Origin of the sequence: Mycolicibacterium aurum (assembly GCF_900637195.1) — a bacterium.
Lineage (GTDB): Bacteria > Actinomycetota > Actinomycetes > Mycobacteriales > Mycobacteriaceae > Mycobacterium > Mycobacterium aurum.
Genome location: NZ_LR134356.1, coordinates 2,061,754 through 2,175,901, shown reverse-complemented (window position 1 = coordinate 2,175,901; position 114,148 = coordinate 2,061,754). Strand labels below are relative to the sequence as shown.

The window sequence follows — 114,148 nt, the reverse complement described above, 5'->3', positions numbered from 1 at the left end:
ACGTGATCGCCGACGACGGTGCGCGCCGGTGCGTTGTGCCCCGCGAGCCGGAACAGGTGGTCACGTTCGTCCACCGACAACCGCAGGGCCCGCGCCAGTGACGCCACCACCTCCTTGGAGGGTTGCGGCCCGCGCTGCTGCTCCATCCGGCAGTAGTAGTCCGTCGAGATCAGGGCCAGCGCAGCGACTTCCTCGCGACGCAACCCACGGGTGCGCCGACGCGGACCGGGTGGCAACCCCACGTCCGCCGGGGACAGCGCTTCGCGTCGACTGCGCAGAAAATCGGCCATCTGTCGCTGATCCATCAGTCCATAGTGGCCGCGGATGGCCGCCTCAGCCAGGGATCACGAGACCCCCGCTACCGAACGGTGCTTCCCCACGATGATGCCGCAACCCGGCGATCGGCTTCAGGCACCGACCATCCGGGGATCCTCGCTCCCGGGACCACCAGACCCTGTCGGCTGTCCGCGGCGCCGTCCACGATGGATCGGTGGCGTCCACCGAGATCGACCTCACCTACGTGGCCGACACACTCCGCCGGCGCCGACGGGTCTTGCAGCCCGAGGATGTGGGGATGCCGCGGGGACGACGCCGACGCACGCCGGGATTACGTCGTGAGGAGGTCGCTGCGCTGTGCTCGATGTCGACCACCTACTACAGCCGGCTGGAGCGCCGGTGTGGGCCGCGACCGTCACCGGCGATGCTGGCCGGCATCGCGCGCGGGCTGCGATTCAGCGGTGCAGACCGTGACCGCCTCTTCAGCGCGGCGGGGTACGGCGCAGGGTTCGTAGGGACCGACCGTCTCGACGTCGTCGCACACGTCGAGCCCGGTCTCATGCATGTGCTCGACCGGCTCGCCGACACGCCGGCCCTCGTCATCGATCCGCTCGGGCGGGTGCTGCGTCAGACGCCACCGGCAACAGTCCTGTTCGGCCAGCTGACATTTCACACCGGGTGGGAACGCAGTAGCTACTACAGGTGGTTCACCGGCGGCGGCGATCGTCGAAGCTTCACCGCCGGCGAACAGGCGTCGATCGGGACCGAGATCGCCGCCGACCTCCGCCGCGGCATCGACGTCCACGGCTGCGACCAGGCGGCGCAGTTGGTCACGATGCTGCGTCGCCGAAGTCCAGAGTTCACCGCCCTCTGGCAGCGATCACCCGGCACCGTTCGACCTGCCAGGCCAACTCACCTCATCCATCCCGAACTCGGCGGCGTCTGCCTGCAGCGCGAGGTGTTGTCCGACACCGAAGCAGGGCAGAGGTTGGTGGTCTATGCGGCGGAGCCGGGATCGGAGAGCCAGGACACGCTGCGGTTGGTGTCGGTGCTCGGGCACCACCGCTTCCACATGTGACACGGCGAACGCGGAGACCGCCGGATGTCACACATCGAGGCGCTGTCTCGTCTTAACTATCAGCCCCGGCGCCGGGGCAGTCACATACAGATAGAGGACGTACCGACGATGACGACACGGACCGCGCTGAGCTCAGCAGTACCCGATGCGTACAAGACCACCCTCGCGCTCAGCGAGCAGGCGTCCAGAGCTGCCCTGGAGGCCGGCATCGACCCGCTGACCGTGGAGCTGGTGCGCATCCGCGCATCCCAGATCAACGGCTGCGGCTTCTGCCTGCGGATGCACGTGCGCGATGCGCTGGCCAAGGGTGAGAGCGTCGACCGCATCGCCGTGCTGCCGGCCTGGCGCGAGACAGGCTATTTCACCCCGGCCGAACGCGCCGCCCTCGCGATCGCCGAAGAGATCACCCACATCGACGTCCGGACACCGGGCGTCGACGACGACACCGCCACGGTGAGCGCCCAGCAGGCGGCAGCGCTGCGGTGGGTGGCCGTTGTCATCAACGCGTTCAACCGGATAGCGATCTCCAGCCACTACGCCGTCGAAGCGTGAACCCGCCGTGAACTCGACAGCGCATCGCGTCCTGCTCGCCTTTCTCGCTCTCACCGGAACCGTCACCGGCGCGTGGGCCTATTTCGCGCCACACCACTGGTACGACACGTTCCCCGGCCTGGAGATGAGCTGGCTTCCCCAGCTCGGCCCGTACAACGAACATTTCGCCAGGGACGTCGGAGCCTTCTTCCTTGGCCTGGCGGTACTCAGCGTGTTGACGCTCATCCACGTCGCCAACACGACGCTGGTCCGGGTGTCGGCGAGTGCGTGGTCGGTGTTCAACCTGCTGCATCTGATCCTCCATCTCCAGATGCTGCACCACTACAGCCCGCGCGATCAGGTGCTCAACGTGGTGGCTCTGAGCACCCTGCTGCTCGTGTCGCTGGCGCTGTTCGTGCCGAAGAAACCCTGAGGGCCGCTAGGACTCCAGCGCGCGCTCCGCGACCGGAAGACCGACATGGTTGGCGTGGCACGCTTTCGGCGGTGACGGTGGCAGGTCCAGCGCCGGGTTGCCGTCGAAGAAGCCGATGGGCTTCAGATGGAAACCGGTGTAGGCACAGGGCATCACCGGCCAGTCCTCCGGCCGCACCACGTGGTGCGCGCCCAGGGTGTACCACAGCACCACGTCGGTGTTCTCCAGCGGCGCATCGTCGGCGACGAACTCCGGCAGGCCCTGCACATCGGCCGACTGGTACATGTAATCCCCGGCGGCGAACTTCTCCGCCGGGTCGTACTTGGTCACCCACAGGTTGTGTTGCAGGAACCGGGCCCGGTCGTAGATGTGGGAGCCCTCCTGCACCATCACCGGCACCACGTCCTTGGGTACCAGCTTGTACGCCACCGGAATTCCCAGCTCGTTCTTCTTCGACGGGTTGGCCACCTTCCAGTACCTGCCGGTGGACCAGTTCCAGTCCCTGGCACCCTCGGCCTCGGAGGCCACCAGCGTGTCCTGGGTGATCCAGGCATTGTGGTGGGGATTGAGCGCGGGATCGGGCTCAGGGACCGAATCCACCTCGTAGACACTGTTTGCCGCTCCGTCGATGCTCATGTCCAGACGGAAATTGAAGAAGTGCTGGTGATTCGGGCCGTAGATGCCCGGCGCCACCATCTTCCCCCAGCGTGGCTGCTCCCCCGGCTCGACCTCGACCGCGCCTGTGGTCAGCACGCCGGACAGCTTGACCTCGACCTCGATGGAGGCGTCGTTGTAGAAGTACCAGAAGAAGCCGTACTCGTAGTTGCCGACCGTGCAGATCATCGAGATCACCAGTCGCCGCGAGCGGCGGACCTCGACCTCCTCGGTGCGGAAATCGGTGTGCTTCCAGGAGATTCCGAAATCCTCCTCGTGCATGCAGATCGCGTTCGGGATCGTCACAGCATTTCCGCTGGAATCGTTGACCGTCCCGTCGAAGTAGTGGATCTCCCCCAGACAGTCGCACCCGAGGGTCAGCGGGTTGGCCGAGAAACCCATGCCGACCTCTCCCATGTCGAACACGTTCTTGTTCCAGTGTGTGGGCGAGGAGTCCCCATAGGGCACCACCATCTCCGACAGCGAACCCCGGTAGAGGATAGGGCGTGTCACCCCGCGGTCGGTGTAGGTGACCTCGTGCAGCGTGATCCCCTCCCGCGGGTTGAACCCGATGCGCAGGGACCACTTCTGCCACTGGACCCGCCAGCCGTCGACGGTGAAGCTCGGTCCGTCCGGCTGGGTGATCTCGATGGGCTTCACGTCGTCACGGAACTGCGTGAAGGCGGGCCGGTTGTTCTCGTCGAACATGAACTTCTCGGAGTAGTTGCCCGCAGTCGGCGGCAACGGCACCACGCCGTGGTCCTCGACGTCGATGACCTTCATGGCGTCCAGGTCGAAGGTCACAATCAGACCTTCGACCGGCCGCGCATAACCGTGCTCGGACGGCGCCGCGCGCATGAACGTCAGCGGGCGGCAGATCAGCGGCGAGTTGTCGTAGTGGTCCTGCGCGCCGTAGTAGCCCGCCGGCCACGGGTCGATCATCGCCAGGCTGAAATCGGTGACGCCGCGCTTGCGCATCGCCTCCTGCCACCGCGGATCCTCTCTGACCGCCTCCTCGACCCCGGTCATGTGCTCGACGAGGTAGGACGGGAATCGACCCGGGATGGGTGTCCAGGAGTCGATCACGCGGGCGGTCAGATCGACGACCGCCTCGTAGATCATCTTGGCCGCGGCGTCGTACATCGTGACGAACGCGCACCGCGGGGTGCCCGCGGTGTCGTCGAAGGTCAGCGTCGCCGTCTTGGCCGGTTCGGCGAGCTGGATCATGACGAACTTCAATGTGGGCGTGCAGTATTCGGACGCCGTGATGACAGCCGCCGCCGCTTCGATCTCGGCGCCGCTCAGCGGGTCGAGGGGGTAGTGGTGGACGTCCGCGGTCGGATCCGCACTCAGTGCGATGTCCTCCATCGTCATTTTGCTGTTTCCTCTGTTTCTGTCTTGGTGAGATCGAACACCGCGAGGTGGGCCAGGGCGTCGTCCTGGCTGGTCTTGTGTGCCGAGCGGCGGCCGAAGAAGTACACGATGACGCCGAGCGCCACCATCGCGAGGCTGATGCTGCCGACCCACATCATCCACTCGGCGTCTCCCACGCCCGAGCTGGCGAGCCACGACTTGGCGAACGAGTAGTAGATGCCGCCGATCGTGCCGATCGTGCCGACGATCACGGTGATCCAGACACCGACCATGCCGCCGGGGATGCGCCAGAACGTCTCGTTCTCATAGCGATCCGCGTACTTCTTGCGCGCGATGATCACCGGGAACAGGAAGAAGAAGCCCGAGATCAGCCATACGGTGGACAGGCCACCCTGCAGGAAGATGGTGGTGTTGACCAGGCTGCTCTGCGAGTACAACCCGACCAGGATCAGCGATGAGATCACGCCCTGGATCAGGATGGCGGACACCGGGTTGCGCGTGCGTGGGTTCAGGTGCGTGAAGATGCGCGGCAGGTGTCGTTCCAGGCCCGAGACGAAGATCAGTCGTGAGTACGCGACCTGGTAGGTCATCAACGCGACGACGATGATCAGCGCGAGCACGATGGCGCAGATCTCCATCAGCCCGGGGAAACCGGCTACGTCGAGCATGCCGATGACCCCTGTGACAGCGTCGATCTCGTCGGTGGGCAGGGCCATCATCGTGCCGAGTGTCGTCAGCAGGTAGATCGCCACCAGCGCGGCCGAACCCCAGAGGATCATCCGCGGACCGCTCTTGCGCACCGACAGGAACTCCGCACCCATGTTGTACGGCGTTTCGACACCGAGAAGGTACAGCAGCACGGTGCCGTACAGGAACCCGGCGACCGCGAAGTTCGGCACAATGGCCTCCTGCCAGCTGAACGGCGTCGCCGAGCCGTTCTTGACCGCGAAGAGAAGCCCGCAGACGAAGATGGTCAGCGCAAGGATGCCGAAGACGACAAAGACCACGTTCATGATCCGCTGGCTGGCGGAGAGCTTGGCCAGCGCCAGCCCGATCACCGTCCACAGGATCACCAGTTGCAGGATGACGCTGGCGGTCACACCAAGCTCTGAGTGGAAAGCCAACAACAGGAACGAGAGCACCACCGCCGGTGACGACGCGGCGTTCAGGATCACCGGCACCCACGACAGGTAGCCGCCGATGAAGCCCCACGTCTCCCCCATCGTCCGAGTGGCCCAGATGTACACACCGCCCTGGCCCGGCCACAGGTTGCCGAGTTCCACCACCGCCATGCCGGCGGGTATCAGGAACGTCAGGATTCCCAGCACCCACATGGGGATGGCGGTCCATCCGCCGGTGGCCATGACGGACGACCCGGTGATCCAGCAGATGATGAACACGTAGGCGGCCGTAAGGCCGAACGTGCTCATCACCTTCGGCAGGATCTGTTCGGGGACAAGCTCGGTGGTCATCAATTTGTCGCGGTCGGCCGGCGCCGCCGGTTCGGTCTGTGTCATTCGCATGTCTCCCACTCAGTCATTTGTTCAAACATGTTGGGGACCAACGGTGTTGGTCAGTTGACAATCTGTCCGTCTTTCATCCGGACGACACGGGTCGCTTCGTCGGCCACCGTGGGGTCATGGGTGCTGGCGACCACGGTGACTCCCATGGTCGAGCACAGGTCGCGCAGCATGCGCACCACCGTTTCCCCCGTGCGGTGGTCGAGGTTGGCTGTGGGCTCGTCGGCCAGGACGAGGGTCGGGCTGCTGATCAGCGACCGTGCGATCGCGGTGCGCTGCTGCTCTCCGCCCGACATCTTGGTGGGCTGATGGTTGATGCGGTGCCCGAGCCCGACCAGTTCCAGCAGTTCTATGGCGCGTGTGCGCAGAGCCTTGCGATCGAAGGGTTCGAACATCAATGGCAGCTCGACGTTCTCCACGGCCGACAGGAACGGAATCAGGTTGTAGCTCTGGAAGATGAAGCCGACGGTGTCGTGACGCAGAGCTGCGTACTGGCTCTCCGTCAGAGTGGCCGTGTCCTGGCCCGCGATCTTGACGGTGCCTTTCGTCGGGCGGTCCAGACCTCCGATGATGTTGAGCAGCGTGGATTTCCCGCTGCCGCTGGGTCCCATCAGACAGACGAATTCGCCGGGCATGACTGTCAGGTCGGCGGCCATCAGCGCCTTAACGACCTCGTCACCGAGCTTGTGGAGCTTCCAGACATCCGAGACCTCGATCACCGGCGCCTTGCCGGCCGTGGTCTCCGTATCGACACCGACTGCCGCGTCGGATGTCTCGTCGAGTGCGGTCATGGTCAGCCTCCGGACGCGAGCGAGTGGATGGGCGACCGCGACGCGGCCTTCCAGGTGGGCAGAATGCTGGTGGCCACAGCGGCCAGAATGCTGACGACGATCGCGATCGCTGCGCCGATAGCGAGGCCTCCATAGGAGACGCCCGTGGCGACGACCCCGGTCATTCCGAGTACGACGCCGGTCACGACTGCGAGCACGGCACCGGCGAGCGCGCCGACCACCGCGGCGATCACCGGTTCGACGAGCAGGGCGGCCACGACGGGTGCGCGAGGCACCCCGTTGGCGGCGAGCACGCCCAGCTCACGGGTACGGTGTGCGACGGTCCGGGTGGTCGCGACGGCTACCTCGGCGACGCCCACCAACAGCACCGTGACGGCGATCAGCACGACAGCCCTGGCGATTTCGTCGGCGTGACCGAGTGACGCCGACTGGACCCGGATCCCCGCCGAGAGCCCGAAGACGAGCACGACGAGAAACGCACCGGTGGCGGTGGTGATGGCGGGCAGCACCATCTCCCGCAGCCGGCGCCGCGTCGCGAGCCAGCCGTACGACAGTCCTTTGCCGATGCTCACTTACCGGTCTCCCAACAACTCGACCGGCCGCTGTTGCAGCAACCGGTGCACGGGCACCAACGCACCGACAATGGCCATGGCGGGCAGGAACATCGCGGTCAGTGCCGCCCCCTGCAACCACGCCGACAGCGACGCGATACCCGGGATCACCAGCGCGACGGCGACACCCGCAGCAGCGATCCCGACGACGTAGGCCGTGAGGAACACGATCGCCGACTCGACGAGGAAGAAGTACAGGACCTCGTCGGCAAGACCGATGCTCGACATGATCCCGAACTCACGTCGCCGCTCGGTGACCGCGGCCAGAAAGGAGGACACCGCGATGACGAAGCCGAGCCCGAGCCCGACCATCGAGATCATTCCCAGGGTCGAGCCGGTCACCTTGCCGGAGAACAGCGCCGAGTACCGCTGTTCGAAGGTCAGCGGGCTGGACCCGCCGACGGTGTCGTAGATCAGGCCCGCGCCCGCCGGGTCGGGCACCACCGACGGATCGGTGGTGAACGGCAGATCGACTGCCGCCCCGAATGTCTGGCCGAGGTCCCGGCGTTGCTCCTGCCCTTCGGGAGCGAGCAACATCCACCAGCCGTTGTCCCCGACCACCGACTGCGCCACCGATGCCGGAACCGAGATCGACTGGCCCTCGCCGCGGATCGTAGCCACCAGGCTCTGCCCACCCACCTCGACCCGCTCACCGTCGGCCAGACCCACCCGGTCGGCAAGGGCCGACCCCAGAACCGCCTGCCCCGCGGATACGTCGTCGCTGCCGCGCAACGACACGGGCTGCCCGCCGAGGTCGACGACGCCGGACAGCGTGCGAGTCGCCGTCCATCCCTCGGGCGCGACGATGGCGGGTGCGGGGCCGTCGGCGATGATCGCCTGGACCTCGGGGTCGTAGTGCACGCCCGCGGCAGGCACGGCCCACAACTGGCCTCCGCCAAGGACATCCGCGATCGTCGTCTCGCCCGTCGTGGCGAACCCGGCCGAGATCGTGCGCACGATCGTCACACACGCGATGGCAAGCGCGATGCCGACCACGGACAGGACGAAACGCTCGGGGCGGCGCCGGACGTTGGCCAGCGCGAACCGGACCAGGCACATGAACGTGTTCCCGGAGCCGGGGAGGATCTGCGGTGATCGACCTGTAGCGGGGGTGCTGCTGACCTGAGTGGTCTCCACGAGAAGCGATGTTGGGAGTCGAAAGTTTCGCAGACAGCCGTCCGCAGTATCCGGGCTGTTAAATGGACCGAAGTCAGGTTACGCGACTGTGTCCACGCTGCTACGGATTTCGTCGTCTCCCTGTCGCTCGACAGGAATCAGCTGTGGATGCGCGCCCACGGCTGTGCCTGTTCGAGCTCGAAGGCCAGCTCCAGCAGCCTGGCCTCCTCGCCCACCCCCGCCGCGAACATCATGCCCACGGGCAGGCCGGAAGCGGACTGCGCCATCGGCAGCGAAATCGCCGGTTCACCAGTCACATTCTGCAAGGGGGTGAATGCCACCCAGTCGATGAGCCGGTCGATGATCTGCTGATAGGGCGCCGTCGGATCAAGGTGTCCGATCGTCGGGGGTGCGTCGGCCAGCGTCGGCATCAGCAGCACGTCATAGCTGGCCTGCAGCCGCGACGTGATCCGTCGGATGCGCGCCAGCCGGGCGATCGCCGTGGGCACCCGGTGGAGGTTACGTGAGGCGTGCCGTTCGAGGCCGAGGGTGAGATTGTCGAGCCGGTCGCGGTCGAAGCTCGGACCGAAGGACCGACGGCCGCCCCGGACCAAAGCGAACGCCAGGAACGACCAGTAGAGCAGGAAGTCGTCCATGAACCGCTGCGGCACCGGGTTGTCGATGACCGTGATCCGGTGGCCCAGGGATTCGAGCAGCGCCGCCGTCTTGAGCGTCAGCTCGCTCACCTCCGGGCTTGCCTCACGCGTGATGGACTGCGTACACACGGCGATCCGCAGCCGCTGCGTGCCCGGACCGGTGATGTCGCCGATCGGTGGCAGCTTCGGGTTCGCCAGCACTTTCTCCATCTCCCGGTAGAACGCCGCGGTGTCGCGCACCGACCGGGTCACCACACCGTTGGCGACGATGCGCAGCGGCATCTGTCGCATGTCACTGTCCAACGGGAGGCGCCCACGCGACGGCTTGAGCCCGACGAGGCCGTTGCAGGATGCCGGGATTCGAATGGACCCGCCGCCGTCGTTGGCGTGCGCGATGGGCACCACCCCGGCGGCGACGAACGCCCCCGAACCCGAAGACGACGCGCCTGCGGTGTGCGCGGTGTTCCACGGATTGCGCACCGGGCCCAGCCGGGGGTGCTCGGCGGACGCGCTGAAGCCGAACTCCGACATCCGCGTTTTGCCAACGGGCACAAGGCCTGTCGCCAGATAGGAGCGTGCGAAGTCCCCGTCGGCGGCGGCGGGCAGCGGATCCCACGCGTCGGTGCCATTCATCGTCGGCATGCCGGCGATCGCGACGTTGTCCTTGAGGAACGACGGCACTCCGTCGAAGAACCCGCCGTACGGACGGGTCAGCCGGCCACGCGACCTCGCGCGGTCGTAGGCCTCATGCGCCAGACCGTTCACGACGGGGTTCACCTTCTCCAGGCGGGCGATGGCCGCGTCGATGACCTCGTCCGGGGAAACGGTGCCCGCCGACAGTGCTGCCGCCAGACCGACGGCATCGAGGTCACCCAGGGCGTCGTCGCTGAAGGCATCGATGCGATCCATGGGGCCGACGGTACCAAAGCGTACCGCCGGCGATCACGCTTTACTCGGCGCGGCGCAGCACCGCCCCGACGGTCATGGCCAGGATCTTCCAGTCCAGCCACAGCGACCAGTTCTCGATGTAGTAGTTGTCCCACTCGGCGCGGTCGGCGATCGACGTCTGGCCGCGCAAACCGTGGACCTGCGCCCATCCGGTGATACCGGCTTTGACCCGGTGCCGGTCGCCGTAGCGCGCGATCTGGATGTTGAACAGGTCGACGTACTCCGGTCGCTCGGGCCGCGGGCCCACCAGGCTCATCTCACCCTTGATGACGTTGATCGCCTGCGGGAGTTCGTCCATCGACGTGGCGCGCATGATCTTGCCGATCCTGGTCCGTCGATCCTCGCCCTCGACGCCGCCGGGCGCGGAGTCGGCACTCAGCGCGAACTCCGCGTCCGACTCCCGGGGCGCACGCATGGAGCGGAACTTCAGGCAGCCGAACTCCTTGCCGTCTCGCCCGATTCGGGGCTGGCTGAAGAAGATCGGCCCGGGAGAGCTGAGGCGGACCAACAGCATCAGGGTGAGGAACAGCGGAGAGATGACCACCAGCCCCACCGTCGCGAGGACCCGGTCGGACACGTGCTTGGCGCGGAACTGCCAGTTGTGCGGATCGGTGTGCGGCACCGCGATCAGCGGTAGTCCGCCGACATGCTCGATACGCGCGTGGACGCCGATGGTGTCGTAGATGCGGGGAACGATCCAGACCGACAGGCCGTGCTTGTGTGCGGTCTGCACCGCCTCGATGATGCGGTCGTCCCGGGTTCGGGAGAACGCGACCACCATGCATTCGGCACCGGTGCGCAGGATGGCGCTCTCGACGCAGTCCAGCTTGCCCAGGTACGGGATGCTGGACGGCTGATCGCGGTCGACACCCATCGTGGGGATCTCGTCATCGATCAGTCCGATCGGCCGCAGCCCGTAGTCGGGTGTCGCATTGATGCGCTCGATCACCTTCGCGGCGACCCGCCCGTTGCCGATGATCAGCGTTCCCGCCGTCATGACATTGCGCCGGAACTGGTAGCGCTTGTAGGCGATCCACACCAGCCTGCCCAGGGGTATCAGGACTGCGGCACATATCCAGATCCAGGTGATCGCGAAACTACGGCCCGGTATACCGGCGAACACCAGCCCACACAGCATCAGCATCGCGGACAGCGCGATCATTGCCTCGACAGTCGGCAGCTCGTCGAGAAAAGTGCGATTGAGTGTCCGGCCGTAGTATCCGCGCAACGCGAGCAGCGCGACGATCGTCGGCGCGAAGAAGAAGAGCATCCACGAGGGCGGCAACTGTCCAGTCTGCGTGCTGGCCCAAGTCATGCCGATTGCCACCGCCAAGGACCCGGTCGACAGGTCGATGAGCGCACTGACGTACGGCTCCCACGCCCTACTCCGCCGTAGCTGGCTTAGGTCAGCCTGAGCTATCGCGTCCAATTCCCCCGTGGCAACCGGCTTTGCCGTGCGGCGGGACTCAACCGTGTCGGTCACTGTGACCAGAACACTTCTCGCAACCCCGCCATGGCACGAGATTAACTCGACGGCAGCGATAGTGATGGCTATTGACCTGGTGTCGTCACAACCAAGTTGGCATTTGTTGTAGCTGCGGGCCGAATTGCGGCCGGATGACCAGCATTTCGAGCAAAGACGTTCGCGGCCGGCGCCGGCTGTCTGTGCACAAAGCGGACACGCCCCAGTCGAAGCCGGCAAACAGAGCCGGCACGCACCCCGAAATACACGTAGCCCCCGCGACTGCGTCGCGGGGGCTACGTGTGAGGTGTGGTCAGGCCTGGCCGACCTCGAAGCGGACGAACCGGGTCACGGTCACGCCGGCCTCGTCGAGCAAAGCCTTCACCGACTTCTTGTTGTCGGACACCGACGGCTGATCCAGCAGCACGACGTCCTTGTAGAAACCGGTGACGCGACCGTCGACGATCTTCGACAGCGCCTGCTCAGGCTTGCCCTCGGCGCGCGCGGTCTCTTCCGCGATGCGCCGCTCGTTCGCCACGATGTCCTCGGGCACGTCCTCACGGGTGAGGTACTTGGCCTTCAGCGCGGCGATCTGCAGGGCGACAGCGTGCGCGGCCTCCTTGCCTTTTTCGGCATCACCGGCTTCGTACTCGACGAGCACGCCCACGGCGGGCGGCAGATCGGCTGCCCGCTTGTGGAGGTAGGTCTCGGTGGTGCCGTCGAAATAGGCCACGCGGCGCAGTTCGAGCTTCTCGCCGATCTTGGCCGACAGGTCGGCGATGGTCTGCTCGACCGTGGTGTCCCCGACTTTGGCAGCCTTGAGCGCGTCCACGTCGGTCGCCTTGGCAGCGATCGCAGCGGCGACGACCTCGTCGGCCAACGCCTGGAATTCGGCGTTCTTGGCCACGAAATCGGTCTCGGAGTTGAGCTCGATGAGAGCGCCGTCCTTGGCGGCCACCAGGCCCTCGGCAGTCGCGCGCTCAGCGCGCTTGCCGACGTCCTTGGCGCCCTTGATGCGCAGCAGTTCGACAGCTTTGTCGAAGTCGCCGTCAGCCTCGACGAGCGCATTCTTCGAGGCCAGCATTCCTGCGCCCGTCAGGTCACGGAGACGCTTGACGTCGGCAGCGGTGTAATTAGCCATGTCAGCCTTTCGCTACAGAAATTAGGAGGTGGCCTCGGGAGCGGCTACCTCGGTTGCCGCGGCCTCGGGTGCCGCAGCAGCGGCCTCGGGGGCGGCGGTGGTGGCACCGGCCAGCAGTTCCTGCTCCCATTCGGCCAGCGGCTCGGCGGCCTGCCCATCCTGGCCGGCCTCGGCCTTGTTGGCGCCGGCGCCCGACCGTGCCTGCAGACCTTCGGCGACCGCTGAGGCCACCACCTTGGTCAGCAGCGCGGCGGAGCGGATGGCGTCGTCGTTGCCCGGGATCGGGTAGTCGACGAGGTCAGGGTCGCAGTTGGTGTCCAGGATCGCGATGATCGGGATGTTCAGCTTGCGGGCCTCGGCAACCGCGAGGTGCTCCTTGTTGGTATCGACGACCCAGATGGCCGAGGGCACCTTCGCCATGTCGCGAATACCGCCGAGGCTGCGCTCGAGCTTGTTCTTCTCGCGCGTGAGCATCAGGATTTCCTTCTTGGTGCGACCCTCGAAGCCACCGGTCTGCTCCATCGCCTCAAGCTCCTTCATCCGCTGAAGGCGCTTGTGCACGGTCTGGAAGTTGGTGAGCATGCCGCCCAGCCAGCGCTGGTTCACGTACGGCATGCCGACGCGGGTCGCCTCCTGGGCGATGGACTCCTGCGCCTGCTTCTTGGTGCCGACGAACATGATCGATCCGCCGTGCGCAACGGTTTCCTTGACGAACTCGTAGGCCGAGTCGATGTAGGTCAGCGTCTGCTGCAGGTCGATGATGTAGATGCCGTTGCGGTCGGTGAAGATGAACCGCTTCATCTTGGGATTCCAGCGACGGGTCTGATGCCCGAAGTGAGTGCCGCTGTCAAGCAGCTGCTTCATGGTTACAACAGCCATGGTGATGTGGCCAGCCTTCATTTGTCGGTTGTCGTCCGGCATCGGGTGAGCCGGACCCTGGCGACTGCGTCGATGCCGGACCCGCCCTGACGAGCGGGACCGCCCGGCATACGAAGGTGACGATGCCTCTCAAGAGAGGTAGTTCGTCTCGCAGACGCGCGAAGTCAGCCCGCGGAAGCGAGCTGCGGAAAGAAGTTTACACGCTGTACACGGGTGCCTTGACCATCGACGTCCGGCCGGGCACCGTCATCCACAGGCCACTCTGCTGGGGCTTCCGTGACACCGCCGAAGTGCGCTGAACTGGAGATATGCGGACTCTCGCACTTCTGACGGCGATGGCCGTCCTGTGCGCGGCCCCCGCATCGGCCGACGGCGCCCGCCTCGCCTGGCCGCTGCACCCGCGGCCCGCGGTGGTGCGGCAGTTCGACGCCCCGTCGCCGAACTGGCAGCGCGGGCACCGCGGCGTCGACCTGGCCGCGTCCGCCGGGCAGTCGGTCCACGCCGCCGGGGTGGGCACCGTGGTCTTCGCCGGCACCATGGCCGGGCGGCCGCTGGTGTCGATCGCCCACCCGGGCGGCCTGCGCACCAGCTACGAACCCGTGCAGCCGACCGTCCGGCGGGGGCAGCAGGTGCCCGCCGGGACGGTCATCGGCACGGTGGTGGCCGGACATCCGGGGTGCGCGGCCCCGGCGTGCCTGCACTGGGGCGCGATGTGGGGGCCTGCGGCACGGGCCGACTACGTCGACCCGCTGGGGCTGGTCGCGACCACTCCGATCCGGCTCAAGCCGATGTGAGGCCGGTCAGGAATGCGGCAATGGCCGCCACCACCTCGTCCGGGTGGTCACGCTGCACCCAGTGCCCGGCACCCGGGATGATCCGCAGTTGTGCGTCCGGCATCGCGTGCGCCGCCGCTTCGGCACAGGACAGGGGCACGGCGGTGTCCCGGTCTCCGTGCACGATCAGGACCGGCCGCGGAAACGTCCGCAGTTCGCGGGTGTAATCGGTGGCCAACCGGTTCCACCGCACCTGATCGCGCTGCCACTGACCGAACGCCTCCAGCCCGCGACCCTGCGCCGCGGCGGTGAACACCTCGTCCATCAGTTCCGGCGTGCGGTGCCCGGGGTCGCGGATCAGGGAGGACATCGTCCACCGGATGGCGGCGCGCCGGCCACCGATCCAGCGTGTCGTGGCCTCCAGCAGCCCAGTGCGCACCATGGTCCAGGTGACGAACTGCCGGACTCCGGCGAGCGGGCCCTCGGACAGCCGGCCCATCAGTCCGTAGCTGCCGAGCAGCATCGCTGCGCTGACCCGCTCCGGCCGCGCGATGACGTGACCGATGGCCATCCCGCCGCCGAGTGACAACCCGCCGACCACGTAGCGGCGCAGATCCACTACGTCAGCGAACTCACCCACATACTCGACCAACCGCTGCTGGGTCACCGGCCAGGGCGGTCGCGCACTCTCGCCATAGCCGGGATGATCAGGGGCGATCACCCGATAGCCGGCGCCGGCGAGCTGCGGACCGATGCCGCCCCAGGACAGCGACGCGTTGTCCACCCCGCCGCCGTGCAGCAGTAGCACCGTCGCGGCAGCGGCCGTGCCGGGTGACCATTCGAGAAATGACACCCTCCCCCAGCTCATGTCCGCGGTCGAGCGATTCTCGGAAACCACTGCACCCCTTCCGCTTCGGCTCGGCCTACGCCCTCGGGTGCGCCTGGTCGTGGACTGCGCGCAGCCGGGCGACGCTGACGTGCGTGTAGAGCTGGGTGGTGGCCAGAGTCGAATGGCCGAGCAGCTCCTGCACCACCCGCAGGTCGGCGCCGCCTTCGAGCAGATGGGTGGCCGCGCTGTGGCGCAGACCGTGCGGACCGATGTTCGGCGCACCACTGACCGCCGCCATGGTCTGGTGCACAACGGTGCGCGCCTGTCGGGGGTCCAGCCGGCCTCCGCGGGCACCGAGCAACAGCGCAGCACCGGAATCAGCGGTGGCCAGCGCGGGCCGCCCGCCCGACAGCCACGCGGTCAGTGCGACGTTCGCCGGCTCACCGAACGGTACGGTCCGCTGCTTGTTGCCCTTGCCCAACACCCGCAGCAGGCGCCGGGAGGTGTCGACGTCGTCGACGTCGAGTCCGCACAGCTCGCTGACGCGAATGCCGGTGGCATACAGCATCTCGACGAGGAGGCGGTCCCGGATGGCCAGCGGATCACCTTGTTGAGCACCGGATTTGGCGGCATCCATGGCGTCGCGCGCCTGATCCTGGCGCAAGACCGCGGGCAGCGTTCGACCGGATTTGGGTACCTGCAGCCGCGTCGCGGGGTCGTCGCTGATCAGGCCGCGCCGCAGCGCCCAGGCGGTGAACGTCTTCACCGACGACGTGCGGCGGGCCAGCGTCGAGCGGGCCGCCCCCGACGTGGCCTGGCCGGCCAGCCACGACCGCAACAGCGGCAGCGTCAGACCGCGCAGGCCGGTGTCCGGACTGCGCTCGGCGAGGAAATCGAGCAGCGATCGCAGATCTCCCAGATAGGCCCGCCGGGTGTGCTCTGAACGACCGCGCTCCAACGCCAAATACTCGTCGAAATCCTCGAGGCAGCGTTCAATCCCCGGGTCGCTTCGCTCCTGCCCTCCGGTCTCCACGGGCACACGGTCGCAGACCCTCGCGCGTCGGATCTACAGGACGCGCCGCAGCGTGTCCGGAGTGAGATCTGCCAGTGTGGGATAGCCGTCGACGGCCATGATGAGGTCGGTTTCGGCCAGCAGTGAGCGCAGCACGTGCACGATGCCGTCCTCGCCGCCGATGGAAAGCCCGTACGCGTAGGGCCTGCCCACGCCGACAGCGGTGGCCCCGAGTGCGAGCGCCTTGACGATGTCGGCGCCGCTGCGGATCCCGGAGTCGAAGAGCACGGGTAGCCCGTCGGCCGCGTCGACGACACCCGGCAGGCAGTCGATCGCGGGCAGGCCGCCGTTGGCCTGGCGTCCGCCGTGGGTGCTGCAGTAGATGCCGTCGACCCCGGCGTCCTTCGCGCGGCGCACGTCGTCGGGGTGGCAAATTCCCTTCAGCACCAGCGGCAGGTCGGTCAGCGATCGCAGCCACGGCAGGTCATCCCAGGTGAGGGGATTGCCGAAAAGCTGAGACCACTGCATCACCACGGCCTGCGGGTTCTCCTCCGGCGGCTGGGGCAGCAGGTCGCGGAACACCGGGTCACTGGTGTAGTTCGACAGGCAGCGTCCGCGCAGCTGCGGGAAGTTCGACGTCGACAGATCTCGGGGCCGCCATCCCGGGATCCAGGTGTCGAGCGTGACGATGATGGCCTTGTAGCCCGCCGCCTCGGCGCGATGGACGAAACTGGCGGCGAGGTCGCGGTCGGTCGGGGTGTAGAGCTGGAAAAATCCTGGAGTGTCGCCGAACTCGCCGGCGATGTCCTCCATCGGGTCTTCGGTCAGCGTGGAGATCGCCATCGGAACGCCGGTGCGGGCGGCGGCGCGGGCCGCCGCCAGGTCGCCATGGCCGTTCTGCGCGCAGATGCCGATGACGCCGATCGGCGCCATGAAGATCGGCGAGGGCAGTGTCATTCCGAACAGGTCGACGGACAGGTCGCGTTCTTTGGCGCCGACCAGCATCCGTGGCATCAGCCCCCAATTGTCGAACGCGGTGCGGTTGACGCGCTGGGTGCGTTCGTCACCGGCGCCGCCGACGACGTAGGACCAGACCGAGGGAGGCATGGCGGCCTCGGCTTTGGCTTCCCAGCCCGCGTAGTCCATGGGGAGGTTCGGCATGATGCCGGACAGGCCCTGCAGGTAGATCTCGAGCTGGTAGTTACCGAAGGTCATGGCCCAAGCCTGCCATCGACGCCCCCGCAGGCAGGGCTATTTCGCCTCGACTTCGGCGAGTTCACGCTTCCACTCGCGGAACGTCTCCTCGGTGCGCCCGCGACGCCAGTACCCCGAGATGGACGACGCCCACGCGGCGTCCACCCCACGATCCTTGCGGACATAGGGCCGCAGGTTGTGCATGACGGCCTGCGCCTCGCCGTGGATGAAGACCTGTACCTGCCCGGGCAGCCAGGCTGCCTCCTTGACCGCGGCCACGAGCGGGGCGTGGTCGCCGGCGGCATCGTCGAGAACCAGGTCGGCTCGGCCCCCGCGGTAGATCCACCGCACCAGGACACCTTCGGGCGCGGTCAATTCGATCTGGTCCTCCGGGCCGGCCACCTCGATGAATGCATAGCCTCTTGCATTGTCGGGCAACGCTTCCAGCGCGGCGCTGATGGCAGGCAGCGCGGATTCGTCACCGGCGAACAGATGCCAGTCGGCGTCGGGGCGCGGTGCGTACGCCCCGCTCGGGCCCATCACGAACAGACGCTGGCCCGGCTTCGCGGACGCCGCCCACGGGCCTGCGACACCGTGGTCACCGTGTACGACGAAGTCGATGGTGATTTCGCGGTTCTGCGGGTCGGCACGACGGACCGTGTAGGTCCGCACGGTGGGCCGCTGCTGGGCCGGCAGCTTGTCGAAGCAGTCGAGGGTCAGCTGGCGATTGAATGACGTGAGCGTGCTGACGTCGATGTCGTCGTCGACGAACACCAGCTTGACATAGGCGTCGGTGTTGCCGTTCGGCGTGAAGGTGTCGAAACCCTTGCCGCCAAGCACAACTCGTACGACATGCGGGGTCAGTTGCTCGGTGCGTACCACCTCGAAGGTGTGCACGGGACGTCCTGCCACTTCACTTCCTTTACTCCTGCGCTGTCGGTCCGACTATACGAGTGCCGCCGAGACCGTAGGGCCGTCCCTGGTCAGTGACTACGTGACGGCCGACACCAACGCGGCCAGCTTGGCATCGAGTTCGCGGGCGGCGGCGAGCAGGGGCGGGTTGTCCTCGACGACCATGAGCGATGACGGCTGAACGTAGGTGACGCTGCTGCCGCTCTGGCCCGGGCTGCCGCCGACGATGAGCAGTTCGACCGGCGCGAACAGGCCCGCCGTCACGTCATGGCGCAGCATCGTGATGGCGATCAGGGGATTGCCGATGATGACGCGCAGCACCCGCCGGTCGATGCCGGCCTTGGCGATCCAGCCGCCGTGGTCGAGGGTTGCGAACAGCATGAACCCGCTCGGACCGACGTGCGCCTGGACGCGCTCCCGATAACTGGGCCAGTCGGCTGTCGCGGTGCCGATGTCTTCGATCGGCACCGGCGTGTCACCGACGTCGGCCAGCAGCGCGCGGACGAGGTGGTCGTACGACTTGTCGCTGTCATAGCGAATTCGCACGCCTTCGAACGGGATGCTGCTCGACTGGGCTTCAGACATGTCGCTCTCCTTCACGTTCACCAACGCCGACGGCACGCGCCTTTCATCCCAGGCCCCTCTTCGCCAGTCGCCACTGACCCTCATGCCGCGCCACCAGTCCGTCGATCTCCAGCATCGCCAGCGGACCAAGCACCTGGGCGACCGGTACTCCGGCGTCGACTGCGATCTCCTCGACGGTGCGCGTGCCGCGACCCGGTAGCGCCTCATAGATCCGGCGTTGCACCCTGCTGACACCGTCCAACGGCGTCACGGGATGCTCGGGCTCGTCGGCGAGCTCACCCATGCGTCCCACCACTTCCACGATCTCCTGCGCGCGCGTGACCAGCACCGTGCCCTCGCGACGCAGCAGTTCATGGCATCCCGCCGATGCCGCCGAGGTCACCGGTCCCGGCACTGCGCACACTCCCCGGCCCAGTGCTCGGGCCCAGCCGGCAGTGTTGGCCGCACCGCTGCGCAGACCCGCCTCGACCACCACCGTGGCGCCGGACAGCGCCGCCACCAACCGGTTTCGTGTCAGAAAACGGTACCGCGCGGGCCGAACCCCCGGCGGATACTCGCTGATCAGCAACCCGGTGGTCGCGACCCGGTGCAACAGCGCCGAATGCCCGGCCGGATACGGCACGTCGATCCCGCCGGCCAGCACGGCCACCGTGACCCCGTCACACGCCAGCGCCGTCCGGTGCGCCGCTCCGTCGATGCCGAACGCGCCACCGGACACCACCGCGACGTCGCGCTCGACCAGGCCTGCGACCAGATCGGACGTGACGTGCTCGCCGTAGGCCGTGCAGGCACGCGTCCCGACGATCGCCGCGGCCCGTTGGGACACGTCCGCCATGCTCTCCGGACCGATCGCCCAGAGGACCAGCGGCGGGTGGTCCTCTGCCAGGGGCCGCTCCCGTCGGCCGAAGTCGATCAGCGCCCACGCCGGCCACTCGTCGTCCTCCGGGGTGATCAACCGACCGCCGCGGCGGTCGATGATCTCCAGATCTACTGCGGAACAGTCTATGTCGCGCCGCGCTTCGACGCGAGCCGCCAGGTCGGCAGGCACCGCACCGCGACGCACCCGCTCAGCCGCGGCCACCGGACCGACCTCCGCCACCAGCTCAGCCAGAGGCGCGCACGGCGGTTCGGCGACCCGGGACAGGTACGCCCACGCGCGGCGCGTGGGGCCGTCTGTCATGACGGACCGCCGATCTCGCGGAAGCTCATCGCCGTCATGACATCGTCCGGGCTCGGCGAGGTACGCCCCCCGAGGTCACTCAGTGACCACGCGACTCTGATCGTGCGGTCCATGCCCCGGATGCTCAACGCGCCGCGGTCGACGGCGGTGCGCAGCGGCTTCATCGCCTGCGCACCGGGCCGGAACTTCCGCCGTAGCAGCGAGCCGCTCACGTCGGCGTTGGTCGCGAAGCCATAGGGCCCCCATCGCTCGCGCGCTGCCCGCCGGGCGGCCCACACCCGTTCGCGGACAACGGCGGTCGATTCACCTTCCTCGTCGGTGAACGACCCTTGGCGGGATGCGTGCATTTCGACGCGCAGGTCAACCCGGTCCACCAGGGGGCCCGAGAGCTTGCTGCGGTAGCGCCGCCGCTCGGCCGCCCCACATTGGCAGTCCCGCGGGTCCGGCGGAGCGCACGGACACAGGTTCGCCGCGAGGACGAGTTGAATCCGGCACTGGTAGCGCGCGACACCGTCGCGGCGCGCCAGCCGGATCTCGCCGTCCTCCAACGGTGTTCTGAGTGCTTCCAGTGCGCCGGAGTTGATCTCGGCGAACTCGTCGAGGAACAGCACGCCCCGATGAGCGCGACTGACCGCGCCGGGGCGGGCCATCCCCGTGCCACCCCCGACGAGGGCGGCCATGCTGGAGGTGTGGTGCGGCGCCACGAACGGCGGCCGGGTGATCAACGGGGCGTCACCGGTCAACAGGCCCGCCACTGAGTGAATGGCAGTGACCTCCAGTGACTCGGGAAGCGACAGCGGCGGCAGCAACCCCGGAAGGCGTTGCGCCAACATGGTTTTCCCGACCCCGGGCGGGCCCGTCATCAGCAAGTTGTGCGCACCCGCAGCCGCCACCTCGACCGCGTACCGCGCCTGGGTCTGCCCGACCACATCGCTGAGATCGACGTCGGGCTCGGCGGCCTGCTCTCTGCGCTCGACCCGCGCGTCCAGCGCACCCTTACCGGCCAGCCAGGCCCGCAGCTGACCCAGGCTGCGGACTCCCCACACCTCGACTCCGTCGACGAGGCTGGCCTCGGCCAGGTTGTCGATCGGCACCACCACCGCGGGCCAGCCCTGCCGTCGCGCGGCGAGTACCGCGGGCAGCACGCCCTTGACCGGCCGGACCCGCCCGTCGAGGGCCAGTTCACCGAGCAGCACCGACTTCTCCAGACGCGGCCAGGTCTTCTTGCCCTCGGCCGACAACACCGCCGCCGCCAGTGCGATGTCATACACCGAGCCCATCTTGGGCAGCGTCGCCGGCGACAACGCCAGCGTCAGCCTCGTCTGCGGCCAACTGAACTTGCAGTTGGTGATCGCCGCGCGTACCCGGTCCCGGGACTCCCGCAGCGCGGTGTCCCCGAGACCCACCAGAAAGACGCCGGGCAGGCCACCGCTGATGTCCGCTTCGATTTCGACGATCTCGCCTTCCACGCCCCGCACCGCCACGGAGAAGGCGCGGCCCAACGCCGCCATCACCCCACCCCCGCGATATGGGTGATCTCCGGCGTGCGCCGCCGACCGATCCGCACCGTGACGACGTCGATACGCACCGCCGCCCACTGGCCGGTCTGCTGAGCCAGCCACAGCCCGGCCAGCCGCCGCAGCCGACGCACCTTGGCCGGCGTCACCGCCTCGGCGACGCCACCGAACCGGTCGCCGGTCCGGGTCTTCACCTCGACGAAGACCACCGCACCCCCGTTGTCGTCGGCGGCGATGATGTCCAATTCGCCGTAGCGACAACGCCAATTCCTGGCCAGTGTGCGCATCCCCATTGCGTGCAGGTAGTCGACCGCGACCTGCTCACCCAGCGCCCCGATCTCGGCGCGGCTCTCTGTTCTGGTCATGCCGCCCACCCTGCGACCGCACCCCGACAGAATCGGGCGGCAATCCCCAACCACGGATCCATCCCCAGTTGCCGCCGCGTGCTGTTTCACCCGCGTCAAAAAGGGGGTATACGAGCCCATCCGCCGACCAGGAGGGCGCCATGGGCACCAGAAGCTCGTCCAGCTCGATGCACGGCATCGCCGACCGGGCAACCGACAGCGACGCGTTCGAATACACCGCCCGGGCCGGCTTTGCCGCCAGCGGGGTACTGCACCTACTGCTCGGCTACATCATCGGCCGGCTCGCCTTCACCGGCGGCGGGAACGCCGATCAGTCCGGCGCACTGGCCGAGTTGGGCAGCCAGACCGGCGGCGCAATCCTGCTGTGGATCGCCGCCGTCGGGCTCGTCGCGCTCGGATTGTGGCGCGTCGCCGAAGCGGTGATCGGGGCCAAGCCGGGCGAAGGCTCCGGCGGCAAGGGTGACAACCCGGCATGGAAGCGCGGCAAGTCGCTGGGGCTGGCGATCGTGAACTTCGCGATCGCCCTCTCCGCCGCGCGGTTCGCGATGGGCACCGGCCAGTCGAGCAGCCAGCAGAACTCCGGCCTCTCCGCCACGCTCATGCAATCGGGGTGGGGCAAAGCCCTGCTGATCGCCGTGGGTCTCGGGGTCATCGCGGTCGGCGGCTACCACATCTACAAGGGCGCCACCCAGAAGTTCTTCGACGAACTGCGCGTCTCCGGCGGGACAGCCATCACCGCCATCGGCACCATCGGCTACGTCGCCAAAGGTCTCGTGCTCGCCGGTGCCGGCCTGCTGGTCATCCTCGCGACGCTGCAGGCAGACCCCGCGAAAGCCAGCGGGCTCGACGCCGCGGTCAAGACCCTCGGTCAGGCGCCGTTCGGCAAGTTCCTGCTGATCGCCGCCGCGCTGGGGATCGCCGCGTTCGGGGCGTACAGCTTCGTCAGGAGCCGGTACAACCGGATGTGACCCGACGGGCCGGTACTAAGGTGAGGGTATCTTCACATGAATGAGCCGGCTGGTCACTCACCTGCGCAGGTGCGGTGACCGCACCGCGGTACTGACCGATCGCGAACAGCTCACCTATCGTCAGCTCGCCGACCGGGTCGCTTCCGTTGCCGCGGAGTTCGGCCCGCGCCGTCTGCTGGTGCTGCTGGAGACCCGCAACGACCTCGCGACGCTGGTCCACTACCTCGGCGCGCTGGCCGGTGGCCACGTTGTTCTTCCCGTCCCTGCCGGGCGGGATCACCGTGACATGATCGCCGCGTACCACCCCGACGTCGTCGTCGACGCCGCCGGAATGCACACCCGCGCCGACGGGGGCCATGTCCTGCACCCCGACCTCGCGCTGCTGCTGTCGACGTCGGGCAGCACCGGGTCGCCCAAGCTCGTCCGGCTGTCCCACACCAACCTCATCGCGAACGCGACAGCGATCGCCGATTACCTCGGCATCCGCGACAGCGACCGCGCGGCGACCACCCTGCCCATGTCGTACTGCTACGGGCTGTCCGTGGTGCACAGTCACCTGCTGGCCGGCGCCACACTGATTCTCACCGATCTGTCCGTGGCCGACGGCGCGTTCTGGGACCTGTTCCGCCGCCACGCAGGCACCACCTTCGCCGGGGTCCCGTACACGTTCGAGCTGCTCGAGCGCGTCGGCTTCCCGGACCTGGATCTGCCCCACCTGCGCTATGTCACCCAAGCCGGTGGCCGCATGCCGCCGGAACGGGTTCGCGAGTTCGCCGCACTCGCGCAACGGCGGGACTGGCAGTTGTTCGTGATGTACGGAGCCACCGAGGCGACAGCCCGGATGGCCTATCTGCCACCGGATCTGGTTCACACCCGGCCCACTGCGATCGGGCGGCCGATACCCGGCGGGACGTTCTCCATCGAACCCGTCGACGACTGGCCCGACGACGGCACCGGCGAACTGGTCTACCGCGGAGCGAACGTCATGATGGGATACGCCCGCTCCCCCGCCGACCTCGCACTCGGCCCCACCCTCACGGAGCTGCGCACCGGTGACATCGCCCGTCGAAGCAGCGACGGACTTTACGAAGTCATCGGCCGTCGCAGCCGTTTCGTGAAGATGTTCGGCCTGCGCCTCGATCTGCACCACCTCGAGAGCTCGCTGCGCAGCGACGGCTTCCACGCGCTGTGCACCGACAACGACGACCGTCTCGCGGTCGTGGCCACCGGAGCGCACGACCCCGTCGACGTGCGCCGTGCCGCCGCCGCGGCGGCAGGCGTTCCGCACGCAGCAATCGATGCCGTCGTCGTCGAGGACCTTCCCACGTTGCCGTCGGGCAAGCCCGACTACCCGGCCGCGCGTGCGCTCGCCACCGGCTCGGGCCGCGCCCGGCATACCGACCGCGACCTGCGCACGCTGTACGCCGATGTCCTGCACTGCGATCCTGCCGACATCGACGAAGACGCCAGCTTCGTCGACCTAGGCGGGAATTCGCTGACCTACGTGGCGATGTCGGTGCGGCTCGAACGCGCCCTCGGTCAGTTGCCCGCCGACTGGCCGCGACGGTCGATCCGCGACCTGCAGGCCGAACCCGCACCGAGGCCACGGTGGTGGCAGGCCTGGGGCGCCACGCTGGAGACGAGCGTCGCACTGCGCGCCGTCGCGATCATCCTCATCGTCGGCTCCCACGCCGACCTGTTCACGCTGTGGGGCGGTGCCCACATCCTGCTCGGGGTGGCGGGCTACAACTTCGGCAGGTTCTGCCTGACTCCCCTGCCCCGGACCGTCCGGATACGCCACCTGCGCACCACCATCGCGTGGATCGCGGTGCCCTCGGCGCTGTGGATCGCCTTCGCGCTCATCGTCACCGACGACTATCACGCGACAAACCTGTTGCTGGCCAACAAGTTCCTGGGCCCGTCGGACAGTATGACCGCTGGCCGGCTGTGGTTCGTGGAGGTGCTGGTGTGGACCTTGGTCGCGTTGGCGCTGCTGTTCTGGCTGCCCGCGATGGACCGGATCGAACGGCAGCATCCGTTCCCGCTGGCGCTGGCCTTCCTGACGGTCGGCATGGCGCTGCGATACGACGTGCTGGGACTGTCACTGGGTCGTGACGCCTGGTTCACGGTCCTGGCGTTCTGGTTCTTCGCCGTCGGCTGGGCCGCGGCGAAGGCGACGACGGCGTGGCAGCGCGCCGCGGTCACCCTGGTCCTCGCCGTGGGATTGCACGGGTATTTCGGCAGCACCCCGCGGGAGCTGTTGGTGCTGACCGGTTTGGTGCTGTTGATCTGGCTGCCCGCCGTGCGGTGCCCGTCTGCGGTGGCCCGCGCGGCGGGCGTGGTCGCCGAGGCATCGCTGTACACGTATCTGACCCATTACCAGGTGTACCCGCTGTTCGGCGAGGATCGACTGGCCGGCGTGGTCGCCTCCGTCGTGGTCGGGATCGCGCTGACCGCAGCGGTGACGACGGTGCGCGGGTGGCTCCGGGAGCGCAGGCTCAACCGACCGGATCCGGCGCGGGCTCCCGCGCTGCGATGAGCCCTTCCTGAACCAGGGTGGCCGCCACGACGCCGTCGTGACCGATCAGGCTGGCCGCGACGACACCGCGCCCTCGCGCCGCTGCCGGCGATCGGCATTCCAGCAGATTCCACCGATCGGCGTGCACGGCGCGGTGGAACCAGATGGATGAGTCGGTGGTGCCGCTGCGGTGTGTTCGTGATCGCATCGAGTGTCCGTGCACCGCAAGCGCCGGATCGATCAGATACACGTCGGTGACGTATGCGGCTATCAGCGTGTGCAGCAACGGATCGTCGGGAAGGGCGACGGTGGCCCGCCACCACAGCCGCCGCACGAAACCCTCGCCGGCACCCTCGTCGATGAGACGCAGGTCGAGCTCATCCAGTGGCATGGACGGCGCGGGGCCGGCCGGGCCGGTCGGTGGTAGCGTCTCCGGGTTCTCGGGCAGTGAATCCCGGTGCCCGTGCTCCGGTCCCGGCAGGGCCGCCGCGAAAGAGACTGTCGCCGTGGTCAACAGCCGCCCACCCTGGCTCGCGTCGACCCGCCGGGCCGCTGCGGTCCGGCCGTCGAACGTGGTGTCGACCCGGTACTCGACGGGCTCTCCGGCCTCACCGCCGCGGAGGAACTGCAGGTGCATGGCGGTCGGCGCCTTGACGGGGTCGACGGTGCGGGCCGCCGCGGCCAGACTCTGCGCCACCAGCTGACCCCCGTAGGCACGCTTGCCGTCCGGGCCGCTGGCCGCGCCGCGCCAGGTGTGCGCCCCCGCGGCGGTCACGTCCAGCAGTTCGAGCAGCCTGCTCATGCCACCGTCCCCGAGTCGAGGAGGTCGGCGACCTGTGCGCGGTCGAGCGCCAGCCAGTTCTCGAGCACGTCGGTGGTGTCGTCACCCAGCGCGGGTGCGGGCACCGCGGCCGGATATGTGCCATCGATTGAGACGGGCAGTCCGGCGGCGAGATAACGCCCCACCCGCGGCTGGTCGAGCTCGGTGAACAGCGGGTTGTCGGTGACCCGGGCGTCCGCCGCGATCTCGCCGAACGTCTGATAGCGCTCCCACAGCACCGATGTCTCGGCCAGCGCGGCGGCGATCTCGGCGCCGGTGTGCCCGGCGAACCACTCGGCGAACAGCGCGCTCAGCGCGTCCCGGTGCCGGTAGCGCTGTCCCTCGTCGGAGAAGTCGGCGCCGGCCGAGTCGGCCAGTGCCGCAACGGCTTCGGTGGTTCCGGTCAGATCGGTCAGGTCACGGAAGTGGCGGCCGGTCAACGCGACCACCATGTAGGACACGCCGTCGCTACTGGTGAAGTTCTGACCGTAGGTGCCGTACACAGAGTTGCCGATGCGCTGCCGGGACGTGCCGTTGACCATCGCCTCGGTGAGCAGGCTCAGGTTGCCCGCCGTCGCGAGGGCCACATTCTCCAGCGGAATGCTGATCCGCTGGCCGTGACCCGTGGCGTCACGGTGCCGCAGGGCGGTCACGACGGACAGGGCCGCATAGAGTCCGCAGCTGACATCCCATGCCGGCAGTACGTGATTCACCGGCGTCGTGAGTTCGGCCGGCCCGGTGACCAGCGGGAAACCGATGGCCGCGTTGACTGTGTAGTCGACACCGGTGCCGCCGTTGGCCCGCCCCGACACCTCGACGTGGATGAGGTCCTGCCGGGCTTGGCGCAGAGTCTCATACGAATGCCACTGTCGCCCGGCGACATTGGTGATGAATACGCCGCTGTCGGCGATCAGGCGCGCAACCAGTTCCTGGCCCTGGTGTGACCGCATGTCGACCGCGAGCGATCTCTTGCCCTTGTTCAGACCTGCCCAGTAGATGCTGTCACCGGATTCGGTGAGTGGCCAGCGCCGGTAGTCGGCCGCGCCGCCGACGGGGTCGACGCGCAGGACCTCGGCACCGAGCTGTGCCAGCGTCATACCCGCCAGTGGAACCGCGACGAAGCTGGAGATCTCGACGACACGCACTCCGGCCAGGGGCCGGGTGGGGTCCGGCACTGGTTGGGTCATCTGCTCAAGTTAGCAACCGGGGTCACACCAGTTCGATCGCCTCGGCGATGGACGGCAGTACCCGGCTGGGCCGGAACGGGTAGCGCTCGACGTCGTCGATGGTCGTCGACCCGGTGAGCACCAGGATGGTCTCCAGTCCGGCTTCGATGCCCGCGACGACGTCGGTGTCCATCCGGTCGCCCACCATGACGGTGCTCTCCGAATGGGCCTCGATCCGGTTGAGCGCGCTGCGGAACATCATCGGATTGGGCTTGCCGACGAAGTAGGGGTCGCGGCCGGTGGCCTTGGTGATCATCGCGGCGACCGACCCGGTGGCCGGCATCGGCCCTTCGGCGGACGGTCCGGTGACGTCGGGGTTGGTCGCGATGAACCGCGCGCCGCCCAGTATCAGCCGGACGGCCTTGGTGATCGCCTCGAACGAGTAGGTGCGGGTTTCCCCGAGGACGACGAAGTCGGGCGAGACGTCGGTGAGCGTGTATCCGGCCTCGTGCAGCGCGGTGGTCAGACCCGCCTCACCGATGACATAGGCCGAGCCACCGGGAAGCTGGTCGGCGAGGAAGGCGGCGGTGGCCATCGCCGAGGTCCAGATGGCACTCTCCGGGACCGACAGGCCGGAACGGGTCAGTCTGGCCGCGAGGTCGCGGGGGGTGAAGATGGAGTTGTTCGTGAGCACCAGAAAGGGTCGTTCGCGCTCGACCAGCCGCTGCAGGAACTCGGCGGCGCCGGGCAGCGCGTGGTCTTCGCGGACGAGCACGCCATCCATGTCGGTCAGCCAGCACTGCGGTGTGGGTCGCATGGTCTACTCCGGCAGCCGGAGTTCGGGCTTTTCGACCTCTTCGATGTTGACATCCTTGAAGGTGATCACCCGCACCTGCTTGACGAAGCGCGCCGGCCGGTACATGTCCCACACCCAGGCATCGCCGAGACGCAGCTCGAAGTAGACCTCACCGTCGGCGTTGCGGGGCACCATCTCCACGCTGTTGGCCAGGTAGAACCGCCGCTCGGTTTCCACGACGTAGCTGAACTGACCGACGATGTCCTTGTACTCGCGGTAGAGCGAGAGCTCCATCTCGGTCTCGTACTTTTCGAGATCTTCGGCACTCATCGGCTCAGTTGTCCTTCACGTAGATCGGAGTCCACAGGGCTCGCTGGACCCATTTTCCCGCACTCGACTTCTCCATGCTCCCCGGGTTCCCCGTCGGACACCAGGCGCCTCACATTGATGAACGAGTACCGGTGCTGCTTCGACGGTCCGAGACGGGCCAGCGCCGCGCCGTGTGCCCGCGTGCTGTAGCCCTTGTGGTCGGCGAAACCATAGCCGGGCAGTTCGTTCTCCATGGCCACCATCAGCCGGTCGCGACTGACCTTGGCCAGCACACTGGCCGCCGCGATACAGGCCGCAGCCGCGTCGCCACCCACCACGGGCAGCGACGGGACGGGCAGGCCGGGCACCCGAAACCCGTCCGAGAGCACGTACCCCGGACGGAAGGGAAGCCCGGCGACGGCCCGGCGCATACCCTCGATGTTGGCCACATGCACCCCCCGCCGGTCTACCTCGGTCGACGGGATGTACACCACGTGGTAGGCCAGGGCGTACCGCCGGATGAGCGGGTACAGACGTTCCCGTTCGTTCTCGTTCAGCTTCTTCGAATCGTCGAGGGCGGCCAGGCTCTCCAGCCGGTTCGGGCCGAGCACGCACGCCGCCACCACGAGAGGGCCTGCGCAGGCGCCTCGACCGACCTCGTCGACTCCGGCCACCGGTCCCATGCCGGCGCGGTACAGCGCCGATTCCAGGGTGCGCAGGCCAGACGATTTACGGATGACCGCGCGCGGCGGCCAGGCAGCAGGCAAGTGACTGGGCCTCCTTCCAAGCCGGCCGTTACGCCTGCGGATTCACCGAGCTCACGCCGCCCCACCGGCCCGGAGGCCAGGCGATGAACTGGGCCTTGCCGATGACATTGTCCACCGGGATCGTCCCGGCCACCGGGTCGCCGGTGCACAGCAGACCCTTCTGCGCGTCGGCCGGGACATTGGTGCAGTGCGTACGGGAATCCGCCGAATGGGTGCGGTTGTCACCCATCACCCAGAGTCTGTCCTCGGGGACGGTGACCGGGCCGAACTCGCTCCCCAGGCACGGGTACACCGCAGGATCGGCCATCATCGTGTTGGCATCCAGGTACGGCTCGTTGAGCTTCTTGCCGTCCACGGTGAGCCCGGTGTCGACACGGCACTGCACCGTCTGACCACCGGTGGCGATGATGCGCTTGACCAGATCGTTCTCGTCCGGAGGGACGAATCCGACGTAGGACAGCGCGTTCTGCACCCACCGCACCGCGGGATTGTCCGAGCGGATCGACTTGTATCCGACACTCCAGTTGGGCGGACCTTTGAAGACGACGACGTCGCCGGGTTCGGGCGAGGTGAACCGGTAGCTCAGTTTGTCGACCATGATGCGGTCACCCACACACCCGTTGCACCCGTGCAACGTGGGCTCCATCGACTCCGAGGGAATCAGATAGGGCCGCGCGATGAACGTCAGCATCACGTAGTAGAGGACCAGCGCGATGGTGATGAGGATGGCGCCCTCACGCAGTGCACCACGCTTCTTCTTCTCTGGCTGATCCTGCTCGACGTCTGCGGACGTGTCTTCGGCCGACGTATCGACGGGGTCGGAAGAACCGGGGGGCCCGGAAGCGGTTGTCACGCGATCAGCGTAGCCAGATCGGGGACGGATCCGACGCGACCACGGGGGTCAGCGCTTCTCTTTGATCTTCGCCTTCTTGCCGCGCAGCTCACGCAGGTAGTACAGCTTCGCGCGCCGCACGTCGCCACGGGAGACGATGTCGATGTGGTCGATGTTGGGCGAGTGCACCGGGAACGTGCGCTCGACGCCGACGCCGTAGCTCTCCTTACGCACCGTGAACGTCTCGCGCACTCCGCCGCCCTGACGGCGGATGACGACACCCTTGAAGACCTGGATGCGCTCCTTGGAGCCCTCGATGACCTTCACGTGGACGTTGACGGTGTCGCCGGCGCCGAAGGCGGGGACATCGTCACGCAACGACGTCTGGTCGATGAAATCCAGCGTGTTCATCGGTGACACTTCCTTGTTGATCGCGGCCCCTTGCCGGCGTGATGATGCCGCGCGCAGAGCCGATGGTGTTTCGGACGTCTTAGGCGAGTCGTGCAGCGGAGAGACCTCTACGGCATAGACGCCGTCGCATGGTCGTCCCCAGCCGTGCACAGACAACTGCCCAATTGTGCCAGACGAAGGGTGGATCCCCGAAATCCGGGGCGACCAGCGCCGCCGACGGTGTTCGGACCAGGCGAAGAGGGTATCCACGGGCTACCCTTGCGTCACCGGGCGCGCGGCACACGCCGCCCGGATTCGGGGGGACAGCGTCGGCCCACACACTTTGGAGGACTTGCGATGCGACGGCCGTTGGGGCTGCTGACGACCACCGTAGCGACGTCTGCCGCAGTGTCACTCCTGGCCGGCTGCACGGCCGCCGGCAGCGGGGCTCCCCCGGTGAGCTCGGGTCCGCATCTGACCGTGGTGGCGCCGCTGGGGACCATGGCGCCGCTGCCCGAGGCGCCGCCCGACGAGCCGTCCGCCGCATTCACCGGGCTCGCCGAACGCGAACGCGAAGCCACCTCGGCGGCCGCTGCGGCCGGCGCCGACATCACCGCCGCCGTCCTCGACCGCAACACCGGTCAGCTGGTGACCAACGGCAACGGCATGACCATCGCCATCGCCTCGGTGGTGAAACTGTTCATCGCCGACGACCTGCTGCTCCAGGAGGCCGAAGGACGCACGACGCTGTCCCCGGAGGACCGCAAGTCCCTGGACGTGATGTTGCGGTCGTCGGACGACAGCGCTGCCGAGGTGTTCTGGAATCGCAGCGGAGGCAGCGCGATCATCGACCGTGTGGTCCAGCGTTACGGGCTGAGTCAGACGCGACGGCCGAGCAACGGCCGCTGGTTCAACACCATCAGTACGGCCACCGACCTGATCCGGTACTACGACATGCTGCTGTCGGGTGCCGGCGGGCTGCCGACCGAGCAGGCGAACATCATCTTGTCCAACCTCGCGGCGTCGACACCGACAGCTCCCGACGGGATGGTGCCGGGCGGCATCTACCCGCAGCGGTTCGGCATCCCCGAGGGCATGTTCGCCGAACCCGTGGCGGTCAAGCAGGGCTGGATGTGCTGTGTCGGCGCGGACTGGATGCATCTGTCCACCGGGGTGGTCGGCCCCAACCGTCGCTACGTGATGGTCATCGGATCGATGCAGGCCACCAATGACGATTCGGCGCGCCAGACCATCACCGATGCGGTGAAGACGATGTTCCCCGAGGGCAAGATCTGACGCTCAACCCAGCAGATCGGGCCTGCGCTCGCGGGTCCGCTGCAGTCCCTGCTCCTGACGCCACGCCGCGATACGGGCATGGTCACCGGAGAGCAGGACGTCGGGCACGTCGAGGCCGCGCCAGCTGGCGGGCCGGGTGTAACTGGGCCCCTCCAGGAGGCCACCGACCAGCTCCGAATGCGAATCGTCCTGATGCGATGCGGGATTGCCGAGGACGTCGGGCAGCAGCCGGACCACCGATTCGATCATCACCACCGCCGCGGACTCCCCGCCAGGCAGCACATAGTCCCCTATCGAGACTTCTTCCACCCGCATTCGAGTCGCAGCGTCGTCGACCACCCGTTGGTCGATGCCTTCGTACCGGCCGCAGGCGAACACGAGATGCTTCTCGCCGGACCAGCGCTGGGCTACTGACTGGGTGAACAGCCGTCCCGCGGGTGACGGCACCACGAGAAGACTCTCCGGAGAACAGATGTCGTCGAGCGCCGGACCCCACACCGGGGCTTTCATGACCATGCCGGGACCGCCGCCGTACGGCGAATCATCGACCGAGCGATGCACGTCGTGCGTCCAGTCGCGTAGGTCGTGCACCGCGAGTTCCACTATCCCCGCGTCAATCGCCTTGCCCGGCAACGCCTGTCGTAGCGCATCCAAAAAAGCGGGGAAGATCGTCACCACGTCAATGCGCATGATCAGTCCAGTTCGAGCAGACCTTCGGGCGGGTCGATCTGGATCGTCTGATCCTCCAGCGACACCGCGGTGACGATCGCAGACACGAAGGGCACCAGGATCTCGGCACCGTCGGCGTCTTTGATGGAGAGCAATTCGCCTGCGGCGGTGTGCAATACCTCGGCCACCGTGCCCACCCGGTCGCCGCCCACCGTCTCGACTGCCATGCCCTCGAGCTGATGGTCGTAGAACTCGTCGGGGTCGTCGATCGGGGGAAGCTGGGCGGCGTCTACCAGAAACAGGGTGCCACGCAACGCTTCTGCCGAATCCCGATCGCCGATACCGACCAGCCGCACCAGCAGGCGTTCCCCATGCGGGCGCATGGATTCGATGACGTACTCGCGCTCGGCCCCGCCCCGGGACGGCCGGCCGCGCAGGGTGGCGCCCCGGCGGAACCGGCCCTCCGGGTCGTCGGTTCGGACGTCGACGGTGAGTTCACCGGTGACGCCGTGCGCTTTGACGACGCGCCCGACTACCAGGTCCATTGCGTCGTCGCTACTGGTCGGTGTCCACCACGTCGACGCGGATGCCGCGACCGCCGATGCCCGCCACCAGGGTGCGTAGGGCAGTGGCGGTGCGGCCGCCGCGCCCGATGACCTTGCCCAGGTCATCAGGATGCACATGCACCTCGACGGTGCGGCCGCGGCGGTTGGTCACCAGGTCGACGCGGACATCGTCGGGATTGTCGACGATTCCGCGAACCAGATGTTCGACGGCGTCGACGACCACCGAGCTCATTCGGCGGCGGGGGCGTCGGACTCGGCGGCGGCTTCAGTCTCGGCCGGTGCCGCAGCTGCCTCGGCGGCCGGCTCGTCCTTCTTGGCCGGCGCCTTCTTCTTCTTGGGCGTGGTGGCCTCGGTACCGGGGCCACCGTCGGCCTCGGCGAGCGCGGCGTTGAACAGGTCCAGCTTGGACGGCTTGGGCTCCTTGTGCTTCAGCGTGCCCTCGGCGCCGGGAAGCCCCTTGAACTTCTGCCAGTCACCGGTGATCTTGAGCAGCTGCAGAACCGGTTCGGTGGGCTGGGCGCCCACGCCGAGCCAGTACTGCGCGCGCTCGGAGTCGATCTCGATGACGCTGGGGTCTTCCTTCGGGTGGTACCGGCCGATGACCTCGATGGCGCGACCGTCGCGACGGTTGCGCGCATCGGCGACGGCGATGCGGTACTGAGGATTGCGGATCTTCCCGAAGCGGGCGAGCTTGATCTTGACAGCCATGGTCGGTGCATTTCTCCTGTGATTGCCACGTTGGCAATTCGAGCGACGCGGGCGGGCTGCCCGGTCCGGTTTTGCCTTACGTGTGTGACCGTCGCACGGCGCATCGATCGAGAACTCGCCGAAGCCGTACGCGGACAGCCGCCCATTGTGCCAGAACCCGATCGTGCCCGGAAATCGCGAGTCAGATGCCCAGAACCGCCTTGGCGACCATGAAGTAGATCAGCAACCCCGTGGCATCGACGAAGGTCGAAATGAAGGGGTTCGAGAACACTGCGGGGTCAACACGGATCGCGCGGGCGATCAACGGCATCGCGCCTCCAACGGTCGCCGCCATGGTGCACAGGCTCACCAGAGTCACTCCGATCACCGTGCCGATGGATCTGTCGTAGACCAGGCTGGTCACCGCGAACGCCAGGCCGCCGAGCAGCAGCCCCAGCGACAAGCCGACCCGGAATTCCCGGAACAGCACTTTGCCCAGGTCCCGTGGGCCCACGTCGCCGAGCGCCAGCGCGCGGGTGACTGTGGTGGCGGCCTGGTTTCCGGTGTTGCCGCCGGTGCCGATGAGCAGCGGGACGAACAACGCCAAGGCCACCATCTCTGCCAGGGTGGCCTCGAACACCTCGAGCACCTGCACCGTCAGCGTGGCGCCGATCGCGAGGACCAGGAGCCAGACGACGCGAGTCCGAACCAGGTTGACCACCGGCGCGGTCAGGTAGGGGCGACGGAGCGGTTCGGCGCCGCTGATCCGAGCCTGGTCCTCGGAGTCGGCGGATTCCAGGATTCGCAGCGCATCGTCGACGGTGAGGATGCCGACCAGCCGCGTCTCGTTGTCGACCACCGGTAGAGCCAGCACCTTGAGGTCGGCGCAGCGGCGGGCAGCCGTCTCCGCGCTTTCTCTGGCACGCGCCCAGTGCGGCGGACGCATCACCTCGGCCACCGATGTTCCGGGCGGCGCCGCGAGCAGGCGGCGCAGGGTGACCACGCCGATGAGCTCACGCTCCTCGTCGACGACGGGCAGCGTGTAGACGGTCTCCGCGCGCGTCAAGCCGGACGACACCCGGGTGAGCGCCTCGGCCGTCGTCATCGTCGGACGCACCGAGACGACCTCTGGGCTCATCCTGCGACCGATCGACCCCTGCGGATAGCCGAGTACGGCGGCGGTCAGCTCACGTTCGTCGGGCGGCAGCCCGTGCAGCAGGCGCCCGGCCACCTTGGCCGGCAACTCGTCGAGCAGCTCGACACGGTCGTCGGGATCGAGGTCGGCAAACAGCGCGGCTACGGCGTCATCCTGGAGTGCGCCCACGAGATCACGTTGCAAACTGGCGTCGAGGACCTCGAAGACCTCCAGGGCGCGGTCCTTGGGGAGCACCCGGTACAGCACCGCCTGCTCCCGTCGATCCAGCCGTTCCAGCACGTCGACCACCTGGATCGGGGACAACGGCTGAAGCGACGCCGTCAATGCCGAAAGGTCGAGGACCTCGAGGGCCCGCATGATCGGCTTGAGCTGGGCTTCCGTGGGTGGAGCGGTGATATCGGCCATCGTGGGATAGCTCTACACCATGGCGGTGAATATCGGCTTCCGGACCGGGACAACTCCGCCACCAGCTTTACAGTGACGACCCTGGATGTCACCCTTCACGGGTGGCGGACGCGGCAGCGGAAATGCTGGAGATCGAGGCGATCAAGCAGGTGAAGGCACGCTACTGCCGATACCTGGACACCAAGGACTGGGGCGCCTGGCGATCGCTGTTCACCGACGACTTCCGCAGCGACACCACGCAGGCCGGCGGGAAGGCCATCGTCGGAGCCGACGAGTTCGTCGCCTTCACCCGGCGCAGCCTCGGTGACCGCGCCACCGTGCATCAGGTGCACGCCCCGGAGATCGAGGTGGTGTCGCCGACGACCGCGCGAGCGATCTGGGCGCTCGAAGACGTGGTGCGGCTGGCGCCCGGGGTGAACCTGCGCGGCTACGGGCACTACCGGGAGTCCTATCGCAAGCGCGACGGGCAGTGGCTGATCTGCGAGTCGACGCTGACGCGGTTGCGCGAGGACATCTTCAACATCGCGTTCTCGCTATACGTATCCGACCGGATCAAGCGAGTCGCGGGCGTGGTGGCCCGCCGACTCGTCCGCTAGACCACCTTGTCGAAGCACTTCTCCTCGACCCGCTTGCTCATCCGCCAGCCCTGCTCGGTCCGGACGAACTCGTCGAGGTACCAGATGCCGACGAAGTAGATCTGGCCGGATTCTCCACCCATGGCCATCGGGTTGAAGCAGATCGCGCGCGACGTCGCGGTGTCGCCGCTCACCCGCACATCCGCGTTGCCGATCATGTGGTAGTACGCCGGGAAGTTCGGCAGCACCTCTTTCAGCCACGCCTTCACCTCGGGAAAGGATCCGTCGATGCCTCCGGCCACGCGATAGTCGATGTAGGCGTCCGGCGTGAAGACCAGGTCCAGGTCATCGAACCGCCGCTGGTCGATGGCGGTGGAGTAGTCGATCAGCAGCTGCTGGATCTCCAGCCGGTCGGAGATCTCTTCGAGGCTCAACATGGCTTGATTGAACACGATCATCGGCGCCGATTAGGCTCACCCGTCATGACACGGCTTCTGGCATGCCTGGCGGCGGCGCTGTGCGTCGTCGCGTCTGCGCCGACGGCGAGCGCCGTCCCCGTCACCGGGGTGATCCAGCCCGTCGGGTCGATACCGATTCCGGACGGGCCCGCGCAGGCCTGGGTCGTCGCCGACATGGACAGCGGCGAGGTGCTGGCCGCCCGTGACGAGCACGGTCGCTTCGCCCCCGCGAGCACCATCAAGGTGCTGCTGGCGACGGTGGTCCTCGACGAGTTACCGCTCGAACAGACCATCGTGGCCAACGAGGCCGACACCGTGGTCGAGTGCAACTGTGCCGGTGTCGCCCCCGGCACCACCTACACGACCCGCCAGTTGCTCGAGGGGTTGCTTCTGGTGTCGGGCAACGATGCGGCGAACACTCTGGCCACGATGCTCGGCGGCCGCGACGTCGCGGTGGCGAAGATGAACGCCAAGGCCGCGGCGCTCGGGGCCCTCGGGACCAGCGCCGGGTCGCCGTCGGGCATCGACGGTCCGGGGATCGACATCTGGTCCACACCGCACGATCTCGCGGTGATCTTCCGCGCCGCGATGGGCAACCCGGTGTTCGCACAGATCACCGCGCAACCCACCGCTGTCTTTCCCACCAAGGCCGGCACCACCGTGCTGGTCAACCAGGACGAACTGTTGCACCGCTACCCCGGCACCTTCGGCGGCAAGACCGGGTACACCGACCTGGCCCGCAAGACCTTCGTCGGCGGAGCGCAACGGGGCGGCAGGCATCTGGTGGTCGCGCTGATGTACGGCCTGGTCAAAGAGGGCGGACCGACGTATTGGGACCAGGCCTCGGCTCTGCTGGACTGGGGCTTCGCCCTCGGCCCGAACTCGGGTATCAGCCGGCTTTAAACACTCGATACCCGATGGAGATCTGATCGCGCGCTGACCGAGTCCTGGCGCGACTAGCGTCGCCACTCGTGCGAAGACCACTCGCGGGGCTGGCGCTCGCGCTCAGCGCATTGCTGCCGGCCGCCTCGATGTCGGCTGTCGCGGCGCCGGCGTTCGCCCAGCCCAACGTCGAACCCGCTGCCGCGCAACCCGTTCCGGACGGCCCGGCCAAGGCCTTCCTGGTGGCCGATCTCGACACCGGCCGTGTCCTCGCCAGCCGTGACCCCTACGGCACGTACGCGCCCGCCAGCACGATCAAGGTGCTGCTGGCGATGACCGTGCTGGACAGGCTGCGCCCCGACAACTGGGCGCGGGCCAACGAGTCGCACACCAAGGTCGAATGCTCCTGTGTGGGGCTCGAACCCGGCCAGGCGTACACCGCGGGCCAGTTACTGGCGGCGATCCTGATGGTGTCGGGCAACGACGCCGCCAACATGCTCGCCGACATGCTCGGCGGTCAGCCCGCGGCCGTGGCGGCGATGAACCTCAAAGCCGCCCAGGTGGGTGCGCGCAGCACCAGGGCGTCGTCGCCGTCCGGCCTGGACGGGCCCGGCTGGGAATCGGTCACCACCCCGCACGATCTGGCGGTCATCATGCGCGCGGCACTGAAGTATCCGCTGATCGCCCAGATCATGCGGTCGCCGTCCGCCCCGTTCCCCGGCAAGACGTTGCAGAATCAGAACGAGCTGCTCACCCGGTATCCCGGGGATCTCGCGGGCAAGACGGGGTTCACCAATCTCGCCCGCAAGACCTATGTCGGCGCGGCGCAGCGGGGCACCCGGCGTCTGGTCGTCGTGCAGATGTACGGCAGCGGCGACCTCTACGGGCAGGCGATCAACCTGCTGGACTGGGGATTTGCACAGCCGTGAGGCTCTGCCCTTGCCGGGTGTCCGCCCCGGGTCAGTAGACGACCCCGCGCAGCATCACCAGCGACGGATCGCCGAGCACCCCGGGTCCGGTGCGGGGATCCTCGGCGAAGCACACCAGGTCCGCTGACGCGCCGTGTGCGAGCCCGGGACGACGCAACCAGTCTCTGGCGTCCCAGCACGCGGCCCCCAGCGCGGCGGTCGGCGTCATGCCTATGCCTTTGAGCGCCTCGACCTCGTCGACGATGCGCCCGTGGGCGACCGCGCTGCCCGCATCGGAACCCGCGTAGATCTTCACGCCCGCTTCCCGTGCCGCGCCGATCCTGGCCGAACAGGTCTCATACAGCGACAGCATGTGTTTCTGGTAGCGCGGGTAGCGGTGCGCCGCCGCGGCGATATCGGGAAAGTTCTCGATGTTGATGAGCGTCGGCACCAGCGCCGTGCCGTACTCCACCATCAGGTCGATGGTGTCCGCCGTCAGGCCGGTGCCGTGCTCGATGCAGTCAATACCGGCCTTGATCAGGCCCGGCAACGCATCCTCGCTGAACACGTGCGCCGTGACCCGGGCGCCGTTGGCGTGTGCGGCGTCGATCGCGGCCGCCAGCACGTCGTCGGACCACAGCGGGGCGAGGTCCCCGGTGTCCCGGTCGATCCAGTCCCCCACCAGCTTCACCCAGCCGTCGCCCCACCGCGCCTGCTGGGCCACTGCGTCCGGCAGCTGCCACTCGTCGTCCAGTTCGGCGGCAAAGCCGCGCTGATACCGCTTGGGCCGGGCCAGATGCCGTCCGGCGCGGATGATGCGCGGCAGCTCGGGGCGGTCGTCGAAGCTGCGGGTGTCGGTCGGTGAACCGGCGTCGCGCAGCAGGAGCGCGCCCACAGCACGTTCCGTCTCGGCCTGGGCGACCGCCTCGTCTTCCGGAATCTCACCCTCGGGTCCGAGGCCCACATGGCAGTGCGCGTCGACCAGGCCGGGCAGGATCCAGCCGCCATCCCCGTCCGCCCCGAAGATCGTCTCGGCGCCTGCCACCGGTTCGGCGCTCAACCGCCCGTCGACCACCCACCACTCGATCGGCTCGCCGTCGGGCAGACCGCGGCCACGAACGTGCAGCCGCATGTCAGTTCTTGGGGAACTTCAGCTTCGACAGGTCGATATTGGCCAGCCCCGGCGGCAGCTCGTCGAGACCCTTGGGCATGTTGGACAGGTCGGGGAAACCGGCAGGCATCCCCGGCATGCCGGCACCGAGAGGATTGCGCGTCTTCGGCGGTGTCGGACCCCGGCCCTTCTTGCCCTTCTGCTTGTTCTTGCCTTTGACCGCCTTGCGCGAGGATCCCTTGCGACCGAAGGGCATACCCATCTGGCCGGCCATCTGGGACATCATCTTGCGCGCCTCGAAGAAGCGATCGACGAGCTGATTCACCTCGGACACCGTGACACCCGAGCCGTTGGCGATGCGCAGCCGGCGGGAGGCGTTGATGATCTTCGGATCTTCGCGCTCCTGCGGCGTCATGCCGCGGATGATGGCCTGGACACGGTCGAGCTGACTGTCGTCGACGGCGGCCAGCGCGTCCTTCATCTGACCCGCGCCGGGCAGCATGCCCAGGAGATTGCCGATCGGACCCATCTTGCGGATCGCGAGCATCTGCTCCAGGAAGTCTTCGAGTGTGAGCTCGCCGCTGCCGATCTTGGCGGCGGTCGCCTCGGCTTGCGCCGCATCGAAATGCTGCTCGGCCTGCTCGATGAGGGTGAGCACGTCACCCATGCCCAGGATCCGGCCCGCCATCCGGTCGGGATGGAAGACGTCGAACTCCTCGAGCTTCTCCCCCGCCGACGCGAACAGGATCGGCACGCCGGTGACCTCGCGCACCGACAACGCGGCACCGCCGCGGGCGTCGCCGTCGAGCTTGGTCAGCACCACCCCGGTGAAGCCGACGCCTTCACGGAAGGCGTCCGCGGTGGTGACGGCGTCCTGACCGATCATCGCGTCGAGGACGAACAGCGTCTCATCGGGGTTCACGGCGTCGCGGATAGCCGCGGCCTGGGCCATCAGCTCCTCGTCGATACCGAGCCGGCCGGCGGTGTCGACGATGACGACGTCGTAGTGCTTGGCCTTGGCCTCGGCCAGCCCCGCGGCGGCCACGGCCACAGGATCGTTGGTGGCCATCTGCTCGATCGTGGTGCCGCCGGGCGATACCCCGGGGTGCGGCGCGAAGACGTGCACGCCGGCGCGCTCGCCGACGATCTGCAGCTGATTGACCGCACCGGGGCGCTGCAGGTCGCACGCCACGAGCAGAGGCGTATGCCCCTGTCCTTTAAGCCATTTGGCAAGCTTGCCGGCCAGCGTCGTCTTGCCGGAACCCTGCAGACCGGCCAGCATGATCACCGTCGGTGGGTTCCTCGCGAAGGCCAGCTGGCGCGTCTCGCCGCCGAGGATCCCGATGAGCTCCTCGTTGACGATCTTGACGACCTGCTGCGCAGGATTGAGCGCGGCCGAGACCTCGGCACCCTTCGCACGGTCCTTGATGCGGGCGACGAACGCGCGGACGACGGGCAGCGACACGTCGGCCTCGAGCAAGGCCAGCCGGATCTCCCGCGCGGTGGCATCGACGTCGGCTTCGGTGAGCCGGCCTTTGCCCCGCAAGCCGGATAGTGCCCCGGTCAGCCGGTCGGACAGGGATTCAAACACGGGCCCAGCCTAATGGCTGCGCCGTCGGTCCCGCGCTCAGCCGTTCTCGATGATCCGTGTGGCCACCTCGACGGCCCGGTCGATCGGCACCGCGAACCCGATGCCGATGTTGCCCGCATCGGGCCCTCCGACGCTGGCTATCGCGGTGTTCATCCCGATCACCTGGCCGTCCAGGTTGGCCAGCGGGCCACCGGAGTTACCGGGGTTGATCGCGGCATCGGTTTGCAGCATCTGCTGGTCGGGGTAGCGGCCCAATCTCGCGGTGCGCTCCACGGCGCTGATGATGCCCGAGGTCACCGTGCTGTTGAGGCCGAGCGGGGCACCGACCGCGATGACGGGCTGGCCGATCGCCAGGCCGCCGCTGACACCCATGGCGGCGGCCGGCGGCGGCGCCCCCGAGACTTCCAGCACCGCGACGTCGGTCGCCGGGTCGGAGCCGATCACCCGTGCGGCGCTGCGCCGACCGTCCGACATCCGCACGACGACCCGCGAATAACCCTCGATCACATGGCTGTTGGTCATGATCCGGCCCTGGTCGTCGATCGCGAACCCGGATCCGCTGCTGCGGCCCGCCGCGACCTGCACGACGCTGGGCAGCAGCACCTGCGCTGCACTCTGGGTGTCGCCGGACGCCGGCGACGCTGCCCCTGACACGGGCGGGTACTGGCGGAGGACGGGTCCGCCCGCGGCCTCGGCGACCAGGTAACCGGCACCCCCGCCGGCGGCGGTCCCGACCACCAGGCAGGCGGCGACCAGCAACACCGCGGTTGCCCGCGAGCCGCGGGGCGCCGCCGGTACCGCGAGGGGGGCGGGTACCGGCGGCGCCGTCCGGGGGTCCGGTGCGAACCGGATTCGCGTCGGAACGGGTGTGGCGGGCGGGCGCGGCGACGGGGCGTCCGCAGGGCCGGGCGGCAGGAACGTCGGCCCTGCGGGCCTGCCACCGAGGTCGAAACGGCCATCGGGCATAGATCTGCTCCAGTCAGACGAGGCGGGAGAACCAGCGCATGGACAGGGCGGCGGCGGCGACGCCGAAGATCAGGGCGACACCGGCGACGACGGGGGTCACCTCACGCCATTCGGTGCGCCAGCCGATGGACGAACCGATGTCGCGATAGACGTCGGCGAGTTCGTCACCGCTCTCCGCCGAATACGCGGTTCCGCCGGTGGCTTCGGCGAGCTCGACGAGCGTGGCCGCGTCCACCGGCACGGGAACCAGGTATCCCCCGCTGTCGAACACGCCGTCGGGGGTGCCGTAGGCGATGGTCGAGACCGGGACCCCGGCAGCCACGGCCGCCATCGCGGCGGCGTCGGTGTCACGCCCGCTGGTGTTGGTGCCGTCGGACAGCAGCACGATGTGTCCGGGCACCCGATCCTGCCCCTCCTCGGGTTCCTGGGTGATGGCCAGGATCTGGTCCAGTGACGTGAACACCCCTTCCCCGATCGCGGTCCGCGACTGCGTGGTCAGCATCTGCAGGCTGGTCGTGGCCGCCTCGCGATCGGTGTCGGGCGGGTGCGCGACGACTGTGGTGCCGGCGAACGTGACGACTCCGACGTTGAACGAGGCGGGCAGCTGGTCGATGAAGTCGCCTGCGGCGGCGACGGCGGCAGACAGCCGATCCGGGCTCACGTCCTCGGCCCGCATCGATTCCGACGTGTCGATCGCCACGATGATGGTCGCGCGCTCATAGGGCACCCGCACCGGCATCTCCGGGCGGGCCACCGCCAGCGCGCAGAGCGCGAACGCCGCGAGCAGGAACGCCGCGGGCAGATGCCTGCGCCACCTCGGCCGTTCGGGAATCACCTTGTCCAGCAGCGGAAGTGCGGCGTAGCGCACGACGTAGCGCTGCTGGCGCCGAACGGTCACCAGATAGGTCGCCGCGAGCAGGACCACCGGTACGAGCATCAGTAGCCCGAGCGGAAACAGGAAGGTCATGACCGTCTGCCCATCGTCATCGTCGCGCCCTGTTCCTGCTCCGGGCGGCGCGACGCAGCGTGCGCTGCCGCTCACGCAGAAAGCTCGCCAGATCGCGCACCCAGTCGCCGGCCGTGCTGGCACGCAGATGTTCGGCTCCGCTCGCCGAGATCGCCCCTGCCACCGCGTCGCGGTGCTCGGCCGCAGCGGTGCGATAGCGCCGACGCACCCGGGAATCGGAAGTCCACACCTGGCGCTGGCGGCCGGATTCGGGATCGACGAAGACGACTGCGCCGACGTCGGGCAACTCGAGCTCGCGGGGGTCGAGGATCTCGACGGCGATGACGTCGTGTCGGGCAGCCAGGCGGCGCAGCGGCGCCTGCCAGTCGAACGGCGGCCGATGGTGGCCTCCCGGATCGAGGAAGTCCGAGATCACGACGCGCAGTCCGGGGCCGCCACGACGCGCCCCCAGCGCCGCCACCGCGTCGGCCAGCGCGGGCGATCCGGCACCCGTGCGAGGCCCGCCGCGCAGCAACGTCTGTCCGGCCCGGACACCGGCCATCCGCGCGCGGTCCGGCCGGTGCCAGCGCACACCGTCGGCCCCGAATGTCGCCAGCCCCAAGGTGTTCCCCGGCGCATCGGTCAGCAGACCGATGGCCGCGACGATCCGCGCGGCCAGGTCGCGCTTCTCGTCGGCGACGGTGCCGAACGCCATGCTCGGTGTGGTGTCGACCATCACCCAGGTGTCCAACCGGTTGTCGGCCCGCGGACGCCACACGTGCGGCCCGCCCGCGCGCGCGGTGATGTTCCAGTCGATGCGCCGCACGTCGTCGCCGGGCTGGTAGCGCGACAACTCCTCGCGCTCACTGCCCACACCGAGCCGCAATCCCTCGTAGTCGCCGGCCATCAGGCTGTCCACGCGTCGGCGCACCCGCAGGTCCAGTGCCCGCCACGGATGCCCGCCCGCCCCGGTCACGACGCCACCTCGGCGAGTTCGTGGCTGTTCGGCGCGATCTGCGGCGGTGCCACGCAGTCGAGGACCTTCGCGATGACCGCGCGCGGATCGATGCCGTCGGCGACGGCATCGAACGTGAGCACCAGCCGGTGCGCCAGCACATCGGGGGCGATATCGGCGACGTCACCGGGCAGTACGTAGTCGCGGCCCCGCAGTACCGCCAGCGCCCGGCTGGCCGACAGCAATCCCAGCGAGCCGCGGGGTCCGATGCCGTAGTCGAGCACCGAGGCGATCGCGTCCGCACCGTATTCGGTGGGCTCCCGGGTCGCCATCACCAGCCGCACGATGTAGTGCGCCACCGCATGGTGGACGAAGACCTGCTCGGTGGTGCGCTGCAGGTGCAGCACGTCCGCCGGGGTCATCAGCGTTCTGGCCGTCGGCGGTTGCGCCCCCATCCGCGCCAGGATCGCCAGTTCCTCCAGCTCGGTGGGATGAGTGAGGTCGATCTTGAGCAGGAAGCGGTCGCGCTGGGCTTCCGGAAGGTGGTAGACGCCGTCGGTCTCGATCGGGTTCTGGGTGGCCAGCACCAGGAAGGGTTGTGGCAGGCCGAAAGTCTGTCCGCCGATGCTGACCTGGCGCTCGGCCATCGCCTCCAGCAGCGCCGACTGCACCTTCGCCGGGGCGCGGTTGATCTCGTCGGCCAGCACCAGATTGGCGAAGATCGGACCCAGCTCGATGTCGAACGTCTCGGTGGACGGCCGCCACACCCGGGTGCCCAGAATGTCCGCGGGCATCAGGTCGGGGGTGAACTGCAGACGATGAAAGGTGCCGCCGACCACCGTCGCAGTGGTGCGAACCGCAAGGGTCTTGGCCAGCCCCGGCACACCTTCCAGCAGCACGTGACCACCGGCGAGTAAACCCACCAGCAGCCGTTCCAGCATCGAGTCCTGGCCGACCACAACGTGTTTCATCTCGAACAGCGCGCGCTCGATGAGCGCGCCGGTGTGGTGTTCTCGGTCGTGGTTGCTCATGACCACGAGTTGACCAGCCGCATGCGAAAACCCCGGAAAAAGCCGGCGAAAGCCGACCGAAAGGCAGGTGGTCGCGCCGCCCCGACGGCGCTACCCTCGGCGCATATGCGCATTCTGATCGTCGAGGACGAGGAGGGCCTGGTCAGCGCCCTCCGCGTCGGGCTGCAGCGGGAAGGCTATGCCGTCGACGCCGCGTTCACCGAAGCCGAGGCGATCGAGCGGCTCACGGTGAATTCCTACGACGTAGCACTCGTCGACGTCAACTTGCCCGATGGCGACGGGCTCGAACTGGCGCGCCGGGTCCGCGCTGGCCAGCTCGAGGCAGGCGTCGGACGTGACATCCGGATCGTCATGCTGACGGCACGGGGCACGCTGCCCGACCGGGTGCGTGGGCTCGACGCAGGGGCCGACGACTACATCGTCAAGCCTTTCGCCCTCGCTGAGCTGACGGCCCGCCTGCGGGCGGTGCTGCGTCGCGAGGTGTCCGGCGGATCGTCGGTGCTGCGGCTCGGCGACATCACCGTCGACACCGCCCGCCAGATCGTGCGCCGCGGGCCACGGGAGGTGGAGCTGACGCTCAAGGAGTTCTCGGTGCTGCGTTATCTGATGACACGTCCCGATCATGTGGTGTCGGCCGAGCAGATCCTCGAGCACGTCTGGGACGAAAATGCCGACCCGTTCACCCAGACCGTGCGTGTCACCGTGGGCACGTTGCGACGCAAGCTCACCGTCGGCGGCGAGCATCAGGTGCTGCACACCCTGGTCGGGCGCGGCTACCGCTTGCGTACCCCGACCTGAGATGCGCACCATCCGCGTGCGATTGGCGCTGACCACGTCGCTGTGGCTGTCCGTCATCTCCGCGGTGATCCTGGCCGGGGTGTACCTGGCGTTGTCGGCCACCATCGACGCCGCGCCCCTGGACCCGGTGACGGTCAAGAAGTTCGATCGCCGCCCCGACGGCACGATGGCCTACCGCGTCGGCGAGAGCTTCCAGGCCGCCGACCTGGACAGCGTGCAGCGCGCGGTGAATCACTCGACACTCGACAGCCTGCGCAACTATTCGCTGCTCGCGCTCGGGGTGATGTTCGTGATCAGCCTCGTCGTCGGCTGGTTCGTCGCGGGCCGGATGCTGCGTCCGGTCGGCGAGATCACCGCCGCCGCCAACCGGCTCTCGGCCAGTGACCTCTCCCAGCGGATCAACGCCACCGGGCCGAGGGACGAACTGCGCACGCTGGCGGACACCATCGACGGCATGCTCGACCGCCTCGACGAGGCTTTTCGCACCGAACGCGCTCTGGTCGAGGATGTTTCGCACGAACTGCGCAACCCGGTGGCCGTGGTCCAGGCCAACGTCGAAGCAGTGCTGGCCGACGACCGCGCAACCGCGGAGGAGCGTGAGCATGCGCTGGCGGTGATCTCCCGTGCCACCACCCGGATGTCGCGTCTGCTCGAAGACCTTCTGGCCACGGCGCGTCGCCGGTCGGGATCGTTCGCCGACCAGAAGGTCGACCTGCTCGAGTTCGTCGGGGAGGTCGTCGACGAACATCGCCTGCTGGCCGCGGAGCGACCACTGCAGGTGAGCACGCGACTGTCCCCCGGGCCGGTCGTCTTCGCCGACCCCGAGTCACTGGGCCGCGCGTTGAGCAATCTGTTGTCCAACGCGATTCGGTTGGCGCCCAGTGGGTCCGAGCTCACCATCGGCAGCGGCAGCGCGCGCGGATGGGCCTGGATCGCGGTGCGCGACCAGGGCCCGGGTATCGCGGGCGACGACCAGCAGCGGGTGTTCGACCGGTTCCGCCGCGGTCCCAACGGCGGTCGGCGCGGATCCGGCCTGGGGCTCGCGATCGCACGTCAGATCGTGGAGAGCCACGAAGGCAAGATGGCTCTGTTCAGCGTCCTCGGCGCGGGCAGCACATTCGTGATCTGGCTACCCGACCGCGCGATCGCCCACCGGCCCGAACGCACCGACCAGCCGCCGAAGGACTGTCCGCTGTGACCCGACGGGTCAGCTCGCCTCGTCGCGGACCTGCTTGACCGGTGGTGGCGGAGCCGGCAGGACCGCGAACAGCTGACGTTCCAGCTCCCGCCGGACGGTGCCGTCATCGGCGGGCAGCACGATTCCGAACGCGTCGACCACCGAGGAACCCAGGGTGGTGACCTTCGCCCACGCGATGTCGACCCCCGCGCGTTCGAACACACCGGTGAGCACCGCCAGCAGCCCGGCGCGGTCGGTGGCCCGGATCTCGGCGACCACATGCCCGGTGGCCGACCCGTCGTGCCACAGCACCCGGGGCGGAGCAGCGGGCGCATTGATGGGTACCGCGGCGCGAATCTCACCGGCGCGCCCGGTTGTCGCGGCCTCGGATTCCTTCTTCTCCAGCGCCGCCATCACGTCCAGTTCACCGTCGATCGCCAGGATCAGCTGCTGGCGCAGGAGCTCGGCCGCCGGGGGCGAACCGAAGTGGGGCGACACGACAAAGCTGTTGATGGCCGCGCCGCCGTGTCCGTTGACCGATGCCGAATGCACCCGCAGTGAGTTCAGCGCAAGCACGCCTGCGGCTTTCGAGAGCACACCTCGGCTGTCGGGCGCGATCATCGTGACCTGATAGATGTGCGGGGTGTCCGCGGGTGCCAGCTCGACGTGCACCCGTGTGCTTGCCGCGAGCGAGATGAAGCGGGGATCAACAGGATCCGGCTGCGGTAGCGCCTCACCCGACATGACCAGCCGGCAACGGCGGACCAGCTCACCGATCAGCGACGCCTTCCAGTCGCCCCACACGCCCGGTCCGGTGGCCAGCGAGTCGGCTTCGGCCAGAACCTGCAGCAGCTCAAGGACGACCAGGTCACCCTCGAGGGCCTCGACCACCGCGTCGATGGTCGCAGGGTCCTGCAGATCCCGTCGGGTGGCGGTGTGTGGCAGCAGCAGGTGATGCCGCACGACCTTGGCGAGGATGGCGATGTCGGAGGGCCACAGGCCCAGCCGGTTGCCGATCTGATGGGCCAGTTCGGCGCCGATGACGCTGTGGTCACCGCCGCGACCCTTCCCGATGTCGTGCACGAGCGCGCCGAGGACCAGAAGATCGGGGCGGGACACCCTGGTGGTGAAAGCACTTGCCCGGGAAACTGTTTCGACGAGGTGGCGGTCCACCGTCCAGATGTGCACCACATCGCGCGGGGGCAGGTCGCGCACCGCGCCCCACTCGGGGAAGAGCCTGCCCCACAGCCCGGTGCGGTCGAGAGCCTCGACGGTCCCGACTGCGGGCGGACCGGCCGCCAGCATCACGAGCAGATCCTTGAGCGCCTGCCTCGGCCACGGTGTGCGCAGCTCGGGGGCGGCTTCGACCAGCCTGCTCAACGTCGACCCCGCCATCGGCAGACCGGTGGTCGCGGACGCGGCGGCGACGCGCAGGATCAGGCCGGGGTCACGTTCGGGTCGCGCGTCGCGGGCCAGGATGACCTCGCCGGCGAACTCGATGACGCCTTCGTCGAGCGGGCGGCGCACCGGCCGCCGGAGTGCGGCAAGGCCGCGGCGCGGCAACGCATTTGCCGCCGTTCGGATACCTGCGTCGACGTAGTAGCTGACGGTGCGCGCTGCGTCGGACAGCATGCGGGCCAGGTCGAATCGGTCGCCGATGCGCAGGGAGGCGCCGATCTCGTCAGCGTGCTGGGCCAGCAGCAGCTCGCGGCCTCGCCCGGCCACCCGGTGCAGCTCGGTGCGGACGTTGAGCAGCGAAAGATGAGCTTCACCAAGGGTTTCGGTGGGTGAGGCCAGCGACCTGCTGGGATACACGTCCGCCAGCTGCGCGATGGCCAGCGCGTTGAGAAGCTGGACATCGCGTAGCCCACCGCGGCCACACTTGAGGTCAGGCTCGGCGCGGTGGGCGATCTGACCGCTGCGCTGCCAACGGGAACGGGTGTGCTCGACCAGCTCGTCGAAACGAGAGGCGATCCCCGTGCGCCACTGGCGGCGTGCACCGCCGATCAGCAGCGACGACAGGTCAGCGTCGCCGGCGATGTGGCGCGCCTCCAGCATGGCCAGACCCGCCGACATGTCCTCCCCGGCGACCCGCAGCGCCTCCGGAACCGTTCGGACGCTGTGGTCGAGACGAATATTGGCGTCCCACAACGGATACCACAACAGCTCGGCCACCTCGGCGACGTCCTCGGTGGGCATGTTGTCGTGCAACAGCATCAGATCGAGGTCGGAGTACGGCAGCAGCTCGCCCCGGCCGAGCCCTCCGGTGGCGACGATCGCGAAGCCACTCGTGGCGGTGATGCCGATCTCGGTTGCCTTGGTGGTGAGCCAGAAATCGTAGAGGTCCAGCAGCGCGTCGCGGAGAGCGGCCGAATCGAGCTGGCGGGTACTGCCGGCGAGCAACTGCTCCGCCGCCGCCACGAGATCCGTTGCCGGGCGCAAAGACCCCGCCGCCGGACGCTCCCAACGGGGAGCGCCGGCGGCGGGTCGTGGTTTCTGCTCTTTCATGAGTTGTCCTCCCGGCACTTGACGATCAGCACTCACACGGCCTAACTGCCGGGAGACGACTTCTCATTCCACGATACTGATCAAAGGGCATCCGCCCCACGCTCGCCGGTGCGCACCCGGACCACGGTCTCGACCGGGCTGACCCAGACCTTTCCGTCGCCGATCTTGCCCGTGCGGGCGGCCTGGACGATGACGTCCACCACCTTGTCGACGGCGGCGTCGTCCACGACGACCTCCACGCGCACCTTGGGGACGAAGTCCACCGAGTACTCCGCACCGCGGTATACCTCGGTGTGGCCCTTCTGCCGACCGTAACCCTGAACCTCACTGACGGTCATGCCGAGGATGCCCGTCTGCTCAAGCCCGGTCTTGACATCTTCGAGCGTGAACGGCTTGACGATCGCGGTTATCAGCTTCATGTAGTTGATCCCTTCCGATGAAATTGTCGCCGATCAGGCGAGCTCGTAAGCCGTTTCGGCGTGTTCGGTTTCATCGATACCAGTGTCTTCGTCCTCCTGAGACACCCGCCAACCCAAGGGCTTGACGATGAACGCGATGATGACGGTCATGATTGCAGTGAACACGACGGCCACCAGTGCGATGACAGCCTGGACCACCAACTGCTGAATACCACCGCCGTAGAAGAGGCCGGTTTCGGTCGCGAGGAAGCCGATGCCGATGGTGCCCCACAGGCCGGCGACGAGGTGCACGCCGACCACGTCGAGCGAATCGTCGTAGCCGAACTTGTACTTCAGCCCGATCGCGAGTGCCGACAGGATGCCTGCGACCGCACCGAGGATGAGCGAGCCGATGGCGGACAGCGAGCCACACGCAGGCGTGATCGCGACCAGACCGGCGACGATGCCCGAGGCGGCGCCGACGCTGGTGGCGTGCCCGTCACGGATCCGTTCCACCAGCAACCAGGCCAGCATCGCGGCCGCAGTGGCGGCGGTGGTGTTGACCCACACGGCGCCGGCAAGCATGTCCGCAGCGCCCTCGGAGCCGACGTTGAAGCCGAACCAGCCGAACCACAGGATCGCGGCACCGAGCAAGACGAAGGGGACGTTGTGGGGGCGGTACGGCGTCTTGCCGAAGCCGGCCCGCTTCCCGAGGAGGATCGCCAGCACGAGTGCGGCCATGCCGGCGTTGATGTGAACCACGGTGCCACCGGCGAAGTCGATCGGCGACACGTTGGCCACGCCTTCGTCATCCACGCCGAAGAGCTTGGCCGCAAGGCCCGACTCCGAGCCCGACAGCAGACCGCCGCCCCAAACCATGTGCGACAGAGGGAAGTACACCAGGGTGACCCAGATCGCGCCGAACACCAACCAGGTGCCGAACTTCATGCGCTCGGCCACCGCGCCACTGATCAGCGCGACGGTGATCACGGCGAACGTCAGCTGGAAGGCCACCCAGACGATGGCAGGCACCGTGCCGAAGCCGCCGAGGACGAAGGTGTCGACGCCGTCGATCTCGCGGACTTCCGTCAGCTGGCTCAACCCGAAGAGAGAGATCGGATTGTCGAAGACGCTGAAGAAGTCGCTCTCGCCCGTATGCGCCGAGGCGAAGGACATCGAGTAACCCCACAGCACGTAGATGACGCTGACGACACCCAGGGAGCCGAACGACATCATCATCATGTTGAGGACGGACTTCTGGCGGGACAGACCGCCGTAGAAGAACGCCAGGCCTGGTGTCATGAACAACACCAGTGCGGCGGACGTGAGCACCCACGCCGTATCCCCGGCGCTCAGGCCATCTGGCCCGAACGGCAGGAAAGCTTCGTCTGGCAAGGCTAAAAGCACTTTGTGTGAACCTCCTTGGGATGACGGCCGATCACGATCGGCCTCCCGAAGAGACTCTTTTGCAAGCGTTTCACCTGTGATGCTGTTGTGTTTCACCCATGTGAACGGGCACGCCTATCTCGTTACGCTCGTGTTTCACGAGGGACGACCAGCAAAAATTCACGCCCGCTGCGCGAAATTCGCGGCCCGGAAATCGTCAGCCGAGCAGCGCGTCGACGAAGGCGGCGGGCTCGAACGGCGCCAGATCGTCGGGCCCCTCGCCGAGCCCGACCAGCTTGACGGGCACCCCGAGTTCCTGTTGCACGCGGAAGACGATGCCGCCCTTGGCCGTCCCGTCCAGTTTGGTCAGCACGACACCGGTGATGTCGACCACTTCGGCGAACACCCGGGCTTGCGGCAGGCTGTTCTGACCGATGGTCGCGTCGAGCACCAGCAGCACTTCGTCGACGGCGGCGCGCTTGGCCACCACGCGCTTGACCTTGCCCAACTCGTCCATCAGCCCCGTCTTGGTGTGCAGACGGCCGGCTGTGTCGATGACGACGACGTCGGCACCCGCGGCGATACCGGTGTCGACGGCGTCGAAGGCCACCGATGCGGGATCCGCTCCCTCGGGACCGCGCACCACCTGGGCACCGACCCGGGAGGCCCAGGACTCGAGCTGGTCGGCGGCGGCGGCGCGGAACGTGTCCGCCGCGCCGAGGACGACGCGCCGTCCGTCGGCGACGAGCACCCGCGCGAGTTTGCCGACGGTCGTCGTCTTACCCGTGCCGTTGACGCCGACGACCAACAGCACCGACGGCTTGTCGGCGTGCGGCAGCGCTCTGATCGAACGATCCAGGTCGGGTCGCAGCTCGGAGATCAGCACCTCCCGCAGTACGGCCCGGGCGTCCGCCTCGGTCCGGACGCGGCTGCTGGCCATCTGTGTGCGCAACGACGCGACCACCGACTGGGTCACGACGGGGCCGAGGTCGGCGATCAGCAGGGTGTCCTCGACCTCCTCCCAGGAATCCTCGTCGAGGTCGCCGCCGCCGAGCAGGCCCAGCATGCTGCGGCCGAGGGTGTTCTGCGATTTGGCGAGGCGACCGCGCAGGCGGTCCAGGCGCCCTTCGGTGGGCGCGATCGAGTCGATGTCCGGGGCACGTGGGTCGGGGACCTCTGTGGCCGGCTCAGGGGTCGCCACCGGCGCTTCGGGTTCGGCAGCCGGCGGCGCGGGTTCGGCGACCGGCGGCTCGGGGATGGCGACCGGGGGCTCGGGGGTCGCCACCGGGGGTTCCGGCAGCGTGACATCGGCGATGGGGCGCTTCGGCGCGTCCCGCGGGATGGTGGCATCATCGCCCACGGCGGGCAGGCCGCTGGTGTCCAGGCGTTCCGGCGCCGTGGCCTGCGTGAAAGAGATGCCCGACGTGGCGGTATACCCGCCCGAGCGATCGATGGGAGTGGCAGTGTCCGGAGCCGACAGCCTGATCCGGCGGCGGCGGTACCGCACGAGGCCGACCACGAGCGCGACTATCAGCAGCAGAGCAGCGATGACCGCGATCGCGATCCACAGACCAGGTCCGATAGTTTCCGTCACGGTGCCATTGTCTCAGGGCACCTGACCCGTGACGCGTGACCCCGTGTCTGCCGTGGCGCACCGCAAGCGGCGCCACATCGATGTCTGTCTCACCGAGGCGGTCGACTACCAGACCGTGACCACCGGCCTTGAGCGCTATCGGCTGCCCTACAACGCGCTGACGCAGACCAACCTGGACACCGTCGACCTCGGTACCGAATTTCTGGGGTCGCCGCTGCGGGCGCCGGTGCTGATCGGAGCGATGACCGGTGGCGCGCAGCTGTCCGGCATCATCAACCGCAACCTCGCCAGCGCGGCACAGCAACTGGGCCTCGGCATGATGCTCGGCTCCCAGCGGGTCATGATCGACGACCCCGCTGCCGCCGTCAGCTTCGACGTACGTGACGTCGCCCCGGACATTCTGCTGATCGGCAACATCGGCCTGGCGCAGCTACAGACGGCGATGGTGCCCGGCCTGGCGGCTGCGCTGGACAGAGTGGGCGCCAACGCCCTTGCGGTGCACACCAATCCGCTTCAGGAAGCCATGCAGCACAATGGCGACACCGATTTCTCCGGGTCGATTCAGCGACTGCGCGCCGTCGCGGGGTCGCTCGGCCATCCGGTCATGCTCAAAGAGGTCGGCCATGGCATCGGCACCGCCGCAGCCGCCGAACTCGCCGATTGCCCGGTCGCCGCGATCGACGTCGCCGGTGCGGGCGGCACCTCGTGGGCCCGCGTCGAACAGTTCGTCCGCTATGGCGAGGCCCGCTACCCGGCACTCGCCGAGTGGGGCATCCCCACCGCACAGGCACTCACCGAGGTGCGGCAACTGCTGCCCGAGGTCCCGCTGGTCGCCTCGGGCGGCATCCGCACCGGCATGGACGCCGCCAAGGCGCTCGCGATGGGCGCCGAGGTGGTCGCCATCGCGCGGCCACTGCTCGCTCCGGCGATCGAATCGGCTGCCGCCGTTGTGGATTGGCTGCAGCCATTCATCGACGAACTGCTGGTGTGCCTGCACGGCTGCGGTGCACCCGACCTGACGGCGCTGCGCAACCTCTGCGTCGCCGAGCTGCACTGAGTCCGAGTCCGCGGACATCGACTCAGGACGGACTGGCGACCAGCTCCTGGCCCCGCATCCGCTGCGAGATCACGGTGGTGATGCCATCACCGCGCATCGTGACGCCGTACAGGGCATCGGCGATTTCCATCGTCGGCTTCTGGTGCGTGATCACGATCAGCTGCGAGACCTCCCGCAGCTGCTCGAACAGGCTGATCAGGCGGCGCAGGTTGACGTCGTCGAGCGCGGCCTCGACCTCGTCCATGACGTAGAACGGCGACGGTCGGGCCCGGAAGATCGCCACCAGCATCGCCACCGCGGTCAGCGACTTCTCGCCGCCGGACAGCAGCGACAGCCGCTTGATCTTCTTGCCCGGCGGGCGCGCCTCGACCTCGATGCCGGTGGTCAGCATGTCGTCCGGGTTGGTCAGCAGGAGCCTGCCCTCACCGCCGGGGAACAGCGTGGCGAACACCTGGGTGAACTCGCGCTCGACGTCGGCGTAGGCCTCGGTGAACACCTGCAGGATGCGGGAGTCGACGTCGGCGATGACGTCCAGGAGGTCCTTGCGGGCGGCCTTGACGTCCTCCAGCTGCGTCGACAGGAAGTTGTATCGCTCCTCCAGCGCGGCGAACTCTTCCAGCGCAAGAGGATTGACCCGCCCCAGCTCGCCGAGCTCACGCTCGGCGCGCTTGGCCCTGCGCTCCTGTGTGGGCCGATCGAACGGCATCGGTGCGGGCGCGGTCACCTGCTCGCCGCGCTCGCGGGCCTGCTCGTACTCGGCCATCTCCAGCTCCGACGGCGGCAACCCGACCTCGGGTCCGTACTCGGCCACCAGGTCGGCAACGGCCATCCCGAACTGCTCGAGCACCTGCTGTTCGAGCTGCTCGATGCGCAGGGCAGCTTGCGCTTTGGCCACTTCGTCGCGGTGGAGTGAGTCGGTGAGGGCGGCGATCCTGGTGGACAGCTCGCCGACCTCTTCGCGCGCCTTGGCCAAGGCGCTCGCGCGCACCTGACGCTCGGCGGCCACCTCGTCGCGCACCCGCGACGCCACCGTCACCGCCTGGCTCAGCCGCGCCGCTACCAGCCTGCCGGACTCGGCGACCGCGGCGGCCACCGCGGCGGCCTGCACGCGAACCTCGCGTGCCCGTTGCGCCCTGGCGCGTGCCTCGCGCTCGTTGTTAGCGGCGCGGCGCAATGAATCCGCGCGCCCACGAACGGCATTGGCGCGCTCCTCGGCGGTGCGCACGGCCAGCCGCGCTTCCACCTCGGCCGAGCGGGCTGCCTCGGCGGCAGCCGTCGATTCGGTTCGATCGACGGGCTCCGCGTCGAACATCGGCTCGTGCTGGGCGTTACTGAGCCGCAGTTCCAGCTCCGCGAGCTCTGCGACGGTGCGGTTGCGACCGGCCTCCAGCTCGTCGCGCTGCTTGATCAGACGCTGCCATTCGTCGTCGGCCGCACGGGCGTCCTGGCCGAGCCGGCCGAGCTGCTCGTAGATCGCGGCGATGGCGGCATCGGATTCGTTCAGCGCGGCCAGGGCCTGCTCTGCGGCGTCCTGCCTGGCCGACTGCTCGGCCAGCGCACCGGACAGCGCCGCGCCGAGTTCACCGGTCTGCCGTTCCGCCTCGACCAGTTCGCTACGCGCCTTGTCCACCGCCGACGCGATCTCCAGCGTGCTGGGCTTGCGATCGGATCCGCCGCTCACCCACCCTGCTCCGACCAGGTCACCGTCGGTGGTGACTGCGCGCAAAACAGGTTGTGCCGCAACAAGTTCCAGGGCCGTGGCGAGGTCGGCCACCACAGCCACACCGGCCAGCATGGCAGTGACGGCGCCCCGGACACGCTCAGCCGGCTCCACCAGATCCACGGCCCACACGGCGTCTGCGGGCAGCTGGCCGGTCACCGGGGTCTGCGCCGGCCAGTCGCCGAGCACGATCGCGGCGCGACCGGCGTCGGACTCCTTGAGAGCGGCCATCGCGGCGCGCGCGGCGCCGAAGTCCTCGGCGGCAAGTGCATCGGCAGCGGCCCCCAGCACCGCGGCCACCGCCGCCTCATAGCCGGTGCGCACTTTGACCAGATTGGCCACAGTGCCGAAAAGTCCGGTGCCGCTCCGGTGTTCCTGCAGCCAGGCGGCGCCGTCCTTGCGCTCCAGGCCCACCGACAGCGCGTCGATCCGGGCTTGCAGCGATGCCACCTGACGTTCGGCGGCACGCTCGGCGGCCTGCAGCTCGGACACCCGTTCGTCGGCCAGCCGCAACGCGCTGACGGTGCGGTCATGGTGCTCGTCGAGGCCGACCTCGCCGGCATCGAGCTCGCCGACCCGGCTCTGCACCATCTCGAACTCGGACTGGGTCTGCTGGGCACGCGCTGCGGCCTCGTCGATGCTCGCGGTCAGGCGCGCGACCGTCTCGTCCACCGACTCCACCCGGGTGCGCATGGTGTCCACCTGGCCCGAGAGGCGGGCCAGGCCCTCGCGCCGGTCCGCCTCGGCACGTGCTGCAGCCATGTGCGCCCGCTCGGCCTCAGCGGCCACACTCTCGCGCTCGGACAGTTCGGCGCGGGCGGACTCCAGCCGGGCCTGAGATTCGGCGAGCTCCTCCAGCAGGTGCCGTTCCTGCTCGGCGACCTCGTCGGCCTGGGCCTCCAGCTCCTCGGGGTCGGGTCCGGCGGAGAAGTCCGGCTCGGCATCGAGATGCTGGGCACGCTCGCTGGCGATGCGCACTGTGGCGCTGACCCGCTCCGCCAGAGCCGAGAGCCGGAACCAGCGCTGCTGGGCGGTCTCGGCACGCTCGTTGAGCTCCTCGACCGCGCTCTCGTGAGCGTCGAGCTCGGCCGAGCGAACCTCGAGCCTGCCGCTGAGTTCGTCGTGTTCGCGGCGCAGCGTCGTCTCGGCCTGGTTGGTGTCGTCGAACTCCGCCTTGCGGGTGACCAGGTCGTCGGCGGCCAGCCGCAGCCGGGCATCGCGCAGGTCTGCCTGGATGGTCTGCGCCCGACGGGCCATCTCGGCCTGCCTGCCAAGCGGTTTGAGTTGGCGGCGCAGTTCTGTCGTCAGGTCGGTCAGCCGGGCGAGATTGGCCGACATCGAGTCCAGCTTGCGAACGGCCTTTTCCTTGCGTTTGCGGTGCTTGAGGACGCCTGCGGCCTCCTCGATGAACGCACGACGATCCTCGGGCCGTGATTCCAGGATCTCCGAGAGCTTGCCCTGGCCCACGATGACGTGCATCTCGCGTCCGATACCGGAGTCGCTCAGCAGTTCCTGCACGTCCATCAAACGGCAACTGCTGCCGTTGATTTCGTATTCGCCGGCACCGTCGCGGAACATCCGCCGGGTGATCGACACCTCGGAGTACTCGATGGGCAGCGCGTTGTCGGAGTTGTCGATCGTCAGCGTCACCTCGGCGCGGCCCAGCGGGGCCCGCGACGACGTGCCCGCGAAGATGACGTCCTCCATCTTGCCGCCGCGCAGCGTCTTCGCGCCCTGCTCCCCCATCACCCAGGTGAGCGCGTCGACCACGTTGGACTTGCCCGAGCCGTTGGGGCCGACGACGCAGGTGATACCCGGTTCGAAGCGCAGAGTCGTCGGCGATGCGAAGGACTTGAAGCCCTTCAGCGTCAGACTCTTCAAGTGCATGGGGTCAAACCCTACCGCCGAGACACTCAGCGCTCGGTGAAGCCGGTGATCGCGTCGGCGGGTTCGGACCAGTCGACGATCACCTTGTCGACCTGACCCGGCGTGTCGGCCCCTTTGAGCAGGTCAAGCAGGCGTTCGCAGGCGTCCCGCGGCCCCTGGGCGACCACCTGCACGCGGCCGTCGGGCTTGTTGGCGGCGTAGCCCGTCAGCCCCAGTTCCAGCGCCCGCGACCGCGTCCACCAGCGGAAACCCACGCCCTGCACGTGCCCGTGCACCCAGGCGGTGAGCCGGACGTCACTTGCCCCCAAGCTGTTTCACCTCAAACGTCACTTCAGTACCGGTTTTTAACGTGCGCCCCACTGTGCACACCTGATCTATGGCGCGCTCCACCACCGTGAGCAAGCGGGCCTTCTCCTCGTCGCCGAGCCCCGACAGATCCACCTCGAGGACCTCTGCGAGCAGCGGGTAGCGCTCCTGGTCGCGATCGGCGTCTCCGGATACCCGGATCGTCGCCTCATAGCCGTCACCGAGACGCCGGCGCAGCGGCTGGTCACTGCTCAGACCGCTACACGCAGCCAGCGCGATCTTCATCAGCTCGCCCGGCGTGAAGACGCCTTCGACGTCCTCAGAACCCACCAACACCTCGGCGCCGCGCGTGCTGCGGCCCGTATAGCGACGCACTCCCGTGCGCTCCACCCATAGTTCGGTCACGCCCTATTTCTACAACCTCCGCCGAATCAGACGCGCGGGCGAGGTTGGCAGCGTGGGCAGTAGAAGGACGAGCGGTTCATGAACTTGTCCCGCCGCATGATCGCGCCGCACCGCCGGCACGGCTCCCCCTCGCGGCCGTACGCGTCCAACGACCGGTCGAAGTAGCCGGACTCGCCGTTGACGTTGACATAGAGCGAGTCGAACGACGTGCCGCCCTGGCCCAGCGCGTCGGTCATCACGTCGGTCGCCGCGTCCAGGAGTTCGGCGAGCTTGGCCTTCGACACCCCCGACGCCAGGCGGGCCCCGTTGATCTTCGCCCGCCACAACGACTCGTCGGCGTAGATGTTGCCGATGCCGGAGACCACGGTCTGGTCCAGTAGTTGGCGTTTGATCTCGGAGTGCTTGTGCCGCAACACCGTGACGACTGCAGCGCGGTCGAACAGCGGGTCCAGCGGGTCACGCGCGATGTGCGCGACGGGCAGGGGCACGTCGGTACCGTCGACGGTGACCAGATCCGCGAGCATCCAGCCGCCGAAGGTGCGCTGGTCGACGAAGCTCAGTGTGGTGCCGTCGTCGAGCAGCGCGGCGATGCGCAGGTGGTTCGCATTGGGCACGTCACCGAGCAGCATCTGCCCGCTCATGCCGAGGTGCACCACCAGCGCCGCACCGTCGTCGAGGGTCAGCCACAGGTACTTTCCGCGCCGACCGGTCCCGGTGATCGTGGTGTCCAACAGCCGGGCGGTCAGATCGGCGGGCCCGGCCTCGTGCCGACGGACGGCACGGGGGTGGTGCACGCGGACCGCGGTCAGGGTGCGGCCGGTGACGTGCTCGGCCAACCCGCGCCGGACCACCTCGACTTCGGGGAGTTCAGGCATCCGGGCTCAGTCCGCCGAGGTCAGATCACCGGTGAGGGCGTGCCATGCCGCCGCGGCGGCCTTGAGTTCGGCCTCCTTCTTGGTGCGTCCGACGCCTCGGCCGTACTCGCTCTCGCCGATCACCACCAGGGCGGTGAACTCCTTGTCGTGGTCGGGTCCGGTGGACGTCACGAGGTAGGCCGGAGCACCGAGCCCTCGGGACGCCGTCAGCTCCTGCAGGCTGCTCTTCCAGTCCAGTCCGGCACCCAGTGTCGGCGCCGTGTCGAGCAGATCGCTGAACAGCCGGAGGATGACTTCTCGCGCCGCGACCGCGCCGTGTTCCAGATAGATGGCACCCAGTAGGGATTCGACACCGTCGGCCAGGATGCTGGACTTGTCGGCGCCGCCCGAGTTCTCCTCGCCCTTGCCGAGCAAAAGGTAGGCGCCGAGGCCGTGGACGGTCAGATTGCGGCCCACATCGGCCAGCGCCTGGGTGTTCACGATGCTGGCGCGCAGCTTGGCCAGATCGCCTTCGGAACGGTCCGGGTGCCGGTGGTAGAGCTCCTCGGTGATCGTCAGCCCCAGCACCGAATCGCCGAGGAACTCCAGGCGCTCGTTGGTGGGCACGCCGCCGTTCTCGTAGGAGTAACTGCGGTGGGTGAGGGCCATGGTGAGCAGCTCGGGAGACAGGTCGATGCCGAGCGCGGTGAGCAGGAGCGCGCGGTCGACCGTCACGAGTCGTCCTGCTCGTCGTGCTCGGTCACCTGGTCCCGCAGCGTCACGAGCTTGGCCCACCGCGGGTCGATGTTGTCGTGGTGATGTCCGGGACCGGCGGTGTCGAGCGCGACCCCGCACTCCGGGCACAGCCCCGGGCAATCCGGGCGGCACACGGGCGAGAACGGCAGTGCCAGTCCGACGGCGTCGATGATGGGCTGCTCGAGGTCGACGGACTCGCTGCTGCGATCCTGCTCGACGCGCGGTATCTCGTCGGCTTCGGTGGTCTCTTCGGTGGTGCTGTCCGGGTAGGCGAACAACTCGGTCAGATCGATCTCGACCTCACCGGCGATCGGCTGCAGACAGCGTGAGCATTCGCCCGATGTCGGCGCCGACGCCGTCCCGGTGACCAGCACACCCTCGGACACCGATTCCAGACGCAGGTTCAGGGTCACCGGTGCACCCTCTTCGACGGCGACCAGGTCCAGACCCATGCGTACCGGGCTGGGCACCGTCGTCTCGACCGTCGTCATCGAACCTGGTCGGCGGCCGAGCCGCGAGATGTCGATCACCAGCGGCGACCGTGGACCCCGGCGCGCCGCCGCCTTCGCATGCGTCGCCATGCACGTATCGTACGGTCCCCCCCTGAGGGGTCAGCGAGCCGCGTAGTCGTGCGTGCCCGCGGCGGTACGCAGCTGGTGGCGCCCGCGACCGACCGAACGGATGGTGCCGTTGAGGAAGTCCTCGAACTCGGCCAGTTTGCTGTCGACGTAGATGTCGCACTCGCCGCGCAACCGGTCGGCTTCGGCGTGCGCCGAGTCGATCATCCGGGTGGCCTCGGCCGTGGCCGTCGCCACCACCTCGGTCTGCGACACCAGGCGCTGCTGCTCCTTGATGCCTTCCTGAACCGCCTTCTCGTAGGTCAGGTTGCCGTTCTCGATGAGCCGGTCGGCCTCGGACTTGGCCCGTCCCGTGGTGGCTTCGTACTCCCGCTTGGCGGTCGCCGCGATGCGGGCAGCCTCCTCGCGGGCCTCTCCCACCATGCGATCGCTGTGCTGACGCGCCTCGGCGACCATGCGATCGGCCTGCGCCTTGGCGTCGGCGAGCAGCCGGTCGGCTTCCGCGCGGGCATGGTTGACCATCGAGTCGGCCTCGGCGTTGGCGGTCGACACGGTCGACTCGGAATGCTCCTTGGCGTCGCGGAGCAGGGTGTCGCGCGCATCCAGGACGTCCTGCGCGTCATCGAGCTCCCCCGGGATGGCGTCCTTGATGTCGTCGATCAACTCCAGGACATCACCGCGGGGCACCACGCAGCCGGCCGTCATCGGCACACCGCGGGCTTCTTCGACGATCGCACCCAATTCATCGAGAGCTTCAAAGACTCGGTACACGGCGACACCCTCCAGGCGTAGTTTGACAGTGACCAGTGTGCCTGGTGTTACGCCTGTGACTCGGCTACCGGCCCGGTGTGTCGTGGTGAATTGCTAGCCGCGTTCAGCCAGCTTGGTCTTCAGGCGGGCGTTGACGGGGTCGGGCAGCAAGGCCGAGACATCACCGCCGAGCATCGCCACCTCCTTGGCCAGTGACGACGACACGAACGAATATTGCGGCGTCGTGGCGACGAAGAACGTGTCGACGCCCGCGATGTGCTTGTTCATCTGCGCCATCTGCAGCTCGTACTCGAAGTCGGTGCCGGTGCGCAGCCCCTTGACGATCGCGGTGAGCCCGCGTTCCCTGGCGAAATCGACGATGAGACCCCGGCCCGACTCCACGCGCACATTCGGCAGGTGGGTGGTCGACTCCTCGATCAGGGCGATCCGCTCGTCGAGGCTGAACATGCCCGTCTTGTTCGGGTTGACCATGACCGCGATGACGAGCTCGTCGAACTGCGCCGCCGACCGCTCGAAGATGTCGACGTGACCGCGAGTCACCGGATCGAAGGATCCCGGGCACACCGCTCCACTCATGGGGCTCGACGCTAGCAGCGTTCGGCCAGCTCGACGCGGGTGTCCCCGTAGCGGCGCGACTTCCACGCCGACCAGTCCCGCGACCACTCGATTGCGGGGGCCGACGCGGGTCGTTCGACCACGACGACCGTCCCCGGTGCCGTCCACCCGGCCGAACCCAGCGCCGTCAGCAGCTCCGCCACCTGAGCGTCGTCCACCTCGTACGGCGGGTCCGCCAACACCAGGTCCACGGGCCGGCTGGTCCCTGCGGACAGCACCGACGCCACCGCGCCGCGCCGCACCGTGGCACCGCGCACGCCCAGCGCGGCGATGTTCCGCTCGATCACCGCCACTGCCCGCGCGTCGGATTCCACGAAGTGCACGTCCGTCGCACCTCTGGACAACGCCTCCAGGCCGAGCGCACCGGACCCGGCATAGAGATCGAGCACCCTGATGCCGTCGAAGTCGATCCGCGCCGCCAGCACGTTGAACAGGGCTTCCCGCACGCGATCGGTCGTGGGACGGGTGCCTCGTCCGGACTTCTGTTGCGGCACCGCAATTCGGCGCCCGCCCAGAGCTCCGGCGACGATCCGGGTCAGTTGGCTTCCCCGGTCACGAACCGATCACCACCAGTAGGTCGCCACCCTCGACCTGCGCGGTGGCAGACACGGCCACGCGAGAGACTGTGCCCGCCCTGGGCGCGGTGATCGCGGCCTCCATTTTCATCGCTTCGATCGTCGCGATGGTCTGTCCCGCTTCCACCGTGTCGCCTTCGCCGATGCTGACGGTGACGACGCCGGCGAACGGGGCAGCGACGTGGTCGGGATTGGCGCGGTCGGCCTTCTCGGCGGTCGGCACGTCGCTGGCGACGCTGCGGTCGCGCACCACGACGGGCCGCAGCTGGCCGTTGATGATGCACATCACGGTGCGCATACCGCGCTCGTCGGCATCGGAGATCGCCTCAAGGCCGATGAGGAGTTGCACACCGCGCTCCAGGGTCACGCGGTGTTCGTCGCCGTGCCGCAGGCCGTAGAAGAACTGGTTGGCCGACAAACTCGAGGTGTCGCCGTACAGCTCCCGGTGTGCCTCGAATTCCTTTGTGGGACCTGGGAACAACAGCCTGTTCAAGGTAGCCTGCCGCACGGGGCCCGCGTCCTCGAGCGCCGTGGCGTCTTCGGGACTGAGATCCTCCTGCGCCTTCGCGGGCGCGCGCCCACGAAGAGCCTTGGACCGCAACGGCTCCGGCCACCCGCCGGGCGGATCGCCGAGCTCTCCGCGCAGGAACCCGATCACCGAGTCCGGGATGTCGAACCGTTCCGGATCCTCGGCGAACTCGTCGGCCGACACCCCGGCACCCACCAGGGCCAGCGCCAGGTCGCCGACAACCTTGGACGACGGGGTGACCTTCACCAGCCGGCCCAGGATCCGGTCGGCCCCCGCGTAGCTGGCCTCGATCTCCTCGAACCGGTCCCCCAAGCCGAGGGCGATGGCCTGCTGACGCAGATTCGACAGCTGCCCGCCGGGGATCTCGTGGTGATACACCCGGCCGGTCGGGAAAGTAGGACCACTGGCGGCAACATCGAAGGGCGCGTACACCTTTCGCAGCGCTTCCCAATACGGTTCCAGGTCGCACACCGCCGCCAGCGACAGCCCGGTGTCGAACTCGGTGTGCGCGGTGGCCGCGACGATCGAGCTGAGCGCCGGCTGACTGGTGGTGCCCGCCAACGGTGCCGACGCGCCGTCGACGGCACTGGCGCCGGCCTGCCAGGCCGACAGGTAGGTGGCCAACTGACCACCGGGTGTGTCGTGGGTGTGCACGTGCACCGGCAGGTCGAAGCGACTGCGCAGCGCTGTGACCAGCATCGCCGCCGCCTGCGGGCGCAGCAACCCGGCCATGTCCTTGATCGCCAGCACGTGGGCACCCGCATCGACGATCTGCTCCGCGAGCTTGAGGTAGTAGTCCAGCGTGTACAGGTTCTCGCCGGGATCGGAGAGGTCCCCGGTGTAGGACATCGCGACTTCGGCTACCGCCGTGCCTGTTTCACGCACGGCGTCGATCGCCGGCCGCATCGAGTCCACATTGTTCAGCGCGTCGAAGATCCGGTAGATGTCGATACCGGTTGCCGTCGCCTCCTTGACGAACGCCTGGGTGACCGACTCCGGATAAGGGGTGTAGCCGACGGTGTTACGGCCGCGCAGCAGCATCTGCAGACAGATGTTGGGCACGGCTTCGCGCAGTGCGGCCAGCCGCTCCCACGGATCCTCCTTCAGGAACCGCAGAGCCACGTCATACGTTGCGCCGCCCCAACATTCGATGGACAGCAGTTGCGGCGTCATCCGCGCGACATAGGGCGCGACCATCAGCAGACCCGACGTGCGGATGCGGGTCGCCAGCAGCGACTGGTGCGCATCGCGGAACGTGGTGTCGGTGACGCCGACGGATTTCGATTCGCGCATCCACCGGGCGAAGGCCTCCGGACCGACCTCGGAGAGCAGGTGCTTGCTGCCCCGCGGCGGCATGGTGTTCAGGTCGACCTGCGGCAGCTTGTCGTGCGGGTAGACGGTGGAGGGCCGCGGACCGTGCGGCTGGTTCACCGTGACATCGGCGAGGTAGTTCAGGATCTTGGTGCCGCGGTCGGCCGGTGAGCGCGCCGTCAGCAGGTAGGGCCGCTCGTCGATGAACGAGGTGGTGACCCGGCCCGCCCGGAAGTCGGGGTCGTCGATCACAGCCTGCAGGAACGGGATGTTGGTCGACACCCCGCGCACCCGGAACTCGGCCAGGGCCCGGTAAGCGCGCGCCACCGCGGCGGAGAAGTCACGTCCCCGGCAGGTGAGTTTGACCAGCATCGAGTCGAAGTGCGCGCCGATCTCGCCGCCCAGCACCGCGCCGCCGTCCAGCCGGATACCCGCGCCACCCGGTGATCGGTAGGCGGTGATGCGCCCGGTGTCGGGCCGGAAACCGTTGGCGGGGTCTTCGGTGGTGATCCGGCATTGCATCGCCGCCCCGCGGATCACCAGTGCGTCCTGGCTCAACCCGAGGTCGGCGAGCGTCTCCCCCGAGGCGATCCGCATCTGGCTGGCCACCAGGTCGACGTCGGTGATCTCCTCGGTGACCGTGTGCTCGACCTGAATGCGCGGATTGCATTCGATGAACACGTGGTGGCCGCGCTCGTCGAGCAGGAACTCCACGGTGCCCGCACACGTGTAGTCGATCTCCCGCGCGAACGCCACCGCGTCGGCACAGATCTTCTGCCGCAACTCCTCCGGCAGGTTCGGGGCGGGCGCGAGCTCGATGACCTTTTGATGACGGCGCTGCACGCTGCAGTCGCGCTCGAACAGGTGCATCACGTTGCCGTCGGTGTCGGCCAGGATCTGCACCTCGATGTGGCGCGGGTTCAGCACCGCCTGTTCCAGGTACACGGTCGGATCGCCGAACGCCGATTCGGCCTCGCGGCTGGCCGCTTCGATCGCTTCGGCCAGCGCCGCCCGCTCGGCCACCCGGCGCATCCCGCGTCCGCCGCCACCGGAGACCGCCTTGACGAACAGCGGAAATTCCATCGACTCGGCCGCGGCGACCAGCTCGTCGACCGAGGCCGACGGTTCCGAGGACGCCAGTACCGGCAGGCCGGCGGCGCGTGCCGCGGCAATGGCACGGGCCTTGTTCCCGGTGAGCTCCAGGACACCCGCGCTGGGTCCGATGAACGTGATGCCGGTGGCCGCGCACGCGGCGGCGAGTTCGGGATTCTCGGACAGGAAGCCGTAGCCGGGATAGACGGCGTCGGCACCGGCTTCGAGTGCTACCCGGATGATCTCGTCGACCGACAGGTATGCCCGGACCGGATGCCCGACGTCACCGATCTGATACGACTCGTCGGCCTTCAACCTGTGCAGGGAATTGCGGTCCTCGTAGGGATACACCGCGACGGTGGCGATGCCCATCTCGTATGCCGCGCGAAACGCGCGGATCGCGATCTCACCGCGATTGGCGACAAGGACCTTGGATATCCGACCAGCCACGGTTCACCTTAACCTCAGCCGGTACCGACGGTTCCGAGACGGTCAGATGAGTGTCGACCAGTAATTCCAGAAACGCTCGAGGATCAGCAGGAGAACCGCGGTGAACCACAACGTGACCAGCGACCACCGCCAGGTGTGGATCGCCCTGACGACCGCGCTGCCGCTGCGCTGAGGTTGCAGCGCAACGGAGGTGGAGACCACCAGCAGCGGAATCGTGACGGCCCACACCACCATGCAGTACGGGCACAGCGCGCCGATGCGGTACAGACTCTGGAAGATCAGCCAGTGCACGAACACCGCGCCCAGCAGCGTGCCGGCGGCCAGGCCGCCCCAGTACCACCGCGGCAGGTTCACCTTGGCCAGCGCCAGCACACCGGTGACGAGCACCACCGAAAACGACACGATGCCGATCAGCGGGTTGGGAAATCCGAACAGGGACGCCTGCGGAGTGATCATCACCGAACCACAGGAGAGAACCGGATTGATGCTGCACGACGGCACGTAATCCGGGTTGATCAGGATCTCGATCTTCTCGATCGTGAGGGTCAGTGCAGCGGCGAGGCCGACCACCCCGGCGACCAGCACCCACAGCGCGCTGCTGCGCGGCACCACGACCGGCGCGTGCGAGTCAGCCGAGGGATCGGAGTGCTCGGCCGGGCTGGTCGCGGTGACGGTCATGACGCCGGTACGGGCTGGGGTGCGGGAGCGGGCGGTGCGGCCTCCAGACCGGGCACGTCACCGACGATCTCCTTGATCTTGGCGACCAGGGCGTCGGGAGTGCTGTATTGGTACTCCTCGCCGTTGATGCGCACCGTCGGCGTGGACTGGATGCCGGTCGCCGACGCCAGGCCACTGACCATGTCGACGTAGGTGTTGTTGTTGATGCACTCCGGGACTGCGCCCGCGGCGCCCGACTGGCGAGCCACCTCGATCAGCCGGGCGTTGTCGGGATAGGCCGCACCGGTCTCGCTGGGTTGCTGCGCATACAGCGCGGCGTGGAACCGGCGGAACGCGTCGGTCGATTCGTCGGCGACGCAGTATGCGGCGCCACCGGCGCGCGCCGGGTAGTTCTGATTCTGCGGCCGGTCCAGGATCCCGACCATGTAGTAGTCCGCGGCGATCGCGCCTGCGTCGACGAGCTTGCTGATCGTGGGCCCGAACTGCTGCTCGAAGGCGCCACAGTGCGGGCAGAGGAAGTCCTCGTACATGCTCAGGACGGCCTTCGGCTCGTCGGTGCCTTCCTTCTTGATGACACTGGCTGCCTCGACGCGGATGGCCCGCGATTCACCGGCGGTCGGCTTGTCGTCGGCAGACAGCACTATGTAGAGCACCAAACTGACAGCGAAGACGACGACGACAGCGGTCAGACCGATCTGGACGAACAGGTTGCGCTTACGGTCCGCTGCCTTGAGGTCGTATCGCGCGTTCTTCTTGGGTTTGGTGGCCACGGGTCACAGCGTACCGGCGCCGCCGGCCGTCGTTAGCCGGTGCGGGTCAGATGGGCGCGCATCGCCGAGATGACATCGGCGGTGGCGGCCTCGCTGGCACCGCCGAGCGGGAAGAAATTGACGAACCCGTGCACGAGGGATCCGTACTCCCGATAGTCGACCGGGGTGCCCCCGCCGCGCAGGGCCTCCGCGTAGTGCCTGCCCTCGTCGCGGAGCGGATCGAAACCTGCGGTGACCACCAGCGCCGGTGCCAGGCCGGACAGATCGTCGGCCCGCAGCGGGGACACCCGCGGATCGGCGGCATCGACCTGCGCACCGCCGAGGAATCGCTCGCTGAACCAGTCCATGTCGCGCTTGGTCAGGAAGAACCCGCGGGCGAAGAGGTTCTGGGACCGGGTCTGGCCGTGGTAGTCGGTCACCGGATACAGCAGCAGCTGCAGCGCGGGCTGCGGCGTTGCGTCGTCGCGCGCCCGGATGGCCACCAGCGCCGCGAGGTTCCCGCCGGCGCTGTCCCCGCCGACCGCGATGCGCTGCGGATCGGCACCCAGATCGGCGGCGTGCTCGCACGCCCACAGGTACGCGGCATAGGCGTCGTCGGCTCCCGCCGGTGCCTTGTGCTCGGGCGCCAGCCGGTAGTCCACCGACAGCACGTGCACCCGGCCCGACCGGCAGATCTCCCGGCACACGTCGTCGTGGGTGTCGATGCTGCCGATCACCTGCCCGCCGCCGTGGAAGAACACCAGCAGCGGCGCGTGCGCGTCGTCGGTGCGGTAGTGGCGGGCCGTGCGCGGGCCGACGGCCCCGGAGACGGTGATGTCGCTCACCGCCGCTACCGGGATGTGCTTCTTGAAACTGCCGGAGAGCAGCTCCAGCTGGGTGCGCGCGGCGGCGTATTCGTCGTCGGCGACCAGACCGTCGAGCCCCATCAGCTGCTGTCCGGCGAGCATCAGTTGCAAAGTCGGATCCAGGGTGTTGCCGTCGATCGTGATCGATCGACCGCCGAGCAGGAGCCGTTTGATCCGGTCCGGTATGTGCGGCAGGCCCCGCAAAGTCACGCCGGCGACCCGGTTGATCAACACGTCGGCGGAGCGCGGCGGGCGCTGCACCGGCGCAACGGTCTCGGTCACGCGATGCTCCTGTCGCTCCGGTTGCCCTGCGGGCAGACAATCGGCGCCAGCGTACGGCGTGGCGTCACCGCCGATGGTGATTAGGCCGGTATAGGTGGCGGCAATATAGTCATCGCGAGCATTTCCACTTCAGAAAAGAAGGTGACATGACGTCGGCGGCAGCCATCCCCACCGTCACACTCAACGACGACAACACCATGCCGGTGATCGGCCTCGGTGTGGGTGAGTTGTCGGACGCCGAGACCGAGCAGTCGGTCCTGGCCGCGCTGGACGCCGGCTACCGGCTGATCGACACGGCCGCCGCCTACGGCAACGAGGCCGCCGTGGGACAGGCGATCGCCAAGTCCGGCGTGCCCCGCGATGAGCTGTTCGTCACGACGAAGCTGGCGGTCGAGGACCTCGGTTTTCAGGCGTCGCAGAACGCGCTGAAGGCAAGCCTGGAGCGGCTCGGCCTCGACTACGTGGACCTCTACCTCATCCACTGGCCGGGGGCCGACGTCGGCAAGTACGTCGACAGCTTCGGCGGGTTGATGAAGGCCAGGGAAGACGGCAACACCCGCTCGATCGGCGTCTGCAACTCCCACGAGCACCACCTCGATGACCTGATGGCGCTGGCGTTCTTCACGCCGGCCGTGAATCAGATCGAATTGCACCCGCTGCTCAATCAGGCCGCGTTGCGCGCGGTGAATGCCCAGCACGGCATCGTCACCGAGGCCTACGGTCCGCTCGGCGTCGGCGCCCTTCTCGACAATCCGGCGGTCACCGCCGTCGCGCAGGAGCACGGCAAGACTCCCGCGCAGGTCCTCATCAAGTGGAGCCTGCAACTGGGCAACGTCGTCATTCCGCGCTCGTCGTCTCCGGAGCGCATCGTCTCGAACATCGACGTGTTCGGTTTCGAACTCACCGACGAGCAGATGGAATCGCTGAACGGCCTCGACAACGGCACCCGCTTCCGCCCGGATCCCGAGACGTACACCGGCGGTTCCTGAGCGCAGCGCAGGGTCGGCCATACGAACGCCGACGGTGCGGCCGCGGGGTCGCCACCGACTCCGGGGTATTCACTTCGTCGGCGGGATGAGCACCGTCCAGAGTCGACTGATGAGCCCGTCCTCGATCACGGCGGCATCGAACCCCGTCATGACCGCCTGACCACTGCCAGGGTCGAGCAGCTTCCAGGCCAGGTGGGCGAAACCGGGCACCGTGCGCACCGGGCCGTCGGCGGCGAACTCCAGTCCGCCCAGATTACTCTGCAGGCCAACGCATTTGGCTTCCAAGCTGTCCCGTCCGACGACGGTGCCCTCGTCGTCGGTCCAGGCCACATCGGTGGCGTAGGTGCGCTCGATGGCCGCCTGCCGCTTGGTGTCATCTCGTTCGTTGAACACGTCGAGCAGGTTGGCCCGCATCAGATTTTCGATGGGATCCGACATGGGAGTCCTCGCTTTCGCAGTAGAGGTGTCAGTGATGACAGGCCCGGGAACCGGCGGTCCTCATTTTGTAACACAGTTGATAAAACTGTGCTCACGCGCGTCACACCGCGTGGCGAGGGGCATCGGTACCGCTAGCCGCCGCCGGGCCACGCCCGCAACGCCACTGTTGCCGCCGCCCTCAGGGCGGCCGGATCTGCTCCGTCGCGTGCCAGCGAGGACAGCCCGCGCAGCACGATGTCGATGAAGGTCACCATCGGTTCGATGTCGAATTCATCAGCCAGTTCGCCCGCGTCGTACGCGCGCCGCAGTCGCGCCCGGATCGCGGCACGGCCGAGTTCACGTTGCTCGGCCAGCACGGGATCCGAGATCACAAAACACCCGTTGGGGTGCTCGGCGCTGGTGTATTCGCGGACGGCCGAATCGAGAATCCGGGCCAGAACATCCCGCGAGATCGGCTCGTCGGTGTCAGCAACGATGACCGGAGACGATCGCGCGTACTCGGCAACGGCCTCGTCGAACAAGGCCTTCTTGTCGCCGAAGGCGTTGTACAGACTCGGTGCCGAAATACCCATCACGTCGGTGAGGTCGCGCAGCGTCGTCCGCTCGTATCCCTGCTCCCAGAACAGATGCATTGCGCGGACCAATGATTGCGCACGATCGAATTCACGAGGGCGACCCATCAGTCGATTTTATCCGCATCGTTACGAAACCAGGATCAACCCGTCGGGCAGGTAGCAGCCGCCTCCCGCAACACCGGCGCCGACGGCGCATCGACCGGCAGCTGGTAGCCACGCAGGACTTCGATGTACTGCATCGCGTATTGGCAGTGGAACGCAGCGTTCGGAGGCATCCACAACGACGGCTCTTTGTCGCCCTTGTCCTGGTTCGTCGGTCCGTCCACCGCCAGCAGGTTCGCCGGGTCGTTGGCGAAACGTTCCCGCACCTCGTCGGTCCAGTTGCGCGCACCCAGATCCCACGCCAGCGCCAGCGGCACGAGGTGATCGATCTGGACCGAAGCGCCCGTCTGATTTCCCCGCAGGAACGCGACGGTTGCGTTGGTGTACGGATCGCGCAGCGTGCCCGTCGCCACCGCCGTCGGGCACCGGGAGATCGCCACGTAGGTCTTGTCCACCAGGTCCCGATCGAGAATGTCGTTTCGCGTGTCGCACCCGTTGTGACCGCCCGGCGCAGTGGTGTCGTCTGTCCACGACTCACCGAATGCGTCTCTGCGATAATCGTTTCCACGAACGCGGCCGGGGATCTCGGCAATACCTGCGAGCACGTCGACGCCGGGAACGACGGTCGGGACGTCGGCGTCGGCCACGACCTCTGACTGTCCGTGCGACGTCGAGGTCACCTGGTAGGCGACGATCACGGCGAGCATCGCCGCGACGGCCAGCCACAGAGTGTGCGTGCGCGTCACGACATGTCCAGGTACTGGACCCGGTCGGTGTCGGTGAACGGTGCCGAGAGTTCGGCCATTCCAGGATCGAGCGGGTCGGCGTCATAGACGGCTTCGCACAACTCTTTGGCCGCCACGATGATGTCGTAGTGCTCGGCAAGAGACAGGAACCGCAACGTGATCGGCCGGCCGGATTGATGCAGCCCCAGGACATCGCCTTCGCTGCGTTCCCGGAGGTCCAGATCGGCAAGGGCGAAGCCGTCCTGGGTGGCCGCGACCGCGCGAAGCCGCGCTCCGGCTTTCGAGGACTCGGGCAGCTTGGTCACCAACAGGCACAGGCTGGGATGCTCGCCGCGGCCGATCCGCCCGCGGAGTTGATGAAGCTGGCTGATGCCGAAGCGGTCGGCATCCATCACCACCATCGCGGTGGCGTTGGGGACGTCGACACCCACCTCGATCACCGTGGTGCAGATGAGCACGTCGATCTCGCCTGCCCGGAATGACCGCATCACTGCGTCTTTTTCGTCGCCGGAGAGCCGTCCGTGCATGAGGCCGAGCCGTAGTCCGGCAAGCGGTCCGCGTTGCAGCCGCGCGAAGAGTTCGACGACGGTCACCGGCGGCGGGCCTGGATCGTGCGTGTCCTTCTTGGCTTTCTTCACGGCAGGTTTGTCGTCCTCGTCGATCCGGGACGCGACCACGTACGCCTGACGACCCGCGCGCACCTCCTCGACAATGCGCTCCCACGCCCGCTCGAGCCATCTCGGTTGCTGGGTCTGGAAGATCGTGTTGGTGGTGATCGGCTGACGACCGCGGGGCAGCTCGCGCAACGTGGAGGTCTCCAGGTCTCCGTACGTCGTCAACGCCACCGTCCTGGGGATGGGCGTCGCCGTCATGACCAGCAGGTGCGGGGTGACACCGTCAGGAGCCTTGGCCCGCAACCGGTCTCGCTGCTCGACTCCGAACCGGTGCTGTTCGTCGACCACCACCATGCCCAGTCGGTCGAACTCCACGGTGTCCTGCAGCAGCGCATGCGTGCCGATCACGATGCCCGCCGCGCCGGAGGCGACCTCCCGTCGCACATCACGTTTCTGCTGTGCCGTCATCGAGCCCGTCAGCAGCGCGACTCGCGTTCCGTGGTCGGCCCCGCCGAGTTCCCCTGCGCTCGCCAAGGGCCCGAGCATCGCCCTTATCGACAGATCATGTTGTGCAGCAAGAACTTCCGTGGGAGCCAGCAGTGCGCACTGATAGCCCGCATCCACCATCTGCAACATGGCCAGCAGCGAGACCACGGTCTTGCCGGAGCCCACCTCACCCTGCAACATCCGGTTCATCGGCCGCGTCGCGGTGAGCTCGGTCGAGATGACCTCGAGCACCTCCTTCTGCCCCGCGGTCAGGTCGAACGGCAGCTGCTGCGCCATCTCGGCAGCCAGACCGTCGTCCCGGGGCAGCGCCGGGGGGCCGGATTCGCTGAGCTCGCCGTGCCGGCGCACCACCAGACCCCACTGCACCCCGGCCGCTTCGTCGAACGTCAGGCGCTCGATGGCCCGAGCGCGATCTTCCTTGTTGTCGCTGACGTGAACCGCACGCAGCGCCTGGTCCTCGGACATCAGATTGTGTTCACGCACAAACCAATCCGGCAGGGTCTCCGCGATGGGATCCAGCACGGCCAACATCTGGCGGATGCACGCGTAGATCTCCCAGGTCTGGATCTTCGCGGCGGCCGGGTAGATCGGGAAGTAGTCCTTCTCGAACTCGGCGAGCAGATCGTCGCCGGTGGCGGTGGATGTCGCGGCGATGGCCGTCAGCGACTTGGTGCCGACGTTCTTACCGCCCGCGGCACCGAGCACCATGAACGCCGGGTGCGTCAGCTGCATCACGCCCCGGAAGTAGCCGACCTCGCCCGACAGCATCACCTTGGCGCCTTCGACCAGGCTCCTCTTCAGGAACTTGGCATTGAAGAACGTCGCCGTCACCTTCGGCCGCCGATCCCGCAGCGTGACAACGAGGAACTCACGCCGCGGCTGGCGATTGGTGTATCTCAGGTCGGCCTTCTCGATGACATCGACGAACGTGACGTGTTCGCCCTCCTCGAGGTCGAGCTCCTCCCCTTCGCCGCGCACGGTCATCGCATCGCTGTACTTGCGGGGGAAGTAGCGCACGAGGTCGTTGACCGTGCGAATGCCGAGATACTCCTCGAGGTCTGCGGCGGCCTTCTTCCCGAGCACGAAGTCCAGCCGGTCACCGAGTGTCGCCACGGTCACTCCACCCCGATGAGCACCGCGTCCCCGCGGTGCCCGGTGTGGAATGTGACAACTTCGGCGCCGATGTGGTGGCGGTGGACGTGGTCGACGAGCGCCTGTCCGACTTCCGGAGCCTCGTCGCCGGTGAGGACCGTGACCAGTTCACCGCCGGCAGCCAGCAGCAGGTCGATCAACCCCGCGCCTGCCGCGACGACGCCGTCACCGACGATCACCACCTCGTCGCCGGCGATGCCGAGGCCGTCGCCGGGCTTGCAGGTGCCCGCCCACGTCAACGCCTCCTCGGCGGCCACCCGCACCGCACCGTGCCGAGCGCCCGCCGCGGCCCTGGCCATGGTGTAGCCGTCGTCGACCAGCCGACGGTCAGCGTCGTGCACGGCGAGCGCGGCCAGGCCCTGCACCATCGACGCGGTGGGTACCGGCACCAAGTCGATCCCCCAGTCAGAGGCGACCGCGCAGCCGGCGACGATCTCCTCGGCCGCGACATAGCCGTTGGGCAGCACCATCACCTGCGCGGCTCCGGTCTTGACCAGTGCGTGCAGCAGATGCTGGGCGCTGATCGGCACGTCGGGCTCGACGCGCAGGACCGAGGCGCCCTCGCCGGCGAACAGACCTTCGGCGCCGTCGCCGTCGACCACGGCGAGCACGGCCCGTTCTCTGCTCCAGCTGCCTGCGGGAAGCCGATCGGCGCCGCCGCGCAGGGAGGTGATCTGAATGCGGCTCGGAACGCCGACCGCCAGGCCGGCCTCGACCGCGGCCCCCGCGTCGTCGGCATGGACGTGAACCGAGTAGTGGCCTGCCCCGGCCTGACCGGTGTCCCCGAAGCCCGAGGCGGCGATCGCGACCGAGTCGCCCAGCTCTTCCAGGCGGACCCGCAGTGTTTCGACGCTGTCGACGTCGCACTCGCTGAGCAGGTACATCACCTCGAAGCTCGGTGACTGCCGCGCGGCGGGCCGCGGCGCGGGCTCCTCGGCGGGCCGCCGGTACACCGCGCGGGCCGGGGAGTGCCCGGTCAGCGTCGCACCGAGCGCGTCCAGCAGCACGAGGAGTCCCCGGCCACCTGCGTCGACGACGCCGGCGTCGGCCAGCACGTCGAGCTGGGCGGTGGTGCGGTCCAGAGCTGCCGCCGCGGCCTGTGCGCTCGCGGTGACCACCTCGGACAGTTCAGCCCGTTCATCAGCCGCCTCCTCGGCGGCGGCGGCCGCGTCGTGGAGAACGGACACGATGGTGCCAGGCACGGCTTCACCCATGGACGTGACGACGAGCGTCACCGCATGCCGCAGCGCGGTACCCAACAGCGCCCCGCTGATGTCGGCCAGTACTCCGTCGCGGTCGTCGGCTGCGGCGGCGGTGACCTCGGCGATGGCGCGCAGGATCTGGGACAGGATCACCCCCGAGTTGCCCCTGGCGCCGCGCAGCGCTCCGTCCGCCAGCGCCGCGGCGACGGCGGTGACGTCGTCGACGGCTTCGCAGGCGTCGGCCTGCGCCCACGCCGCGCGCATCGTGAACAGCATGTTGGTGCCGGTGTCGGCGTCGGCGACGGGGAAGACGTTGAGTTGGTTGATCTCGTCGGTGTGGTTGATCAGCTCAGCGACCGCGGCGTGCGCCCAGCGCCGCAGGGTCGACGCATCGAGCCGCCGAACCGACATTCCACCTCCACCTGCACGCGGCGCGGCCGTGCCCACCTGCACTGCTGCCGCCGTCGGCGTCAGCCTAGTCAGTCACACGGACATCGCCGAAGGCCGCTGCACCCGGCCTGTGGACAGCGGCGACGGCGCATTTTTGGTGATCCTCGCACCGGCCGGTATTCTGATCGGGTTGTCGGGTCGAGCTGCCGTCACGGTGGCCGAAGACCCAGACCCCCACGTACTGATTCGAGGAGTTTCAACTATGGCTGCCGTGTGCGAGATCTGCGGGAAGGGCCCCGGCTTCGGCAAGTCGGTGTCGCACTCCCATCGCCGGACCAGCCGCCGGTGGAACCCGAACATCCAGAGCGTGCGCGCAGTGTCCAGCCCGGGCGGCAACAAGCAGCGCGTGAACGTCTGCACGTCGTGCCTGAAGGCCGGCAAGGTCAGCCGCGGCTAGAGGCACGCTCTAGGGCAGGCGCCAGTCCACCGGGTCTGCACCCATCTGCGTCAGCAGCTCGTTCGCGCGGCTGAACGGCCGCGAGCCGAAGAAACCGCGTGACGCCGACAACGGCGACGGATGCGCGGATTCGATGACCGCGGTATCCCCCAGCATCGGTTTGAGCGTCGACGCATCCCTGCCCCACAGCACCGCCACCATCGGCTGCTGCCGGGCCACCAGGGCGCGGATCGCGCATTCGGTGACGGCTTCCCACCCCTTGCCTCGGTGTGAGGCAGGTGTACCCGGACGCACGGTGAGCACTCTGTTCAGCAGCATCACGCCCTGCTCGCACCACGGCGTCAGGTCGCCGGTCGACGGTGCCGGGTGGCCCAGGTCTTCCCGGTACTCCTTGAAGATGTTGTCGAGACTGCGCGGCAGCGGGCGCACGTCGGGCGCCACCGAGAAACTCAGACCCACCGCGTGACCCGGCGTCGGGTAGGGATCCTGGCCGACGATGAGCACCCGCACCTTCTCCAGCGGGAACGTGAACGCGCGCAACACGTTCGGGCCGGCGGGCAGATAGCGGTGGCCGGCGGCCAGTTCCGCGCGCAGAAACTCGCCCATCTGCGTCACCTGTGATTCGACCGGCGCGAGCGCCGAAGCCCAGCCGTCGTCGACCAATTCGTTGAGAGCGCGTGCAGTCACGAGAGGCCAACATAGCGGGTCGCCGGCGCTCAGAACGACTGCCAACCCGCCGTGCCGCGCCACACCGCACCGCCGACGGTGACCCGGTAGGGCCCGTCACCTGCGCTGACGAGCCCGATCACACGCCAGCCCGAGGGCGGCTCGCCGGGGAATGTCGCCACGAGTGCATGGTCTTCCCCACCACCGAGCACCCACTGCGCCGGATCGGCGCCGACGTCTGCCGCGGCGCCGGCGACCGCGTCGATGTCGGCGGACAGACCGTCGACGGAGAGGTCGATGTGCACACCCGAGGCAGAGGCGATGTGGCCGAGATCGGCCAGCAGCCCGTCGGAGACGTCCGTCATCGCGGTGGCGCCCGCGCGAGCGGCAGCCTCACCTTGACCGTACGGCGGATCGGGGACGAGATGCCTGCGGCGCAGCGCGTCGTGTCCGCCGATTCCGTTCTGCCACAGGAGCAGTCCCGCTGCGGAACGCCCGAGTTCGCCCGCGACGGCCACCACGTCACCGGCGCCGGCTCCGCTGCGGAGCACCGGCGCGCGCCCACCGAGGTCGCCGAGCGCGGCGACCGAGATCACCCACTGCGGTGCCGCCACCATGTCACCGCCCACGATGCCCGCGCCCATCAGACCGGCCTCGTGCCACATCCCGTCGGCGAGTTCGACGGCACGGTCGGCCTCGGTGTCGCCCGGCGCACCGAACGCGACGACGAAGGCGGTGGAGCGGCCGCCCATCGCCTCGATGTCTGCCGCGTTCTGCGCGATGGCCTTTCGTCCGACGTCGTGGGGCGAGGACCAGTCCAGCCGGAAGTGCCGGCCCTCGACGAGCATGTCGGTGCACACCACCGTTCTGCCGTCGACGGCCGTGACGACGGCCGCGTCGTCGCCGGGACCGAGAGTGACGACCGGCGGCTGGCGGCGACCGGCCACCAACCGGTCGATGACAGCGAATTCGCCTACGCCAGACAGCGTGCTGTCGGCGTGATCGCCCGCCATGTCAGCTCCTCGGGTCTGCGGTACGTTTGGTCCCTGCGGCGTGGAGTCTATGCAGCCAGATGGAGGGATTTCGGCGTGGTCGAGGCTTTCGTTCTCATCCAGACCGAGGTCGGTCGCGCCGAAGTGATCGCCAAGCAACTCGCGGGCCTGTCCGGCGTGCTGTCGTCGGAGTACGTGACGGGCCCGTACGACGTCGTCGTGCGCGTGGGCGCCGAGTCGCTCACCGAGCTTCAGTCGACTGTGGTGCCCAGCGTGCAGCAGGTGACCGGGATCACCCGCACCCTCACCTGTCCTATCGCCGGTGGAGTCGCGCCCTAGAGTTCTGCCTGTGAACAGTCAGACCGACGACGGTCCTCCGCGGGTGGCGCTGATCGCTGCGCTCGTCATCGCGGTCGGTGCTGTCATCGTCGTGCTGGTCGTGGCTGCGATGCTGCAACGCTCACCCACGATGGAGCCCGTCGCGATCACCGAGGTGCCTGCGCCGGCCGCCGACAGCGCCGATTGCCGGGCACTGATCGATGCGCTTCCCGACCAGCTCGGGGACTACCGGCGCGCCGCGGTGCGCAACCCTGCCCCGGCGGGCGCGGCCGCATGGCAGCCCGAGGAGCCCGGCGGCGAAGCCCTCATCCTGCGCTGCGGACTGGACCGTCCGTCGGAGTTCGTGGTCGGGGCGCCGGTGCAGGTGGTCGATGCGGTCCAGTGGTTCCAGATCCAGGACGAGGCGGGTGGGGACCGCAGCACGTGGTTCGCCGTCGACCGACCGGTCTACGTCGCACTGACCCTGCCGCCGGGAACCGGGCCCGCACCCATTCAGGGGATCTCGTCGGCGATCGCGGCGGCTCTGCCGTCGCGGCCTGTCGACCCGGGGCCGGTCGGCTAGCGCAGGCCGGTGCCGCGGGCGACGGCGGTCTCGACCATCGTCGCCAGCAGGGTCGGGTAATCGATACCGGTCGCGGCCCACATCCGGGGGTACATCGAGATGGTCGTGAACCCGGGCATGGTGTTGATCTCGTTGATCACCGGCCCGTCCTCGGTGAGGAAGAAGTCGACCCGAGCCAACCCCTGGCAGTCGATGGCGTCGAAGGCGCGGATCGCCAGACCCCGGACGGCCGCCGCGACGTCGTCGTCGACCTTGGCGGGAACATCGAGTTCCGCGGCGTCCTCGAGATACTTCGTCTCGAAATCGTAGAAGCCGTCTTCGCGACCACGCACTCCGGCGACGCGGATCTCACCGACGGTGCTCGCCTCGAGATGGCCGTCGGGGAATTCCAGCACGCCGCACTCCAGTTCGCGTCCCGGTATCCCCGCCTCGACGATGACCTTGGGGTCGTGGCGCCGGGCCAGATCGATGGCAGCCTGCAGCTGATCCCAGCTGGTGACGCGGCTGACGCCGATCGACGAGCCGCCGCGAGCGGGTTTGACGAACACCGGAAGGCCGAGACGTTCCCGGTCGTCCAGTGACAGGGTGCTGTCCCGAGGACGGAGCACCGCATGGTCACCGATCGGCAGACCCGCTGCGACCAGCAGCTTCTTGGTGAACTCCTTGTCCATGCCCGCGGCGCTGGCCAGCACGCCTGCGCCCACGTAGGGAACACCGGCGAGCTCGAGGAGGCCCTGGATGGTGCCGTCCTCGCCATAGGGGCCGTGCAGCACCGGGAACACCACGTCGACCGCGGCCAGCACCTCGCCCGCGGCGTCGCCCAGCGACACCAGCTGGCCCCGTCGCGCCGGGTCGGCGGCCAGCGCCAGCTCGGTGCCCGCCGATCCGCTGACCGCGGGCAGGGTGCCGTCGGTGATGGCCAGCGTCTCCGGCCGCCCGTCGGTGAGCACCCACGAACCCTCGGGCGAAATACCTACGGCGACCACCTCGAATCGGTCCGGATCGAGGTTGCGCAGGATGCTGCCTGCGGAAACACACGAGATCGCGTGTTCGGAGCTGCGCCCGCCGTAGACGACGGCGACGCGGATGCGGGGACTCACAACCTAGAGAGGCTACCGGCCGGCGATATCGAGAGCCTGCCCGATATCGCCGAGCAGGTCGTCGGTGTCCTCGATGCCCAGCGAGATCCGTGCGAACCCGTCGGGAACGGGGTCCCCCCACCGGGCCCTGCGGTCGACCGAGCTGTGGATGCCGCCGAAACTGGTGGACCCGACCAGCAGCGCGCTGTTGCCGACCAGGTCGTGCACCACGTCAGCACCGGCCAGCTCGACCGAGACGATCCCGCCGAAGCGCCGCATCTGCCGCGAGGCGATGTCATAGGACGGGTCCTCGGGCAGGCCCGGATACCGCACCGACTTCACGGCCGGGTGGGAACGCAGCATCAGCGCCACCGCCGCCGCGTTCTGGCACTGCTGCCCGAATCGCAGCCCGAAGGTGCCGAGGCTGCGCAGGATGAGCCACGCTTCGAACGGTCCCAGAATCGGTCCGGCGAGCAGCCTCTCCCGTTGCACCCGGGCGAGCATCTCGGGATGGCTGCCCGCGACATAGCCGGCCAGGACGTCGTGGTGTCCCGCGAGCGCTTTGGTGGCGCTGGCCACGACGAGATCGGCGCCCAGCGACAGCGGTTGTTGGCCCAGCGGAGTGGCGGTGGTGTTGTCGACGAGCAACGTCGTCCGGCGTGACCGGCACGTCATCGCCAGCTGGTGCAGGTCGACGACGTCGAGACCGGGATTCGACGGTGTCTCCGCGAGCACAACGTCGGCGTCGCGGGCGGCATCGCACATGTCGGCGCACCGCGCCTCGACGACGGTCACGCCACGGGGGGCGAGGAATTCTCGTGCGTACGTCCGCACCTGGTAGTAGCCGTCGGCGGGGACCACCAGGGTCTGCCCCGGTTTGGTCACCACCCGCAGCGCGGCGGTGATAGCCGCCATTCCGGACCCGAACACCAGCGCGGCGGCGGCTCCTTCGAGCTGCGCGATGGCCGACTCCAGTTGCCGCCAGGTCGGATTGGACATGCGACCGTAGACGTCCAGGGAATCGTCTTCGTCAGGGGGAAGGTGGTACGCGGCGGCCGGGACCGGCGTCGGCGCCACCGGACTTCCCGGAACAGGTTCGGAGTCAACGGCTTTGACACTTCGCGTGGAATCCCCGTAGCTGCCCATCGTCACTCCGGCTTGGTGGTCCGGCCGAGGAGCAGGGCCACCGCGTCATCGACCGACAGGCCCCGGTGGCACACCCGGTGCACCGCCTCGGTGAGCGGCATCTCGACGTCGTAGCTGGACGCCAGCGCGAGCACCGACCGACACGACGTGACGCCTTCGGCGACGTGACCCCCCGTGGCATCCAGTGCGGCCTGCATGGTGCCGCCGCGGCCCAGACGCTCACCGAAGGACCGGTTGCGCGACTGCGGCGAGGTGCAGGTTGCCACCAGGTCGCCGATGCCCGCGAGTCCGGCCAGTGTCGCGGGCTTGGCGCCCAACGCAATTCCCAGCCGCATGATCTCGGCCAGTCCCCTGGTGATGATGGCCGCCGCGGTGTTCTCGCCGAGCCCGACGCCTGCGGCCATTCCGGTGGCGAGGGCGATGACGTTCTTGCACGCTCCCCCGACCTCGGCACCGGTCACGTCGGAGTTGGTGTACGGCCGGAAGTACCCGGTGGCCAGTGCGCGCTGCAGTGTCACGGCCCGGCCGGAGTCGGTGCAGGCGACGACGGTGGCGGCCGGCTGCTCCTCGCCGATCTCGCGGGCCAGGTTGGGGCCGGTGACGACGGCGATCCGGCCCGGGTCGGCGCCGGTGACCTGTGCGATGACCTGACTCATGCGCAGCAGGGTGTCCAACTCGATGCCCTTGGCCAGGCTGACGAGCGAGGCGTCGGCACCGAGGTGGCCCTTCCACAGTTCCAGGTTGGTCCGCAGCGTCTGCGACGGCACCGCGAGCAGCACCGTGCACGCTCCGTGCAGCGCTTCGGCGTAGTCACCGGTGGCGCGGATGGATGCGGGCAACTCGGCGTCCAGATAGCCCGCGTTGCGGTGGGTGCGGTTGATCTCGTCGGCCAGTTCGGGCCTGCGCGTCCACAGCGTGACGCTGTTACCGGCGTCTGCCAATACTTTCGCCAGGGCCGTCCCCCACGCCCCGGCACCCATCACCGCCGCCTCAACCACGGCTTCAGCCTAGCCGGGAATAATCGGCTGGCAGTATGGCGCTCGTGAGCGGCATGGACAACAAGACCACCGACGTTGCGTTGGTGATCGCGGTCAAGCGGCTCACCGCGGCCAAGACACGGTTGGCGCCGGTGCTTTCGGCAGCGACGCGGGAGAACGTCGTGCTGGCCATGCTGGTCGACACGATCACCGCCGCGACGGCCGTACCGGCTTTGCGGTCGGTGCTCGTGGTCACCCCCGACGAGGATGCCGCGGCCGCCGCCAGATCTCTGGGCGCACGCACACTCCTGGACCCGACGCCGGCGGACCACCCCGACCCACTCAACAACGCCCTCACCGCCGCCGAGGCGCTCGCCCGCCGCGAGTGCGCGAATGTCGTTGCGCTGCAGGGCGATCTGCCCGCCCTGCAGCCTCACGAACTCGCCGACGCGATCATGGCGGCGCGGGCGCACCGTCGCAGTTTCGTCACCGATCGGCACGGTACAGGCACCGCGGCGCTGTTCTCCTTCGGCGTGCCGCTCGACCCGCGTTTCGGGACCGACTCCGCGCAAAGGCATCGACGGTCCGGGGCGGTCGAGCTCACCGGCGCCTGGCCGGGCCTGCGCTCGGACATCGACACCCCCGACGATCTCGACTTCGCCCGCGGCCTCGGCGTGGGTCCGGCGACGGCGCGCGCCATCAGCAATACGCGATGAATTCCTCGCCGGTTGGCCCATCTCGGTGGCAGGAGCACCCGCGGATAGGGAATCATCGGAGCAATGACCGAAGCCCAGACCCGACCTGACCAGACGGAGGCGGCGGAGACGGCGTCACCACCGGCGATCACCGGGGTGGGAGATTCGGCACCGGAGGCGCCGCCCGCCACCACGCCTCCCACCGTCGAGAACCCGCTTCCCGAGGATCGTTACCTCAACCGCGAGCTCAGTTGGCTCGACTTCAACGCGAGAGTGCTGGCGCTCGCCGCCGACCCGTCACTACCGCTTCTGGAACGCGCGAAATTCCTCGCGATCTTCGCGTCGAACCTCGACGAGTTCTACATGGTTCGGGTCGCCGGGCTGAAACGGCGCGACGAGATGGGACTGTCCGTGCGCTCCGCCGACGGTCTGTCGCCGCGCGAGCAGCTTCGGCGCATCAGCGAGCGCACCCAGCAGATCGCCAGCAGGCACTCTCACGTCTTCCTCGATTCGGTCCGTCCCGCCCTCGCCGACGAAGGCATCGTCATCGTCACATGGGCCGAACTCGACGAGGCCGAGCGCGGAAAGTTGTCCACCTATTTCCACGAGCAGGTGTTCCCGGTTCTGACGCCGCTGGCCGTCGATCCCGCGCATCCGTTCCCGTTCGTGAGCGGTCTGAGCCTCAACCTGGCGATCACCGTCAAGCATCCCGACGACGGCGGCCAGCACTTCGCCCGAATCAAGGTGCCCGACAACGTCGACCGCTTCGTGGAGCTGCCTGCGCGCGACGACTCCCCCGGCGTCGTCCGGTTCCTGCCCATGGAGGAATTCATCGCCGCATTCCTGCCGGTGCTGTTCCCGGGTCTGGAAATCGTGGAGCACCATGCCTTCCGGATCACCCGCAACGCGGACTTCGAGGTCGAGGAGGACCGCGACGAGGATCTGCTGCAGGCACTGGAGCGTGAGCTGGCCCGTCGGCGTTTCGGCTCGCCGGTGCGGCTGGAGGTCTCCGACGACATGACCGAGAGCATGCTCGAGTTGCTGCTGCGCGAGCTCGACGTCGCGCCCGGCGATGTGGTCGAAGTGTCGGGGCTGCTGGATCTCTCGTCGCTGTGGCAGATCTACGGCGTGGACCGGCCCGCGCTCAAGGACCCGCCGTTCGTGCCTGCGACCCCGTCGGCGTTCGGTGAACGCGAGACGCCCAAGAGCATTTTCTCCGCGCTGCGCGACGGCGACGTCCTCGTCCACCATCCCTACGATTCGTTCTCCACGACCGTCCAGCGGTTCATCGAGCAGGCGGCCGCAGATCCCAATGTGTTGGCGATCAAACAAACCCTGTACCGCACTTCGGGCGACTCGCCGATCGTCAACGCGCTCATCGACGCGGCCGAGGCGGGCAAGCAGGTGGTCGCCCTCGTCGAGATCAAGGCCCGGTTCGACGAGCAGGCGAACATCAAATGGGCGCGCGCTCTCGAACAAGCCGGCGTGCACGTGGTCTACGGGCTCATCGGTCTGAAGACACATTGCAAGACCTGTCTGGTGGTGCGGCGCGAAGGGTCCACCATCCGCCGCTACTGCCATATCGGAACGGGCAACTACAACCCCAAGACCGCGCGGCTCTACGAGGACATCGGTCTGCTGACGGCGGCTCCCGATATCGGGGCCGACCTCACCGATCTGTTCAATTCCCTGACCGGATACTCCCGTAAGCAGTCCTACCGCAACCTGCTGGTGGCGCCGTACGGAGTGCGCAGAGGCATCGTCGAGCGGATCGAACGCGAGATCGCCGCGACCCGCGACGGCGCGGAGGGCCGAATCCGGCTGAAGGCCAATGCTTTGGTCGACGAGCAGGTCATCGATGCGCTCTACCGAGCATCCCAGGCCGGGGTGCGGGTCGAGGTCGTGGTCCGCGGCATCTGCGCGCTGCGCCCCGGGGAGCCCGGCTTCTCGGAGAACATCGTGGTCCGATCCATCCTCGGCCGCTTCCTCGAGCATTCACGGATCATTCACTTCCGCGCCATCGACGAATACTGGATCGGCAGCGCCGACATGATGCATCGTAATCTTGACCGGCGCGTGGAAGTGATGGCACAGGTTAAGGATCCGCGATTGACCACCCAACTCAACGACATCTTCGAATCGGCTGCCGACCCCCGCACCCGGTGCTGGGAACTCGGCAGCGACGGACACTGGACCGCACTGCCCCAGGAGGGGCACACCGTGCGGGATCACCAGATGTCGCTGATGGATCGACACCGGCATCCGTAACCGACCGTGGTGAAGACGCCGTCGATACTGGCAGCCGGCGCCGTATTGTGGCGCCCAGATGAGCACACCGGCGCACCCGAGATCGCGATTGTCCATCGCCCTCGCTATGACGACTGGTCACTGCCCAAGGGCAAGGTCGATCCCGGAGAGACCGAGCCCGTGACCGCCGTCCGCGAAATCGCGGAGGAGACAGGGTTCCACGCACAGCTCGGGCGCCGCCTCCCCACGGTGACCTATTCGGTGGACGACAGTAAGAAGCAGGTGAGGTACTGGGCGGCACGCTGCGTCGGCGGACAGTTCGGCGCCAACGATGAAGTCGACGACCTCAAGTGGCTGCCACCGGCGGAGGCGATGAGCGAGCTGGTCTATCCCCACGATCGCAAGATCGTGCGCCGCTTCCTCAAGCACCCCGCCGACACCAAGACCGTCCTCATCGTTCGCCACGGCACCGCGGGAAGTAAGTCGCGATATCGCGGCGACGACCGAAAGCGGCCCCTGGACAAGCGCGGACGGGCGCAGGCGGAGTCGCTCGTGGGTCAGCTGCTCGCCTTCGGCGCCCATGAACTGTTCGCCGCATCGCGGGATCGTTGCCACCAGACGCTGGAGCCGCTTGCCGAGGAACTCGGGGCGGTGATCGAAGACGAGCCTGGGCTGACCGAGGAGGCCTACGCCGAGGACCGCAAGGCCGCCCGCCTCCGCATGCTCGACATTGTCGAGAAGTCGCACAGCCCCGTCATCTGCAGTCAGGGGAAGGTGATTCCCGACTTCATCGACTGGTGGTGCGAACGCGAGGGAGTTCGCCCGGACAAGTCACGCAACCGCAAGGGCAGCACATGGGTGATGTCGCTGCACGACGGCCGGCTGATCGCGGCCGACCACATCAGCAGCCCGCTACCGCCGACGAAGTGACGGGCGCCCGGATCAGGCGCCCAGACAGCACAATTACGCCGCGGATCGAAAGATCCGCGGCGTAACTGCGTAAAACTGATCTACTTGCGACCGCGCTTGGCCGGAGCGGCCTTCTTGGCCGGAGCCTTCTTCGCGGGAGCAGCCTTCTTGGCCGGAGCCTTGGTGGCCGCCTTCTTGGCAGGAGCGGCCTTCTTCGCCGGAGCCGCCTTCTTGGCCGGAGCCGCCTTCTTGGCCGGAGCCGCCTTCTTGGCCGGAGCCGCCTTCTTCGCGGGAGCGGCCTTCTTGGCCGGAGCCGCCTTCTTCGCAGGAGCGGCCTTCTTCGCAGGAGCCGCCTTCTTCGCCGGAGCCGCCTTCTTCGCAGGAGCCGCCTTCTTCGCAGGAGCCGCCTTCTTGGCCGGAGCCTTCTTGGCTGCCTTGCGGGCGGTGCTCGCAGCCGCGACGCCGCGCTTGACCGCGGGCCCGTCCGCCGGAAGCTTCTGTGCGCCTGAGACAACGGCCTTGAACTGAGCGCCGGGGCGGAAGGCAGGCACAGAGGTGGGCTTGACCTTCACCGTCTCGCCGGTCCGCGGGTTACGTGCCACGCGGGCGGCACGGCGACGCTGCTCGAATACCCCGAAGCCGGTGATGGTGACGCTCTCACCCTTGTGCACCGCGCGGACGATGGTGTCGACGACGTTCTCCACCGCGGCAGTAGCTTGCCGACGATCCGAACCCAGCTTCTCCGTGAGTACGTCGATGAGCTCTGCTTTGTTCATGCAAAACCTCCGAAACAAGTGGTCCACTTTGAACCGACTAGTGGACACGGTAAACCCAATGGCCGCTGATTTCCAAGAGCCACGCGCAATTTCAGGCCAGCTCAGCGAACTTTTTTCAATCCGGTTGGCCCCCTTACCCTCCTGTGAGGGCTACCGAAAAGGGGGTTACCGGCGCGGGATTTCGGCCTTTCGAGCCGCGAGTCAGGCAGGGAGGGTGCGGGGTTTCCACGCCGGGCGGCGGTCCTCGTAAGCCTTGATTTCGGCGAGTTTCCGCAGCGTAAGGCCTATATCGTCGAGTCCCTCGAGCAATCGCCATGCGGTGTAGTCGTCAATGTTGAACGGCACCATGATGGTTCCGGCGGTGATGGTCCGATCTTGAAGATTTACAGTGATTTCCAATCCCGGGTGCTGCTCGATGGCCTTCCACAACAATTCCACGTCATCTTGTGAAACTTCGGCCGCCAACAGGCCGGCCTTGCCCGCGTTCCCGCGGAAGATATCGGCGAAGCGGGATGAGATCACCACCCGGAATCCGAAGTCCATCAGCGCCCAGACCGCGTGCTCGCGAGACGAGCCGGTACCGAAATCGGCGCCGGCAACCAGAACCGAACCACGGTCGAAGGGCGCCAGATTGAGCACGAATGACGGATCGTTGCGCCACGCGGCGAAAAGTCCGTCCTCGAATCCTGTTCTGGTCACCCGCTTCAGATAGACGGCCGGGATGATCTGGTCGGTGTCGACATTCGAGCGTCGCAGCGGCACACCGATCCCGGTGTGGGTGTGAAAGGCGTCCATCTCAGTCTCCTATCAGGTTTCAGTGGGCCGTCGGGGCGGCGAGATCGGTCGGCGAGGAGAGCGTTCCGCGGACCGCGGTCGCTGCAGCCACTGCCGGCGAGACCAGATGGGTGCGGCTGCCCTTGCCCTGCCTACCCTCGAAATTGCGGTTGGACGTCGACGCGGACCGCTCCCCCGGCGCGAGTTGATCGGGGTTCATCCCCAGACACATCGAGCACCCTGCCTGGCGCCATTCCGCGCCTGCGGCAGTGAAGATCTCGCCGAGACCCTCGGATTCGGCCTGGACACGGACCCGCATCGACCCGGGGACGACCAGCATCCGGACGCTGTCGGCCACCTTGCGGCCACGCAGCACTTCGGCCACCACGCGGAGATCCTCGATGCGGCCGTTGGTACAGGAGCCGACGAACACCGTGTCGATCGGGATCTCCCGCATGGGGGTACCCGCCTGAAGGTCCATATAGGCCAATGCCTTTTCGGCGGCCTGCCGCTCGGCTTCGTCGAAGATCTGTTCGGGGTCGGGGACCGAGCCACCCAGCGGCACACCCTGGCCCGGGTTGGTTCCCCAGGTGACAAACGGGGTCAACGTCGACGCGTCGATGTGGACCTCGGTGTCGAAACGGGCTCCCTCGTCGGTGCGCAACCGACTCCACGCATCGACGGCGGCGTCCCAATCTGCCCCCTGCGGAGCGTGCGGTCGACCGCGCAGGTACTCGAACGTCGTCGCGTCCGGCGCGACCATGCCAGCCCGGGCGCCGGCCTCGATGCTCATGTTGCAGATCGTCATCCGGCCTTCCATCGACAGCGCTTCGATGGCGGATCCGCGGTATTCGATCACATGTCCTTGTCCGCCACCGGTTCCGATCTTCGCGATGACGGCAAGAATGATGTCCTTCGCGCTGACTCCTGGCGCCAGCTCCCCGTCCACGTTGACGGCCATGGTTTTGAACGGTTTGAGCGCAAGCGTCTGGGTGGCCATCACGTGCTCGACCTCAGATGTGCCGATCCCCATCGCGATCGACCCGAACGCGCCGTGGGTGGACGTGTGGCTGTCGCCGCACACGATGGTCATGCCCGGCTGGGTCAGTCCCAGTTGCGGACCGATGATGTGGACGATGCCCTGCTCGGCATCGCCCATCGGATGCAGCCTGATGCCGAATTCCTCACAGTTGCGCCGCAGCGTCTCCACCTGCGTCCGCGAGATCGGGTCGGCGATCGGCTTGTCGATGTCGACGGTCGGCACGTTGTGATCCTCGGTGGCGATCGTCAGATCGGGCCGGTGCACCGGCCGGCCGGCAAGGCGCAGTCCGTCGAAGGCCTGCGGACTGGTGACCTCGTGCACCAGATGGAGGTCGATGTAGATCAGATCAGGCTCACGCGCCTCACCCTCACCGGATCCTGGGACGACGACGTGCTCACTCCACACTTTCTCGGCGAGGGTGCGGGGCTGGTTCGCGATGGCCATCTTGACTATCTCACAATCTGGGAAGCTAGTATCTCCTTGTGAGACAGAATAGCGGCATCGGCGTCTTGGACAAAGCGATCGGTGTCCTCCATGCGGTCGCCGAGTCTCCGTGTGGCCTGGCAGATCTCTGCGACCGCACCGACCTACCCAGGGCCACCGCGCACCGGCTCGCGGTCGGCCTGGAAACCCATCGGCTCCTCGCCCGCGACGGCGACGGTCTGTGGCGGCTCGGCCCGGCGCTCACCGAACTGGCAGGCCATGTCAACGACCCGCTGCTGTCGGCCGGCGCGGTGGTACTACCGCGGCTGCGCGAACTGACGGGTGAGAGTGTGCAGCTCTACCGGCGCGAGGGCACCACCCGAATCTGCATCGCCGCGCTGGAACCGCCTGCCGGGCTTCGCGATACCGTGCCGATCGGCACGCGGCTGCCGATGACGGCCGGCTCGGGCGCCAAGGTGTTGCTCGCGTATGCCGACGCGGGTACCCAGCACGCGGTGCTCCCGGGTGCCAAGTTCACCGATCGCACGCTGGCCGAGGTCCGCAAGCGCGGATGGGCGCAGAGCGCCGCCGAACGCGAACCGGGGGTGGCGAGCGTCTCCGCGCCGGTACGCGACGCGAGGGGCACGGTCATCGCGGCCGTCTCGGTGTCCGGTCCCATCGACCGGATGGGCAGGCGTCCCGGCGCCCGCTGGGCGGCCGACCTCGTGGCCGCCGCCGATGCGCTGACCCGCCGCCTCTGAGAGGTCGGCGAACCTGTCAGACAAAAAATGGAGCTCCTTGCGGAGCTCCATCGTGTTGTACCCCCGATGGGATTCGAACCCACGCTACCGCCGTGAGAGGGCGGCGTCCTAGGCCGCTAGACGACGGGGGCTAGAACTGCTTTCCGGTGGGAAAGCATAACTGACGCTGTGATTGCTGACCTAATCCGGTGCTTTGGCTGGGGTACCAGGACTCGAACCTAGAATGGCGGTACCAGAAACCGCTGTGTTGCCAATTACACCATACCCCAATGCTACCCGTAACCGCTGGTCACGAGCTTTTCCCGACCCATTGCGTCGCTGTGGTGCCGCTCGGCTCGTTCTCATGGGCCGACGAGCAGACTATCAAAGATTTCGGGGCGGTTTTTCACGCCTCCGGGGTGGCCGCCGCCGCCGCGTGGTCGCGGCCCGCCTGCAGCCGCTCCAGGCTGCGCTCGCGGCCCAGCAGCTCCAGCGACTCGAACAGGGGCGGGCTGATCGACGAGCCCGTCGCAGCCACCCGGACCGGACCGAACGCCTTACGCGGCTTCAGTTCGAGACCGTCGATCAACGCGCTCTTGAGCGCGTCCTCGATCCCGCTGGTGTCCCACTGGTCGATCCGCGCCAGGGCCTCCAGTGCGGCCGTGAGCACCGGCACCGCCTCGGCGCGCAACTCCTTGGCCGCCGACTTCTCGTCGAGCGTGAACGTGGCGTCGTCGAGGAACTTGAGCAGGTCCCATGCGTCGCCGAGCACCACGATGCGGGTCTGCACCAGCCGAGCCGCCTCGGCGAACTGCGCGTCGTCCAAGCCGGTGGTGTGGCCGCGGCTCGTGAAGTACTCGGCGAGGCGGCGCGCGAACTCCGCCTCGTCGAGCATCCGGATGTGCTCGGCGTTGAGGGCGTCGGCCTTCTTCTGGTCGAAGCGCGCCGGGTTGGAGTTGACGTCGACGACGTCGAACGCGGCCACCATCTCGTCGAGGCTGAAGATGTCACGATCGTCGGCGATCGACCATCCCAGCAGGGCAAGGTAATTCAACAGGCCCTCGGGGATGAAACCCCGCTCACGGTGCAGAAACAGATTCGACTGCGGATCGCGCTTGGACAGCTTCTTGTTGCCGTCTCCCAGCACCGGAGGCAGATGCGCGAACTGCGGTGTCTGATCGGTCACACCGATGCGGATCAGTGCGGCGTAGAGAGCGAGCTGGCGCGGGGTGGACGGGAGGAGGTCCTCGCCGCGCAGCACGTGGGTGATCTTCATCATGGCGTCATCGACCGGGTTGACCAACGTGTACAACGGATCTCCGCTGCCGCGGGTCAACGCGAAGTCCGGCACCGAGCCCGCGGGGAACGTGGTCTCGCCGCGGACGAGGTCGTTCCAGGTCAGGTCCGTGTCGGGCATGCGCAGTCGGATGACCGGCTGGCGTCCCTCGGCCCGCAGCGCCGCGCGCTGCTCGTCGGTCAGATCGCGGTCGTAGTTGTCGTAGCCCAGCTTCGGATTTCGCCCCGCCGCCAGGTGGCGTGCTTCGACCTCGTCGGCCGTCGAGAACGCTTCATACGCCTCACCCGCGGCGAGCAGGCGTTCGATCACATCGAGGTATATCTCGCGGCGAAGGGACTGGCGATACGGCTCGTAGGGGCCACCGACCTCCGGCCCCTCGTCCCAGTCCATGCCGAGCCAGCGCAGCGCGTCGAGCAGAGCCAGATAGCTGTCCTCGCTGTCGCGCTGAGCATCGGTGTCCTCGATGCGGAAGACGAAGGCGCCGCCGGTGTGTCGGGCGTACGCCCAATTGAACAGCGCCGTGCGGATCAGGCCGACGTGCGGAGTGCCGGTCGGCGACGGGCAGAATCGAACGCGGACGGGTGATTCACTGACGGAGGTCACGACTTGCCCTTACGCACAACAGGATTGGTCAAAGTACCGATTCCGGAAATGGAGATACTGACGGTGTCCCCGTGTTCGAGCGGGCCGACACCCTCGGGGGTTCCGGTCAGAATGAGGTCGCCCGGAAGCAGTGTCATCACCGCCGAGATCCACTCGATGATCGCGCCGATGTCGTGGATCATCAGCGAGGTTCGACTGCGCTGCTTGACCTCACCGTTGACCTCGGTACGGATCTCAAGGTCCGTCGGATCGATGTCGGTGACGATCCACGGGCCGACCGGGCAGAAGGTGTCATGCCCCTTTGCCCGCATCCACTGGCCGTCCTTGCGCTGCTGATCGCGCGCCGAGACGTCGTTGGCGATCGTGAAGCCGAGGATGTTCTCCATGGCCCGGGACGCCGGAACGTCCTTGCAGGGCCTGCCGATGACGGCGGCCAGTTCACCCTCGAAGTGCACCGGATCGGCGTCTGCGGGTAGCTGGATGGGCGTGTTCGGCCCGATGATCGCGGTGTTGGGCTTGAGGAAGATGATCGGATCCTCGAACGTGCCGCCGCCCATCTCCTCGATGTGGGCGGCGTAGTTCTTGCCCATGCACACGACCTTGCTCGCCAGAATCGGCGCCAGCAGTCGTACATCGGCGAGCGGCCACTGCCGGCCCGTGAAGGTCGGGTTGCCGAACGGGTGCTCGGCGATCTCGCGGGCGACGGCACCACCTGGATCGTCGGGCGGACCTTCGATGGCGACGAAGGCGACTCCATCGGGACTGGCGATTCGGCCGAGACGCATGGTCCCAGCCTAGTGCCCGCGATGTCCGGGCCCGACGACGGCGGTGCCTACTGTGCAGTGTCTCGAATAGTGAGATATACGTTCAGTATTTTGGGATCGCTGTGGAACCATGGCGCCATGGCCGAGGCGCAGATCAGTTCGATCAGGCGGTGGTCGATGTTGGTGATCGCATTGGCGGCCACACTGTGCGCCAACGTGTTCATCAACGGTGTCGCCTTCCTCATCCCGTCGCTGCACACCGAACGCGGGCTCGATCTGGCCTCCGCCGCGCTGATGTCCTCACTGCCCAGCCTCGGCATGGTGGTGACGTTGATCGCATGGGGTTATGTCGTCGACCGCGTCGGCGAGCGGATGGTGCTGACGGTGGGGTCGGCGTTGACCGCGGCCGCCGCCTTCGCCGCCGCGTCCGCGGACTCGCTGTTCACCGTCGGAGTCTTCCTGTTCCTCGGCGGCATGGCCGCCGCCAGCAGCAACACCGCCAGTGGCCGCCTTGTGGTCGGATGGTTCGACGCCGAGAAGCGGGGCCTGGTGATGGGCATTCGGCAGACCGCGCAGCCCCTGGGTGTCGGCGTGGGGGCACTGGTGATCCCGCGCCTTGCCGAGTTCTCCAGCGTCTGCGCCGCACTCCTGTTCCCGGCGATCGTCTGCGCCGCATCCGCTCTCGTCTGTCTGGTGGCGGTGATCGATCCGCCGCGGCCGCCCCGCGCCGACGCAGCTGAGAGCCAGCTGTCCAATCCCTACCGCGGATCGTGGATGCTGTGGCGCATTCATCTGGCCTCGGTGCTGCTGGTCATCCCCCAGGTGATCATGTGGACATTCGCTCTGGTGTGGCTGATCACCGCGCACGGATGGTCCCCCGGGTCGGCGGGCACGCTCGTCCTTTTCGCGCAGATCCTCGGCGCCGCCGGCCGTATCGGCGCGGGCCGCTGGTCGGATGCCTACGTCAAGCGAACCGGCGAGGTGCTGACATCGCGGCTGCGTCCCGTTCGCATCATCGCGGCCGCGGCGGTGGCATCGATGACGCTGCTGGCCCTGACGGACTGGCTGGGGTCGCCACTGAGCATCGCCCTCATGATCGCCGCGTCCGTGATCACGGTGTCCGACAACGGCTTGGCGTTCACCGCGATCGCGGAGTACGCCGGCCCGTTCTGGAGCGGGCGGGCGCTGGGCACGCAGAACACCAGCCAGCTGCTGGCCCAAGGTGTCGCGCCGCCGCTGTTCGGCGCGTTGATCGGCATCGCAGGCTACCCGGTGGCCTTCGCGGTGTGCGCGCTGTTCCCGCTGATCGCGATCCCGGCCGTCCCGGTCGGGATCAAGCCGGATCGGTAGGGCCCCCTGCCTGGTTCGCCCCGCCACGCGGCAGCTCGATCAGCGCGGCCGCCAGGAAGCAGAGCGCGCCGACGAACGTACCGAGGTTGGCCAGCACCTCGTCCGCAGTCACACCGGTCGGCCGCACGAACGCTGCGACCGCCGAAATCCCGAATGCCACACAGCCGATCAGATTGACGGCGCCGGCAAGCCAGTCACGGGAGCGGAAGTCCAGAAGGCCCGCGACCGCGGCCACCGCCACCATGGCAAGCGCACCGCTGACGAGGAAGAACAGCGAACCCGTCACGTCGGGCACCCAGACATAGCGCCGTTCGGACGTCACGGCGTGCGCCCACACCGCCGCACCGGTACTGAGATTGAACAGCAGCGTGCCGACGAATTGCACGGCAGCCGACCACCATTCGAATCGCGAGGTGCGGTCGGAGAGGACGAGCTGCATCCACGCCGCGCTGGTGAAGAACCACGAACCGACGAAACACAGCAGGTTCGCCGCACCGGCACCGACCCACGCCGGGACGCCGGGTGCGGTGGCCGCCGCGAAGAACGACGCACCGATCACGAACAACCAGCACTGCCGCGTCAGTGACGCGATCCCCGCGATGGTTACAGCTTCCCGAGGATCCGCTCGCCGACCTGCACCGTCGACATCGGCGCGTCACCGCGGGTGGCCAGGTGCGCGGCGACGGCGCTGTCGACCCGCGCCGCCGCGTCGAACTCGGCCAGGTGCCCCAGCAGCAACGACACCGACATGATCGCCGCTGTCGGATCCGCGATCCCCTGACCCGCGATGTCCGGGGCACTGCCGTGCACCGGCTCGAACATCGACGGATTGGTCAGGGTGGCATCGATGTTGCCGCTCGCGGCCAGGCCGATACCGCCGCACACCGCCGCGGCGAGGTCGGTGATGATGTCGCCGAAGAGGTTGTCGGTGACGATGACGTCGTAGCGACCCGGGTCGGTGACCATGTGGATCGTCGCGGCATCGACGTGATGATAGGCGACCTCGACGTCCGGGTATTCGGACGCGACGGTCTGGACCGTGCGCCACCACAGCGACCCGGCGTTGACGAGCACGTTGTTCTTGTGCACCAGGGTCAGGTGCTTGCGCCGCTGCTGAGCCCGTCCGAACGCATCCTGGACCACGCGGCGCACGCCGTACGCGGTGTTGATGCTGACCTCCGTGGCGATCTCGTGGGGCGTGCCGACGCGAATCGCGCCGCCGTTGCCGGTGTACGGCCCCTCGGTGCCCTCCCGCACGACGACGAAATCGATCTCCGGATCGCCGGCCAGCGGGCTCTTCACGCCCGGGTAGAGCCGCCCGGGGCGCAGGTTGATGTGATGGTCGAGCTCGAAGCGGATACGCAGCAACAGCCCGCGTTCCAACAACCCGCTCGGCACCGACGGGTCGCCGATCGCGCCGAGAAGGATTGCGTCGTGGGCCTTCAGCTCGTCGAGCACCGAGTCCGGCAGAACCTCGCCGGTCTTGTGGTACTGCCGCGCGCCGAGGTCGTATTCGGTCGTCTCGACACCGGGATACACCGCATCGAGCACCTTCAGCGCTTCCCCGATGACCTCGGGTCCGATGCCGTCTCCACCGATCACCGCCAACTTCGTCGGTGCACTCATGTCAGATCAACCACTTCCAGCGTCAGGGCGTTGACGTCACGCCGGATGGCCGAGAGAACATCGTCGGGCACGTGGCGATCCAGGCGCAGCATGATCGTCGCGCCGTCGCCGTCGGCGTCCTGACTGAGTTGCGCGGCGAGGATGTTCACCGCCGCCTCGCCGAGCAGCGTGCCGATCTTGCCCAGCGCGCCGGGCTGATCGTCGTAGTTGATGATCAGGTTGACGCCCTCGGCGCGCAGATCGAGGTTGCGGCCGTTGATCTGGACGATCTTCTCGACCAGCTGCGGCCCGGACAGGGTGCCCGCCACGTTCACGGTGGATCCGTCGGCGGCGACCGCGCGCACGTCGACCACGCTGCGGTGGTTCGGGCTCTCCGACTCGGTGTCGACGCTCGCCTCGACGCCCCGTTCGGCGGCGATAGACGGCGCGTTGACGAACGTCACCTGATCCTCGATCACCGCGGAGAACAGTCCGCGCAGCGCCGAGAGTCTGAGCACCTCGACATCCTCGGATGCCAACTCGCCACGGACCTGCAGGCAGAGGTTGGTAGGCAGTTCCGGGGCGAGCACGCCGACCAGCAGACCCAGTTTGCGCACCAGGTCCAACCACGGCGCCACCTCTTCGCCGACCACACCGCCGCCGACGTTGACCGCGTCGGGAACGAACTCGCCAGCCAGCGCCAGCTTCACGCTGGCGGCGACGTCGGTGCCTGCCCTGTCCTGCGCCTCGACCGTCGATGCTCCCAGGTGCGGCGTGACCACCACCTGTGGCAGCTCGAAGAGCGGGCTGTCGGTGCACGGCTCGGTGGAGAAGACGTCGAGCCCCGCTCCGCGCACGTGTCCGCTGGTGATGGCATCGGCGAGCGCCTGCTCGTCGATCAGCCCACCGCGAGCGGCGTTGACGATGATGACGCCCGGCTTGGTCTTGGCCAGATTCTCCTTGCCGATCAGGCCGGCAGTCTCCTTGGTCTTGGGCAGGTGCACGGAGATGAAATCCGCCCGCCCCAGGAGCTCGTCCAGGGTCAGAAGCTCGATGCCGAGCTGGGCGGCACGCGCGTGCGACACGTACGGGTCATAGGCGGTCACGTGCGCGCCGAACGCCGCGAGCCGTTGCGCCACCAGCTGCCCGATCCGCCCGAGCCCGACGACACCGACCGTTTTGCCGAAGATCTCGGTGCCGGAGAACGACGATCGCTTCCAGGTGTGCTCGCGCAGCGTGGCATCGGCGGCCGGGATCTGGCGTGCCGTGGACAGCAGCAGCGCCAGCGCGTGCTCGGCGGCGCTGTGGATGTTCGACGTCGGGGCGTTGACCACGAGCACCCCGCGGGCGGTGGCAGCCTCGACGTCGACGTTGTCGAGACCGACGCCCGCGCGGGCGACGATCTTGAGCTTCGGCGCCGCGGCGAGGACCTCGGCGTCGACCGTCGTCGCCGAGCGCACCAGCAGCGCGTCGGCGTCGACGACGGCCGCCAGCAGCTTCTCTCGGTCAGGCCCGTCGACCCAGCGGACTTCCACCTGGTCCCCCAGGGCGTCCACGGTCGACTGGGCGAGCTTGTCGGCAATCAGTACTACGGGCAGACTCACGAGGCTTTAGCCTAATGGGCTCTAATTGGGCGGTGGACGGCAGGAGCGAAGCGACCCGGGGAGTGGATGTGGACATCACCGTCGTCGGGAGTGGACCCAACGGACTGGCCGCCGCAGTCGTCTGCGCCCGGGCAGGGCTGTCGGTGCGGGTCATCGAGGCGCAGACGACCGTCGGGGGCGGCGCGCGGACACTGCCCGACCCCGAGTTCCCCGGGGTCTCACACGACATCTGCTCGGCGGTGCACCCACTGGCGCTGGCCTCACCGTTCTTCGCCGCATTCGATCTCCCGAGCCGGGGTGTGACGCTGACCGTACCCGAGGTGTCCTACGGCAATCCCCTGCCGGATCGGGCCGCCGCCGTCGGCTACCGGGACATCGGCCGCACCTGCGCCGAACTCGAGGACGGCCGGTCCTGGCGTCGACTGCTGGGCCCGCTGTCCGCCGACTGCGACGGCGTGGTCGGGTTGCTGTTGGGCGACAAGCGGTCGATTCCACCGAGCATCCCCGCGGCACTTCGCGTCGCGCCCCGCCTGCTGGCCCAAGGCACCCCGGCCTGGAGCAGCCTCGCCGGCGAGGACGCCAGGGCGTTGTTCACCGGCGTTGCCGCACATACCATTTCGCAGATGCCCTCCTTGGTCGCCGCGGGCGCCGGGCTGATGCTGGCGACGTTGGCGCACGCGGTGGGCTGGCCGATCCCGGTGGGCGGGTCACAGGCGATCCCCGACGCGTTGGTCGCCGACCTGCGCGCACACGGCGGCGAGATCGTGCTCGGCGAGGAGGTCACCACCCCGCCGGCAGGCGTGGTCCTCTACGACACCGCGCCGACAGCACTGTTGCGGATCTACGGTGACCAATTGCCCACGCGCTACGCCAAGAAGCTGCGCGGGTACCGCTACGGGCCGGGGGTGGCCAAGGTCGATTTCGTGCTCTCCGGCGAAATTCGTTGGCGCGACCAGCGTTTGGCCGACGCCCCGACGCTGCACATGGGTGGCGACCGCGCCACGATGGCGCGGGCGGAGAAGGAGATCGCGCACGGCCGCCACGCCGAGTGGCCGATGGTGCTCGCCGCGCTCCCCCACCTCGCCGATCCGGGTCGTATCGACGCGCAGGGGCGGCGCCCGCTGTGGACCTACGCCCACGTGCCCGCCGGTTCGACCCGGGACATGGCCGAGGCGGTCACCGCGATCTTCGAACGGTTCGCGCCGGGATTCCGAGATCTCGTCGTCGGCGTCCGCAGCGTGCCCGCGGCCAACCTCTCCGAGCACAACGCGAACCTCGTCGGCGGCGACATCGGCGTCGGCGGCAACAACATGTTCAGCGCGCTGACCGGGCCGACGCTGCGCTGGAATCCGTGGGCGACCCCGATCCCGAGGGCGTACCTGTGCTCGTCGGCCGCCCCGCCCGGCGGCGGCGTGCACGGCATGGCGGGGTTCTACGCCGCGCGCACGGTGCTGCGGCGCGAGTTCGGCATCAGGGACGTGCCGCGCCTGTCGGCCTAAGCTGGGACGCATGACAAAACTGGCGGTCATCTACTACTCCGCGACAGGCCACGGCACAGCGATGGCGCACCGCGTCGCCGCGGCCGCGGAAGCTGCGGGCGCCGAGGTGCGAGTGCGCCACGTCGCCGAAACCCGCGATCCGGAGTCGTTCGCGAACAATCCGGCGTGGAAGGCCAATTACGAAGCCACCAAGGATCTTCCGACGGCCTCCGGCGACGACATCGTCTGGGCCGACGCGGTCATCTTCGGCTCGCCGACCCGCTTCGGCAATACCGCATCGCAGTTCCGCACCTTCATCGACTCGCTCGGCGGGCTGTGGGCCAAGGGCCAGTTGGCCGACAAGGTCTATGCCGGATTCACCTCGTCACAGACGGCGCACGGCGGCCAGGAGACGACGCTGATCACCCTCTACGTCACGCTGATGCATTTCGGCGGGATCCTCGTGCCGCCCGGCTACACCGACGGGATCAAGTTCGCCGACGGAAACCCCTACGGCGTCGGCCATGTCACCGGGGCGGAGAACAGCGACGAGCCCGACGAGACGACGCTGAACGCGCTCGACCATCTCGCACGTCGCGTCGTCGGCGTCGCGGACAGGCTCTCCTAGGCGGCTTCGGCCCCACGGGGCAACGTACGCATCCCCGTTCGGATGGCCAGATAGATCAGGCCCGACGTCACCAGGAAGATCGGCCAGCCCATGGCTATCCGCGCGACCGCGAGCAGCCCCTCCTGGTTGGTGTCGTAAAGGTAGAACTGCACCGCGAACCGGGTGGTCGACACCGCCGCCATCATCAACGTCACCAGATCGAATGCCCTGCGGACGCGGCGGGTGCGGCGCCAGGTGTCGTCCCGCCCGGTCATCCACGCCCACACCACCCCGATCAGTGGCCGGCCCACCAGGACGGAGCCGGTGAACAGGATCGCCATCGCCAGGTACATCCAGATGCCGGGCAGATAGAAGTCTTTGGCGCGACCGGTGACGAGGGCCAGGCCGGCGCCCGCGGCGATCCCGGCGAAACCGAACAACGCCGGCCGCACGGACTCACGCTGCACCAGTTGCCACACGAGCACCAACGCTGCGGCGCTGACCGCCGCGATCAGCGCAGGCACCAGCCCGACGATCGCGTTGGCCGCGGCGAACATGGTGACCGGCACCGCGGTGTACACCAGCCCGCGGATGCCGCCCGCGCGGGCCAGCAGGGCGGTCGCCGGCGTCTCCGGCATCTCTGTGCCCGTCATGATCACCGAGCGTACCGATCAACGCGAACTGGGATTCCCGGTCGCGATCGACGGGCGATCAACGACCGGGAATCCCAGTTCGGCGAAAAGGTGTTACGCGGTTTCGGTGATCGGCCGGTCGACCCAGCTCATCAGGTCGCGCAGCTTCTTGCCGGTGACCTCGATCTCGTGCTCGGCGTTCTTCTTGCGCAGGCTCTCGAGCTCCTTGTTGCCGCCCTCGACATTGGCGACCAGACGCTTGACGAAGGTGCCGTCCTGGATCTCGGAGAGGATCTGCTGCATCCGCTTCTTGGTGTCCGCGTCGATGACCCGCGGGCCGGACAGGTAGCCGCCGAACTCCGCGGTGTCGGACACCGAGTAGTTCATCCGCGCGATGCCACCTTCGTAGATCAGGTCGACGATCAGCTTCAGCTCGTGGAGCACCTCGAAGTAGGCGAGCTCGGGTGCGTAGCCCGCCTCGACCATGACCTCGAAGCCGGTCTTGATGAGTTCCTCGGTACCGCCGCACAGCACGGCCTGCTCACCGAACAGGTCGGTCTCGGTCTCGTCCTTGAACGTGGTCTTGATGACGCCGGCCCGCGCGCCGCCGATGCCCTTGGCGTAGGACAGCACCAGGGCCATGCCCTCGCCCTTGGGGTCCTGCTCGACCGCGACCAGGCACGGGACGCCCTTGCCGTCGACGAACTGGCGGCGCACCAGGTGGCCGGGGCCCTTGGGCGCGACCATGCCGACGGTGACGTTCGCCGGCGGCTTGATGAGACCGAAGTGGATGTTGAGTCCGTGGCCGAAGAACAGCGCGTCGCCGTCGTTGAGGTTGGGCTCGATGTCATTGGTGAAGATGTCGGCCTGGGCGGTGTCGGGAGCGAGCACCATGATCACGTCGGCCCACTTGGCGACCTCGGCGGGCGTGTCGACCTCGAGGCCCTGCTCGGTGACCTTGTCACGCGACTTCGAGCCCTCCTTGAGGCCGACCTTCACCTGGACGCCGGAGTCGCGCAGGCTCAGCGAGTGCGCGTGCCCCTGGCTGCCGTAGCCGATGACGCCGACCTTGCGGCCCTGGATGACCGAAAGGTCCGCGTCGTCGTCATAGAACATCTCAACTGCCATCTTCGTGAATCTTCTTTCTGTTCTTTGCTTTTCGAATCATTACTTGGTGCTGATACCGCGGGGGCCGCGGGACAGCGACACCACACCGGACTGGACGATCTCGCGAACGCCGTAGGGCTCGAGCACCCGCAACAGCGCTTCGATCTTCTCAGGCGTTCCGGTGGCCTCGACGGTCAGCGACTCGTTCGAGACGTCGACGACCTTGGCGCGGAACAGGTTGACCGCCTCGATCACCTGGCCACGGGTGGCGGCATCGGTGCGGACCTTGATCAGCGCGAGCTCGCGGGAGACCGTGGTCTCCTCGTCCTGCTCGACAATCTTGATCACGTTGATCAGCTTGTTGAGCTGCTTGGTGATCTGCTCCAACGGTGAATCCTCGACATCGACCACGATGGTCATCCGCGAGAGGTTCTTGTGCTCGGTGGCTCCGACGGCCAGCGACTGGATGTTGTATCCGCGCCGGGAGAACAGGGACGCGACGCGGGCGAGGACGCCCGGTTTGTCCTCCACGAGCACCGACAGCGTATGTGTGCGCGGCGCAGTGGTGCTCATGCGTGTCCCTCTTCCGGATCGCCGAACAGCGGCCGGATTCCCTGTGCCGCCTGGATCTCGTCGTTGCTGGTACCTGCGGCCACCATCGGCCACACCTGGGCGTCGGCGCCGACGGTGAAGTCGATGACCACGGGCCGGTCGTTGATCGCCCGGGCCTGGGCGATCACTTCTGCCACGTCTTCCTCGCGCTCACAGCGCAATCCGACGCAGCCGAGCGCCTCGGCCAGCTTGACGAAGTCGGGGATGCGCCTCGAGTGGGTGGCCAGATCCGTCTGGCTGTACCGCTCTTCGTAGAACAGCGTCTGCCACTGCCGCACCATGCCGAGGTTGCCGTTGTTGATCAGCGCCACCTTGATGGGGATGCCCTCGATAGCACAGGTGGCCAGCTCCTGGTTGGTCATCTGGAAGCAGCCGTCGCCGTCGATCGCCCACACCTCGGTGTCCGGGCACCCCATCTTGGCGCCCATCGCCGCCGGCACCGCGTACCCCATAGTGCCCAGTCCACCGGAGTTCAGCCACGTCTTGGGCTTCTCGTAGGAGATGAACTGCGCGGCCCACATCTGGTGCTGGCCAACGCCGGCCACGTAGATGGCGTCGGGTCCGGCGATCTTGCCCAGGCTTTCGATGACGTACTCGGGCGACAGGCTGCCGTCGCTCTGCGGCCCGTAGCTCAGCGGATAGGTGTCCTGCACGTTCTGCAGGTAGGTCCACCAGTCGCCGATCTCGATGTCGTCGGACGCGCCGTCACGGCGCAGCACGTCGAGCAGGTCGGAGATGACGGCCTTCACGTCACCGACGATGGGCACATCGGCATGCCTGTTCTTGCCGATCTCGGCGGGGTCGATGTCGGCGTGGATCACCTTGGCCTCGGGGGCGAACGACTCCAGCTTGCCGGTCACCCGGTCATCGAAGCGCGTCCCCAGCGCGATGAGCAGGTCGCTGCGCTGCAGCGCGGCCACCGCGGAGACGGTGCCGTGCATACCCGGCATGCCGAGGTTCTGCCGGTGGCTGTCCGGGAACGCACCGCGTGCCATCAGCGTGGTGACGACGGGGATGCCGGTCAGCTCGGCCAGCGCCGCCAGTTCCGCGGTGGCTTCACCGCGGATGACGCCGCCGCCGACGTAGAGCACCGGCTTGCGGGCGGCGGCGATCAGCTTGGCGGCCTCGCGGATCTGCCGGTTGTGCGGCTTGGTGTTCGGCTTGTAGCCGGGCAGATCCATCTGCGGCGGCCAGCTGAACGTGCACTCCCCCTGCAGGATGTCCTTGGGGATGTCGACGAGCACCGCGCCCGGCCGCCCGGTCGAGGCGATGTGGAACGCCTCGGCCAGCGCACGCGCGATGTCGTCGCCGTTGCGCACCAGGAAGTTGTGCTTGGTGATCGGCATCGTGATGCCGGAGATGTCGGCTTCCTGGAATGCGTCCGTGCCGATCAGCCCGCGGCCGACCTGACCCGTGATCGCCACCACCGGAATCGAGTCCATCTGGGCGTCCGCCAGCGGCGTCACCAGGTTGGTCGCGCCGGGGCCGGACGTCGCCATCATGACGCCGACCTTGCCGGTGGCGTGGGCGTAACCGCTGGCGGCATGGCCCGCACCCTGCTCGTGGCGGACGAGCACATGGCGCAACTTCTGCGAGTCGAACAGCGGGTCGTACACCGGAAGGACCGCGCCACCGGGGATACCGAAGATCGTGTCGACGTCGAGCTCCTCGAGCGCCCGGATGACGGCCTGAGCGCCGGTGAGTTGCTGCGGGGCAACGATGTTCGGTTGACGTATGGCGTGCGCCGGGGCTGTCGCGGAGTTGTGCTTCGCGGCAGCCGCTGTCCCGTTCGTCGGGGTCGCCGACTGCTCGGGTGGTCGCGTGGTGGGTGCGCTCACGGTGTCCTCTGGTCTTTCTCGGTCGGGCGATCTTCTCAAATCGGTGCTGGGGCAACAAAAAACCCCCGTCAGCCCAGCGGGCTGTACGAGGGTTGCGCGTCGATGCTGTTTTGCTATGCCCGAATCGGGGCCAGCGCGGCATCAACGCGCAACCCAATTACTACGAGCATGGTCTGCATAGCAGACGACGGTAGCCGCCGAACTGGCCGAAGGTCAAATCTGGGTGCCACCGACGAGCGCGTGCGCGAGGAGCAGACAGGCACCGACGAGCGCTTTCGCGGGCAGCAGACTGCCGGTGGAATGATGGCGGCATGGCTACACGCTCGGCGCCGGGGTCCGCTCCTGTCGTGATCAGGATCTCGCCGATGGCCCACGTGGCGGTGGGCTTCTTCACCTTGGCCCTGCTCGCCGTGGTGCTGGCAGGTCCGCAGTGGTTCGCGCTGCTGCTGCTGATCCCGGTGGCGATGTCGATCGTCGTGGTCCGCTACCGCACCGTCGCAGACCGCGACACGGTCACCGCGCGAACCCTGTTCGGCCGCACGACCGTGCCGTGGGACGACATCGACGGACTGCGGTTCGGGCGTCGCGCCTGGGCGGTGGCTCGCCGCCGGGACGGCACCGAACTGCCGTTGCCCGCGGTGACGTTCTCGACCCTGCCGCTGCTGACTGCCGCCAGCGGCGGTCGGGTACCCAACCCGTACGAGTAGGCGGTCAGGCCAGCGGGTTGGCCCCGTTGAGCAGCATCCAGATCGCCACCCCGGCACCCACCCCGAGCAGCAGCGCGGCGATCGATCCGACAAACGGCCGGCGCGCCCATCCGCGGCCGCCGTCGAGGCCGTACCGGCCCGGGCCGACCAGGATGATGGCCGCCACAGCGCACAGCAGCACGATCTGATACTCGTGGCCGTCGGTGAGGAAGGCGGACAGCCGCGCCTCGTCATGGGCGATCGAGACTTCCGCCAGTATCGAGGTGAGCAGGTAGCCCAACGCGCCCGCCGCCGCGATCGGGGTGAACAACCCGAGCACCAGCAGCACACCTGCCGCGATCTGACCGCCTGCGGCCACGTAGGCCAGGATGTCGGCGTTTCGGAAGCCCACGTCGGTGAGAGAGTCGCGGAACCCGCCGAGGCCGGGACCGCCCCACCAGCCGAACACCTTCTGCAGGCCGTGGCCGATGAACAGCGCACCCACGGCGACGCGCAGCAGCAGCAACCCGAGGTCCTGGGTGCCCCTTCGGTCGTCCCGGCGATCGTCGGAATCGATGAGCCCGACCTCGGTGGGCGCCGCGGTGGACCCGTAGGCGCCGGGCGCCAGACCAGCGCCCGGCTGGACGTACGGCAGGGGTTCGGGGTCGTTCAGCAGGGTGAACGGCTGCTGGCCGCTCGGCTTCGCCGAGTCGTAGCGCGGAATCGCTGTCGTCTCGAAGTCGCCGCCGTAGTGGGCGGAGGGAAGGTCGTCCTCGGGGTCCACCAGGCTCGCCGACGCGGGCCGGCCAGCCGAATCGTCGGGCCGCTGCCAGGGGCGAGGGTCATGGGGACTCGTCACGACAGCCAGGGTAAGTGCTGTTCGGCCCCTAACCGCGGATTAGCGCGGCGCGTTGAGCACGTGTTTGTGCAGTGCTGCGCTGGTCCAGGCCGGTGGCGGCCGGGAGCGCGTGGCGCGCACCGGTCAGCGATCCGTAACCTGGCGTGCATGACTGAGCGTCGGCCGTTGCGGGCTTTCGTCGTGTTGCTGTGTGCGGCACTGCTCGCCGGTTCCGGCTGTGCGCGTTTCGACTCCGCGCAGTCGCAACCCTTCACCACCGAGCCCGAGCTCGCACCCGGACCGACATCCACCCCGCCTCCCCCGCCCCCGCTGCCCGCGAAGCCCTTCCCGAAGGAATGCCCGGCCCCGGGCGTCATGCAGGGTTGCCTGGAGAGCACCAGCGGCCTGATCATGCTGCCGGACAGCCAGTCGGCGCTGGTCGCCGAGCGGACCACCGGCGCGGTCAAGCAGGTGTCGGTGAAGGCCGAGCCGATCACCAAGATGGTCATTCCCGTCGACCCCGGCGGCGACGGCGGCCTGCTGGACATCGTCATGTCCCCCACCTTCATGCAGGACCGCCTGATGTACGCCTACATCAGCACGCCGACCGACAACCGCGTGGTGCGCATCGCCGAGGGCGACCCGCCCAAGCCGATCCTCACCGGCATTCCCAAGGGCGCCACCGGAAACATGGGCTCGCTGATCTTCACGAGCCCGACGACGCTGGTGGTCCAGACCGGCGATGCGGGCAGCCCGGCTCTGGCCGCCGACCCCGGATCGATGGCGGGCAAGCTGCTACGCATCGAGCAGCCGACGACCGTCGACCAGGCGCCGACGACGACCGCCTTGTCCGGCCTCGGACCCGGCGGCAGCATGTGCATCGATCCTGCCGACGAGTCGCTGTACGTCACCGACCGCACTCCCACGGCCGACCGTCTGCAGCGGATCACCAAGGATTCCCGGGTCTCGACGGTGTGGACGTGGCCGGACCGCCCCGGTGTGGCCGGCTGCGCGGCGCTCGACGGCACGGTGCTGGTGAACCTCGTCAACACCAAACAGACCGTGGCGGTGCGGATGGCGCCCGAGACCGGTGCGGTGACAGGCGATCCCGAGGTGGTGCGCCAGGATCAGCACGGTCACGCGTGGGCGCTGCAGGTCTCGCCGGACGGCAACGTCTGGGGAGCCACGGTCAACAAGACCTCCGGTGACCCGATGCGCCTCGACGACGTGGTGTTCCCGCTCTTCCCGCAGGGCGGCGGCTTCCCGCGCACCAACGCCGACAACACGTAGTCCGGCCGGCGCGACAGCGCGAGCTCAGACGGTGCCCGGCCCCGAACCCGGCATGCGCAGCATCAACCGGGTGCCGCCGAGCGGACTGACCTCCAACGCCGCGGTGCCACCGTGTATCTCGGCCTGCTGAGCCACCAGGGCCAGTCCGAGTCCCGATCCCGACCGGGACGCGGTGGTACCCCGGTGGAAGCGCTGGAACACCTCGGCCCGCTCGCACTCGGGCACCCCCGAGCCGTTGTCGTCGACGGCGATCTCCACGCCGGCCGACGAGCTGAGCACACTCAACCGAACCTGGGTTGCGCCACCGTGTTTGACCGCATTGGCGATGGCATTGTCGATGACGAGCCGAAGCCCGGCGGGCATGCCCAGCATCAGCACCGTCGTCGACGACGCCAGCGACACCTCCAGGCCGGGATAGTTGTGCATCGCGTCGTGGGCGGCACGATCGAGTAGTTCGGCCACGTCGACTGGGACGAAGTCGTCGACGGTGGTCAACTCCCCCTGGGCGAGGCGCTCCAGCGCGGTGAGGGTCGCCTCGATCCGCGACTGGGTCCGGATGACGTCGCTGATGACCTCGTCGCGCTGCTCAGCTCCCAGATCCAGCGTCGAGAGCACCTCCAGGTTCGTGCGCATCGCGGTCAGCGGTGTGCGCAGCTCATGCGACGCGACGGCGGCGAAGTCACGTGCGGACTCCAGCGCCGCACGGGTGCGCTGCTGCTCGTCACCGATGCGCGCGAGCATGCCCTCCACCGCCTCGGAGATCTCGACCGCCTCCCACACTCCGCGCACCTGCACCTCGTCGGGGTTGGACTGCGCATTGATGGCGCGAGCCTGCTGCGCAAGCAGCCGGAACGGGTTGACCATGATCAGCGCGATCACCCAGCCGACCAGCAGCGTGCCCAGGATCACCCCGAAGCAGATCCAGAACACCCGCCAGTGCAGGCCGTCGATGCGGGCCTGGGTGTCCTCCAGCGGCGCCCCGAGTGCCACGGACGCGTTGTCGGTGGTGATGGTGCGGACGCGGTACTCGACACCGTCGATCGTCGCGTCGGCATATCCGCTGGCGAGTTCGGGCAGCACGATGTCCGCCGGTATCGAGACGGTGGCACCGCTGAACCGCGCGGTGCGCACCAGACCACCCTCGGTCTCCTCCGGGCCGACGCCCTCACGGGCGCTGCGCAGCAGGGTGTTGACGTCGCCCAGGCTCGACAACGAATCCAGCCGCCGGTCGAGCTGGTCGTACTGGTCGTTGGTGACGCCCACCCACACCCACACGCCCAGCGTCAGCACCAGGATGATCACCCCCAGCTGGGACAGGATCACGATCGAGCGCAGTGACAGCAGCCGCAGCGGGTGTTGCAGCAGTCGGAAGACCAGGTCCTGCGGGCTTTTCATCGGTCAGCTACACGCGGCGAGGACGAGCTCGCGCACCCGCGCGGCGTCCGCCTGGCCCTTGGTGGCCTTCATGACTGCGCCGACGATCGCGCCCGCGGCCGCCACCTTGCCGCCGCGGATCTTCTCGACGATGTCGGGTTGCGCCGCGAGAGCTTCGTCGATGGCCGCCTGGATCAGCGACTCGTCGCGCACCATGGCCAGACCGCGGTCGGCCATCACCTGCTCGGGGTCGCCCTCGCCGGCCAGCACGCCTTCGACCACCTGACGCGCCAGTTTGTTCGACAGCGTGCCGTCGTCGACCAGCTTGACCACGGCGGCAACCTGCGCCGGCGTGATCGGGAGGTCCTCGAGCGCGACGGCCTTCTCGTTGGCTTTCTGCACCAGGAAGTTGCCCCACCACGCGCGGGCCTGGTCGCTGGACACACCTTCGGCGACGGTGGCCGCGATCAGGTCCAGCGCGCCGATGTTGACGAGGTCACGCATCACCTCGTCGGAGATTCCCCAGTCGTCCTGAATCCGCTTGCGCGACAACCACGGAAGCTCCGGAATGGTCTGCCGCAGGCGCTCGACCAGTTCGGCGCTCGGAGCCACGGGCTCGAGGTCGGGCTCGGGGAAGTACCGGTAGTCCTGCGCGGTCTCCTTGCTACGCCCCGGCGAGGTGTAGCCGTCTTCGTGGAAGTGGCGGGTCTCCTGGGTGACCGTGCCCCCGGCGTCGAGAACTGCTGCCTGCCTACGCATCTCGTAGTGGACCGCGACCTCGACGCTCTTGAGGGAGTTCACGTTCTTGGTCTCGGTACGGGTACCGAACTCCGCTCGGCCGATCGGCTTGAGTGAGACGTTGGAGTCGCAGCGCATCGAGCCCTGGTCCATCCGTACATCGGAGACATCCAACGCGCGCAACAGGTCTCGAAGGGCTGTCACGTATGCGCGGGCGATCTCGGGGGCACGCGCGCCGGTACCCTCGATGGGTTTGGTGACGATCTCGATCAGCGGCACGCCCGAACGGTTGTAGTCGGCGAGCGACGTCGTCGCCCCGGCGATACGTCCGGTGTCGCTGCCCAGGTGGGTCAGCTTGCCGGTGTCCTCCTCCATGTGGGCGCGCTCGATCTCGATCCGCCACGTGGTGCCGTCGTCGAGCGGCACGTCGAGGTAGCCGTTGACCGCGATCGGTTCGTCGTACTGGGAGATCTGGTAGTTCTTCGGCTGATCCGGATAGAAGTAGTTCTTGCGGGCGAACCGACCCCACGGGGCGATGTCGCAGTTGAGCGCCAGCCCGATCCGGATCGCCGACTCCACCGCGGCCCCGTTGAGCACGGGCAGCGAGCCGGGCAGCCCGAGGCAGACCGGACACACCTGGGTGTTGGGTTCACCGCCGAATCTGTTGGCGCACCCGCAGAACATCTTCGTGGCCGTCGACAGTTCGACATGCACCTCGAGGCCGAGCACCGGCTCGTACGTGGCGATGACCTCGTCGTAGTCCAGCAGCGGTGCGGTGGCCGAAGTCACGGAAGTCATGCCGTGAATCCTAGTGGCCGTCGGTCAGCCGAAGAACTCGGCGGCGTCGTCGTAGCGGCTCTGCGGCACCAGTTTGAGCTGGCGCACCGCGTCCGCCAGCGGCACCCGTCCGATCTCCTGCCCCCGCAGCGACACCATCATCCCGTACTCGCCCGCGTGGGCGGCGTCGGCCGCGTTCACCCCGAACCGGGTGGCCAGGACGCGGTCGTACGGGGTCGGGGTGCCGCCGCGCTGGACGTGGCCGAGCACGGTGACCCGTACTTCCTTGTTGATCCGCTTCTCGATCTCGACGCCGAGCTGGTGTGCCACACCGGTGAACTTCTCGTGCCCGAACTCGTCGGTGCCGCCCTGCTTCAACTGCATCGACCCCTCGGCCGGTTTGGCACCCTCGGCCACCACACAGATGAAGTGCGAATCACCGCGCACAAACCGTTGTTTGACCAGCCGGCACACTTCCTCGACGTCGAACGGCTGTTCGGGGATCAGCGTCATGTGCGCACCCGAGGCCAGGCCGGCGTTCAGCGCGATCCAGCCGGCGTGGCGGCCCATCACCTCGACGAGCATCACCCGCTGGTGCGATTCGGCGGTGCTGTGCAGCCGGTCGATGGCGTCGGTGGCGACGTGCAGCGCGGTGTCGTGGCCGAAAGTGACATCGGTGCAGTCGATGTCGTTGTCGATGGTCTTGGGCACCCCGACGACGGGGACATTTTCTTCCGAGAGCCAGTGCGCTGCGGTCAGCGTGCCTTCGCCCCCGATCGGGATCAGCACATCGATCCCGTTGTCCTCCAGCGTCTGCTTGATCTGGTCCAGCCCGGCGCGCAACTTGTCGGGGTTCACCCGCGCGGTGCCGAGCATGGTGCCGCCTTTGGCGAGCAGCCGGTCATTGCGGTCGTCGTTCTTGAGCTGGACGCGGCGATCCTCCAGTAGACCTCGCCAGCCGTCCTGAAACCCGACGACCGACGAGTTGTACCGCACGTCGCAGGTGCGGACGACCGCCCTGATCACCGCGTTCAGGCCGGGGCAGTCGCCGCCTCCGGTGAGCACTCCGATACGCATGGGCCCTATCCTCCCCCGCTAGAGCGCAGTTGGCAGCGGTCCGCGCGCAGCTTCGTACGCGGCACCGACGCGGTAGAGCCGGTCGTCGGCCAGCCCCGGCGCCATGATCTGCAGCCCGACCGGCAGATTGTCGTCGTCAGACAGTCCTGACGGCACCGACATCCCGCAGTGCCCGGCCAGGTTCAACGGCAGCGTGCACAGGTCGAACAGGTACATCGACAGCGGGTCGTCGACCTTCTCCCCGAGGCGGAACGCCGTAGAAGGAGTAGTCGGCGTCACTAATACGTCGACCTTCTGGTATGCCTCGTCGAGGTCGCGGGCGATCAGCGTGCGGACCTTCTGCGCCTGGTTGTAGTAGGCGTCGTAGTACCCGGCCGACAGCGCGTAGGCGCCGATCATGATCCGGCGCTTGACCTCGGGACCGAAGCCGGCGGCGCGGGTCATCGCCATGACCTCCTCGGCACTGTGGGTGCCGTCGTCGCCGACCCGCAACCCGTATCGCATGCCGTCGAACTTCGCCAGGTTCGACGACACCTCCGAGGGCAGGATCAGGTAGTAGGCGGGCAGCGAGTAGTCGAAGTGCGGACAATCCACCTCACTGACCTCGGCACCCAGCGCGGTCAGCTGGTCCACGGCCGCGGTGAACGACGCGAGGACGCCCGGCTGGTAACCCTCGCCGCTGCGCAACTGCTTGACCACCCCGATGCGGACGCCCGTCAGGTCGCCGGACGCACCGGCCCTGGCTGCGGCCACGACGTCGGGCACGGCCGCATCCAGCGACGTCGAATCCCGGGGATCGTGCCCGGCGATGACCTGGTGCAGCAGCGCCGTGTCCAGCACGGTGCGGCCGCAGGGACCGCCCTGGTCGAGTGACGACGCGCACGCGATCAGGCCGTACCGCGACACGGTGCCGTAGGTGGGTTTGACGCCGACGGTGGCGGTGAGGGCGGCGGGTTGCCGGATCGAACCGCCTGTGTCGGTTCCGATTGCCAACGGCGCCTGGAACGCGGCGAGCGCGGCAGCGCTGCCGCCACCCGAGCCGCCGGGTACCCGCTCGACGTCCCACGGGTTGCGGGTGGGACCGAACGCCGAGTTCTCGGTCGAGCTGCCCATCGCGAACTCGTCCATGTTGGTCTTGCCGAGGATCGGGATGCCGGCGGCACGCAACCGCGCGGTGACGGTGGCGTCATACGGAGACATCCAGCCGTCGAGCATCTTCGATCCGCACGTGGTGGGCATGTCGGTGGTGGTGAAGACATCCTTGAGTGCCAGGGGAACCCCCGCCAGCGGAGACGCCGGTTCGTCGCCGTCGGCGATGGCCTTGTCGGCGTCGGCCGCAGCGGCCAGCGCCCGGTCCGCGGCGACGTGCAGGAACGCGTGGTACTCCCCGTCGGTGGCCGCGATCTGGTCCAGGTGGGCCTGCGTCACCTCCGTGGACGACAGCTCTTTCGCGGCGATCTTGGCGCCGAGCGTTGCGGCGTCGAACGTGATGAGCTCATTCACTCGGGTTCTCCCAAAATTCGGGGTACCGCGAAGCGGCCCTCGACGGCATCGGGGGCGGCGGCCAACGCCTCCTCCTGGGTCAGGCACGGCTGCGGAACGTCGTCGCGGAACACGTTGACACTCGTCAACGGATTGTCGGTGGCCTCGACACCGGCGACGTCGACAGCCTGAATCCGGCTGACGTGCTCGAGGATGGCATCGAGCTGCCCCGCGAAACTGTCGAGCTCACTGTCGGTCAGGGCGAGTCGGGCGAGACGCGCCAGGTGCGCTACCTCGTCGCGGGAGATCTGAGACACGACCACGAAGCCTAGTTGACGCTGCCCGGGACGATCTCCTCCGAGTCGCCGGGCCCCGGCGGTCCATGACACAGTGTTGCCCGTGCCTTCGTATCTGCTGCGGGTGCAGCTAGAGGACAGGCCGGGCAGTCTCGGCTCCCTCGCCGTGGCACTCGGCTCGGTGGGCGCCGACATTCTGTCGCTCGACGTGGTGGAACGCCTCTCCGGCTACGCGATCGACGATCTGGTGGTCGAACTGCCTCCCGGCGCGATGCCCGACATGTTGATCACGGCCGCAGAGAAACTCAACGGGGTCTACGTCGACAGCATCCGGCCGCACACCGGGCTGCTCGAAGCCCACCGGGAGCTGGAGCTGATCGACCACGTCGCCGCGGCGGACGGCAAGCTCAAGAGGCTTCAGGTCCTCGTCGACGAGGCACCCAAAGTGCTGAGGGTCGGCTGGTGCACGGTGGTCCAGTTGACGGATTCGGGCTCCGAACGGGTGGTGGGCAGCTCAGGCGCCCCCGAGACCCAGGCGGCCGAGACGCCCTGGCTGCCGCTGGAGCGCGCGGAACCGCTGGACGCCACCGCGGACTGGGTGCCCCAGGTATGGCGCGACATCGATACGACATTGGCTGCCGCGCCGCTGGGTGATCCGCGGACCGCGATCCTGCTGGGCCGCGCGGGCGGACCCGACTTCCGGCCGAGTGAGGTGGCACGGCTGGGCTACCTGGCCGGCATCGTCGCGACGATCATCGGCTGACCGCCTCACGCCTCTGCTTCGGCCCTGGGCCCGTGTTCCAGCAGTGCGCGGAATCCGTCCTCGTCCAGGATCGGCACACCCAGTTCGACCGCCTTGTCGTACTTGGAGCCGGGTGAGTCGCCGGCCACCACGTACGCGGTCTTCTTCGACACGGAGCTCGCGGCTTTTCCGCCGCGGGCGATGATCGCTTCCTTCGCCTCGTCGCGACTGAACGCGGGCAGCGAGCCGGTCACGACGATCGACAGCCCCTCCAGCGTCCGTTCGATGCTGGCGTCGCGCTCGTCGGCCATCCGGACCCCGGCCGCACGCCACTTGTCGACGATCGCGCGGTGCCAGTCGACGCTGAACCAGTCGACCACCGCGGTCGCGATGGTGGGGCCCACCCCTTCGGTGGCGGCGAGCTGCTCCTCTGACGCGGCGACGATCGCGTCGAGGCTGCCGAACTCGGTGGCCAGGGCCCGCGCAGCGGTGGGACCGACGTGCCGGATCGACAGCGCGACCAGCACCCGCCACAGCGGCTGTGCCTTCGCCTTGCCGAGATTCGCCAGCAGGCGCCTGCCGTTGGCCGACACCTCACCGGCCTTGGTGGTGAACAGCTCGGTCTGCAACAGGTCCTCGGCGGTCAGGCCGAACAGGTCGCCCTCGTCGGTGATCACCCCGGCCTGCAGAAGCGCGATGGCGGCCTCGTAGCCCAGACCCTCGATGTCGAACGCGCCACGACCGGCGACGTGAAACACCCGCTCCCGCAACTGCGCCGGGCAGGTTCGCGAGTTCGGGCAGCGGATGTCGGCGTCGCCTTCCTTGGCGGGGGCCAATTCGGTGCCGCATTCCGGGCAGTGGGTGGGCATCTCGAACGCCCGCTCCGACCCGTCGCGCAGATCGACGACGGGACCGAGCACTTCGGGGATGACGTCGCCGGCCTTGCGGATCACCACGGTGTCGCCGATCAGCACGCCTTTGCGTTTGACCTCAGAACCGTTGTGCAACGTGGCCAGCCCGACCGTGGACCCTGCGATCTTGACCGGCTCCATATAGGCGAACGGGGTGACGCGGCCGGTCCTGCCGACGTTGACCCGGATGTCGAGGAGTTTGGTCTGCGCCTCCTCGGGCGGATATTTGTACGCCACGGCCCAGCGCGGAGCACGCGACGTTGCGCCCAGGCGCCGCTGCAGGCTCACGTCGTCGACTTTCACGACCAGTCCGTCGATCTCGTGCTCGACGTCATGGCGATGCTCGCCCCAGTACGCGATGCGTTCGGTGACCGCGTCCAGCCCCGTCACCGCGGCGGTGTGATCGGAGACCGGCAATCCCCAGGCCTTGAGCGCCCGGTACGCGTCGTGCAGCGTCGCGAAGGGGAAACCCCCGGCGCTCTCGATATGGCCCAGCCCGTGACAGATCATCCGCAACCGCCGCTTGGCCGTCACCGCGGGATTCTTCTGGCGCAGCGAACCGGCCGCACTGTTGCGCGGGTTGGCGAACGGCGGCTTGCCCTCGGCGACCAGCCCGGCGTTGAGCTCTTCGAAGTCGGCGACGCGGAAGAACACCTCACCACGCACCTCGAGAACCCGAGGCAATGGGAATTGATCACTGCCGGTGAGCTTTTCGGGGATGTCCTCGATCGTGCGGGCGTTCAGCGTGACGTCTTCTCCGGTGCGCCCGTCACCGCGGGTGGCGGCCCGTTCGAGGCGACCGTCACGGTAGACCAGCGCCAGGGCCACTCCGTCGATCTTGAGCTCACAGAGGTACTGCGCATCGGCGCCGATCTCGCCCTTGATCCTGTCCGCCCAGGCGAGGAGCTCGTCCGGGGTGAAGACGTTGTCGAGGCTGAGCATGCGCTCCAGGTGGTCGGCCGACGTGAAATCGGTGGCGAAGCCGGCGCCGCCGACCAGCTGGGTGGGCGAGTCGGGGGTGCGCAGCTCGGGATGCTGCTCTTCGAGAGCCTCCAGGGCACGCAGCAGCTCGTCGAACTGGGCATCGGTGATGGTGGGAGAGTCACGCACGTAATACCGGAACTGGTGCGCGCGAACCTCGTCCGCGAGCTCCTGCCACCGGCGGCGCACATCCGCGTCGGTGGCGTCGCCCGCCTGCTCTGCCAGCACCGCCTCGGGGTCCGGGGTCGTCTTGGAACTCACCAGGGAAGGCTATCCGAGGGTCCCGACAGCCCGGATTGTGTCCGACCCGCTGGGTAACCTGACGCCATGCCGCATCCGATCATGTTCCGTGATGACGATGTGGGGCTTGCCGACGTGCGCAGGATCGCACTCGGGTTTCCCGGGGCGTTCGAGAAGATCTCCTGGGGCCGCCCGGTGTTCTGCGCGCCGAAGATGTTCGCCATGTACGGCGGAAGCGTCAAAGGTGACACACGGGGCGAGTACCTGCAGTACCCGCACTCGATCCTGGTCAAGGTCGACGACAGCGACCGCGCAGCCCTCGAGCAAGACCGTCGATTCTTCTTCCCGGCCTACATGGGCCCGTTCGGCTGGCTGGGTCTGGACCTCACCGCCGCCGACATCGATTGGACCGAGGTGGCCGAACTGATCGATGCGTCGTTCCGGATGGTCGCGGCGAAGAAATTGATCGCGCAGCTCGACCAAGGCTGAGACTGCCGCGGGCCGGCATGGTTCGATCGACCCCATGAGCTTCGCGAGCCCCTTCCCCGAAGTCGACATCCCGACCGCCAGCGTCTACGACTACATCTTTTCCGGCTTGTCCGGCCCCGACGGACCCGATGACGCCGACCTCGACCGCGTCGCGCTGATCGACGCGAAGTCCGGCAGGCAGACCCCCTACCGAGAGTTGGTGGCCCGCATCGACTCGTTCGCCGGGGCGCTGGCAGACCGCGGC

Annotated in this window: 112 protein-coding genes and 2 tRNA genes (2 of these 114 running past the window's edge); 29 read left to right on the top strand and 85 right to left on the bottom strand. The window is 68.1% G+C overall.

Annotated features, from left to right (window positions below; translation table 11 throughout):
• Positions 1-305, bottom strand: partial view of a helix-turn-helix transcriptional regulator gene (locus tag EL337_RS10315; RefSeq protein WP_048630540.1) — the 5' portion only. 571 nt of this gene lie to the left of the window's left edge; the window shows 305 of its 876 coding nt (coding positions 1-305); the start codon lies at positions 303-305; its stop codon lies off the left edge, out of view.
• Between the two features lie 185 nt (positions 306-490).
• On the opposite strand from EL337_RS10315, the gene EL337_RS10310 reads away from it, so the two are divergent.
• The 3 genes from EL337_RS10310 to EL337_RS10300 all read left to right on the top strand — a co-directional run bounded on the left by EL337_RS10310 (position 491) and on the right by EL337_RS10300 (position 2,318).
• A complete protein-coding gene (locus EL337_RS10310) occupies positions 491-1,354 on the top strand; it encodes a helix-turn-helix transcriptional regulator (RefSeq protein ID WP_197724217.1) in 864 nt (287 codons plus the stop codon).
• 108 nt (positions 1,355-1,462) lie between these two features.
• Positions 1,463-1,906: a carboxymuconolactone decarboxylase family protein gene (locus EL337_RS10305; protein WP_048630541.1), complete on the top strand. Its 444-nt coding sequence runs from the start codon at positions 1,463-1,465 to the stop codon at positions 1,904-1,906.
• Between the two features lie 7 nt (positions 1,907-1,913).
• Positions 1,914-2,318, top strand: coding sequence for a hypothetical protein (locus EL337_RS10300; protein ID WP_048630542.1), 405 nt, complete (start codon positions 1,914-1,916; stop codon positions 2,316-2,318).
• 6 nt (positions 2,319-2,324) lie between these two features.
• Here EL337_RS10300 and EL337_RS10295 read toward each other — a convergent pair whose 3' ends face one another.
• The 9 genes from EL337_RS10295 to rpsB all read right to left on the bottom strand — a co-directional run bounded on the left by EL337_RS10295 (position 2,325) and on the right by rpsB (position 13,470).
• Positions 2,325-4,346 (bottom strand): primary-amine oxidase, encoded by a 2,022-nt coding sequence (locus EL337_RS10295; protein ID WP_048630543.1) that lies wholly within the window; start codon positions 4,344-4,346, stop codon positions 2,325-2,327.
• Positions 4,343-5,863, bottom strand: coding sequence for an APC family permease (locus EL337_RS10290; protein ID WP_048630544.1), 1,521 nt, complete (start codon positions 5,861-5,863; stop codon positions 4,343-4,345). Before EL337_RS10290 ends, EL337_RS10295 begins: the two co-directional genes overlap by 4 nt.
• 56 nt (positions 5,864-5,919) lie before the next feature.
• Entirely contained in the window at positions 5,920-6,657 is a 738-nt protein-coding gene (locus EL337_RS10285) for an ABC transporter ATP-binding protein (protein ID WP_048630545.1), read from the bottom strand.
• A gap of 2 nt (positions 6,658-6,659) precedes the next feature.
• Positions 6,660-7,169, bottom strand: coding sequence for an FtsX-like permease family protein (locus tag EL337_RS10280; RefSeq protein WP_048630918.1), 510 nt, complete (start codon positions 7,167-7,169; stop codon positions 6,660-6,662).
• Between the two features lie 60 nt (positions 7,170-7,229).
• On the bottom strand, positions 7,230-8,405 hold the full coding sequence (locus EL337_RS10275; RefSeq protein WP_048630546.1) for an FtsX-like permease family protein: 1,176 nt from the start codon (positions 8,403-8,405) through the stop codon (positions 7,230-7,232).
• 137 nt (positions 8,406-8,542) lie between these two features.
• Complete coding sequence (locus EL337_RS10270) at positions 8,543-9,949, bottom strand: amidase (protein ID WP_048630547.1); 1,407 nt, start codon at positions 9,947-9,949, stop codon at positions 8,543-8,545.
• A 40-nt stretch (positions 9,950-9,989) separates the two neighbouring features.
• Positions 9,990-11,303 (bottom strand): sugar transferase, encoded by a 1,314-nt coding sequence (locus EL337_RS10265; RefSeq protein WP_232786700.1) that lies wholly within the window; start codon positions 11,301-11,303, stop codon positions 9,990-9,992.
• 460 nt (positions 11,304-11,763) lie between these two features.
• Positions 11,764-12,591 (bottom strand): translation elongation factor Ts, encoded by an 828-nt coding sequence (tsf, locus tag EL337_RS10260; protein WP_048630549.1) that lies wholly within the window; start codon positions 12,589-12,591, stop codon positions 11,764-11,766.
• Between the two features lie 21 nt (positions 12,592-12,612).
• Positions 12,613-13,470: a 30S ribosomal protein S2 gene (rpsB, locus tag EL337_RS10255; RefSeq protein WP_048630919.1), complete on the bottom strand. Its 858-nt coding sequence runs from the start codon at positions 13,468-13,470 to the stop codon at positions 12,613-12,615.
• Positions 13,471-13,778: 308 nt separating this feature from the next.
• Between rpsB and EL337_RS10250 the strand changes: the two genes are divergently transcribed.
• Complete coding sequence (locus EL337_RS10250) at positions 13,779-14,264, top strand: M23 family metallopeptidase (RefSeq protein ID WP_048630550.1); 486 nt, start codon at positions 13,779-13,781, stop codon at positions 14,262-14,264.
• On the opposite strand, the gene EL337_RS10245 is transcribed toward EL337_RS10250, so the two are convergent.
• From EL337_RS10245 to EL337_RS10210, 8 genes are all read right to left on the bottom strand, one after another.
• Positions 14,251-15,096, bottom strand: a complete 846-nt coding sequence (locus tag EL337_RS10245; protein WP_232786701.1) for an alpha/beta fold hydrolase — start codon at positions 15,094-15,096, stop codon at positions 14,251-14,253. The two genes, EL337_RS10250 and EL337_RS10245, sit on opposite strands and share 14 nt — an antisense overlap.
• A 70-nt stretch (positions 15,097-15,166) precedes the next feature.
• On the bottom strand, positions 15,167-16,069 hold the full coding sequence (locus EL337_RS10240; RefSeq protein WP_048630921.1) for a tyrosine recombinase XerC: 903 nt from the start codon (positions 16,067-16,069) through the stop codon (positions 15,167-15,169).
• A gap of 69 nt (positions 16,070-16,138) precedes the next feature.
• The gene (locus tag EL337_RS10235) at positions 16,139-17,299 is read right to left on the bottom strand and encodes a lactate 2-monooxygenase (protein WP_048630551.1); all 1,161 of its coding nucleotides are present in this window, start codon (positions 17,297-17,299) and stop codon (positions 16,139-16,141) included.
• 36 nt (positions 17,300-17,335) lie between these two features.
• Positions 17,336-18,190, bottom strand: a complete 855-nt coding sequence (locus EL337_RS10230) for a siderophore-interacting protein (protein ID WP_048630552.1) — start codon at positions 18,188-18,190, stop codon at positions 17,336-17,338.
• 78 nt (positions 18,191-18,268) lie between these two features.
• Entirely contained in the window at positions 18,269-18,775 is a 507-nt protein-coding gene (locus tag EL337_RS10225; RefSeq protein ID WP_048630922.1) for a DUF302 domain-containing protein, read from the bottom strand.
• Between the two features lie 43 nt (positions 18,776-18,818).
• Positions 18,819-19,955: a DNA-processing protein DprA gene (gene dprA / locus EL337_RS10220; RefSeq protein ID WP_048630553.1), complete on the bottom strand. Its 1,137-nt coding sequence runs from the start codon at positions 19,953-19,955 to the stop codon at positions 18,819-18,821.
• A complete protein-coding gene (locus EL337_RS10215) occupies positions 19,952-21,466 on the bottom strand; it encodes a YifB family Mg chelatase-like AAA ATPase (RefSeq protein WP_048630923.1) in 1,515 nt (504 codons plus the stop codon). Before EL337_RS10215 ends, dprA begins: the two co-directional genes overlap by 4 nt.
• On the bottom strand, positions 21,466-21,837 hold the full coding sequence (locus EL337_RS10210; RefSeq protein WP_048630554.1) for a YraN family protein: 372 nt from the start codon (positions 21,835-21,837) through the stop codon (positions 21,466-21,468). Before EL337_RS10210 ends, EL337_RS10215 begins: the two co-directional genes overlap by 1 nt.
• Before the next feature lie 140 nt (positions 21,838-21,977).
• Here EL337_RS10210 and EL337_RS10205 point away from each other — a divergent pair, with 140 nt between their 5' ends.
• Both EL337_RS10205 and EL337_RS10200 read left to right on the top strand, forming a co-directional pair.
• Positions 21,978-22,805, top strand: a complete 828-nt coding sequence (locus EL337_RS10205) for a DUF1206 domain-containing protein (RefSeq protein ID WP_048630555.1) — start codon at positions 21,978-21,980, stop codon at positions 22,803-22,805.
• A gap of 40 nt (positions 22,806-22,845) precedes the next feature.
• Complete coding sequence (locus EL337_RS10200) at positions 22,846-25,344, top strand: AMP-binding protein (RefSeq protein ID WP_048630556.1); 2,499 nt, start codon at positions 22,846-22,848, stop codon at positions 25,342-25,344.
• On the opposite strand, the gene EL337_RS10195 is transcribed toward EL337_RS10200, so the two are convergent.
• From EL337_RS10195 to rplS, 7 genes are read right to left on the bottom strand one after another with little or no spacing between them, the layout of a single operon-like run.
• Positions 25,304-26,125 carry an acyl-CoA thioesterase gene (locus EL337_RS10195; protein ID WP_048630557.1) on the bottom strand — a complete coding sequence of 274 codons (822 nt, stop codon included), beginning with the start codon at positions 26,123-26,125 and terminating at the stop codon, positions 25,304-25,306. The two genes, EL337_RS10200 and EL337_RS10195, sit on opposite strands and share 41 nt — an antisense overlap.
• Positions 26,122-27,330, bottom strand: coding sequence for a CoA transferase (locus EL337_RS10190; protein WP_048630558.1), 1,209 nt, complete (start codon positions 27,328-27,330; stop codon positions 26,122-26,124). Before EL337_RS10190 ends, EL337_RS10195 begins: the two co-directional genes overlap by 4 nt.
• A 22-nt stretch (positions 27,331-27,352) precedes the next feature.
• Positions 27,353-28,126, bottom strand: coding sequence for an HAD-IIA family hydrolase (locus tag EL337_RS10185; RefSeq protein WP_048630559.1), 774 nt, complete (start codon positions 28,124-28,126; stop codon positions 27,353-27,355).
• A 3-nt stretch (positions 28,127-28,129) separates the two neighbouring features.
• On the bottom strand, positions 28,130-28,435 hold the full coding sequence (locus EL337_RS10180; RefSeq protein ID WP_003928621.1) for a DUF2469 domain-containing protein: 306 nt from the start codon (positions 28,433-28,435) through the stop codon (positions 28,130-28,132).
• A complete protein-coding gene (locus EL337_RS10175; protein ID WP_048630560.1) occupies positions 28,432-29,181 on the bottom strand; it encodes a ribonuclease HII in 750 nt (249 codons plus the stop codon). The genes EL337_RS10180 and EL337_RS10175 overlap by 4 nt, the downstream gene beginning before the upstream one ends.
• A gap of 28 nt (positions 29,182-29,209) precedes the next feature.
• Entirely contained in the window at positions 29,210-30,034 is an 825-nt protein-coding gene (gene lepB / locus EL337_RS10170; protein ID WP_048630561.1) for a signal peptidase I, read from the bottom strand.
• Between the two features lie 48 nt (positions 30,035-30,082).
• The gene (gene rplS / locus EL337_RS10165) at positions 30,083-30,424 is read right to left on the bottom strand and encodes a 50S ribosomal protein L19 (protein ID WP_048630562.1); all 342 of its coding nucleotides are present in this window, start codon (positions 30,422-30,424) and stop codon (positions 30,083-30,085) included.
• 336 nt (positions 30,425-30,760) lie between these two features.
• Here rplS and EL337_RS10160 point away from each other — a divergent pair, with 336 nt between their 5' ends.
• Entirely contained in the window at positions 30,761-31,699 is a 939-nt protein-coding gene (locus EL337_RS10160; protein WP_048630563.1) for a serine hydrolase, read from the top strand.
• 3 nt (positions 31,700-31,702) lie between these two features.
• Here EL337_RS10160 and trmD read toward each other — a convergent pair whose 3' ends face one another.
• The 5 genes from trmD to mgtE form a co-directional block, all read right to left on the bottom strand.
• On the bottom strand, positions 31,703-32,389 hold the full coding sequence (trmD, locus tag EL337_RS10155) for a tRNA (guanosine(37)-N1)-methyltransferase TrmD (protein WP_048630564.1): 687 nt from the start codon (positions 32,387-32,389) through the stop codon (positions 31,703-31,705).
• Between the two features lie 2 nt (positions 32,390-32,391).
• Positions 32,392-32,913, bottom strand: coding sequence for a ribosome maturation factor RimM (gene rimM, locus EL337_RS10150; protein WP_048630565.1), 522 nt, complete (start codon positions 32,911-32,913; stop codon positions 32,392-32,394).
• Positions 32,914-32,923: 10 nt separating this feature from the next.
• Positions 32,924-33,166, bottom strand: coding sequence for an RNA-binding protein (locus EL337_RS10145; protein ID WP_024450383.1), 243 nt, complete (start codon positions 33,164-33,166; stop codon positions 32,924-32,926).
• Entirely contained in the window at positions 33,163-33,642 is a 480-nt protein-coding gene (gene rpsP, locus EL337_RS10140) for a 30S ribosomal protein S16 (protein ID WP_048630566.1), read from the bottom strand. Before rpsP ends, EL337_RS10145 begins: the two co-directional genes overlap by 4 nt.
• A 181-nt stretch (positions 33,643-33,823) precedes the next feature.
• A complete protein-coding gene (gene mgtE, locus EL337_RS10135) occupies positions 33,824-35,182 on the bottom strand; it encodes a magnesium transporter (protein WP_048630567.1) in 1,359 nt (452 codons plus the stop codon).
• Between the two features lie 101 nt (positions 35,183-35,283).
• Between mgtE and EL337_RS10130 the strand changes: the two genes are divergently transcribed.
• Positions 35,284-35,778, top strand: a complete 495-nt coding sequence (locus EL337_RS10130; RefSeq protein WP_048630568.1) for a nuclear transport factor 2 family protein — start codon at positions 35,284-35,286, stop codon at positions 35,776-35,778.
• Here EL337_RS10130 and EL337_RS10125 read toward each other — a convergent pair.
• Positions 35,775-36,194: a nuclear transport factor 2 family protein gene (locus EL337_RS10125; RefSeq protein WP_048630924.1), complete on the bottom strand. Its 420-nt coding sequence runs from the start codon at positions 36,192-36,194 to the stop codon at positions 35,775-35,777. The two genes, EL337_RS10130 and EL337_RS10125, sit on opposite strands and share 4 nt — an antisense overlap.
• A 45-nt stretch (positions 36,195-36,239) precedes the next feature.
• On the opposite strand from EL337_RS10125, the gene EL337_RS10120 reads away from it, so the two are divergent.
• Positions 36,240-37,118 carry a D-alanyl-D-alanine carboxypeptidase family protein gene (locus tag EL337_RS10120; protein WP_048630569.1) on the top strand — a complete coding sequence of 293 codons (879 nt, stop codon included), beginning with the start codon at positions 36,240-36,242 and terminating at the stop codon, positions 37,116-37,118.
• Between the two features lie 68 nt (positions 37,119-37,186).
• Positions 37,187-38,026 carry a D-alanyl-D-alanine carboxypeptidase family protein gene (locus EL337_RS10115; protein ID WP_048630570.1) on the top strand — a complete coding sequence of 280 codons (840 nt, stop codon included), beginning with the start codon at positions 37,187-37,189 and terminating at the stop codon, positions 38,024-38,026.
• 31 nt (positions 38,027-38,057) lie between these two features.
• On the opposite strand, the gene EL337_RS10110 is transcribed toward EL337_RS10115, so the two are convergent.
• Genes EL337_RS10110 through EL337_RS10085 form a run of 6 tightly spaced genes read right to left on the bottom strand, consistent with a single transcriptional unit; the run spans position 38,058 to position 44,605 of the window.
• Positions 38,058-39,137, bottom strand: coding sequence for an amidohydrolase family protein (locus EL337_RS10110; protein WP_048630571.1), 1,080 nt, complete (start codon positions 39,135-39,137; stop codon positions 38,058-38,060).
• A 1-nt stretch (position 39,138) separates the two neighbouring features.
• Positions 39,139-40,707: a signal recognition particle protein gene (gene ffh / locus EL337_RS10105; RefSeq protein WP_048630572.1), complete on the bottom strand. Its 1,569-nt coding sequence runs from the start codon at positions 40,705-40,707 to the stop codon at positions 39,139-39,141.
• A 36-nt stretch (positions 40,708-40,743) separates the two neighbouring features.
• Positions 40,744-41,673 (bottom strand): S1C family serine protease, encoded by a 930-nt coding sequence (locus EL337_RS10100; RefSeq protein WP_083442942.1) that lies wholly within the window; start codon positions 41,671-41,673, stop codon positions 40,744-40,746.
• A gap of 13 nt (positions 41,674-41,686) precedes the next feature.
• Entirely contained in the window at positions 41,687-42,640 is a 954-nt protein-coding gene (locus tag EL337_RS10095) for a VWA domain-containing protein (protein WP_048630925.1), read from the bottom strand.
• Positions 42,641-42,656: 16 nt separating this feature from the next.
• Positions 42,657-43,595: a DUF58 domain-containing protein gene (locus tag EL337_RS10090; RefSeq protein ID WP_048630574.1), complete on the bottom strand. Its 939-nt coding sequence runs from the start codon at positions 43,593-43,595 to the stop codon at positions 42,657-42,659.
• Positions 43,592-44,605, bottom strand: a complete 1,014-nt coding sequence (locus tag EL337_RS10085) for an AAA family ATPase (protein ID WP_048630575.1) — start codon at positions 44,603-44,605, stop codon at positions 43,592-43,594. The genes EL337_RS10090 and EL337_RS10085 overlap by 4 nt, the downstream gene beginning before the upstream one ends.
• A gap of 105 nt (positions 44,606-44,710) precedes the next feature.
• Between EL337_RS10085 and EL337_RS10080 the strand changes: the two genes are divergently transcribed.
• Together EL337_RS10080 and EL337_RS10075 are read left to right on the top strand one after the other, a co-directional pair.
• Complete coding sequence (locus EL337_RS10080) at positions 44,711-45,403, top strand: response regulator transcription factor (protein ID WP_048630576.1); 693 nt, start codon at positions 44,711-44,713, stop codon at positions 45,401-45,403.
• Position 45,404: 1 nt separating this feature from the next.
• A complete protein-coding gene (locus EL337_RS10075; protein WP_048630577.1) occupies positions 45,405-46,601 on the top strand; it encodes a sensor histidine kinase in 1,197 nt (398 codons plus the stop codon).
• Between the two features lie 9 nt (positions 46,602-46,610).
• On the opposite strand, the gene EL337_RS10070 is transcribed toward EL337_RS10075, so the two are convergent.
• The 4 genes from EL337_RS10070 to ftsY all read right to left on the bottom strand — a co-directional run bounded on the left by EL337_RS10070 (position 46,611) and on the right by ftsY (position 52,454).
• Entirely contained in the window at positions 46,611-49,088 is a 2,478-nt protein-coding gene (locus EL337_RS10070; RefSeq protein WP_048630578.1) for a [protein-PII] uridylyltransferase, read from the bottom strand.
• A gap of 80 nt (positions 49,089-49,168) precedes the next feature.
• A complete protein-coding gene (locus EL337_RS10065) occupies positions 49,169-49,507 on the bottom strand; it encodes a P-II family nitrogen regulator (protein ID WP_011779408.1) in 339 nt (112 codons plus the stop codon).
• A 33-nt stretch (positions 49,508-49,540) separates the two neighbouring features.
• Positions 49,541-50,893: an ammonium transporter gene (locus EL337_RS10060; protein WP_048630579.1), complete on the bottom strand. Its 1,353-nt coding sequence runs from the start codon at positions 50,891-50,893 to the stop codon at positions 49,541-49,543.
• Between the two features lie 196 nt (positions 50,894-51,089).
• Positions 51,090-52,454: a signal recognition particle-docking protein FtsY gene (gene ftsY / locus EL337_RS10055; protein ID WP_109519783.1), complete on the bottom strand. Its 1,365-nt coding sequence runs from the start codon at positions 52,452-52,454 to the stop codon at positions 51,090-51,092.
• A gap of 40 nt (positions 52,455-52,494) precedes the next feature.
• On the opposite strand from ftsY, the gene fni reads away from it, so the two are divergent.
• On the top strand, positions 52,495-53,523 hold the full coding sequence (gene fni, locus EL337_RS10050) for a type 2 isopentenyl-diphosphate Delta-isomerase (RefSeq protein ID WP_048630581.1): 1,029 nt from the start codon (positions 52,495-52,497) through the stop codon (positions 53,521-53,523).
• A 22-nt stretch (positions 53,524-53,545) separates the two neighbouring features.
• Here fni and smc read toward each other — a convergent pair whose 3' ends face one another.
• The 13 genes from smc to EL337_RS09985 all read right to left on the bottom strand — a co-directional run bounded on the left by smc (position 53,546) and on the right by EL337_RS09985 (position 67,947).
• A complete protein-coding gene (smc, locus tag EL337_RS10045; protein ID WP_048630582.1) occupies positions 53,546-57,130 on the bottom strand; it encodes a chromosome segregation protein SMC in 3,585 nt (1,194 codons plus the stop codon).
• A 26-nt stretch (positions 57,131-57,156) separates the two neighbouring features.
• Positions 57,157-57,438: an acylphosphatase gene (locus tag EL337_RS10040; RefSeq protein WP_048630583.1), complete on the bottom strand. Its 282-nt coding sequence runs from the start codon at positions 57,436-57,438 to the stop codon at positions 57,157-57,159.
• A complete protein-coding gene (locus tag EL337_RS10035) occupies positions 57,425-57,841 on the bottom strand; it encodes an OsmC family protein (protein ID WP_048630584.1) in 417 nt (138 codons plus the stop codon). The genes EL337_RS10040 and EL337_RS10035 overlap by 14 nt, the downstream gene beginning before the upstream one ends.
• Before the next feature lie 26 nt (positions 57,842-57,867).
• A complete protein-coding gene (mutM, locus tag EL337_RS10030; RefSeq protein ID WP_048630585.1) occupies positions 57,868-58,716 on the bottom strand; it encodes a bifunctional DNA-formamidopyrimidine glycosylase/DNA-(apurinic or apyrimidinic site) lyase in 849 nt (282 codons plus the stop codon).
• A gap of 6 nt (positions 58,717-58,722) precedes the next feature.
• On the bottom strand, positions 58,723-59,430 hold the full coding sequence (gene rnc, locus EL337_RS10025) for a ribonuclease III (RefSeq protein ID WP_048630586.1): 708 nt from the start codon (positions 59,428-59,430) through the stop codon (positions 58,723-58,725).
• Positions 59,427-60,032: a YceD family protein gene (locus tag EL337_RS10020; RefSeq protein ID WP_048630587.1), complete on the bottom strand. Its 606-nt coding sequence runs from the start codon at positions 60,030-60,032 to the stop codon at positions 59,427-59,429. The genes rnc and EL337_RS10020 overlap by 4 nt, the downstream gene beginning before the upstream one ends.
• A 30-nt stretch (positions 60,033-60,062) precedes the next feature.
• Positions 60,063-60,800, bottom strand: a complete 738-nt coding sequence (sepIVA, locus tag EL337_RS10015) for a cell division protein SepIVA (RefSeq protein ID WP_048630588.1) — start codon at positions 60,798-60,800, stop codon at positions 60,063-60,065.
• Positions 60,801-60,893: 93 nt separating this feature from the next.
• Entirely contained in the window at positions 60,894-61,376 is a 483-nt protein-coding gene (coaD, locus tag EL337_RS10010; protein ID WP_048630589.1) for a pantetheine-phosphate adenylyltransferase, read from the bottom strand.
• A gap of 11 nt (positions 61,377-61,387) precedes the next feature.
• Positions 61,388-61,954 carry a 16S rRNA (guanine(966)-N(2))-methyltransferase RsmD gene (rsmD, locus tag EL337_RS10005; protein WP_083442943.1) on the bottom strand — a complete coding sequence of 189 codons (567 nt, stop codon included), beginning with the start codon at positions 61,952-61,954 and terminating at the stop codon, positions 61,388-61,390.
• A gap of 13 nt (positions 61,955-61,967) precedes the next feature.
• Complete coding sequence (locus EL337_RS10000; RefSeq protein WP_048630591.1) at positions 61,968-65,372, bottom strand: pyruvate carboxylase; 3,405 nt, start codon at positions 65,370-65,372, stop codon at positions 61,968-61,970.
• Positions 65,373-65,414: 42 nt separating this feature from the next.
• On the bottom strand, positions 65,415-66,050 hold the full coding sequence (locus EL337_RS09995) for a vitamin K epoxide reductase family protein (protein WP_048630592.1): 636 nt from the start codon (positions 66,048-66,050) through the stop codon (positions 65,415-65,417).
• Entirely contained in the window at positions 66,047-66,820 is a 774-nt protein-coding gene (locus EL337_RS09990) for a DsbA family protein (RefSeq protein WP_048630593.1), read from the bottom strand. The genes EL337_RS09995 and EL337_RS09990 overlap by 4 nt, the downstream gene beginning before the upstream one ends.
• Positions 66,821-66,852: 32 nt before the next feature.
• Entirely contained in the window at positions 66,853-67,947 is a 1,095-nt protein-coding gene (locus EL337_RS09985; RefSeq protein WP_083442944.1) for an alpha/beta hydrolase, read from the bottom strand.
• A 146-nt stretch (positions 67,948-68,093) separates the two neighbouring features.
• On the opposite strand from EL337_RS09985, the gene EL337_RS09980 reads away from it, so the two are divergent.
• Positions 68,094-68,936 (top strand): aldo/keto reductase, encoded by an 843-nt coding sequence (locus EL337_RS09980; RefSeq protein ID WP_048630594.1) that lies wholly within the window; start codon positions 68,094-68,096, stop codon positions 68,934-68,936.
• Positions 68,937-69,005: 69 nt separating this feature from the next.
• Here the strand turns inward: EL337_RS09980 and EL337_RS09975 are convergent, their stop codons facing one another.
• From EL337_RS09975 to EL337_RS09955, 5 genes are all read right to left on the bottom strand, one after another.
• Positions 69,006-69,374 carry a nuclear transport factor 2 family protein gene (locus EL337_RS09975; RefSeq protein WP_048630595.1) on the bottom strand — a complete coding sequence of 123 codons (369 nt, stop codon included), beginning with the start codon at positions 69,372-69,374 and terminating at the stop codon, positions 69,006-69,008.
• A 131-nt stretch (positions 69,375-69,505) separates the two neighbouring features.
• Positions 69,506-70,054 carry a TetR/AcrR family transcriptional regulator gene (locus EL337_RS09970; protein WP_083442945.1) on the bottom strand — a complete coding sequence of 183 codons (549 nt, stop codon included), beginning with the start codon at positions 70,052-70,054 and terminating at the stop codon, positions 69,506-69,508.
• Between the two features lie 35 nt (positions 70,055-70,089).
• A complete protein-coding gene (locus EL337_RS09965) occupies positions 70,090-70,797 on the bottom strand; it encodes an HNH endonuclease family protein (protein WP_048630597.1) in 708 nt (235 codons plus the stop codon).
• Complete coding sequence (recG, locus tag EL337_RS09960) at positions 70,794-73,031, bottom strand: ATP-dependent DNA helicase RecG (protein WP_048630598.1); 2,238 nt, start codon at positions 73,029-73,031, stop codon at positions 70,794-70,796. The genes EL337_RS09965 and recG overlap by 4 nt, the downstream gene beginning before the upstream one ends.
• 2 nt (positions 73,032-73,033) lie before the next feature.
• Complete coding sequence (locus EL337_RS09955; protein WP_048630927.1) at positions 73,034-74,683, bottom strand: fatty acid kinase ATP-binding subunit FakA; 1,650 nt, start codon at positions 74,681-74,683, stop codon at positions 73,034-73,036.
• A 241-nt stretch (positions 74,684-74,924) separates the two neighbouring features.
• Here EL337_RS09955 and rpmB point away from each other — a divergent pair, with 241 nt between their 5' ends.
• Entirely contained in the window at positions 74,925-75,119 is a 195-nt protein-coding gene (rpmB, locus tag EL337_RS09950) for a 50S ribosomal protein L28 (protein WP_048630599.1), read from the top strand.
• A gap of 9 nt (positions 75,120-75,128) precedes the next feature.
• Here the strand turns inward: rpmB and EL337_RS09945 are convergent, their stop codons facing one another.
• Together EL337_RS09945 and EL337_RS09940 are read right to left on the bottom strand one after the other, a co-directional pair.
• Entirely contained in the window at positions 75,129-75,806 is a 678-nt protein-coding gene (locus tag EL337_RS09945) for a uracil-DNA glycosylase (RefSeq protein WP_048630600.1), read from the bottom strand.
• 29 nt (positions 75,807-75,835) lie between these two features.
• The gene (locus EL337_RS09940) at positions 75,836-76,798 is read right to left on the bottom strand and encodes a thiamine-phosphate kinase (RefSeq protein WP_048630601.1); all 963 of its coding nucleotides are present in this window, start codon (positions 76,796-76,798) and stop codon (positions 75,836-75,838) included.
• Between the two features lie 75 nt (positions 76,799-76,873).
• Here EL337_RS09940 and EL337_RS09935 point away from each other — a divergent pair, with 75 nt between their 5' ends.
• The gene (locus EL337_RS09935; protein ID WP_048630602.1) at positions 76,874-77,116 is read left to right on the top strand and encodes an Lrp/AsnC ligand binding domain-containing protein; all 243 of its coding nucleotides are present in this window, start codon (positions 76,874-76,876) and stop codon (positions 77,114-77,116) included.
• Positions 77,117-77,126: 10 nt separating this feature from the next.
• Complete coding sequence (locus tag EL337_RS09930; protein ID WP_048630603.1) at positions 77,127-77,678, top strand: DUF3515 domain-containing protein; 552 nt, start codon at positions 77,127-77,129, stop codon at positions 77,676-77,678.
• On the opposite strand, the gene EL337_RS09925 is transcribed toward EL337_RS09930, so the two are convergent.
• The 3 genes from EL337_RS09925 to EL337_RS09915 are packed head-to-tail and all read right to left on the bottom strand — an operon-like array spanning position 77,675 to position 80,901.
• A complete protein-coding gene (locus EL337_RS09925) occupies positions 77,675-78,778 on the bottom strand; it encodes a D-alanine--D-alanine ligase family protein (RefSeq protein WP_048630604.1) in 1,104 nt (367 codons plus the stop codon). The two genes, EL337_RS09930 and EL337_RS09925, sit on opposite strands and share 4 nt — an antisense overlap.
• 12 nt (positions 78,779-78,790) lie before the next feature.
• Positions 78,791-79,903 (bottom strand): cystathionine gamma-lyase, encoded by a 1,113-nt coding sequence (locus EL337_RS09920; RefSeq protein ID WP_048630605.1) that lies wholly within the window; start codon positions 79,901-79,903, stop codon positions 78,791-78,793.
• A 2-nt stretch (positions 79,904-79,905) separates the two neighbouring features.
• A complete protein-coding gene (locus EL337_RS09915; protein WP_232786702.1) occupies positions 79,906-80,901 on the bottom strand; it encodes an NAD(P)H-dependent glycerol-3-phosphate dehydrogenase in 996 nt (331 codons plus the stop codon).
• Between the two features lie 53 nt (positions 80,902-80,954).
• Here EL337_RS09915 and cofC point away from each other — a divergent pair, with 53 nt between their 5' ends.
• From cofC to mutT1, 3 genes are all read left to right on the top strand, one after another.
• Positions 80,955-81,596: a 2-phospho-L-lactate guanylyltransferase gene (gene cofC / locus EL337_RS09910; protein ID WP_048630929.1), complete on the top strand. Its 642-nt coding sequence runs from the start codon at positions 80,955-80,957 to the stop codon at positions 81,594-81,596.
• A gap of 63 nt (positions 81,597-81,659) precedes the next feature.
• Positions 81,660-83,843, top strand: a complete 2,184-nt coding sequence (locus tag EL337_RS09905) for an RNA degradosome polyphosphate kinase (protein ID WP_048630606.1) — start codon at positions 81,660-81,662, stop codon at positions 83,841-83,843.
• Between the two features lie 9 nt (positions 83,844-83,852).
• Entirely contained in the window at positions 83,853-84,752 is a 900-nt protein-coding gene (gene mutT1 / locus EL337_RS09900; protein ID WP_370737116.1) for an 8-oxo-(d)GTP phosphatase MutT1, read from the top strand.
• An 80-nt stretch (positions 84,753-84,832) separates the two neighbouring features.
• Here the strand turns inward: mutT1 and EL337_RS09895 are convergent, their stop codons facing one another.
• The 3 genes from EL337_RS09895 to leuC form a co-directional block, all read right to left on the bottom strand.
• Positions 84,833-85,507, bottom strand: a complete 675-nt coding sequence (locus EL337_RS09895) for an HU family DNA-binding protein (RefSeq protein ID WP_048630608.1) — start codon at positions 85,505-85,507, stop codon at positions 84,833-84,835.
• A gap of 201 nt (positions 85,508-85,708) precedes the next feature.
• Positions 85,709-86,302 (bottom strand): 3-isopropylmalate dehydratase small subunit, encoded by a 594-nt coding sequence (leuD, locus tag EL337_RS09890; protein ID WP_048630609.1) that lies wholly within the window; start codon positions 86,300-86,302, stop codon positions 85,709-85,711.
• A 19-nt stretch (positions 86,303-86,321) separates the two neighbouring features.
• Positions 86,322-87,767: a 3-isopropylmalate dehydratase large subunit gene (leuC, locus tag EL337_RS09885; protein ID WP_048630610.1), complete on the bottom strand. Its 1,446-nt coding sequence runs from the start codon at positions 87,765-87,767 to the stop codon at positions 86,322-86,324.
• A gap of 38 nt (positions 87,768-87,805) precedes the next feature.
• On the opposite strand from leuC, the gene EL337_RS09880 reads away from it, so the two are divergent.
• Positions 87,806-88,507 (top strand): IclR family transcriptional regulator, encoded by a 702-nt coding sequence (locus tag EL337_RS09880; RefSeq protein ID WP_048630611.1) that lies wholly within the window; start codon positions 87,806-87,808, stop codon positions 88,505-88,507.
• A gap of 58 nt (positions 88,508-88,565) precedes the next feature.
• On the opposite strand, the gene EL337_RS09875 is transcribed toward EL337_RS09880, so the two are convergent.
• The 4 genes from EL337_RS09875 to EL337_RS09860 form a co-directional block, all read right to left on the bottom strand.
• Positions 88,566-88,638 (bottom strand) — tRNA-Glu (locus EL337_RS09875).
• Between the two features lie 63 nt (positions 88,639-88,701).
• A tRNA-Gln gene (locus EL337_RS09870) sits at positions 88,702-88,776 on the bottom strand.
• 116 nt (positions 88,777-88,892) lie between these two features.
• Positions 88,893-90,386 carry a glutamate--tRNA ligase gene (gene gltX, locus EL337_RS09865; protein ID WP_048630612.1) on the bottom strand — a complete coding sequence of 498 codons (1,494 nt, stop codon included), beginning with the start codon at positions 90,384-90,386 and terminating at the stop codon, positions 88,893-88,895.
• Positions 90,383-91,171 (bottom strand): fumarylacetoacetate hydrolase family protein, encoded by a 789-nt coding sequence (locus EL337_RS09860; protein ID WP_048630613.1) that lies wholly within the window; start codon positions 91,169-91,171, stop codon positions 90,383-90,385. The genes gltX and EL337_RS09860 overlap by 4 nt, the downstream gene beginning before the upstream one ends.
• 117 nt (positions 91,172-91,288) lie before the next feature.
• On the opposite strand from EL337_RS09860, the gene EL337_RS09855 reads away from it, so the two are divergent.
• Positions 91,289-92,500, top strand: coding sequence for an MFS transporter (locus EL337_RS09855; protein ID WP_048630614.1), 1,212 nt, complete (start codon positions 91,289-91,291; stop codon positions 92,498-92,500).
• On the opposite strand, the gene EL337_RS09850 is transcribed toward EL337_RS09855, so the two are convergent.
• The 3 genes from EL337_RS09850 to serA are packed head-to-tail and all read right to left on the bottom strand — an operon-like array spanning position 92,484 to position 95,709.
• Positions 92,484-93,065 (bottom strand): hypothetical protein, encoded by a 582-nt coding sequence (locus tag EL337_RS09850; protein WP_232786703.1) that lies wholly within the window; start codon positions 93,063-93,065, stop codon positions 92,484-92,486. The two genes, EL337_RS09855 and EL337_RS09850, sit on opposite strands and share 17 nt — an antisense overlap.
• A gap of 38 nt (positions 93,066-93,103) precedes the next feature.
• Entirely contained in the window at positions 93,104-94,126 is a 1,023-nt protein-coding gene (locus EL337_RS09845; RefSeq protein ID WP_048630616.1) for a 3-isopropylmalate dehydrogenase, read from the bottom strand.
• The gene (gene serA / locus EL337_RS09840) at positions 94,123-95,709 is read right to left on the bottom strand and encodes a phosphoglycerate dehydrogenase (protein WP_048630617.1); all 1,587 of its coding nucleotides are present in this window, start codon (positions 95,707-95,709) and stop codon (positions 94,123-94,125) included. The genes EL337_RS09845 and serA overlap by 4 nt, the downstream gene beginning before the upstream one ends.
• Positions 95,710-95,777: 68 nt before the next feature.
• On the opposite strand from serA, the gene EL337_RS09835 reads away from it, so the two are divergent.
• The gene (locus EL337_RS09835) at positions 95,778-97,208 is read left to right on the top strand and encodes a phytoene desaturase family protein (RefSeq protein WP_109519784.1); all 1,431 of its coding nucleotides are present in this window, start codon (positions 95,778-95,780) and stop codon (positions 97,206-97,208) included.
• 10 nt (positions 97,209-97,218) lie between these two features.
• Complete coding sequence (gene wrbA, locus EL337_RS09830; RefSeq protein ID WP_048630619.1) at positions 97,219-97,815, top strand: NAD(P)H:quinone oxidoreductase; 597 nt, start codon at positions 97,219-97,221, stop codon at positions 97,813-97,815.
• On the opposite strand, the gene EL337_RS09825 is transcribed toward wrbA, so the two are convergent.
• From EL337_RS09825 to EL337_RS09810, 4 genes are all read right to left on the bottom strand, one after another.
• Positions 97,812-98,447 (bottom strand): DUF3159 domain-containing protein, encoded by a 636-nt coding sequence (locus EL337_RS09825; RefSeq protein WP_109519785.1) that lies wholly within the window; start codon positions 98,445-98,447, stop codon positions 97,812-97,814. The two genes, wrbA and EL337_RS09825, sit on opposite strands and share 4 nt — an antisense overlap.
• A gap of 93 nt (positions 98,448-98,540) precedes the next feature.
• Positions 98,541-99,554, bottom strand: a complete 1,014-nt coding sequence (gene ilvC, locus EL337_RS09820; RefSeq protein ID WP_048630620.1) for a ketol-acid reductoisomerase — start codon at positions 99,552-99,554, stop codon at positions 98,541-98,543.
• Positions 99,555-99,593: 39 nt separating this feature from the next.
• A complete protein-coding gene (gene ilvN, locus EL337_RS09815; protein ID WP_048630621.1) occupies positions 99,594-100,106 on the bottom strand; it encodes an acetolactate synthase small subunit in 513 nt (170 codons plus the stop codon).
• Complete coding sequence (locus EL337_RS09810; RefSeq protein ID WP_048630622.1) at positions 100,103-101,983, bottom strand: acetolactate synthase large subunit; 1,881 nt, start codon at positions 101,981-101,983, stop codon at positions 100,103-100,105. The genes ilvN and EL337_RS09810 overlap by 4 nt, the downstream gene beginning before the upstream one ends.
• Before the next feature lie 311 nt (positions 101,984-102,294).
• On the opposite strand from EL337_RS09810, the gene EL337_RS09805 reads away from it, so the two are divergent.
• Positions 102,295-102,690: a PH domain-containing protein gene (locus EL337_RS09805; protein WP_048630623.1), complete on the top strand. Its 396-nt coding sequence runs from the start codon at positions 102,295-102,297 to the stop codon at positions 102,688-102,690.
• A 4-nt stretch (positions 102,691-102,694) separates the two neighbouring features.
• On the opposite strand, the gene EL337_RS09800 is transcribed toward EL337_RS09805, so the two are convergent.
• A complete protein-coding gene (locus EL337_RS09800; protein ID WP_109519756.1) occupies positions 102,695-103,528 on the bottom strand; it encodes a DoxX family protein in 834 nt (277 codons plus the stop codon).
• 147 nt (positions 103,529-103,675) lie between these two features.
• Between EL337_RS09800 and EL337_RS09795 the strand changes: the two genes are divergently transcribed.
• Positions 103,676-104,797, top strand: coding sequence for a PQQ-dependent sugar dehydrogenase (locus tag EL337_RS09795; protein ID WP_048630625.1), 1,122 nt, complete (start codon positions 103,676-103,678; stop codon positions 104,795-104,797).
• Between the two features lie 24 nt (positions 104,798-104,821).
• Here EL337_RS09795 and EL337_RS09790 read toward each other — a convergent pair whose 3' ends face one another.
• Genes EL337_RS09790 through gatC form a run of 5 tightly spaced genes read right to left on the bottom strand, consistent with a single transcriptional unit; the run spans position 104,822 to position 110,562 of the window.
• Positions 104,822-106,192: a sensor histidine kinase gene (locus EL337_RS09790; protein ID WP_048630626.1), complete on the bottom strand. Its 1,371-nt coding sequence runs from the start codon at positions 106,190-106,192 to the stop codon at positions 104,822-104,824.
• Between the two features lie 3 nt (positions 106,193-106,195).
• A complete protein-coding gene (gene gatB / locus EL337_RS09785; RefSeq protein WP_048630627.1) occupies positions 106,196-107,707 on the bottom strand; it encodes an Asp-tRNA(Asn)/Glu-tRNA(Gln) amidotransferase subunit GatB in 1,512 nt (503 codons plus the stop codon).
• Between the two features lie 24 nt (positions 107,708-107,731).
• Positions 107,732-108,763, bottom strand: a complete 1,032-nt coding sequence (locus EL337_RS09780) for an ATP-dependent 6-phosphofructokinase (protein ID WP_048630628.1) — start codon at positions 108,761-108,763, stop codon at positions 107,732-107,734.
• Positions 108,764-108,781: 18 nt separating this feature from the next.
• Positions 108,782-110,266, bottom strand: a complete 1,485-nt coding sequence (gene gatA, locus EL337_RS09775; protein WP_048630629.1) for an Asp-tRNA(Asn)/Glu-tRNA(Gln) amidotransferase subunit GatA — start codon at positions 110,264-110,266, stop codon at positions 108,782-108,784.
• Positions 110,263-110,562, bottom strand: coding sequence for an Asp-tRNA(Asn)/Glu-tRNA(Gln) amidotransferase subunit GatC (gene gatC, locus EL337_RS09770; protein WP_048630931.1), 300 nt, complete (start codon positions 110,560-110,562; stop codon positions 110,263-110,265). The genes gatA and gatC overlap by 4 nt, the downstream gene beginning before the upstream one ends.
• 73 nt (positions 110,563-110,635) lie before the next feature.
• Here gatC and EL337_RS09765 point away from each other — a divergent pair, with 73 nt between their 5' ends.
• On the top strand, positions 110,636-111,304 hold the full coding sequence (locus tag EL337_RS09765) for an ACT domain-containing protein (RefSeq protein ID WP_197724216.1): 669 nt from the start codon (positions 110,636-110,638) through the stop codon (positions 111,302-111,304).
• Positions 111,305-111,309: 5 nt separating this feature from the next.
• Here EL337_RS09765 and ligA read toward each other — a convergent pair whose 3' ends face one another.
• Entirely contained in the window at positions 111,310-113,436 is a 2,127-nt protein-coding gene (gene ligA, locus EL337_RS09760) for an NAD-dependent DNA ligase LigA (RefSeq protein ID WP_048630631.1), read from the bottom strand.
• 66 nt (positions 113,437-113,502) lie between these two features.
• Between ligA and EL337_RS09755 the strand changes: the two genes are divergently transcribed.
• Both EL337_RS09755 and EL337_RS09750 read left to right on the top strand, forming a co-directional pair.
• Complete coding sequence (locus tag EL337_RS09755) at positions 113,503-113,904, top strand: MmcQ/YjbR family DNA-binding protein (RefSeq protein ID WP_048630632.1); 402 nt, start codon at positions 113,503-113,505, stop codon at positions 113,902-113,904.
• A 34-nt stretch (positions 113,905-113,938) separates the two neighbouring features.
• Positions 113,939-114,148: the beginning of a 4-coumarate--CoA ligase family protein gene (locus EL337_RS09750; protein ID WP_048630633.1), read on the top strand. 1,431 nt of this gene lie beyond the right edge of the window; the window shows 210 of its 1,641 coding nt (coding positions 1-210); it begins with the start codon at positions 113,939-113,941; its stop codon lies beyond the right edge, outside the window.

What these genes read in the sequence shown, in the direction of transcription:
- EL337_RS10110 (WP_048630571.1), bottom strand. Translation starts at nt 39,137, where the DNA reads ATGCGGCTGCACGTTCGTGGCCGCGGTCTGCCCGACGGCGAGCCGATC.
- EL337_RS10280 (WP_048630918.1), bottom strand. Translation starts at nt 7,169, where the DNA reads ATGGTGCTGCCCGCCATCACCACCGCCACCGGTGCGTTTCTCGTCGTG.
- EL337_RS10095 (WP_048630925.1), bottom strand. Translation starts at nt 42,640, where the DNA reads ATGACCTTCCTGTTTCCGCTCGGGCTACTGATGCTCGTACCGGTGGTC.
- leuD (WP_048630609.1), bottom strand. Translation starts at nt 86,302, where the DNA reads ATGGACGCCTTTCACACCCACACCGGGATCGGTGTGCCGCTGCGACGC.
- rplS (WP_048630562.1), bottom strand. Translation starts at nt 30,424, where the DNA reads ATGAACACGCTGGATTTCATCGACCAGACGTCGTTGCGTGACGATGTC.
- EL337_RS09755 (WP_048630632.1), top strand. Translation starts at nt 113,503, where the DNA reads ATGCCGCATCCGATCATGTTCCGTGATGACGATGTGGGGCTTGCCGAC.
- rimM (WP_048630565.1), bottom strand. Translation starts at nt 32,913, where the DNA reads ATGGACCTGGTAGTCGGGCGCGTCGTCAAAGCGCACGGCGTCACCGGT.
- EL337_RS09790 (WP_048630626.1), bottom strand. Translation starts at nt 106,192, where the DNA reads ATGAAAAGCCCGCAGGACCTGGTCTTCCGACTGCTGCAACACCCGCTG.
- EL337_RS10205 (WP_048630555.1), top strand. Translation starts at nt 21,978, where the DNA reads ATGGGCACCAGAAGCTCGTCCAGCTCGATGCACGGCATCGCCGACCGG.
- EL337_RS10125 (WP_048630924.1), bottom strand. Translation starts at nt 36,194, where the DNA reads ATGTTGAGCCTCGAAGAGATCTCCGACCGGCTGGAGATCCAGCAGCTG.
- EL337_RS10145 (WP_024450383.1), bottom strand. Translation starts at nt 33,166, where the DNA reads ATGAGCTCGGTGGTCGTCGACGCCGTCGAACATCTGGTTCGCGGAATC.
- EL337_RS10225 (WP_048630922.1), bottom strand. Translation starts at nt 18,775, where the DNA reads ATGTCTGAAGCCCAGTCGAGCAGCATCCCGTTCGAAGGCGTGCGAATT.
- EL337_RS09855 (WP_048630614.1), top strand. Translation starts at nt 91,289, where the DNA reads ATGGCCGAGGCGCAGATCAGTTCGATCAGGCGGTGGTCGATGTTGGTG.
- EL337_RS09795 (WP_048630625.1), top strand. Translation starts at nt 103,676, where the DNA reads ATGACTGAGCGTCGGCCGTTGCGGGCTTTCGTCGTGTTGCTGTGTGCG.
- EL337_RS09905 (WP_048630606.1), top strand. Translation starts at nt 81,660, where the DNA reads ATGACCGAAGCCCAGACCCGACCTGACCAGACGGAGGCGGCGGAGACG.
- EL337_RS10070 (WP_048630578.1), bottom strand. Translation starts at nt 49,088, where the DNA reads ATGAAAGAGCAGAAACCACGACCCGCCGCCGGCGCTCCCCGTTGGGAG.
- tsf (WP_048630549.1), bottom strand. Translation starts at nt 12,591, where the DNA reads ATGGCTAATTACACCGCTGCCGACGTCAAGCGTCTCCGTGACCTGACG.
- EL337_RS09955 (WP_048630927.1), bottom strand. Translation starts at nt 74,683, where the DNA reads ATGTCGGTTCGGCGGCTCGATGCGTCGACCCTGCGGCGCTGGGCGCAC.
- rpmB (WP_048630599.1), top strand. Translation starts at nt 74,925, where the DNA reads ATGGCTGCCGTGTGCGAGATCTGCGGGAAGGGCCCCGGCTTCGGCAAG.
- EL337_RS10250 (WP_048630550.1), top strand. Translation starts at nt 13,779, where the DNA reads ATGCGGACTCTCGCACTTCTGACGGCGATGGCCGTCCTGTGCGCGGCC.
- EL337_RS09940 (WP_048630601.1), bottom strand. Translation starts at nt 76,798, where the DNA reads ATGGCGGGCGATCACGCCGACAGCACGCTGTCTGGCGTAGGCGAATTC.
- mgtE (WP_048630567.1), bottom strand. Translation starts at nt 35,182, where the DNA reads ATGGCCGATATCACCGCTCCACCCACGGAAGCCCAGCTCAAGCCGATC.
- EL337_RS09805 (WP_048630623.1), top strand. Translation starts at nt 102,295, where the DNA reads ATGGCTACACGCTCGGCGCCGGGGTCCGCTCCTGTCGTGATCAGGATC.
- EL337_RS10120 (WP_048630569.1), top strand. Translation starts at nt 36,240, where the DNA reads ATGACACGGCTTCTGGCATGCCTGGCGGCGGCGCTGTGCGTCGTCGCG.
- EL337_RS10295 (WP_048630543.1), bottom strand. Translation starts at nt 4,346, where the DNA reads ATGACGATGGAGGACATCGCACTGAGTGCGGATCCGACCGCGGACGTC.
- EL337_RS10265 (WP_232786700.1), bottom strand. Translation starts at nt 11,303, where the DNA reads ATGACTTGGGCCAGCACGCAGACTGGACAGTTGCCGCCCTCGTGGATG.
- gatB (WP_048630627.1), bottom strand. Translation starts at nt 107,707, where the DNA reads ATGACTTCCGTGACTTCGGCCACCGCACCGCTGCTGGACTACGACGAG.
- EL337_RS10100 (WP_083442942.1), bottom strand. Translation starts at nt 41,673, where the DNA reads ATGCCCGATGGCCGTTTCGACCTCGGTGGCAGGCCCGCAGGGCCGACG.
- EL337_RS10270 (WP_048630547.1), bottom strand. Translation starts at nt 9,949, where the DNA reads ATGGATCGCATCGATGCCTTCAGCGACGACGCCCTGGGTGACCTCGAT.
- EL337_RS09895 (WP_048630608.1), bottom strand. Translation starts at nt 85,507, where the DNA reads ATGAACAAAGCAGAGCTCATCGACGTACTCACGGAGAAGCTGGGTTCG.
- EL337_RS10180 (WP_003928621.1), bottom strand. Translation starts at nt 28,435, where the DNA reads ATGAGTGCCGAAGATCTCGAAAAGTACGAGACCGAGATGGAGCTCTCG.
- EL337_RS09845 (WP_048630616.1), bottom strand. Translation starts at nt 94,126, where the DNA reads ATGAGTGCACCGACGAAGTTGGCGGTGATCGGTGGAGACGGCATCGGA.
- EL337_RS09780 (WP_048630628.1), bottom strand. Translation starts at nt 108,763, where the DNA reads ATGCGTATCGGAGTGCTCACCGGAGGCGGCGACTGCCCCGGCCTGAAC.
- EL337_RS09995 (WP_048630592.1), bottom strand. Translation starts at nt 66,050, where the DNA reads ATGACCGTCACCGCGACCAGCCCGGCCGAGCACTCCGATCCCTCGGCT.
- EL337_RS10080 (WP_048630576.1), top strand. Translation starts at nt 44,711, where the DNA reads ATGCGCATTCTGATCGTCGAGGACGAGGAGGGCCTGGTCAGCGCCCTC.
- EL337_RS09970 (WP_083442945.1), bottom strand. Translation starts at nt 70,054, where the DNA reads ATGGGTCGCCCTCGTGAATTCGATCGTGCGCAATCATTGGTCCGCGCA.
- coaD (WP_048630589.1), bottom strand. Translation starts at nt 61,376, where the DNA reads ATGAGTGGAGCGGTGTGCCCGGGATCCTTCGATCCGGTGACTCGCGGT.
- EL337_RS09975 (WP_048630595.1), bottom strand. Translation starts at nt 69,374, where the DNA reads ATGTCGGATCCCATCGAAAATCTGATGCGGGCCAACCTGCTCGACGTG.
- EL337_RS10215 (WP_048630923.1), bottom strand. Translation starts at nt 21,466, where the DNA reads ATGGCGGCGTTGGGCCGCGCCTTCTCCGTGGCGGTGCGGGGCGTGGAA.
- ilvC (WP_048630620.1), bottom strand. Translation starts at nt 99,554, where the DNA reads ATGGCAGTTGAGATGTTCTATGACGACGACGCGGACCTTTCGGTCATC.
- leuC (WP_048630610.1), bottom strand. Translation starts at nt 87,767, where the DNA reads ATGGCCATCGCGAACCAGCCCCGCACCCTCGCCGAGAAAGTGTGGAGT.
- EL337_RS10190 (WP_048630558.1), bottom strand. Translation starts at nt 27,330, where the DNA reads ATGACCCAACCAGTGCCGGACCCCACCCGGCCCCTGGCCGGAGTGCGT.
- EL337_RS10235 (WP_048630551.1), bottom strand. Translation starts at nt 17,299, where the DNA reads ATGACCTTCGGTAACTACCAGCTCGAGATCTACCTGCAGGGCCTGTCC.
- EL337_RS09860 (WP_048630613.1), bottom strand. Translation starts at nt 91,171, where the DNA reads ATGCGTCTCGGCCGAATCGCCAGTCCCGATGGAGTCGCCTTCGTCGCC.
- EL337_RS10085 (WP_048630575.1), bottom strand. Translation starts at nt 44,605, where the DNA reads ATGAGCAACCACGACCGAGAACACCACACCGGCGCGCTCATCGAGCGC.
- EL337_RS10210 (WP_048630554.1), bottom strand. Translation starts at nt 21,837, where the DNA reads ATGACCAGAACAGAGAGCCGCGCCGAGATCGGGGCGCTGGGTGAGCAG.
- EL337_RS09825 (WP_109519785.1), bottom strand. Translation starts at nt 98,447, where the DNA reads ATGACGGGCACAGAGATGCCGGAGACGCCGGCGACCGCCCTGCTGGCC.
- EL337_RS10290 (WP_048630544.1), bottom strand. Translation starts at nt 5,863, where the DNA reads ATGACACAGACCGAACCGGCGGCGCCGGCCGACCGCGACAAATTGATG.
- EL337_RS09980 (WP_048630594.1), top strand. Translation starts at nt 68,094, where the DNA reads ATGACGTCGGCGGCAGCCATCCCCACCGTCACACTCAACGACGACAAC.
- rpsP (WP_048630566.1), bottom strand. Translation starts at nt 33,642, where the DNA reads ATGGCTGTCAAGATCAAGCTCGCCCGCTTCGGGAAGATCCGCAATCCT.
- mutM (WP_048630585.1), bottom strand. Translation starts at nt 58,716, where the DNA reads ATGCCTGAACTCCCCGAAGTCGAGGTGGTCCGGCGCGGGTTGGCCGAG.
- EL337_RS10195 (WP_048630557.1), bottom strand. Translation starts at nt 26,125, where the DNA reads ATGAGCAGGCTGCTCGAACTGCTGGACGTGACCGCCGCGGGGGCGCAC.
- EL337_RS10160 (WP_048630563.1), top strand. Translation starts at nt 30,761, where the DNA reads ATGCGACGGCCGTTGGGGCTGCTGACGACCACCGTAGCGACGTCTGCC.
- cofC (WP_048630929.1), top strand. Translation starts at nt 80,955, where the DNA reads ATGGACAACAAGACCACCGACGTTGCGTTGGTGATCGCGGTCAAGCGG.
- smc (WP_048630582.1), bottom strand. Translation starts at nt 57,130, where the DNA reads ATGCACTTGAAGAGTCTGACGCTGAAGGGCTTCAAGTCCTTCGCATCG.
- ilvN (WP_048630621.1), bottom strand. Translation starts at nt 100,106, where the DNA reads ATGAGCACCACTGCGCCGCGCACACATACGCTGTCGGTGCTCGTGGAG.
- EL337_RS10305 (WP_048630541.1), top strand. Translation starts at nt 1,463, where the DNA reads ATGACGACACGGACCGCGCTGAGCTCAGCAGTACCCGATGCGTACAAG.
- wrbA (WP_048630619.1), top strand. Translation starts at nt 97,219, where the DNA reads ATGACAAAACTGGCGGTCATCTACTACTCCGCGACAGGCCACGGCACA.
- EL337_RS09920 (WP_048630605.1), bottom strand. Translation starts at nt 79,903, where the DNA reads ATGGGCAGCTACGGGGATTCCACGCGAAGTGTCAAAGCCGTTGACTCC.
- rpsB (WP_048630919.1), bottom strand. Translation starts at nt 13,470, where the DNA reads ATGGCTGTTGTAACCATGAAGCAGCTGCTTGACAGCGGCACTCACTTC.
- EL337_RS10185 (WP_048630559.1), bottom strand. Translation starts at nt 28,126, where the DNA reads ATGCGACCCACACCGCAGTGCTGGCTGACCGACATGGATGGCGTGCTC.
- trmD (WP_048630564.1), bottom strand. Translation starts at nt 32,389, where the DNA reads ATGCGCATTGACGTGGTGACGATCTTCCCCGCTTTTTTGGATGCGCTA.
- EL337_RS10075 (WP_048630577.1), top strand. Translation starts at nt 45,405, where the DNA reads ATGCGCACCATCCGCGTGCGATTGGCGCTGACCACGTCGCTGTGGCTG.
- EL337_RS10285 (WP_048630545.1), bottom strand. Translation starts at nt 6,657, where the DNA reads ATGACCGCACTCGACGAGACATCCGACGCGGCAGTCGGTGTCGATACG.
- dprA (WP_048630553.1), bottom strand. Translation starts at nt 19,955, where the DNA reads ATGACAGACGGCCCCACGCGCCGCGCGTGGGCGTACCTGTCCCGGGTC.
- EL337_RS10020 (WP_048630587.1), bottom strand. Translation starts at nt 60,032, where the DNA reads ATGGCGACGCATGCGAAGGCGGCGGCGCGCCGGGGTCCACGGTCGCCG.
- EL337_RS10200 (WP_048630556.1), top strand. Translation starts at nt 22,846, where the DNA reads ATGAGCCGGCTGGTCACTCACCTGCGCAGGTGCGGTGACCGCACCGCG.
- EL337_RS10065 (WP_011779408.1), bottom strand. Translation starts at nt 49,507, where the DNA reads ATGAAGCTGATAACCGCGATCGTCAAGCCGTTCACGCTCGAAGATGTC.